Source organism: Streptomyces sp. NC-S4 (assembly GCF_054353315.1).
Window position 1 is genome coordinate 6795223 of sequence record NZ_CM135937.1, and the last position, 114221, is coordinate 6909443.

A 114221-nucleotide genomic window follows, 5' to 3' on the forward strand; every position below is an offset into this window, starting at 1 on the left:
GGACCCCCTGCCGCCGGGGCGCCTGGCCCCCTTCCTCGCCGCCGGTCCGGTGACCGCACGACCCGGGGTGGCCGAGGCCGCGCTCACGGCCGCCGCTCATCACGGGCACCGCGCGCTGCTGTGGCAGGCCGCCGCCGACGAGGAGCTGGCGCCGGGTCTTCGCCGGCGCGCGATGGAACTGCTCGGCGACCTGGCGGACCGCGGTGACATCGGCGCGTTGTCGGCCGTCGCCGCGCGGGACCCCCTGCTGTTCGGCGCCCCGGCGGTGACCTTCCTGCGCGGACTCCACCGGCGCGGGCACTTCCCGGACGATCCGCACGTTCCGTCCGTCATCGGCCTCGCACTGGCCGATCACACGATCGCGCCCCACGAGGTCGCGACGATCCTGTTCACCTGCCGGCAGACGATGTTCCGGGTACTGGTGGAAGCCGACGCCGACGATCCGAGCTGGCCGCGCCGGCTCGCTCTGCTGGTCGCCCTCGCCGGACAGGGAACGGGGGAGCTGCCGATCGGGGACGCGATCACCCGGGTGCTGCCGTCGGCTCCCGCGCCGGGGCCGTTCCTCGACGCGATCCGCGCGCTGCGCCACGCGGCAGCCGAAGACGCCGTGATCGCCCTCCTGCCGTCCGCTCCCGCCGCGGCCCTGGACGCCCTGGAAGCCATCGGCGGGCACCGGACGACGACAGCGCTGCGGGAAGGCCTCGGTCTCGCCACGGCCGGGAGCACGGGCGCGATCGCACCGCACCTGCGCGCGGTGCGCGGCCGGGCCCTCGAGATCCTGTGGCATCTGACCCACGATCCGTCACAACGCCGTGCCCTCCTCGTCCGCCTCGATCCGGCGGACCTGCCGCCCCGCATCGCGACGGACCTCGGAGGCCCGGACGAGCGGGAACTCGCCCTCCTGAGTTCCCGTCCGGACCCGGACGACCCGGTCGCGGCACTGTGCGGGCTGGCCGCCCACGGCGGCGTCGGCACGCTTGCGGTCATCGCGGACCTGCTCCTGCGGGTCGTCGCCGGACTGGCGGAGTCCCGGGAAGGGGGCGCCGCCCCGCACCCCGGAAGCGGACAGCAGGCCTGGGAGCCCGTGGTACCGCAGGAGATCGTGGACGCCGTACACGGCCTGGGCCGCCGTCTCCACGAGCGGGGACGCATCAGGCCGACCTGCCTGCTCGACGCGGCGACCGCACGCGAGGCCGGACACGCACTCGTCGCGACCACGGTTCTGGATCTGCTGGACCGGCCGGGACTCTCGAGCGGCGAGCAGGCGATCCTGCTCGAACTCCTGCTCCGAATTCCCTACGCACGCACCCGCGCGAGGGTCCACCACCTGCTGCGGCACCGCGACCGGCACGTGCGCAAGCATGCGATCGCGCTGCTCGCCCGCGACGCCACCGGGGACGACGTGCAGGCGCTGTCGGCGTCCTTGATCGCGCTGACCGCGGCCCAGGACATCCAGACCGTCCGGCAGGCGCTGCTCGCCCTCGGTCACGCGCGGGCCCGCTGGGCCTCCACCGCCATCGCCGCATGTCTGGGCCATCCGAACATGAACATCAAGAAGACCGCCGCCGGGGTCCTGGCCCGTGCCGGCACGCCCACGGCGGTTCCGGCGCTGCTCCGGTGGCTCGGGCGCCACGACAACCCGGGCCTGCGCGGTGCGCTCGTCGAGGCGCTGCGCGCCGTCCTCGGCGACGCGTACCCGGCGACCGTCCTCGCCGCCGCCGAACACAGCGAGGACCGCCGCACCCGCGAACTGCTGCTGGAGGGCCTCGACCGCACCCTGCCGGCGCGTTCGGTCCTCGCACTGGACGACCAGGCGTCACGGGTCGCACCGACCCTGCTCGCCCTGGTGGCGGCCGGCCGGGTCGGCCTCGCCTCGGGCACGGTCGAGGAGCTGTCGACAGCCCTGGCCGCGCACGGGATCACCCCACCCACCGCGCCGCACCCGGCGGCGGACACCGGAGCGGACCTCGACGTCGCGTCGCTGCTGGCCGAGGGCTGGAATCCATGGGTGGCGCTGCGCCTCGCCGAAAGCCCGGAGCGGCCGCGCCCCGGGCGACTGCGGCTGCTGCGGCCCATGCTGGCGGACTGGCTTCGCCTGGCCGGCTCCGAACCCGCCGCCCGGGGCCGCGTACTGCGGCTCACCCTCCGGCTCTGCCCCGCACCGTGGTCGACCGGGGAACTGACGGCCTTCGCCCGGTCGGCCGGGGTCCTGCTCGACGGGCTCGCCGAGGCCTCGGCGGAGGACCGGCACGACCTCGTCACGGTCCTCGAAGCGGTCGCGCCGACCGTGCCGACGGCCCTGAAGCCGGCGGCCGCCGACGCCGTACGCGCACTGCCACCCGTACCCGGGAGCCCGTCCGTACTGCCGCTGCTCCGCGGCCTCGGCGCGGTGCTGGTCCGCGCCGACCTCGACCGGGCACTTGCCGCGGCCCGGCGGGACGCCGACCCGTGGCAGGCCGAGACCGACGTACTGCGGGACGCGTTCAACGCCCCGCAGTCCCCCCTGGCGTCGGCCGGGGCCGGGGCCGGGGCCGAGGTCGCGGCCGAGTCCGAGGCGTGGCGAGCCGCGCTGGACGCCGCGGTGCGCACACCGGACTCCGCGGAGCGGGTCGGCCGGCTCCGCCGGCTCCGCCGGCAGCGCGACGGCATCCCGGGCTCCCGGGACCGCCTGAGCGCGCTGATCGATGCCTACGCCCCGGCCGGCCCCGAGACCCGCGCCGTCCTCGTCGACTGGATGACGGACATCCAGCCGCTCGACGCACCACCCTGGACCATCGCCGAGGCCGTCCACGCGCCCGCGCCGCGACCGCGGACCGTGCGCATCGACGACCTCGACCAGCCCCGTTCGACCGCGTTGCGGGAGCGCCTGCTGGCCATGTTGCGGGCATCCGCCGCGGATCACCGGCACACGGCGGCCCTGGCACTCCTGGAATGGCCCGAGCCGGAGGCCGGGCTTCCCGTGCTCCGGGCATTCCTGCGAGGCCGCATCGACGTACCGGTCGGGGCAGGCCTCGCCCGCGCACTGGGCGCCATCGGCGAGGGGGAACTCCGCGCGGAGGACATCCTGCACGACAGGGTCGCCCTGGTGGCGGGCCGGCTCGCCCCGGGGGACCTGGAGCCGCTCGTCCCGCTCCTGCTGGAATGGTGGGAGCACGACCGGCCGCCCGGCGGCGCCGGGGTGGGGCAGGCGTTGCGCCGGGTCCCCGCCGACGTGCTGGCCGAGCGGCTCGGCGGCCGACTCGCCGCCGGTGCCTGGGGATTCCTCGACCTGCTCCGGGGGCGCCCCCTGCTGCGCACCCCCGCGCTGACGCAGCTCTGCGGGCGGCTGCGCGCCGAGGGACGCGAGGACCTCGCGGACGGACTGCTCCTCGTCGAGGGTCCGCTGCGCCGTCCGGACGCCGCCGCACGGCAGGACGCCGCCGTACTGGCAGCGCTCCGTGACCGCGACGGTGGCCGTGACCCTGACCGTGACCCGGCGGGGCCGCCGTCCCGGCAGGAGCTGCTGGACCTGGCCCGCGGCGGCGACCCGGTGCGGGTACGCCAGGCACTCGCGCGACTGGCCGAGGGGCACGTCGGCCCCGAGCCGGACCAGGACCCCCGGCTGAGGGAGCTGATCGAAGAGTTGCTGCGTCATCCCAAGCCCGGGGTCCGCCTGCACGCCCACCGGACCTCACGGGCCGTGCTGGACCGGCAGACCTACCTGCACCACACGTCGGTCCTGCTGGACGACCCGCAGCCGGAGCTGGTGCGCACGGCGATCCGGATCCTCTGCCACGCGAACTGGGCGCCCGCGATGCCCGCCCTGGCCGGAATGCTGGAGCACTCCCACCCGGTCGTCCGCAGGGCCGCGGCCAAGGGGCTCGTCGACATGGGCGAGCCGGCGATACCCGCCCTCAGACACGCCGCCGTCCACGCCCGCCCCGACAGGCGGTCCCGCTACACGGAGGTCCTCGAACAGATCACGGCACGCCGGGCGGCCGGAGGGGAGGACGGGGCCCCGTGCCCTCGGTGATCAGCTCACGCTCATCCCGCGCTCCGGCCACACACCCCGCTCCGTGTGCAGCGCGTTGAGCTTCCGCGAGGCCTTCAGGAAGGTGTAGTCGACCTGTTCGTCCTGGACCGTCGAGGTGCAGGACGCCTTGTCCATGGTCAGCCGCCGCTGGAAGCGGTCGGGGTCGTCACCGAATTCGTATTCGACGACCTCCTCGGTCTCCGAGACCTTCCGGAAGTACACGATCGCAGCCATTCACCATTCCCCTTCGATGTCTTCCCGCTTGTCCTGCGGTCCGGAGTCCTGCCAGTTGTGCGTCTCGTTCGCCACTCGGTGCGCCTCCTGGTAGGTGGCCCCCGGGTTCTCGCGCAGATACGTGAGCTCGGCGAGCTCGTGCTCCAGCAGCAGCCGGTCCTCCGGCAGCGCATTTCCCGAACGCAGCCGGATCCACGCGTCCGCGATCTCCGCATCCGCGTCGAACTTCCGCATCACGACACCTCCCGTCTCGTAGTCCACGATGGGATGTTCCGTGTCGAAGACGTGCTTCTTCACCGCCGCGATTTCCTCCGGGGTGAACCCGGTGGAGCCATTGTCCCGGGCCAGCCCCTGGGAATGTCCGCTGATCGCTTCGATGTCCCGGTCGCTCTTCATGAAATCCGCGTACGCGTCCTCCGCCCACCGGGTCTGGGCCGGGTCGTCGAGGAGCTGCCGGGGCCGCCTCCTGCCGCCGGTCAGCCATTCGTCCGTGTGCCGCAGGCCCGTACTCGCTGCCCCCTCGAGCCCCTCGCGTGCGGCCACCCGCACGCCGGCCCGGGCGCCGCCGAAGCCCTTGGTGCCGATGAGTTCGGGTACGAGCCGCCCCAGGCCCTCCGACGGGTCGTTCTTGAAGCTGTCGATCAGCGCGCCCGGGATCCGCTCCGGATGCGCCGCCGTCGACACCAGGCCGGCCAGGGTCATGTTGAGGTTCTGCTGGTACTCGGCCGGGTGGGTCAGGTTGTACGGGTCCATCGGGTTCAGGCCGCGCGCGAAGTTGACCAGGCCCGCGGTGCCCTTGACCACACCGCCGACGAAGTGGTTGAGCTCCACCGCCTGGCCGCCGTAGTAGTCGGCGATCCCGGCCAGCGCCCGGTCCGTCGCCGAGGGCTCCTTCGGGGCGTGCTCCAGCGCCGCGTCCATCGCCTTGGCCACGGCCCCGGCGGCCTCGTCGCGCTGCCTGCGGGCCTCTTTGAGGATCTCGTGGGCCCGCGTGCCCTCCGCCTTGCCCACGTCGACCGGCTTCTGCGGCTCCGGTCCAGGATCCCGGCCGGCCTTCGCGGCCTCGTTGTAGGCCCCGGCCTTCGCCGCGTAGTCCTCGTGGGCCTCCTTCGCGGCCTTGACCGCCGCCTTGTACAGGTCGATGGCCTGCTGCGCCTGCTTCTGCGCCCACTCGACCGTCTCCGCGTACCGGTTCAGGGCGCCCGCCGCCGCCTCGCAGGCGTCGGAGGCGTGCAGCCAGTCCTTGGGGTGCATCGCGAACTTCTCACGGAACGCGTCGGCCGCCTGCCCCTTCCAATGCCCCGAGTCCAGCGCCCGCATGCCCTGGCCGACCCGGTCGAACGCCCCCTGGAAGTCCTTCAGGTGCTTCGCCGACTCCCGGATCTTCGCGGGCTTGCCGTGCACGAGCTCGTTCGCCTGCTCGCTCTGACCGAGCTGCTGCTCGCCGACCGAAGCACCCATGTCCGAGGCGAAGTCGTCGCCCCAGTCCTCGACCTTGTCCGCCCAGTCGTCCGCCCCGACGTACTCCAGGCCCGCGCCGATCCCGTCGGTGGCCTTGTCGACGCCCTGGCCGACGACCTTCTTCGCGCCCTCCCAGCCGTCGTCCAGCTTCTCCAGGCCCTTGCCCAGGAGCCCGCCCCAGTCCGTCACCGGTGCTCACCGCCCGAGGGCTGCTCCTGCGGCTGCGGCGCCGGACCGACCCAGTCCTCCACCGCCGCGTCGACCTCGTCCCGCATCCCCGTCGCGTCGACGATCTGGTTGCTGAGCAGGATGTCCGAGCTGTTGACGTCCCGCACCGCGCCCTTCCAGGCCTCCTTGCTGTTCTCCCGTGCCCGCTCGAAGGACTCCGCGCTGTAGTCCGCGTCCCGGATCTGCGTGTACGGGTTGTCGGAGAGGACTCCGCCCCAGTCCTTCGCGATGACGTCCTTCTCCGACGCGTACGGATTGCCCATCGCGGAGTTCGTCAGCACCTTGAAACTGCCCTGGATGTACTGGTCCTGCTCGTGCATCACACCCGCCGACAGACCCACGTCGAACGCAAACTGGTTCCCCTGCTGCACCAGCGCCCGCACACCCCACTCCCAGCGCTCGCAGAACGTCTTCATCGAAGCCGTCAGGCCCTCGTGCCCGCTCTCCATGCCCGACAGCGCCAGATCCGTGAAACCCCGCCCCATGCTGGCCGAGCCCACCATCCCGAGCTCCTTCAGCTCACCCAGCGTGTCCGTGATCCCCTGCGCTATCTGCCCCAGCGCCTGTTTCGAGACATCGAGGTCCGACCCGTCCCCGCTCACGCCGTCTCCTCCCGTACGTCCCCGTCGAGCCCGTCGAGCGCCGCACCGTCGGGCACCAGCCCCCGCACCGGCGGGAAGACGATCCCGTCCGGCCCCGCCACGTCCAGCGCCACCCCGCACGGGAAGTCCAGCGCCGGGATCACCTCGTCCAGCAGCCGCGCCCCGACGATCCGCCGGTACGGCCACTCCCGCTCGGCCTCACCGCGCGCGTCGGCGAACCGGGCCAGCGTCTCCAGGCCCGAGAACGCACAGATCCAGTCCAGCCCGCCCAGCTCCGCCGTCCACAGGCCCCTGCGCTCGTCCAGCGGCACCAGCACCACCCGGCTGCGGAAATCCGCCAGCCGCTCCAGCACCGCCTCGCGCGCCGCCCCGGCATCCACGACGGGGCCGCTCTCCGGCTCACGCACCCGTGGCGCCGGCTCCAGCGGCACCCCCGAGTCGACCCGCTCCGTCGCGGCGGCCCGCAGCCGCCCCCACTCCTCGTCGAAACCCACCCCAAGGCCTTCCCACCGACGCTGAACCGCACTTCAGGTCCCGTTGCAGACGAACGATTCTGCCCGAGGCGCCGAAGCACACCAACATCACCTTCCGCGAAAGGGCCTCAGCCCTCCGTCGGGGGCAGCAGGTGGGAGCAGGTAGAGCGGGCCACGAACGCGATGCCGTCGTAGTCCTCGGCGGGGACGAGCGGAGCCGTGTTCAAGCGGTAGGTGAACCGCTGGACGCCGGCGCCGAAGCTGCGCTGCGCGTGCGGGGCGTGCAGCCAGGGCGCGGCGCCGGCGGGTGACCCCGGGGCGCGGAGGTCCGCGTAGTAGTCGCCCGGTACGGCGTCCGCGAGCAGGGCCTCCACGGAACGGAAGCCGGTGCCGATGCGGTGGCGCACCGGCGGGCTCCGGAGGTCGTTGCCCCGGCGGGCCAGGAAGGAGCCCTTGCCGAAGAGGAGGGCCAGCGCGTAGTAGGAGTCGCCGTACCGTTCGCGCAGTCCGCTGCCGAGGGCCGGCACCTGGTCCCCGTACGTGCCCTTCGCGATGTGCCCGTTGTGCGCCCAGACCATGACGCGCGCCCCGGGGTCGTCGTCCACGAGCCGTGCGACGGCCTCGGCCATGTAACGGTCACGCGCGGCGTACACGCCGTCCTCGCCGTCCTCGCCGGCCGAGGCGGCGAAGGGCCGGGCCACCAGGTCGGCGGCGCGGACCAGGATCCGCGCGTGTTCCAGGGCCTCGTCGGCGCCGTCGCCGGGACCGGACCGCTCGACGTGGTCCGCGACGAGGCGGGCGATCTCCTCGGCGCGCCGCATCAGGGCCCTGTCCGGGTCCGGAAGTGATCCCGGGCGGGCCCGGGCCAGTACGTCCAGGGCGCCGACGCGCCCGGCCCGATCGGGCGCCGCCCGGCGCAGGAAGGCGGCGACGGCCTCGACCGAGTCCGCGCAGAGCTGGGGGTCCGTTCCCACGAAGCGGATCCGGCGCTCTTCGGGCAGGTCGCGGTTGTGGGCGCGCAGCCACTCGACGAGGTCGACCATCTCGCGGGTGCGCCAGGTCCAGAAGCCCAGCCGGGCGACGAGCCGTTCGGGCGAGCCCGTGCCGTACCGGACGTACGCGTCGAGCGCGCGGGCGGCGGACTGGCTGGCCTCCATGGCGAGGGCGGTGAACCCCTCCTCGCGGACCAGGAACTCCACGATGCGGTGCTTCAGCCGGAAGAACTCGCCGGTGCCGTGCGTGGATTCCCCCAGCCCGACGATCCGTGTCCCCCGCAGGGCCTCACCCAGGGGCCTCAGATCCTCCACGGGCGCGCCGGCGGTCAGGCTGCTCAAGGGGCGGGCATGCTCGTTCAGCCATCGGGCGATGTCGCCGGGCACCGTCTTGCCTCTCCTCCCGCGTCAGGCCGACACGCGGTCACGCGCCGACCCCTCACACCCGTTCACGGCCGCGAGGACCTCGTGGAGATCCCGTACGGCGTCCGGTCGGCCATCCCCGGAATACACTGCCGCGCCGCCGACGACCACTTCTTTCACCCCGGCCCGACCGTATTCGGCCAGCTGCGCGGCTGCGCTCTCGCAGCCCGATTCAGAACGAGGAGTGACGGCCCCCCTGACGCCGACCGGTGACCGGAATCTACTGCCAAGTACGCACGTACAAAGCCATGTTGCTCCGGAACACCCCTTCGGCGCCCGTGCTCTGACCGAATTCAAGGACGACCCCATCTATGCCGTGGCCGGGGACGGCGAAAGCAATCACAAATACGCGATCGATTCCACGAACCACAGCGGCTGATGGATCAGCAGATCGTCAAGCCCTCCGGTATCCGGCACTCAGCGGAAGAACGACAATTAGCTTGCGGGTAGCCTTGCGCCCAACTGGTCATTCGCACTCCTCCGGACGGCGAACGACGCCGTGGGAAGGCTGTGGGACCGCTGCGACATCGCCGCGCGTGACGTGACCAACGTGTGGGTCGTTCTGCGATCCGACCCGGGGGGCCACCCGCCGTTCGTTGTTCTCACCTCCATGCCACCGACAAGACGCTGCACCCGTACTGCGCACTTGGAGAGTTGGAGTAAGGCCCGTGACCCGGATTGATGCCACCTCGTGGAGCAGTTCCCTGCGGGCCCTTTTCGGGGAGGGCATGTTCGCGGCCGTGGGCGCCCGGAGGCGCGACGACTGGCGGCTGGACGCCCTCGACGTCATGCAGCTGCGGACGGACGATCCGCGTGGCTGGTCGAAGGTTGCCGCGGCATCGGGAGGGGGCAACTACGGCACCGGCCCGGACAGCCCGTTCAGTGCTGTCGCCACGGCCTGCCCCGTGTCCAGGAGGGGCGCCCAGCAAATCCTGGCCACTCTCCAGGGTGAGTGGTTCCAAGCAGAGGACATCCCGGATTTTGATGCGCGAAGGGCCGAACTGGCCTCGCACGCGGAGACGATCCTGGAGAGATTCGGAGAGGACGCGCTGTTCTTCACCAATGCGGCGACGGCGCGATGGAATCCCCATGCCGATATGTTCCGTCGAGAGGGCGCCTATGAGGGCTTCACCAGCCACGTAACGGACTGCGGTGTGATTGCTCTCTCCGTCAAGGAAGTAGGAATCGAGGTGCACTCATTGCACCTTTGGTCCTCATCTCGGCCAGCCCGGCGAATGGCCGCACACTCGACGGCATCGACGTCGAGCAGGTGCTGGAGCCGTGTGAGGGTCAGGGGTTGGGATCGCCGCTGTGGCCGAAGACCAGGGCGGCTTTCACCGTGTCCAGATGCTCAGGACACGAGAAGTACGCCTTCCGCCTGCGGAACAGGCCCCCTTGCGGAACGGCACCCAGGCGCCCGTCACTCGTTCGGGGTTTCGTCCTGGCCTTCGGTTCAGCGGGCCCGGACGACCCCAGCCCGCTCCGGTACCGTTCTGGACGCGCCATCCGCGAATTCGGCTACGAGCCCCCTTCAGGAACTCGAACCCGCGGCCTCTGAGCTTTTCCCCAACCTGCGCTGGGCGACATGACGTGTCACTGAAAGCGGTTGACGGCACGGGCGGGGCAGCGGGGAGCGTGGGGGAGTGGCCTGCAGGGGTCGGCTGCGCATTCTCCCCAGATTCTCCCCAGGGGCCCTGCGGGCCGCTTCTATGTGTTCCCAACGGCCAAGTTGATCAATGGTGGTGATGTGCGGTCTACAGCCAGTCGCGCTTCTTGAAGATGACGTAGAGGCTGACGCAGACCACCGCCATCAGCAGGATCGCGAAGGGGTAGCCGCCTGCCCAGTGCAGTTCCGGCATCACCTCGAAGTTCATGCCGTAGATGGTTCCCACCAGGGTGGGGGCGAAGAGGATGGCGGCCCAGGCGGAGATCTTCTTGATTTCCTCGTTCTGTTCGAAGCCCGCCTCGGCCAGGGTGCGCATTTCGGCGTTCTGTTGTTGGGAGACCAGGGTGGCGTTGACCGTGAGGATCTCCGTGAGGGCCTGGCGGAAGCCGTCGACCCGTTCGCTCGTGTGGGTCACGTGGTCCGCCACGTCGCGGAGGTAGCGCTGGAGTTCCTCGTCCGTGCCGTACTTCGCGAAGCCCGCCATCAGGCCGTGGAGCATGCCCACCAGGGGGCGGGTGGAGCGTTGGAACTCGACCATTTCGCGAGAGAGTTCGTAGGTGCGGCGGGAGACCGCGGGGTCGCCGCGGAAGACCTCCGTCTCGATCTCGTCGATGTCCGTCTGGACGCCCTCGACGACCGGGGCGTAGCCGTCGACCACCGCGTCGAGGATGGCGTACAGGGCTGCTTCCGGGCCGAGGGAGAGGAGCTCCGGGTTGCCCTCCATCCGGCGGCGGACGGCGGACAGGTCCGGGGCGCCGCCGTGGCGGACCGTGATCAGGAAGTCCGGGCCGACGAAGATGTGGAGCTCGGCGAAGTCGACCTCCTCCTGGGCGTCGAGGTAGCGGGCGGCGCGCAGGACGACGAAGAGCGTGTCGCCGTAGCGCTCCAGCTTGGGGCGCTGATGGGCTTCCAGGGCGTCTTCGACGGCGAGTTCGTGGAGGTTGAACTCGGCTGCCAGGGAGTGGAGTTCCCCTTCCGTTGGGCGGTGCAGGCCGATCCAGGCCATCCCGTCGGGCTCCTCGCGCAGCTGCCGGAAGGTCTCGGCGAGGGTGGCGGGGGAGGCGATGCGGCAGCCGTCCCGGTAGACGGCCGAGTCGATCACGCTGCGGTGGTCCGGGGGAGCGGGGGCCGCCGGTGCGGGCCGCGGGGCGGCCGGCGGTGCCGCCGGAGGGGCGGAGGCCGGGGCGGCGGGGCGTCGCCAGCCCGTGCGCTTCGCGGCGGACGGCGAGGGGCGGCGGCGGTCTGGGCGCTCCGGCATCGCAGGTCGGCTCCCGGTCGAACGTGTGTTTACGGGCAAGGGGAAGGATATAGGGGATATCGGGGAGAAAGGGGTGGGCGGAGGGGTTTCCGGCCTCCTCGGCCCGCTCCGGTTCGGAGTTGCGGACGAAAGCTGTCCGCAAGGGGGCCTAGTTTGCTGTCATGGCTTCCAGGACGACACACCCCGTACTCGGCACCCGTGCTCTGAACCGTGCCACGCTCGCCCGCCAGTTGCTGCTCAGCCGCGCCCGGATGTCCGCGGCGGACGCCGTCGCGCACCTGCTCGGGCTGCAGGCGCAGAACGTGAAGCCGCCCTACTTCCAGCTGCACGCCCGGCTCGCCAGCTTCCGGCCGGCCGAGCTGGCCGGGCTCATGGAGTCCCGCGAGGCCGTCCGGATGGTCACCATGCGGTCGACGATCCACACCCACACGGCCCACGACGCCCTGACGCTGAGGCCCCTCGTCCAGCCCGCCCGCGACCGTGAGATCGGCTACTTCCGCAAGGGGCTCACCGGCGTGGACCTGGACCGGCTCGCACGGCGCGCCCGCGCCTTCGTCGAGAGCGAGCCGCGCACCATGGGCGAGATCCGCGAGGAACTGCTGGAGGAATGGCCCGACGCCGATCCGCAGTCCCTGTCCGTCGCCGCCCGCTGCCGGCTGCCGCTGGTCCAGGTCACCCCCCGCGGGGTGTGGGGGCGCAGCGGCCAGGTACGGCTCACCACCGTCGAGAACTGGCTCGGGAAGCCCGCCGGTGCGGCGCAGCCCGTGGACGAGGTGGTGCTGCGCTACCTCGCCGCCTTCGGGCCCGCCTCCGTCAAGGACATGCAGACCTGGGCCGGACTGACCCGGCTGCGCGAGGCCTTCGAGCGGCTGCGCCCGGGCCTGCTCGCCTTCCAGGACGAGCACGGGGTGGAGCTCTTCGACCTCCCGGACGCCCCCCGCCCCGACGCGGACACCCCGGCCCCGCCCCGCTTCCTGCCGGAGTTCGACAACCTCCTGCTCTCCCACGCCGACCGCACCCGCGTGGTGGCCCCCGAGATCAAGGGGCGCACGTGGACCGGGAACCAGGCCCACTGCACCCTGCTCGTGGACGGGTTCCTCGCGGGCCTGTGGAAGCTGGAAGGGCGGGCGCTCACCATCGAGCTGTTCGGCCCCGTCACGGAGGCGGCGAAGGAGGAGATCGTCGCCGAGGCGGAGCTGATGGTGGAAGGGATGGCGGGGGAGGATGCGGGGGCGGAGGGGGCCGACGGGGCTGGCGGGGCCGGGGGTGCTCTGGTGCGGTTCGCGGCGATCAAGGCCTGACCCGCGTCCCCGGACGGTCCCGGGCGGGGTTCCGGATGGCCCCGGACGGCCCCGTACGGTCAACTCGCGGCTGACGCCGCACTGGTGGTCCGTGCACCGGAGGCGGCACGATGCCCGTCATGACGACCGAGAGCACACAGGACGACGCCACCGCCCGGTTCCTGGCCGCCCGGGACTTCCTGCTGGAACGCCGCGGCGACTACGAGGCCGCCCACGCCGGATTCACCTGGCCCCGCCCCCACCGCTTCAACTGGGCCCTGGACTGGTTCGACCGCATCGCCGCCGGCAACGACGCCGACGCCCTGCGCATCGTCGAGGAGGACGGCAGCAGCCAGGTCCTCACCTTCGCGGAGCTCGCCGCGCGGTCGGGAGCCGCCGCCAACTGGCTCCGCGGGCAGGGCGTCGAGCCCGGCGACCGGATCCTGGTCATGCTCGGCAACCAGCGCGAGCTGTGGGAGGTGATGCTCGGCGCGATGAAGCTGCGCGCCGTCGTCATCCCCGCCACCCCGCTGCTCGGCCCGGCCGATCTGCGCGACCGGGTCGAACGCGGCCGGGTCCGCCACGTCATCGTCCGCGCCGGGGACGCGGCCAAGTTCGACGAGGTGCCGGGCGGCTACACCCGGATCGCCGCCGGTGACCAGGTCCCCGACGGCTGGCTGAGGCTGGCGGACACGGCGGGGGCCGACGGCGATTTCACACCGGACGGCGAGACCCTCGCCACCGACCCGCTGATGCTGTACTTCACCTCCGGCACCACCGACCGCCCCAAGCTCGTCGAGCACACGCACGCCTCGTACCCCATCGGGCACCTCTCCACCATGTACTGGCTCGGGCTGCGCCCCGGCGACGTGCACCTCAACATCGCCTCGCCCGGCTGGGCCAAGCACGCCTGGTCCAACCTCTTCGCCCCCTGGAACGCCGGCGCGACCGTCTTCGTCCACAACTACACCCGCTTCGACGCCGAGCGGCTGATGGCCGAGATGGACCGGCACGGCGTGACCACCTTCTGCGCCCCGCCCACCGTGTGGCGGATGCTGATCCAGTCCGACCTCACCAAGCTGGCCAGGCCCCCGCGCGAGGCCGTCGCCGCCGGGGAGCCGCTGAACCCGGAGGTCATCGAGCGGGTCCGCGCGGCCTGGGGCGTCACCATCCGCGACGGCTTCGGCCAGACCGAGACCACCCTCCAGGTCGGGAACTTCCCCGGGGTGCCCGTCAAGCCCGGCTCCATGGGCCGACCGGCCCCCGGCTACGAGATCGTCCTGCTGGACCCGGTCACCGGCAAGGAGTCCGCGGACGAGGGCGAGCTCTGCGTGGACCTGCGCACCCGGCCCGCCGGGGTGATGACCGGCTACCGGGACGACCCGGAGCGCACCGCCGAGGCCATGGCCGACGGGCTCTACCGGACCGGTGACATCGCCGCGCGCGACGCCGACGGGTACCTCACCTACGTCGGGCGCTCCGACGACGTCTTCAAGGCCTCGGACTACAAGATCAGCCCGTTCGAGCTGGAGAGCGCCCTCCTGGAGCACGAGGCGGTGGCCGAGGCCGCCGTCGTCCCGGCCCCGGACGCGCTGCGGCTGGCGGTCCCGAAGGCGTACGTCACACTGGCGGGCGGCTGGGAGCCCGGGCCGGAGACGGCCCGGGTGCTGTTCGAGCACTCCCGCGCGGTGCTGTCCCCGTACAAGCGGATCCGGCGCATCGAGTTCGCCGAGCTCCCGAAGACCGTGTCCGGCAAGATCCGCCGGGTGGAGCTGCGCGAGCTCACCGCCGCCGGGTCGGCGGGGGAGTACCACGAGGCCGACCTGGACCGGGCCGACCCGGAGTGAGGGGGAGCGCCCCCGGGCTGCCGCGCCCGCGCAGCAGCCCGTACGGGAGCACTACGCGGGCAGGTGCGCCTCGATCGCGGCGATGACCTCGGGAGCCTCCGGCTCGGTGCGCGGGCGGAAGCGCGCGACGACCTCGCCGGCGGGGGAGATCAGGAACTTCTCGAAGTTCCACTGGATGTCCCCGGCCTCGCCGTCCGCGTCCGGGGTCTTCACCAGCTCCGTGTAGAGCGGGTGCCGGTTCTCGCCGTTGACCTCGGACTTCTCCAGGATCGGGAAGGTGACGCCGAAACCGGCCGAGCAGAAGGTCTGGATGTCCTCGGCGTTGCCGGGCTCCTGCTCGCCGAACTGGTTGCAGGGCACGCCGATGACCGTGAAGCCCTTCTCCTCGTACGCGAACTGCAGGCGGGCCAGTCCCGAGTACTGGGGGGTCAGCCCGCACTGCGAGGCGGTGTTCACCAGGAGGATCACCTTGCCCTTGTGGGCGGCGAGGCTGGTGGGCTCGTCGGACAGCGTGGTCAGCGGGATGTCGTACAGGCTCATCGGGCTCTCCTGGGCAGGAAGTGGGCAATGCCCACGAGCTTAGGGGGTAGCTCCTCGATCCTGCCGGGTCCGCCCGTTCCCGGTCCGCTCCGCCCGTTCCCGCTCCGCCCGTTCCCGGTCCGTCCGTTCCCCGGGCGCCTACGCGTCCGGGCCGACCAGCGCGTCCGCCGGGTCGTTGACCGGCTGCGGCATGCCCGTCAGGTCCATGACGAAGAGGGGTATCCCGAGATCGTCCGCCCGGGCCCGGGCCTCCTCCGTGTACCCCGCGAGCGCGAAGTAGACGCTGGTCGCGGAGGCCGTGAGCCCGTTGAGCCAGACGCACTCCACCGCCCGCAGCCCGGCCGGCGCCGTGGTCGGGTCCACCTGGGCGACCAGGCCCGGAGCCCGCAGGTCCGCGGTCGCCGCCGGGATCGGGCGCCCGTCGGGCTGCCGTACGTCGCGGAAACCCAGCCAGCGCAGGTACAGCGCGGCCGTGGCCACCGCGTCGCGGGCCGTACGGATGGTCACCGGCCGGAACGCGGGCCGCGGCACCGGTGCGGTGGGCGGGGGCGGCGGGATGTGCGCCGGACGCCCGCCCGCCGGTCCGCCCGGATCCGGCCGGGCGGCGGCGGCCGGAGACGAGCCGGTCGTGCCTGCCGGGCCCGCCGTGCCTGCCGGGCCCGCCGTGCCTGCCGGGCCCGCCGTGCCTCCCGGGCCCGCCGGGCCCGCCGGGGTCCCCGTGCCCTCCGGCGGGTGGACCGGAACGAGCACCACCGTCCCGCACGAACCGCACCCCAGCTCGGGATGCGGCCACTCGCTCTCCCGCCCGCACGTCGTGCAGCGCACCGTCACCCAGGTGTCCGACCACGTCCGGTGGGTCAGCGGGACCGGCGGCGCCGCCAGGTCCAGCGGGGGATGGACCGGGCTTCCGCAGGCGCAGGGGAAGACCGGGGCGGTGTAGCCGTTCTCGCGCAGGCACGCCGGGCAGCGCACCGGTACCGCTTCCGCCATGAGACCTGGACCCCCTCCGTCGCTGTGCGTAGGTCCATGCTCCACCACCGGCGACCGCCGGGGGGAGGCCGCGCGCCTTTTCCGGGGGATTCCCGCCGGCGCGTCAGTGATTTGTACAAGTAGCCGACCGATATGCGGCTTTTGGTGGCTTCCGGGATCCCCGACCGCCTTGACGTCGCAGGAGTCGCCGCTTAGCTTGTTCCGTATAGCAGAACAATACTTCCGGATTACGGAAAAGCCTGACCCGCCAGACCGCAGGAGAACTCGATGCCTCGTATGACAGCCGCCGCCGCTGCAGTGGAGATCCTCAAGCTCGAGGGTGTCGAACAAGCGTTCGGTGTCCCCGGTGCTGCGATCAACCCGTTCTACCGAGAGCTCAAGAACGTGGGCGGCATCGCGCACACCCTGGCTCGCCACGTCGAGGGCGCGTCGCACATGGCAGAGGGCTACACGCGTGCCAAGGCGGGCAACATCGGTGTCTGCATCGGTACGTCGGGTCCGGCCGGCACCGACATGATCACCGGTCTGTACTCGGCGATCGCGGACTCGATCCCGATCCTGTGCATCACCGGTCAGGCCCCGGTCTCGAAGCTCCACAAGGAGGACTTCCAGGCCGTCGACATCGCCTCGATCGCCAAGCCGGTCACCAAGAAGGCCACGACCGTCCTGGAGGCCGCGCAGGTCCCCGGCGTGTTCCAGGAGGCCTTCCACCTGATGCGCTCCGGCCGTCCGGGCCCGGTCCTGATCGACCTCCCGATCGACGTCCAGCTGACCGAGATCGAGTTCGACCCGGCCACCTACGCGCCGCTGCCGGTCTACAAGCCGCAGGCCACCCGCGCCCAGGCCGCCAAGGCCCTGCAGTTCCTGCTGGAGTCGGAGCGCCCGCTGATCGTCGCCGGTGGCGGCATCATCAACGCCGACGCGTCCGACCTGCTGGTCGAGTTCGCCGAGTTGACGGGCGTCCCCGTCATCTCCACGCTGATGGGCTGGGGCACCATCCCGGACGACCACGCGCTGGCCGCCGGCATGGTCGGCGTCCAGACCGCGCACCGCTACGGCAACGCGACGTTCCTGGAGTCGGACTTCGTCCTCGGCATCGGCAACCGCTGGGCCAACCGCCACACCGGTTACAACCTGGACGCCTACACCAAGGGCCGCAAGTTCGTCCACGTCGACATCGAGCCCACGCAGCTCGGCAGGATCTTCGCCCCGGACTTCGGCATCGCCTCCGACGCCAAGGCCGCGCTGGAGCTCTTCATCGAGATCGCCAAGGAGCTCAAGGCCGAGGGCAAGCTGCCGGACTTCTCCGCCTGGGCCGCCTCTGCGCAGGACCGCAAGGCGACCCTGCAGCGCCGTACGCACTTCGACAACATCCCCCTGAAGCCGCAGCGCGTCTACGAGGAGATGAACAAGGCGTTCGGTCCCGAGACCCGCTACGTCACCACGATCGGCCTCTCCCAGATCGCCGCGGCGCAGTTCCTGCACGTCTACCGCCCGCGCAACTGGGTCAACTGCGGCCAGGCCGGCCCGCTCGGCTGGACCATCCCGGCCGCCATCGGCGCCGCCACCGCGGAGCCCGAGACCCCGGTCGTCGCGCTCTCCGGCGACTACGACTTCCAGTTCATGATCGAGGAGCTGGCGGTCGCCGCCCAGCACAAGGTCCCCTACGTCCACGTCCTCGTGAACAACGCCTACCTGGGCCTGATCCGTCAGGCGCAGGGCAACCTCGGCATCAACTTCGAGGTCAACCTCGAGTTCGAGAACATCAACACCCCCGAGCTGGGCGTCTACGGCGTCGACCACGTCAAGGTCGCCGAGGGCCTGGGCGTCAAGGCCATCCGCGTCACCGACCCGGACAAGCTGGGGGAGGCCTTCGAGGAGGCCAAGAAGCTGGCCCAGGAGTTCCAGGTCCCGGTCGTCGTCGAGGCGATCCTGGAGCGCGTCACCAACATCGCGATGAGCAAGACGGTCGACATGAGCGACGTCACCGAGTTCGAAGAGCTCGCGACCGAGCCGGGCCACGCCCCGACCGCGATCAAGGCCCTGCAGGTCTGATCACCCCGCACCACCCGGCGGCCCCCGTCCCTCCTTCCGGAGGGGCGGGGGCCGTTCCGCGTTCCGGCGCCGCTGGGCCCCGTACGCCGCCAAGCCCCGTGCGTGGGCGCCGTACGCGGGCCCCGTACGGCGGCGTCCGTTCGGGGCTTCGTCGCGTGTGTCGACCGCCGGCGGCCCGCACGGGCGGCCCGGCGGAGGACACTGGCCGGTGCTCCGCCGGGCCGCGGGGGACACGGGAGAGTGAGGTGGCCGGGATGGCGGAGGCTGCGACGGGCGGGCCGGACCGTGACGGCGACGGTTCCACCGCGGCCGGGGCGGATGCCGCGGCCGATGTCGAGCGCGGAGGGTACCGGCAGGAGCTGAAGCGCACCCTGGGCCCCTTCCAGGTGTTCGCGATCTCGTTCGCCTTCATCTCGGTGGCGGTCGGTGTCTTCGGGACCTACGACGAAGTGCTCCGCACCGCGGGGCCGGTGGGGATCTGGCTCTGGCTGATCGCCGCGGTGGGGCAGACCCTGGTGGCGCTGGTGGTCGCCCAGTTCGCGGCCCGCATCCCGCTCAGCGGCTCCTCCTACCAATGGGCCTCCCGGCTGGCCGACACGAGAATCGGCTGGTGGTTCGGCTGGCTGACCTTCTGCTACCTGGCGATCGCCGTGCTGGCGATCGACAACGCGCTGGCGAGCCAGGCGTTCATGCCACTTGTCGGCATCGCGGAGAGCGAGGACACCGCGCGCGTGATCACGCTGGCGGTGCTGATCGTCCAGGCCGTCGTCGCCATCGCTTCGACGCGCCTGGTCAGCTGGATCAACTCGGCGGCGGTGGGGCTGGAGGTGGCGCTCGTCGTGGTGGTGGCGATCGCCCTCTTCATCGCCGTGGCCGTCACCGGTGACGGTTCGACGGGCAACCTCACCTCGCGCGGGGTCGCCGCGCACGCGCCCGGCTACTTCGCGGTCGGCGGCGGGCTGATGCTGGCGATGATCATGGGTCTCGCCACCCTCGTGGGCTTCGACTCCGCCGCGAACCTGGCCGAGGAGGCCAAGGACCCCCACCGCAGCGTCCCGCGCGCGATCGTGGGGTCGGTCGTCGCCGCGGGAATCCTCGGCATGCTCTTCCTGATCGCGCTGACCGTCTCGATCGAGGACGTTGCGCGGATCAGCGCCGACGGGTCGCCGGTCGCGGCGATCATGCGCGAGAACCTGGGCCCGGCGGCCGAGAAGGTGTTGCTGGTAGCGATCTCGTTCGCGTTCTTCGGCGCCGGGATCGTGGTGATGGTCTCCTGCTCGCGGCTCGTCTACGCGATGTCGCGCGACGCACGCTTCCCCGGGCACCGGGTGCTGCGGCGGGTGAACCCCCGTACGCAGACACCGGTCCCGGCGACCCTGCTGATCCTCGCGCTCGGGTTCGTCCTGATGGTGGCGCTGCCCGGCGCGGCGCTGCTGGAGCTGATCACGGCGTCGACGATCCTGCCGGCCGTCATCTACGGCGCGACGATCGTCCTCTACCTGGCCGTGCGCGGCCGCCTCGGCCGCCAGGAGGGCGCCTTCGACCTCGGACGCCTCGAACTTCCGGTCGCGGTCTGTGCGCTGGCCTGGACCCTGCTCGCGCTGTTCGTGCTCGTGACCCCGAGGGAGGCGCTGGTCCCCGTCGTGGTGGTGGGCGGCCTGCTGGTCCTGGGAGGGCTGTTCTTCCTCGGCATGCTGCTGTTCGACCGAGAGGCCCTGGACACCGAACCGGGCGAGGACGCCTTCCCCAAGGGCCTGTGAGGAGCGTTCCCGTCCCGGGGCGGGTCCTGTCCCGAAACGGCAAAGCGCCGAGTCACGGGACCGTCCGTGACTCGGCGCTCTGGCTGGTTACCGCCCGACGGTGCGAGGCTGGCGCGACAGGACGTTCGCACCGCCGGGCGGAGTGTGTGGGGAGGTGGGTTCCTCCGCGTGCAGGGAGCTCTGTGCGCAGCCCCTGTACGAAGAGGATTGGCTGGGACCGTGACGGGCGGGCGACGAGAACTCCGGCGTCGTCTCCCTCAGGTCAAGAGACGGGCCTCGGAACCCATTACCACCGCACTGGCTCGCACGCCCGCCACGGTCCTCGTCCTGCCCTCACCGTGTACCACCCCTCATCCGGGTCCACGGGTCGGGCTGAGCACCCGGGGCCTGACCTCCCGTCAGGCCCCCGGTACATCCATATCGGCTCAGGCGTCGCGCAGGGCGCGGACGGCCTCCTCGACGCGCTTGCCGTAGTCGGCGTCGGCGGCGTGGAAGTGAGCCAGGTTCTTCTCGATGACGTCTTCCAGGGTGACCTGCGACAGACCGCCGGCGATGTTCGCCACCAGGCGCTGCTTCTCGGCCTCCGACATCAGGCGGTAGAGCTCACCGGCCTGGAAGAAGTCGTCGTCCTTGGTGTGGGCCGGGGCCGCGTGGGTGCCCGTGTAGCCGGAGACGGCCTTCGGGGCGCCGAGCGCGAGACCGGTCTCGGCCGGGCCCTGGTACGAGTTGGGCTCGTAGTTCTTGTCGTGGCGCGAGCCGTTGCGCAGCGCCATGACGCCGTCGCGGCCGTAGTTGTCGGCCTTCGTCGCCTTCGGGGCGTTGACCGGCAGCAGGGTGTGGTTCACACCGAGGCGGTAGCGCTGGGCGTCGGCGTAGGCGAAGAGGCGGCCCTGGAGCATCTTGTCCGGCGAGGCGGTGATGCCCGGGACGAAGTTGTTCGGGGAGAAGGCGGACTGCTCGACCTCGGCGAAGACGTTGTCCGGGTTGCGGTCGAGGACCAGACGGCCCACGCGCTGCAGCGGGTAGTCGGCGTGCGGCCACACCTTGGTGAGGTCGAACGGGTTGAAGCGGTAGTCCGCGGCCTCGGCGGCCGGCATGATCTGCACGTACAGGGTCCACGAGGGGTTCACACCGCGCTCGATGGCCTGCAGCAGGTCGGTCTGGTGCGAGTTGGCGTCCTTGCCGACGAGCTCGGCGGCCTGCTCGCCCGAGAGGCTGCGGATGCCCTGGTTCGTCTTGAAGTGGTACTTGACGAAGAAGGCCTCGCCCTGCTCGTTCGTCCACTGGTACGTGTGGGAGCCGTAGCCGTTCATGTGACGGTACGACGCCGGGATGCCGCGGTCACCCATGAGCCAGGTGATCTGGTGCGTCGCCTCGGGGGCGTGCGCCCAGAAGTCCCAGACGTTGTCCGGCTCCTGCTTGCCCGTGAAGGGGTCGCGCTTCTGGGAGTGGATGAAGTCGGGGAACTTGATCGGGTCCTTGATGAAGAACACCGGGGTGTTGTTGCCGACGAGGTCGTAGTTGCCCTCTTCGGTGTAGAACTTGAGGGCGAAGCCGCGCGGGTCGCGGACCGCGTCCGCGCCGCCGAGCGAGTCGGCGACGGTGGAGAAGCGCAGGAAGGTCTCGGTCTTCTTGCCGACCGTGTTCAGGAACGCGGCGCTGGTGTAGGCGGTGACGTCGTCGGTCACCTCGAAGTAGCCGTACGCGGCCGAGCCGCGGGCGTGCACCACGCGCTCCGGGATGCGCTCACGGTTGAAGCGGGCGAGCTTCTCCAGGAGCTGCTGGTCCTGGACCAGGAGCGGGCCACCGACGCCGGCGGTGGCGGAGTTCTGATTGTCGGCGACCGGGGCGCCGGACTCGGTCGTCAGCGTGCGCTTCGACATGGTGACCTTCCGTACGGGGTAACTGCTGACGGAAAGCGTCTTCCGTCATGCGGAACAGCCTAATTTCGGCGAGAACTAAACGTCAACAGTTTGTTGAACGAAGTTGAAGGGTGAGTGGTGATCCGGACGGCGCCGGCACTTGGGCGCGACAGGACAGGTGTCAGCACCGGCGCCATCCGGAAACTCGGGTCCCCCGCGAGAGGGGAGGTGCTCAGATCTGAGCGCCGGAGAGGCGCTCGACCGCACGGAGCAGGGCGGAGTGGTCCAGGCCGCCGTCACCCTGGGCGCGCAGCGAGGCGACCAGCTGGGCGACGACCGCGCCGACCGGAAGGGCCGCACCGACGTTGCGGGCGGCGTCGGTGACGATGCCCATGTCCTTGTGGTGCAGGTCGATCCGGAAACCGGGCTTGAAGTCGCGGTTCAGGAAGTTGTCCTTCTTGCGGGTCAGGACCGTGGAGCCGGCCAGGCCGCCGTTGAGGACGTCCAGGGCGGCGGTGAGGTTCACGCCGGACTTCTCGAGGAAGACGACGGCCTCGGCGCACGCCTGGATGTTCACCGCGACGATGAGCTGGTTGGCGGCCTTCACCGTCTGGCCGGAGCCGTGCGGACCGCACAGGACGATGACCTTGCCGAGGGCCTCGAGGATCGGCAGGGCCGCGTCGAAGTCGGCCTGCTCGCCACCCACCATGATCGACAGGACGGCCTCGATGGCGCCGGCCTCGCCGCCGGACACCGGGGCGTCGATGACGCGGATGCCCTTGGCGGCGGCGTTCTTCGCGAGGTCGATCGAGGTCTGCGGGGTGATCGACGACATGTCGATGATCAGCGCACCGGACTTCGCGTTCTCCAGGATGCCGTTCTCGCCGTAGGAGATGGCCTCGACCTGCGGGGAGGCGGGCACCATCGTGATGATGACGTCGGCGTCCGCCACGGCCTCGGCGATCGAGCCGGCCGCGGTGCCGCCGGCGGCGGCCAGGCGGTCCAGCTTGTCCTGCTCCAGGGTGAAGCCGGTGACCGAGTAGCCGGCCTTCAGGAGGTTCTCGGCCATGGGGGAGCCCATGATTCCGAGGCCGATCCAGGCGATCGACGGGAGCGCAGCGGGGTTGCTCATGATGAGGGTCCTTCTCTTAATGCTTCGTACGAAAAGTGCGTGAGGTGCCTGGCTGATCGCCCGGACTTGGTCCGACTACTTCGCGGCGCGGGCCTCGGCCGGCAGCCATGCGAAGGAGGCGGCAGCGTCGGCGGCCTTGTACTCCAGGCCTACGTAGCCCTCGTATCCGGCCTTCTTCAGCTGGTCGAGCAGCTCCTCCAGGGGCAGCTCGCCGGTGCCGGGGGCACCGCGTCCGGGCTTGTCCGCGATCTGGACGTGCCCGGTCTTGGCGGCGTACTTTTCGATGACCTCGGAGAGGTCCTCATCGTTCATCGCCAGGTGGTAAAGGTCGAGCAGGAACTTGGCGTTGCCGAGGCCGGTGGCCTCGTTCACCTTGTCCACGACCTCGATGCCGGCCGGTGCGCTCACCAGGGGGTAGAGCGGCGACTCGGGCTTGTTGAGGGTCTCGATCAGGAGGATCGCGCCGACGCGGTCCGCGGCCTGTGCGGCCACGACCAGGTTCTTGAGGGCCAGCTCGTCCTGGACGGCGGGGTCCACGCCTTCGACGCGGTTGCCGTAGAGGGCGTTCAGCGCCTTGCAGCCGACCGAGGCGGCGAAGTCCGCGGCCACGTTGATGTTGGCGTTGAAGCGCTCCGACTCCTCACCGGGTACCGAGACCGCGCCGCGGTCCGGGCCCGGCAGCCGGCCGGCGTAGAAGTTCAGGCCCACCAGCTGGGTGCCGGCGTCCTCAAGAGCCTTCTTGAGGGCGTCGAGCTCCTCCTGGGCGGGGGTGGGGGTCTCGATCCAGGGCCACCACAGCTCGACCGCCGTGAAGCCCGCCGCGGCGGCGGCCGCGGGGCGCTCCAGGAGCGGGAGTTCCGTGAAGAGGATCGACAGGTTCACATCGAAGCGCTGGTCCGTGTATCCCATGAGGGGTGTGCGCTCCTTCCGTATTGCGGAAGTTATTTTCTGCTTGATGGAAGACTGCATGGGGCTCCGCGTCGATGTCAAGTGCGGACTCCCGAAAAATCCTGACCGCGGGGTAGCTTGACGACGTGCGATTGAGAGTGGAGTTCACGACCGAGCCCTTCGATCTGGAAGAGGCTCCTGCCCATGCCGTGGCGGCCCGCGAGGTCATCCAGAAGGCCCAGCTGGACGCGGTCGACGTCGGCCCGTTCGGCAACACCGCCGAGGGTGAGGCCGACCGGGTGCTGGCCGCGGTGGGGGCATTGCTGCGCGACTCCCTGGAGGCCGGTGCCACGCGCGTCTCGCTCCAGGTCAATGTGATCGGGGAGGACGTCTCGTGACCGAGCCCCGCGACCACCCCTTCGTCGCCGCGGTCAAGCCGCTGGTGGACGCCATGGGCGGCGAGCTGATGGATCCCGCCCTGGCGCAGCCCGACGACGTCGTGCTCACCTGGGAGGGTCAGGACGTGCTGGCCGTGCGCCTGCCGCAGCTCTCGGACTCGCTGGACCGCATCCTGGCGGCCCTGGAGCGCCGGTACGGCGTACCGTTGGCCCAGCTCGACCGGAAGTCCAAGCAGGACGTCGTGCGGATACTGGAGGCGCGGGGCGCCTTCTCCGTGCGGCACGGCGTGGAAACGGTCGCGGGCGCCCTGGGTGTCAGCCGCTTCACCGTCTACAACTACCTGAACCGCGATTCGGGCACCCCGAAGGGGGCGGGCAAGAGCAGCCAGGAGTGAACGCAGGCTGACTCGCGGTGACGAGCCGCCGCCCAATTCACCCGGGCGGCGGCTTTTGTGTACGGGAAGTTTCAACAAAGTGTTGACGCCGTGTTGTCGAGGGCGTTAGCTATGCGCAGCCCGTCAAAGCAACAACAGGCCACGGAGGCCTACCGTGACTTCGAGTCCGACCCCGGGTCTCACCCGGTTCAACGCCTTGGACGACAGCGCGGCCACGGCCGAGCTGCACGAGGTGTGCGCCAGCTCGGCGTGGGGGAGCAAGATGCTCGCCCAGCGCCCCTTCGCCACCGCAGAGTCCCTCTTCGCCGCGAACGAAGCCGCCATGGCGGAGCTCACCGCGGACGACCTGGGCGAAGCGATGGGAGGCCACGCGCCGATCGGCCGGCCGAAGCCGGGGGACCCGACCTCCGCCCGCGAGCAGCGTGGCATGGCCGGTGCCTCGGAGGAGCTCAGGAACGAGCTCCTCGAACTGAACCTGGCCTACCAGGACAAGTTCGGCCACGTCTTCCTCATCTGCGCCACCGGTGCGACCGGTGAGTTCATGCGTGACGCGGTCAAGGTCCGGATCGACAACTCGCCGGAGCAGGAGCGGGAGATCGCCCGCGGCGAGCTCGTCAAGATCAACAAAATCCGCCTCACCCGTCTCGTCGAACGCGCAGAAGCAGAAGGAGCGTGACCATGAGCACCGAGACCACGGCATCGCCGAGAAATTCGGTGTCCACGCACATCCTGGACACCAGCATCGGCAAGCCCGCCGAGGGCGTCGCCATCTCCCTGTCGGCCCGTACGGGTCTGCGCGGCGAGTGGGCGGCCCTGGGCGGCTCCGCCACCGATGCGGACGGGCGCTGCAAGGACCTGCCGGCGCTGCCGGAGGGCACCACACACGTGCGTCTCGATTTCGAGACCGAGACGTACTTCGAGAAGAAGCAAGCCGAGGCGCAGCAGGACGCCCCCCGCGTAAGGGACAGCGGTGCGTTCTTCCCCGAGGTCACCATCACCTTCGCGGTGAACCCGGGCGAGCATTACCACGTACCGCTGCTGCTCAACCCGTTCGGCTACTCCGTTTACCGAGGGAGCTAGCATGGCCACGATTCTGGGCCAGAACCAGTACGGCAAAGCAGAGAACCGCGTCGTCAAGATCACGCGGGACGGCGACACGCACCACATCAAGGACCTGAACGTCTCGGTCGCCCTCTCCGGCGACATGGACGACGTCCACTACTCCGGCTCGAACGCCAACTGCCTTCCGACGGACACCACCAAGAACACGGTGTACGCGTTCGCCAAGGAGTACGGCATCGAGTCCGCCGAGCAGTTCGGCATCCACCTGGCGCGCTGGTTCGTCACCAGCCAGGAGCCGATCAAGCGCGCGCGCATCCGGATCGAGGAGTACGCCTGGGACCGGATCGCCACCTCGGACGCCAACTCCAAGTTCATCGGCTCCGACGAGGTGAACCACTCCTTCGTCCGCCAGGGCATGGAGACCCGCGTCACCCAGATCACCTACGACGGTACGAACTGGGAGGTCATCTCCGGCCTCAAGGACCTCGTCGTCATGAACTCCACGAACTCCGAGTTCTGGGGTTACGTGAAGGACAAGTACACGACGCTGAAGGAGGCCTACGACCGCATCCTGGCCACCCAGGTCTCGGCTCGCTGGCGCTTCGGCTGGTCGGACGACGAGCAGCGGATGCCCAACTGGGAGAAGTCCTACGCCGAGGTCCGCAAGCACATGCTGCAGGCCTTCGCGGAGACCTACTCCCTGTCGCTGCAGCAGACCCTGTACCAGATGGGTTCGCGCATCATCAACCACCGTTCGGAGATCGACGAGGTCCGCTTCTCGCTCCCGAACAAGCACCACTTCCTCGTCGACCTGGAGCCCTTCGGCCTCAAGAACGACAACGAGGTGTACTTCGCCGCGGACCGTCCGTACGGTCTGATCGAGGCCACTGTTCTGCGGGACGGCGTCGACGCCCGTATCCCCGTGGACATGACCAACCTCTGATCACGGCACGCCGGTCCCGGGGCTCCGCAGTGGCCCCGGGACGGGCGACACGTTCCCGCTTCCTGATTCGGCACCCGGACGCACCGTGCGGGGCGGCAGTACTGTCAGCTGTCAAGGCCCCCGGCTCCGGCACTCAAATCTCCTGGGCCTTGCCGTGCCCGCACCGCCACTGAAAGCACGAGGAAGTCCCATGGCAGCATCGGCAGCCCAGGACAGCGCCGCCCGGCGCATCGTCATCGAAAACTGTGCGATCGCTACGGTCGACGCGAACGACACCGAGTACGCCTCGGGTCACATCGTCATCGCAGGCAACCGGATCGAGTCCATCGGCGCGGGCAGGGCCCCCGAGAACCTCGACAACGTGGTCCGCCGCATCGACGGCACCGGGCACCTCGTGACCCCCGGTCTGGTCAACACCCACCACCACTTCTACCAGTGGATCACGCGCGGTCTGGCCACCGACCACAACCTCTTCAACTGGCTCGTCGCGCTGTACCCGACGTGGGCGCGCATCGACGAGCAGATGACGTACACGGCCGCGCAGGGCTCCCTCGCCGCGATGGCCAAGGGCGGTGTCACCACCGCGATGGACCATCACTACGTCTTCCCCAAGGGCTCCGGCGACCTGTCCGGCTCGATCATCCGGGCCGCCTCCGAGATGGGCGTGCGCTTCACCCTCGCCCGCGGCTCGATGGACCGCAGCGAGAAGGACGGCGGCCTGCCGCCGGACCACGCCGTCGAGACCCTCGAGGGCGCGCTCGCCGACACCGAGGCGACCGTCAAGAAGTTCCACGACGCCTCCTTCGACTCGATGACCCAGGTCGCCGTCGCCCCGTGCTCCCCCTTCTCGGTCTCCACCGAGCTGCTGAAGCAGGGCGCCGAGCTGGCCCGCCGCCTCGGTGTGCGCATGCACACCCACGGCTCCGAGACCGTCGAGGAGGAGAAGTTCTGCCACGAGCTCTTCGGCATGGGCCCGACCGACTACTTCGAGTCGACCGGCTGGCTCGGCGAGGACGTGTGGATGGCGCACAGCGTCCACATGAACGACTCCGACATCGCCGCGTTCGCCCGTACGAAGACCGGTGTCGCGCACTGCCCGTCCTCCAACGCCCGTCTGGCCGCCGGCATCGCCCGCGTCCCGGACATGCTGGCCGCCGGTGTCCCGGTCGGCCTCGGCGTGGACGGCACCGCCTCCAACGAGTCCGGAGAGCTGCACACCGAGCTGCGCAACGCGCTGCTGATCAACCGTCTGAACCCGGTCCACCGCGAGCGCGCCCTGAACGCGCGCCAGGCCCTGCGCCTCGGCACGTACGGCGGTGCCCAGGTCCTCGGCCGTGCCGACAACATCGGTTCGCTGGAGGTCGGCAAGTGCGCCGACCTGGTCCTGTGGAACCTGAACACCTTCCTGCACTCCTCGATCGCCGACCCGGTCACCGCGCTGGTCTTCGGCGCGGCGGCCCCGGTCACCGCCTCGTTCGTCAACGGCAAGCAGATCGTCGAGAACAACCGCCTCCTCTTCGCCGACGAGGACGCCATCGCCGTGTCCACCCGGGAAGAGGCCCAGCGCCTGGCGCGGATCTCCGCGCAGGCCTGATCCCACGGAGTCCGGCCGGGGGGGACGGCCCCCGGCCGGCAGCCGCGGACCCGAGCGGGGTCCGTGGGCAGCCGTTCCCGGGTAGCGCCTGAGGAGATCCGAAGGCGCCCCCGGGGGCGGTGACTCGTGCAACCAACCGGCGGCGTGGGCCGCAGCGCGGAACCGATGATCGGGCGACTCGTTTCCGCACCCCTCGGGACAAGCATGCGCACCACCACAACCGCATACAGGCTCGACTCGCACCGCTTTCGCACCACCTCCAAGACACCACGCCCCCTGCCGGCGTGTTCAACCGAACGGAGGAAGCCGTGGCCCAGGCGCCCAGGTTTCGCAAGGACGCAGATGCAGTCGCAGTACCGGAGGAAAAGCATCCGGTCGATGAGACCCTGCCTCCGCTGAAAATGTTCACGAGCGGCCTCCAGCACGTGGCCGCCATGTACGCGGGTGTCGTGGCCCCGCCCATGATCGTCGGCCCGGCCGTCGGGCTCTCCGCCACCGAAACGGCCTTCCTGATGGGCGCCTCGCTCTTCACCGCGGGCCTCGCCACCCTCCTCCAGACCCTCGGGTTCTGGAAGATCGGCGCCAAACTCCCCTTCGTCAACGGCGTCTCCTTCGCCGGTGTGACCCCGATGATCGCCATAGGCAAGGGGGAGGGGGAGAACGCCATCCCCGTCATCTTCGGCGCGATCATCGTCGCCGGGGTCATCGGCTTCTTCGCCGCCCCCTACTTCGGCAAACTCGTCCGCTTCTTCCCGCCGGTCGTGACCGGTACGGTCATCACCCTCATCGGCGTCTCGCTCCTGCCCGTCGCCTTCAACTGGTCGCAGGGCGGCAACCGCACCGCGACCGACTACGGCTCCGTGCAGAACATCGGCATGGCCGCCGCCACCCTGGTGATCGTCCTGCTGATGCGCAAGTTCCTGCGCGGCTTCCTCCAGCAGATATCCATCCTCCTCGGCCTGGTCGCCGGCACCCTCATCGCCCTCCCGCTCGGCATGACCAGCTTCGACGCCGTCAAGAACGCGTCGGTGGTCGGCTTCCCGACCCCCTTCCACTTCGGCGCCCCGCAGTTCCAGGTCGCGGCGATCATCTCGATGTGCATCGTCATGCTGGTCTGCATGACCGAGTCCACCGCCGACATCCTGGCGCTGGGCAGGATCGTCGGCCGTCCGGCCGACGCGCGGACCATCGAGGGGGGCCTGCGCGCCGACACCCTCGGAAGCGCGCTCAGCCCGCTCTTCAACGGCTTCATGTGCAGCGCCTTCGCCCAGAACATCGGGCTGGTCGCCATGACCAAGGTACGCAGCCGCTTCGTCGTCGCCGCCGGCGGCGGGATCCTCGTCCTGCTCGGCCTGTGCCCGATGGCGGCCTCCGTCATCGGAGTGGTCCCGCTGCCGGTCCTCGGCGGTGCCGGCATCGTCCTGTTCGGCTCGGTCGCGGCCAGCGGCATCCAGACCCTGGCCGGGGCAGCCATGGAGAAGGGCGAGAACGCCCTGATCGTCGCCGCCTCCGTGGGCATCGGGCTGATTCCGATCGCCGCGCCGGACTTCTACCACGCCTTCCCGAAGGACCTGCTGGTCGTCCTCGACTCGGGCATCAGCACCGGGTGCGTGGTGGCCATCCTGCTGAACCTGGCCTTCAACCACCTCGGCGCCAGGAAGGGCGCGGCCTCGGGGGCCGCGTCCGACCCGGTGCCCGTGCACTGACACCCGGCCCCCGCCCGGGCGCGCACGGCGGCGGCGCGCACGCCACCCACTGCGGGTGTGGCGTGCGCGCCGCCGCCGCGCGACCGGCTCAGCAGGTCGAGTGGAAGAGTCCGGCGACCCGCTCGGTGGCGGCCAGCCGGTTGTAGATCTCCACCGCCTCGGCGGTCTGTGCCACGTGCACCTCGACCCCGGCCGCCCGCAGCACCTCCAGTGTCTTCGGCACGACCCCGAGGCGCCCCTCCATGCCCCGGGTGAGCACGACCGCCGTCACCCCGAGATCGAGGAACTCGCGCACCTCCCCCGGCCGGATGCCGGGATCGTGCCGCGTACCGTGCTCGGACCAGTCCCAGGGGCGGCCGCCACCCGGGTAGAGCCTGAAGTCCTTGCCGGGCGCGAGCCCTTCGGCCTCGATACGTCCCCACGCGAGGTGGGTGATGAGCGGGGAGCTGCCGCCGGCGGCCGCGGCGGGCGCCGGGGGAGGGTTCCACAGCATCAAGTTGCTCATCAGGTCGGCCTGTTCGACCGCGTCGTCCAGGGCGTGGTGCGTGTGGCGGCGCCGCGACAGCAGTTCGCGCGGCATCCGGCCCTTGACCGCGGCCCGCAGCGGTACCCGCGCCTTCGCGGCGTAGAGGGTCTTCATGTCCAGGCAGCCGGAGTGCCCGAAGGGGCTGTCGCCGCCGAACCGGATCAGGTACCAGTACAGGAAGGTCCAGTCGAAGGACGCCGGATAGCCGCACATCACCGGCTGCGCCCCCGCGGACACCTCCCGTACCCAGGCGCGGAACTCGGCCATGGCCACCGCCGGATCGGCGCCCTCCCGTACCAGGCGGTCGCGGTCCAGCCCGCTCACGGCCAGCGCCTCGGGCACGAACTCCTCGCTGATGGGCCGCAACTCCCGGTAGAAGGTGAGCTGCTGCGGATCGGCGGCCGTATACGAAGCGCCGTCCTGGCGGCCCGCGACGGAGGCTCCGAAGCTGATCATCGAATACGGTCCGGGAATGGGTCCGTCGGCCTCGATGTCGACGGAGATGTAGAGACTGGGACGTGCGCCGCGTGCTGCCATGCGCCCGAGCATGCCAGCCCCCCTCGCGCCGATCACCCCATTTCCGCCGGGCGCCTGCCCGGCCGGGCCCGCGGAATCGACGCCCGGCCGTCCCGGAGGGACCATGGGAAGCGGGGGTGCCCCGGACCCGGAGGAACCGGCATGTTCGAGAACAGCAGGGCATTCAGCGGATTCGCGGTCGACGACCTGGAGCGGGCCAAGGAGTTCTACGGCACGACCCTCGGCCTGAGCGTCTCCGAGGACGAGCAGATGGGCCTGCTCCGCCTCGACCTCGCGGGCGGCACCACGGTCATGGTCTACCCGAAGGAGGACCACCGGCCCGCGAACTGCACGATCCTGAACTTCCCCGTGGAGGACGTCGAACGGGCCGTGGACGAGCTGACCGCGCGCGGAGTCGCCTTCGACCGCTACGAGGGCTTCGAGGCGGACGCCAAGGGCATCGTGCACGGCGAGGACGGCATGCCCACCATCGCCTGGTTCAAGGACCCGGCGGGCAACATCCTGTCGGTGCTCACGGCCGCCCCCGACCGGTGATCGGCGTGACCTGCGCGGCGGCGTGCTCGCGGACCGCGATCCTGGCGAGCTTCGTCAGCATCATGCCGTTGCGGATGGCGACGATGTAGTCCACGGGAAGCCCGTGCATCCGGGTGCCGGGTCCCCGCAGCGGGTGCCAGTCCAGGGTGAAGAGGGTGTTCTCGCCCCACGGGTCCAGGCGCATGGCGATGCGCGCCGCGCCGAAGGGTTCCGCCCTGGCTTCCAGCTCCAGGCGGCGCTGCGGCTCGCACCGGCGCACGACGCACGTGTCGTCGAGGGTGAGGGGGCCGGAGCCGACCCTCACCTTCAGCCGCGCCCCCACCGCCGGCCAGTGCGCGTCCGCGGCCAGGACCTGCTGGGTTCCCGTGACCCACTCGCCGTAGCGGTAGCCGTCGGACAACAGGCGCCAGACCTCGGACGGCGTGCTCAGGATCAGGCGGCGGTTGCGGGCCACACCGATCACGCTCCTTCCGGATGCGGCGCGCCGCGTCGGGCCCGCGGTCCGTCGCCCCGTCCGTCACCCCCCAGACTCGCGCCGCAGGGCCGTTCGCGCAGTCCGGCTGACCCGAACGGGCGCCGCCGGACGCCGCAGGGCTCCCGGCCGGGCACCACAGGGCTCCACCGGGCCGCCGCCCGGTGGAGCCCCGCTCACGGGGCCTCGCTCAGGAGGCCGGGGTCAGGAACATGCCCGTCTGGTCCCCGACCGCGGTGTTCTTGCAGCTGAAGCCCGAGTTCGCGGGCTGGGCGACGACCAGGGCCAGGCAGCGTCCCGCGGCCAGCTGGCCGAAGTAGTTCGGGTGCATGGACTCCTGGATCGGCCCCTGCGTCTCGTTCTGGTCGATCCAGCGCGCCCACTCGCTCGTCTTCGCCGAGGCCGGCACGGTGGAGCTCACCTGCTTGCTCGCCTTCGCGCACACCTCGCGGCCCTGCATCATGTCCCGCAGGTCCAGGAACTGCGCGCCCTTGGCCGCCGCGACGCCCTTGATCCGGTTCGCTATCTGCGGCACCAGCGAGTCCCGCGCCCAGTCCGAGTCCCGGTTCCAGAAGGGGCAGCCGCCCGTGTTGAGCCGGCTCCAGTCGCTCTGCGTGTACCGGTTCTCGGCGCCGCGCGGGATCGGCGACGGGTAGGACTGCAGCACGATGCGGTACGAGGAGTCCGCGTACCCGGCCGTGCGCATGACGGCCCGGATCTCGTCCACGGACTTGCCGACCTTGCCCATGACCGCGTCGATCTTCTGGTCGACGCCGTACTGCTGGTCGTCGTAGCAGTACGAGTTCCACAGGACGAAGTCGAGCGCGCAGTCCGTGATGATGTCGGCGAAGCCGAGGTCGTTGCCGCCGATGGACAGGGCGATGACCTTGACGTTGTGGCTCGCGGCCACCGCGGCGAGCTGATCGGCCTGCGGGGCCTCGCCCTTGAAGGGGACGCCGCCGTTGGAGGCGCGGAAGACGTTGTCCGAGACCGCCCCGGAACAGGCGAGGTTCACGGCGACATCGGCGATCGCCCCGGCGCTGCGCACCTCGGCGGAGTCGGAGCGGTGGCATCCGCCGGCGGTGGTCCCGTAGACCTTGGCGGGGTCGTAGGTGCTGCCGCTGATCCAGCCCCGGTCGGTCCCGTTGCGGCTGCCGCTGTTGGTCAGGCTGTTGCCCTTCCAGCGCCCGGCCTCGCCGGAGATGTAGCTGTCGCCCATGGACACCACGGCGGTGGGGCCGGTCCCCGGGCTCGCGGCGGAGGTTCCCGCCCCGCCGGCCAGCAGTGCGCCGGCGGCGAGCGGCACGGCCATCGCGGCCCCGGCCAGCCGTCGCACCCGACTGCGGTCCCGGTCCTTGCTGACGTTGCGGAATCCGATCACTGCGGAACTCCTGCGTTCGGCCACGCCGAAGTCGGCGACGACTGCGTCGCGTGGCTGGGAAGTGGGGGTACCGCCGGCCGGTGGCATCGGAAAGGTGACACGGGCCCACTTGTTACCGCTAGGTACAGTCACGTTACGAACGAGTAACGACCGACCGGTCGTTCGGGACCCGGTTCTTCCTGTTGTGGAACGCAAACGGCTCCGCCCCCGCGCCGTGGGGCGACGGGGGCGGAGCCGACAGGCTTCGGCCGCTGTGCGTTTCAGCCGAATCCGGGTATCAGCCGACCAGCTGGTCGTAGGCCGGGAGGGTCAGGAAGTCGGCGTAGTCCGCGTCCAGGGAGACCTGGAGAAGGAGGTCGTGGGCCTGCTTCCACTTGCCGGCCGCGAAGGCCTCCTCGCCGACCTCGGCGCGGATGGCGGCCAGTTCCTCGGCGGCGATCCGGCGGGTCAGTTCGGCCGTGGCCGTCTCGCCGTTCTCGAAGACGACGCCCGCGTTGATCCACTGCCAGATCTGCGAGCGCGAGATCTCGGCGGTGGCCGCGTCCTCCATCAGGCCGAAGATGCCGACGGCGCCGAGGCCGCGCAGCCACGCCTCGATGTAACGGATGCCGACCTGGACCGCGTTGCGCAGGCCCTCGTACGTCGGCCGCGCGTCGAGGGAGTCGATCGCGATGAGCTCGCCCGGGGCCACCGAGACGTCCTCGCGCAGCCGGTCCTTCTGGTTCGGCTTCTCGCCGAGCACCGCGTCGAAGGAGGCCATCGCGATCGGGACCAGGTCGGGGTGGGCGACCCAGGAGCCGTCGAAGCCGTCGCCCGCCTCACGGTCCTTGTCGGCCTTGACCTTCTCGAAGGCGACCTTGTTGACCTCGGCGTCCTTGCGGGAGGGGATGAAGGCCGCCATGCCGCCGATGGCGTGCGCGCCGCGCTTGTGGCAGGTGCGGACCAGCAGTTCGGTGTACGCCCGCATGAACGGGGCGGTCATCGTCACCGCGTTGCGGTCCGGCAGGACGAACTTCTCACCGCCGTCACGGAAGTTCTTGACGATGGAGAAGAGGTAGTCCCAGCGGCCCGCGTTCAGACCGGCCGCGTGGTCGCGCAGCTCGTAGAGGATCTCCTCCATCTCGTACGCGGCGGTGATCGTCTCGATGAGGACGGTCGCGCGGACGGTGCCCTGGGGGATGCCGACGTAGTCCTGGGAGAAGACGAAGATCTCGTTCCAGAGGCGGGCCTCCAGGTGCGACTCCGTCTTCGGCAGGTAGAAGTACGGACCCTTGCCGAGGTCGATCAGGCGCTTGGCGTTGTGGAAGAAGTACAGGCCGAAGTCGACGAGCGAGCCGGAGGCCGGGCCGCCCTCGAACTGCAGGTGGCGCTCCTGGAGGTGCCAGCCGCGCGGCCGCATGACGACGGTGGCGAGCTGGTCGGCGGGCTTCAGCGCGTACGCCTTGCCCGTGCGCGGGTCGGTGAAGTCGATGCGGCGCTCGTAGGCGTCGATGAGGTTGAGCTGGCCGAGGACGACGTTCTCCCAGGTGGGGGCCGAGGCGTCCTCGAAGTCGGCGAGCCAGACCTTGGCGCCCGAGTTCAGGGCGTTGATGGTCATCTTGCGGTCCGTCGGACCGGTGATCTCCACACGGCGGTCGTTCAGCGCGGCCGGGGCCGGCGCCACCTTCCAGTCGCCCTCGCGGACCTGTGCGGTGTCCGGGAGGAAGTCGAGGGTGGAGGTCCGGGCGATCTCGGCACGGCGCTCGGCGCGGCGGGCGAGGAGCTCGGCACGGCGGGGGGCGAACCGCCGGTGGAGCTCGGCCACGAAGGCGAGGGCCGCTTCGGTGAGGACTTCGTCCTGCCGGGGCAGGGGCTCGGCGTCGACGATGGCCAGCGGGGACGGCGCTGGTGCGGACATATCTGTCACTCCTTCAGCGGCGGTGCCTGGCGGCCGCGGGGGAATGCTCGCGCGAGACGGCACGCAGTGCCGTCGGGTGTGGAGAGCTCCGTCATACGGTCGCGGGCGCCGTCTGGGGGTTCAGGGCGCTTCTGACCAGTGGATAGTAATTTCCTCATGGTGGAAGTTCAATGGTTTGTTGATGTCGAGATTCTCCGAGTCGACACATTCCGCTTCCCGGTGGCCCTCAGTGCCAGGTCCGTCACGCGGTGCTCAGAGGAGTCGTGCCAGGTCGGGCGGCGTGTCGATGTCGAAGGCCTCCGCGATGTCCGCGCACTCCACCAGCATGAGCTCCTCGGCATGTCGCGCAAGATGCACCCGCGCGCCCTTGTCGCCGGTCGCCGTCGCCGTGATGTCGGCCCAGCGGTCCGCGCCGAACAGCACCGGATGGCCGCGCTCCCCGTCGTACGCCGCCGCCACCAGGCTGGTGGGGGAGCGGTAGGCCGCCAGTACCCGCGCCACCGCCGCCGGGCCGATGCCCGGCTGGTCCACCAGTGAGACCAGGGCCGCGCGGGCGCCCGTGCCGGCGAGGGAGGCGAGGCCGACCCGCAGCGAGGAGCCCATCCCCTGTGCCCAGTCCGGGTTGTCCACGACCGTGCAGCCGGCCAGGTCCGCGCGCTCGCGCACCTCGGCCGCCGAGGCGCCGAGCACCACGTGCACCGGGCCGCAGCCCGCCTCGCGCAGGACCCGTACGGCGTTCTCGACCAGCGGGCGGCCGCGATAGGGGAGCAGGGCCTTGGGCCGGCCGCCGAGCCGGCGGCCGCCGCCGGCGGCCAGGAGCAGGCCCGCGATCAGGGGTGGACCGGACGGTGCGTGGTTGTTGGCTGACATGTCCCCGATTCTCGCTGCTGCGCTCCTTGCGGTGACCGCCGTGCCAGGGCGCGCCGTACGGAGGCCAGGGCGGCCCCGATCCGCAGCGGACGGGCGATCCGGTTCTCGGCGGCGGCCAGCAGGAAACGTTCGTCACGGTCGGTCAGCATTCCGGGATCTCCTTGCCAATCGAGGGCCAATACAGCGAGTCTGGTCCTCGATTGGCCTGGCCGTCAGAGCCAATCAGGGGAGGTTGGCATGGCAATCGGGCGAGTGGTCCAGACAGCGGACAGAACCATCGGCAGCCGTCAGCTCTCGGCCCTGCTGCCCGCCGACGTCCTGGCCCGCCCCGGCTACCGGGCGCTCGCCGACGCCGTCCGCACACTGATCCTCGACGGACGCATCGCCCTGCACGTCCGGCTGCCCGCCGAACGCGAACTGGCCGAGGCGGTCGGCGCCAGCCGGGCCACCGTCACCGGCGCCTACGACCTGCTGCGCGAGAGCGGCTACGTCCGCAGCCGGCGCGGCTCCGGCACCTGGACCGAGCTCCCCGACGGCCACCGCCCGGTCGGGGCCCACGCCCTGCTCGGCGCCGGAGGCTACAGCGCCGACGGCGAACCCGGCGTCGACCTCGCCATCGCCGCCATGGGCGCCCCGGAGGACGGCCTCGCCGACGCCCTGGCCTGGGCCGCGCCCCGGCTGCCCCGGCTCGCCCGGACCCCCGGCTACCACCCGTTCGGCCTGCCCGACCTCCGCAGCGCCGTCGCCGACCGGTTCACCCGCCGCGGGCTGCCCACGCGCCCCGAGCAGATCCTGGTGACGGCCGGGGCCCAGCAGGCCTTCTCCCTGGTCGTCAGCCTGCTCTGCCGGGCCGGGGACCGGGTCGTGACCGAGAACCCGACCTACGCCAACGCCCTCGACGCCCTGCGCCACGCGCGGCTGCGCACCGGATCCATCGCCGTCTCCGACGCGGGCTGGGACATGGAGATAGCCGAGTCCACGCTGCGCCAGACCGTGCCCAGGCTGGCGTACGTGATCCCCGACTTCCACAACCCGACGGGCGCCCTGATGCCGCCGGAGCAGCGGCTGCGGCTGCTCGCGACGACCCGGGCCACCGGGACCTGGCTGGTGGTCGACGAGACGATCGCCGACATCGCGCTGGACGTGCCCGCGCCCGCGCCGCTGGCCTCCCTCGCCCCGCGCGGGGGCGCGGACCACGTGATCACCATCGGCTCGCTGAGCAAGACGCACTGGGGCGGGCTGCGCGTGGGCTGGGTCCGCGCCACCGCGAAGATGATCACCGAGCTGACGGCCGTCCGGGTTTCCGCCGACATGACCGGCTCGGTACTCGACCAGCTCGTCGCGCTCCCGCTGCTGGCCGGCCTCGACGCCGCGCTGCCGGCCCGGCTGACGCAGCTGCGGAGCCGGCGCGAGGCCCTGGTGCGGTCGCTCCAGCGGCACACCCCGGAATGGTCCTGGCAGATCCCGCCGGGCGGCCTCTCGCTCTGGGTCGACCTGGGCGAACCGGTCAGCTCGGCCCTGGCCGAGCGGGCCGCCGCGGCCGGGGTGCACATCGGCCGCGGCGCCCGCTTCGGCGTGGACCCGGGCACCTTCGAACACCGCCTCCGGATCCCGTACACGCTCCCCGCCGACCGGCTCGACGAGGGCATCCGCCGCCTCGCGGGCGCCTTCCACGACGGGGTGCCGCTCCCGTCGGCGGTGGACCGGCCGCACTGGGTCGCCTGAGGACGGCCCCGGGGCCCGTCCGGCGCGGGCCCTACGGGGTGCGGATCAGGCGGCGGGTGGCGGCCGCCGCGACCGCCGAGGTACGGGAGTCGACGCCGAGCTTGGCGTAGATGTGCACCAGGTGGGACTTGACCGTGGCCTGGCTGAGGAAGAGCTTCTTGGAGATCTGCTGGTTCGACAGGCCGTCCGCGACCAGCTGCAGCACCTCCAGCTCCCGCTTCGTCAGCGCCTCCGCCGGGGTCCGCATCCGGTCCATCAGGCGCAGCGCCACCGCCGGGGCCAGCGCCGACTGGCCCGCCGCGGCCGTCCGGACGGCCGCCGCCAGCTCCTCCGGCGGGGCGTCCTTGAGCAGGTAGCCCGAGGCGCCCGCCTCCACCGCCGCCAGGATGTCCGCGTCGGTGTCGTACGTGGTCAGCACCAGCACCCGTGGGGCGCCCGGGCGGGCGGTGATCAGGGCCGTCGCCTCGGAGCCGTGCATTCCGGGACCGGGACCGAACTGGAGGTCCATCAGCACCACGTCCACCGGCTCGGCCGCGGCCAGCTCCACGGCCCGCTCGGCGGTCGCCGCCTCGGCCACCACCGCGAAGTCGGGCTCGGTGTCCAGCACCGCGCGCAGCCCGGCCCGGACCACCGGGTGGTCGTCGGCGAGCAGGAGACGGATGGTCACAGGGCCTCCACGGCGTCCGGACGTTCGGTGTGTGCCGTTCCCTCGAGGTGTTCGAGGGGCAGCGGCAGGGTGACGGCCACGGCCGTGCCCTGCCCGGGGGCGGACTCCACGGTGAACAGCCCGCCCAGGGTCTCGGCGCGCGAGCGCATGGCGGGCAGCCCGAAGCCGCCGTCGCCCGAGCCGGAGGCGACCGACGAGGGGTCGAAGCCGTGCCCGTCGTCGACGATGTCCAGGGTGACCGAGGCGTCCATGAACGTCAGGGTGATCTCGGCGCGCCCGGCCCGCGCGTGCCGCACCACATTGGCCAGCGCCGACTGCGCGATCCGCAGCAGGGCCACCTCGTACGGGGTGGGCAGCACCCGCGGGCTGCCGGTGAGCGAGAACCGCACGCGCGGTCCCGGGACCCCGGCGCACAGCCGTTCCAGCGCGGCCGCGAGCGACCCGTGCTCCAGGTCCGGCGGGGTGAGGGCCCGTACGAAGCGACGCGCCTCGGCGAGGTTCTCCTGGGCCGCCTCCCGCGCCCGGGCGATGTGCGGCCGGGCCGGGGCACCCTCGGGCAGCGCCCGCTCCGCGGCCCGCAGCAGCAGCTGGATCGAGGACAGCCCCTGCGCGAGCGTGTCGTGGATCTCCCGGGCGAGACGCTCCCGCTCGGCCAGGATCCCGGCGCCCCGCTCGGCCGCGGCCAGCTCGGCCCGGGTCGTGATCAGCTCCTCGATCAGCTCCCGGCGGCGCTCGCTCTCGCGGTACAGCGCCTGGTAGCCCAGTACGGTCGCCACCGCCACCGCCCCGCCCAGCAGCGGCCCGAGGAAGGCCCCGGGGGTCACCGAGCTGCTGTGCGCGAGGAAGCCGCCAATGGCCGTGCAGGCGGTCACCGCGACGGCCGTGACCCCCCAGCGCAGCCGCAGCAGGTGCAGCTCCAGGAAGTACAGCGGGAAGGCGATCCACAGCCCGTCGGGGGAGACCACGAGCAGCGCCGCCCAGGCCGCGCCGAGCCCGGCCAGCCACAGCGCCCCGGCGCGCGGCGAGCTGTGCACGGCGGGGGCCCGTACGCCGCCCGCGTAGACGGCGGCGAGCACCGCGCAGACGGCGATCACCCAGCCGGCCCGGGGTGCGGCATCGGTGACGGCCCGCCCGGCGGCGAGCGCGAGCAGGCCGAACAGCAGCGCGTGCAGGCACAGCCGCAGCACCTTGGACACAGGCGTCAGGGCCCGCGTGGCGGGGAGAACGGAGGAAACGGGAGCAGTCATGTCCGGACCAGCGTAAGTGGGGGCGGACCGGACCCGGTCAACCAAAAGTTCGATGTCCGGGCGCACCCTTCGATACGAGGATCACTACTGTGGCGCGATGCCTTGTGTCCACGCGGAACACCAAGGTGGGGAACATGTTCGTCGCATGGAGAGATCTACGGTTCGCCAAGGGCCGCTTCGCCCTCATGGGGTCGGTCGTGCTGCTCATCACCCTGCTGGTGGGGCTGCTGTCCGGACTCACCTCCGGCCTGGCCCGGGAGAACATCTCGGCCATCACCGGTCTGCCCGCCACGCACCTGGCCTTCGCCGCGCCCACCGGGGACCAGAAGGTCTCCTTCACCAACTCCCAGGTGCCCGAGTCCGCCTGGCTGGCCTGGCGGGAGCAGCCCGGGGTGCGGGCGGCGGAGCCGCTCGGCATCCGCACCACCAACGCCGTCTCGGGTGAGCGCACCGCGGCGGTCTCGGTCTTCGGGGTGGACTCCGCCGGGAGTCTCCCGCCGCGGAACGCCGGCCTCACCCAGGGGCAGGTGGTCCTGACGGAGAAGGCCGCGAAGGAACTGGGCGGCCTGACCGCCGGGGCCAGGCTCAGGATCGGCCCGCTGGAACTGACCGTGGCGGGGGTGTCCGGGACCGCCGCCTACAGCCACACCCCGGTCGTCTGGATGGACCTGGGCGACTGGCAGCGCGTCGGCAACCCCGGCACCTCCATCGACACCCTCGCCACCGTCGTCGTCGTCTCCGGGGGCGGCGGGATGGATCTCGGCGCGGCGGACGAGGCCGCCAAGACCAAGGCTCAGACCGTGGAGGAGGCCCTGGGCGCCATAGGCTCGTACCAGGCCGAGAACGGCTCGCTGCAGCTGATGCGCGGCTTCCTGTTCGCCATCTCGGCCCTGGTGATAGGCGCCTTCTTCACGGTGTGGACGATCCAGCGCAGCGGGGACATCGCCGTCCTGAAGGCATTGGGTGCCTCCACCCCGTACCTCCTGAAGGACGCCCTCGGCCAGGCCGTCGTGATGCTCGCCATCGGTACCGGGCTCGGCACCGCGCTCGCCGCCGGCTTCGGCGCGCTGATCAGCGGCGGCGCCGTGCCGTTCGTCCTCGACGCCGCCACCGTGCTCGTCCCCGCCGCGATCATGATCCTGCTCGGCGCGCTGGGCGCCGCGCTCTCCATCCGGCGGATCACCGCCGTCGACCCGCTGACCGCCCTCGGGAGCGCCCGATGACCCTCCTCGTCCACGACGTCACGCTGACCTACCCCGACGGCGAGAGCCGGCTCACCGCCCTCGACGCGGTCGGCCTGGAGGTTCCCGCCGGCACGCTCACGGCGATCATCGGCCCCTCCGGCTCCGGCAAGTCCAGCCTGCTCGCGGTCGCCGCCACCCTCGTCACCCCGGACTCCGGCCGGGTCGTCGTCGCGGGTCAGGACACCACGGAGCTCGGCCCCGCCGAGAAGTCGGCCCTGCGCCGGGAGAAGATCGGCATCGTCTTCCAGCAGCCGAACCTGCTGGCCTCGCTGACCGCCGCCGAGCAGCTGCAGGTCATGGCGCACGTCGCGGGCCGTCCGGCGAAGGCCCTGCGCCGGCGGGCGCTGGAGCTGCTGGACGCGGTGGGCCTGGCCGACAAGGCCGACAAGCGCCCCCACCAGCTCTCCGGCGGCCAGCGGCAGCGGATCAACATCGCCCGCGCCCTGATGAACGAGCCCGCGGTGCTCCTGGTCGACGAGCCGACCAGCGCGCTCGACCACGAGCGCGGCGCGGCCGTGCTGGACCTGCTGGTCACCCTGACCCGGGAGCGCTCCACGGCCACGGTGCTGGTCACGCACGACCACGCCCACCTGGAGCGGATGGACCGTACGGCGACGATGACGGACGGCAGCCTCACGCCGGGCCCGGCTCCGGCCCCGGCTCCGGTGCCCTGAGCGGCGTACGGAAGACGGACGGAAGACGGACGGAAGGCAGACGGAAGGCAGACGCAGAGGCCCCGGCCGCCCCTCGGAGCGAGGGGCGGCCGGGGCCTCCGTACGACTGCTGCGACCGCGCGGACCTACGCGGGGCTCTGGTTGGCCAGGGCCACCGAGAGCTCGGCGGCCACGCCCTGCAGGATCGGCACGAAGGACTCGGCCACCGCCTCGGTGACCCGGCCCGCCGGACCGGAGATGGAGATCGCGGCGGCGGTCGGCGAGTTCGGCACCGACACGGCGAGGCAGCGGACTCCTATTTCCTGCTCGTTGTCGTCGACCGCGTAGCCCACCTTGCGGACCTGCTCCAGCGCCTCCAGGAAGCCCTCGGGCGTGGTGATGGTCTTCTCGGTAGCCGCCGGCATCCCGGTGCGGGCGAGCAGGGCCCGTACCTCGTCGGCCGGGGTGTGGGCGAGGAGCGCCTTGCCCACGCCGGTGGAGTGCGGCAGCACCCGGCGGCCGACCTCGGTGAACATGCGCATGGAGTGCTTGGACGGCACCTGGGCGACGTAGACGATCTCGTCGCCGTCGAGGAGGGCCATGTTCGCCGTCTCCCCGGTCTCCTCGACCAGGCGGGCGAGGTAGGGGCGGGCCCAGGTGCCCAGCAGGCGCGACGCGGACTCGCCGAGGCGGATCAGGCGGGGCCCGAGGGAGTACCGTCGATTGGGCTGCTGGCGTACGTAGCCGCACGCCACCAGCGTGCGCATCAGGCGGTGGATCGTGGGCAGAGGCAGACCGCTGGCGGCGGAGAGCTCGCTGAGGCCGACCTCGCCCCCGGCATCGGCCATGCGTTCGAGCAGGTCGAAGGCGCGCTCGAGGGACTGGACGCCACCGCCGGCGGCGGGGGTCTTCGAGGAAGCGTCGGTGGTGCTGGCGCTGGACGTCGGCACGGCGCGGTCCTTTCGGTGCTGGCAGGCAAGGGAGCAGCCTACCCGGCGGTCGGCGTCGGTCCCAGTGTCGGGGTCGAGGCCGTCGCCGCCGGTCAGAGAGGGTTTGTCCGGGTGGCGGACGTCCTCGGGAACTTGTCCGCCCTGTTCCTGGTGGTGGTAGCTACATTCTGAATAGCGAAATCTTAATTCCATCCTGTGGAAACATCCAATTGCGGTCGTGGTGTGTCAGTGGTCCGTCCGGACGCTCTTGACTGGGTACGGATCGCCGGGAAGACTCCGTCAACAGAACGTTGAATTTCGCTCTGTGGAAGTGGATGGGGAGGTTCGGTGGCCGACGTGGCTGTGGAACTGGTACTGCGCTCGACGCGCGTCATCACCCCCGAGGGGACGCGTGCCGCATCGGTGGCCGTCGCCGACGGGAAGATCGCGGCCGTGCTGGCGCACGACGCCGAGGTACCGGCCGGGGCCCGGCTGGAGGACTTCGGCGACGACGTCCTGCTCCCCGGCCTGGTCGACACCCACGTCCACGTGAACGACCCCGGCCGCACCGAGTGGGAGGGCTTCTGGACGGCCACCCGCGCCGCGGCGGCCGGCGGCATCACCACGATCCTCGACATGCCGCTCAACTCCCTCCCGCCGACCACCACGGTCGACAACCTGCGCGTCAAGCAGGAGGTCGCCCGCGCCAAGGCGCACGTGGACGTCGGCTTCTGGGGCGGCGCCCTGCCGGACAACGTCAAGGACCTGGCCCCGCTGCACGACGCCGGCGTCTACGGCTTCAAGTGCTTCCTGTCGCCCTCGGGCGTGGACGAGTTCCCCGAGCTCGACCAGGAGCAGCTGGCCACCTCCCTCGCCGAGATCACCGGCTTCGGCGGCCTGCTGATCGTGCACGCCGAGGACCCGCACCACCTGGACGCCGCTCCCGTCGTCCCGGGCCCCAAGTACGCCGACTTCCTCGCCTCCCGGCCGCGCGACGCCGAGAACACCGCGATCGGCAACCTGATCGCCCAGGCCAAGCGGCTGAACGCCCGCGTGCACGTGCTGCACCTGTCCTCCTCCGACGCGCTGCCGCTGATCGCGGCCGCCAAGGCCGAGGGCGTCCGCATCACCGTCGAGTCCTGCCCGCACTACCTCACCCTCACGGCCGAGGAAGTACCGGACGGGGCGAGCGAGTTCAAGTGCTGCCCGCCCATCCGCGAGGCCGCCAACCAGGACCTCCTGTGGGACGCGCTCGCCGACGGCACGATCGACTGCATCGTCTCCGACCACTCGCCCTCCACCGCGGACCTGAAGACCAGCGACTTCTCCACCGCGTGGGGCGGCATCTCCTCCCTCCAGCTGGGCCTGCCGGCCATCTGGACCGAGGCGCGCCGCCGCGGCCGGACCCTGGAGGACGTCGTCCGCTGGATGTCCGCCGCCCCGGCAGCCCTCGCCGGGCTGGCGCAGAAGGGCGCGATCGAGGCCGGCCGCGACGCCGACTTCGCCGTCCTGGCCCCTGAAGAAACGTTCATGGTGGACCCGGCCGAGCTCCACCACCGCAACCGGGTCACGGCGTACGCGGGCAAGACCCTGCACGGCGTCGTGAAGTCCACCTGGCTGCGCGGCACGCAGATCGCCGACCACGGCACCCCGACCGAGCCCACGGGCCTCCTCCTCGAAAGGCAGAACTGACCAGTGGCGATTGAATCCTTCACCGGTAACGCGAACCCGTACGGAGGCGGCGACCCGTACGCGGACTACCGCACCGCGGACTTCCCCTTCACCCAGTACGCGAACCTCGCCGCCCGTGAGCTGGGCGCCGGTGTCATCGCCGCCAACGACGAGTTCTTCGCCCAGCGCGAGAACCTGCTGATCTCCGAGGCCGCGCACTTCGACCCCGAGGACTTCGGCCACAAGGGCAAGGTCATGGACGGCTGGGAGACCCGCCGCCGGCGCGGCGTCTCCGCCACCCAGCCCTGGCCGACCCCCGAGGACCACGACTGGGCCCTCGTACGCCTGGGCGCCCCCGGCATCATCCGCGGCATCGTCGTCGACACCGCCCACTTCCGCGGCAACATGCCGCAGGCCGTCTCCGTCGAGGCCACCAACTGGGCGGGCGCCCTCGCGCCGACCCCGGAGGAGCTCCGGGGCGACGACGTGAAGTGGACGACGATCGTGCCGCGCACGGCGGTCGGCGGCCACGCGGCCAACGGCTTCGAGGTGGACGTCGAGCAGCGCTTCACCCACCTGCGCGTCAACCAGCACCCCGACGGCGGCATCGCCCGCCTGCGCGTCTACGGCGAGGTCCTGCCCGACCCGAAGTGGCTCGACGCGCTCGGCTCCTTCGACGTGGTGGCCCTGGAGAACGGCGGCTCCGTCCAGGACGCCTCCAACCGCTTCTACTCCCCGCCGACCAACACCATCAACCCGGGCCGCTCCCGCAAGATGGACGACGGCTGGGAGACCGCGCGCCGCCGCGACAACGGCAACGACTGGATCCGCTACCAGCTCGTCGCCGAGTCCGAGATCCGCGCCGTCGAGATCGACACCGCGTACCTCAAGGGCAACTCGGCCGGCTGGGCCTCGCTCTCCGTCAAGACGGGCGAGGAGGGCGAGTGGCAGGAGTTCCTCCCCCGGACCCGCCTGCAGCCCGACACCAACCACCGCTTCGTACTGGACGCCCCGGCGGTCGGCACGCACGTCCGGATCGACATCTTCCCGGACGGCGGCTTCTCCCGCCTGCGCCTGTACGGCTCACTGACGGAGACCGGCGCGGCGACCCTGACCGCCCGCCACCAGGAACTGGGCGGCTGACCCCCCAACGCACGGAGCCCGCCCCGAGGGTCGACACCCCGGGGCGGGCTCCGCCGTTCCGGCGCCGAAATCAGCCGCGAATCCAGCCCGCGGGCGTCCGGGGCGCAGGCCCGAATTCAGCCCCGCGGGCGTCCGAGGTACGGGCCCGAATTCAGCCCCGCCGGCGTTTGAGGCGCGGGGTCCGGGGCGGAGCCCCGTGCAACGGACCCGCACCCGCCCGCCGACGGAAGCCCCCGGGCCCGCACCCGCCCGCACGCCCGGCCAGAGGGCCCCGCACGCCCGGCCAGAGGGCTACGCGGCGTGCCCGCCGTCCACCGCGAACTCCGCCCCCGTCACGTACGCCGCCTCCGCACCCGCGAGGAAGGACACCACGGCCGCCACCTCCCGGGCCGCACCGAACCGCCCGAGGGCCGTCAGCGCCGCCTGCGACTGCGCGTACGGTCCGTCCGCCGGGTTCATGTCCGTGTCCACCGGCCCCGGGTGTACGACGTTCGCGGTGATCCCGCGCCCGCCCAACTCCCGGGCCAGGGCCTTGTTGAACCCGATCAGCGCCGACTTGCTCATCGCATAGAGCGTCCCGCCCGGCCCCGGCACCCGCTGGGTCATGCAGCTGCCGACCGTGATGATCCGCCCGCCGGATCCGAGGTGCGCGGCCGCGGCCTGCGTGGTGTGGAACACCCCGCTGACGTTGACCGCGAGCACGCGCTCCACATCGGCCGGTGCCAGCTCCGCCAGCGGCCCGAGCACCCCCACCCCGGCGTTGTTCACCAGCACGTCGAGCCGCCCGAACTCCTCCACGACCCGCTCCACCGCGGCTGCGGCGGCCTCCGGATCCCCGATGTCGGCCCGTACGGCCAGGGCCCGCCGCCCGAGCGCCTCCACCTTCCCGACGACCTCGGCCGCGGCCTCCGCGTCGCGGACGTAGGTGATCGCGACGTCGGCCCCGTCCTCGGCGAGCCGCAGCGCGACGGCCGCCCCGATCCCCCGGCTCCCACCGGTCACCAGGGCCACGGTGTTGTTGCTGTCCATGCGTTCCTCCCGCATCAATTGGTTGCGGGTTCAATCAAATCCCTCGGGGGCCCACCCCGCTGGCAGTAATCCGACCTCGCGTTCCGCGCGGAGGGGCGGGCACAGCAGAGCGCCCTGCCAGGACTGATCTCCCGGCAGGGCGCTCGCGGTTGCGGGTTCCGCCTCGGGGGAGCCACTGGTATCCGTTGCCCCCGACGGCCCAGATGTCGGGGATGCCGTCACGGCTGGCGTCGGGGGTTGCCGAGGGGCTCGGGGTGGGCGTTCCTGCCCCAGCCGATGGTCATCCGGTCTTTCCGTGGCTGGGCACGACGTCCGCGCAGCGCGATGGGCGGGGTGACGGAAGGCGGTGGGTCACGCGTGGCGGTGCGATGAGTTCGTGGGGGTGCGGGAGTCTGCATCTGTGTAGGGACGACCGAGCGAGGAGCGCAGAGACATGGGGAAGCTGACCCTGACCACCTTCGTGACGCTGGACGGCGTGATGCAGGCGCCCGGGGGGCCCGACGAGGATCGCAGTGGCGGGTTCGAGTACGGGGGGTGGGTCGCGCCGTTCGCCGACGAGGGGATGGGGGAGTTCGTCACCGAGGTGTTCGGGCGGGCCGGGGCGTTCCTGTTCGGGCGCAAGACGTACGAGATCTTCGCCTCGTACTGGCCGGAGCACGACGACCCCGCCGACCCGATCCCGGGCAAGCTGAACCGGCTGCACAAGTACGTGGCCTCGACCACGCTGAAGGAGCCGGCCTGGGGGCCCGTCACCGTGCTCGACGGGGAGCACCTGCAGGGCGAGATCGTACGGGTCAAGGACGAGCTGGAGGGGGAGCTGCAGGTGCACGGCAGCGGGCAGCTCGCGCAGTGGCTGCTGGCCCGGGACCTCGTCGACGAGCTGAACCTGCTGGTCTTCCCCGTGGTGCTGGGGGCCGGGCGCAGGCTCTTCCCCACCGGCGGGCTGCCGACCGCCTACGAGGTGGTGAGCTCCCGTACGACACCGGCCGGGACCGCCGTCCACACCTACCGGCCGACGGGGCGGGCCACCTTCGCGACGATCGGCGACTGAGCGCGCCGTCAGGCGAAGAGGAGCTCGACGTCCTTGTCGACGCAGAACCGCAGGACGACGGCGAGCCTTCGGGCGTCCTCGATGAGCTGCTGGAGGAGCGGTTCGGCCGGCTCCTCCCGCCATGCGCCGGCGATCGCCTCCAGGCGGGGCAGCATCGCGGCGCAGTCGGCGGTGGAGAGGTTGTCACCGCAGACGTCCGGGTGGTCGAGGAGCGGCTCCAGGATGGTGGAGACCTCGCTCCACGGCCGGTCGCCCCCGAAGCCCCACATCTCCTCGAGGGCGAACCCCTCGGCCCGTGCGAGCCGTTTCCGGAACGCGTGGAAGCGGACGCAGGACCAAGTGGCGTCCGGGCTGTCGTTGTCCCCGTCGTCGGGGCACAGGATCAGGCCCACGTGGTCCTCCTCGTTCGGTGAGGTGGACAGGATCGGCGGGAACGTGCCGTGCCCGCAATCGGTTTGATCGCCGGGTGCGTCCGGCCCAGGTCGGCCCGGGCCATCTCCTTCGGATCTCGTCGGCCTAGACCGAGCCCGCGGCGTCCGGTGCCGTGGCCGGCAAGGCGGAGGTGTGCACCGCGTACCGGACGTATTCGGGCTCCGGCGACGCCGCCGGGTGCGGTGCCGGGCGTCGCGGGCCCGGCACGATCCGGAAGGGACGGCCTACCGCGGGTCCAGCGCCAGCTGGACCACGCGGCCCTCGCGCAGGACCAGCAGGTCCGGGGACTCGTGTTCGTAGTGGCGCAGGCGGCCGACCGGGCCCGGCGGGCGGACGTGCGGGGCCAGGAGCAGCAGGAGGTCCTCCAGGTCCGGGAGCTGTTCCTCGTGGACCTCCTGGCGGACGGTCAGCGCCCAGCCGCCGCGGTCCGTCGGTGCGAACGCGCCGACGAGCATGCCGCCGACCCGCCACGCCGGGCCTGGGCCGAGAGGAGGCCGTCCGGCGATGTCAGCTGGCGTCGCACCTCCGCGAGCACGTCGTCGGGCGTGGTGTCGAGCAGGTCGAACGCCAGGTCCAGCGCGTAGAGATCAGCCATGGGCCCGATGCTACGGGGCCAGGGTTCCGCGCCAGGAAAGGGGTCGCCCGGCATGATCGGCTCCGGTACGGTGTGCCCGCAGCCGTGCGAGCCGCCGATGTCTCCACCCCTGACGAGCCGTTGGAGACCTCCGTTGACCGTGATCTCGCCCGACCTCGAAGCCGCCCCGCGCCGGGCCTGGCTCGCCGATCTGCCCGTGCTGGCCGTCGCCGTCGTCTGGGGCGGCAGCTATCTCGCGGCCAAGGGCATCACCACCGCCCACACCGTCGTCGCCGTGCTCGTGCTCCGGTTCGCGCTCGTGCTGCCCGTGCTCGTCGTCGCCGGGTGGGCGCGGCTGCGCGCCCTGCGTCCCGCCCAGCTGCGCGGCGCCGGGCTGCTGGGGCTCGTACTCGGCGGGATCTTCCTCCTGGAGACCTACGGGGTCGTCCACACCTCCGCCACCAACGCCGGGCTGATCATCAGCCTGACGATGATCTTCACCCCGCTCGCCGAAGCGGCCGTCAGGAAGCAGGCGCCCTCCGCCGGTTTCCTCGGCGCCGCCGCCCTCTCCGTCGTCGGGGTCGTCCTCCTCACCCAGGGCGCCGGCTTCACCGCGCCCAGCTCCGGGGACCTGCTGATCCTCGGCGCCGCCCTCGCCCGGACCCTGCACGTCCTGCTCATGGCCCGCATCGAGGCCGTCCAGGACGCCGACTCGCTGTCCCTGACCACCGTGCAGCTCGGCGCCGCCGTGCTCGTCTTCGCGCTGCTGGCCGCCGTGCCCGGCACCGGCGCGACCCCGTGGGCCGCCGCCGCGGACTTCGGGGCCGCCGAATGGGCCGGGCTCGCCTTCCTCTCCGTCTTCTGCACCCTCTTCGCCTTCTTCGTGCAGATGTGGGCCGTACGCCGCACCTCGCCCTCCCGGGTCAGCCTGCTGCTGGGCACCGAACCCCTGTGGGCCGCCGTCGCCGGTATTGCCATCGGCGGGGAGGAGCCGGGGCTCCTCGGCTACGCGGGTGCCCTCCTGGTCCTCGTCGGCACCGCCTGGGGGCGGCGCGCCGTCACCGCCGCGTGAGCGTGTCCGGAAAGCGCCGCAGCCGCGGGTGATCACCCGCCGTACTGTGGCCCGGTGCCCCCTTTACACAGCCGGCAGGTCCGGGAGCTCCTCCAGCCGCACCGGGCGCCGTTCCCGGCGCGAGAGTTCGCAGGCTTCCGCGATCCGGAACGCCGCCAGCGCCTCCCGGCCGTCGCACGGGTTCGGCCCCTCGCCCCGCACCAGCTGGACGAAGGCCGCCAGCTCGGCCTCGTAGGCCGGGGCGAAACGTTCCAGGAAGCCCGTCCACGGCTTGCTCGCCGGGGGCGGGCCGTGCGGTTCGGTGGAGGCGATCGGCGTCCGGTCGTCCAGCCCGACGGAGACCTGGTCCAGCTCCCCGGCCAGCTCCATCCGCACGTCGTACCCGGCGCCGTTGCACCGGGTACCGGTCGCCGTGACCAGGGTTCCGTCGTCCAGGGTCAGCACGGCGGCCGCCGTGTCGATGTCGCCCGTCTCCCGGAACAGCGCCGGCCCCGCGTCCGACCCGGCCGCGTACACCTCGACCACCTCGCGCCCGGTCACCCAGCGGACCATGTCGAAGTCGTGCACCAGGCAGTCCCGGTACAGCCCGCCGGAGGTCGCCAGGTACGCGGCGGCCGGCGGCGCCGGATCGGCCGTCGTCGTCCGGACGGTGTGCAGCCGCCCCAGGGCGCCCGAACGGACCAGCCCGCGGGCCGTGCCGTAGCCCGCGTCGAAGCGGCGCATGAAGCCCACCTGGAGGAGCCCGCCCGAGGCCGCGACCTCCCGCAGCGCCGAGAGGGTCCGGTGCAGGTCCGGTGCCAGCGGCTTCTCGCAGAAGACCGGCAGCCCGCCGCGGACGGCCCGTACGACGAGGTCCGCGTGCGCCTCGGTCGCCGAGGCGACCACCACCGCGTCCACACCCCAGGTGAAGACCTGCTCCACCGAGGGCGCGGCAGTGGCCCCGAGCCGGTCGGCGAGGCGCGCCGCCTGCGCGGGGTCGGCGTCCGCCAGCAGGAGCGAGCCGGCTTCCGGATGGCGGACGAGTGCCGCGGCGTGGAAGGACCCGATCCGGCCCGTTCCGATGAGCCCGATGCGCATGCACTCAACCTGACCCGGTCGGCGGAACCTGTCAATCCGCCCGAGCATGTAAACCTGCCCGCGCGTGCCCCGATGACCCTTCATGGTCGACTGTGGCGGATACTGAACGGCTGGACCGGAATGGAGCCGGAATGACCGGATTGATGACCGGCTCAACGGCCGGATCGACGACCGGCTCGACGACGGACCGAATTGGTGACGAGGGAAGGGCGCGGCGACGTGGCTAGGGTTCGGACAGGGGTACGCGTCGTGGGCGCCGTGCTCGCGGCGGTACTGGGGGCCTCGCTCGCGGGCTGCAGCAGTACGGGCGGCAAGCGCGCCGAGGAGCGCGCGAAGGAGGCCCAGGCGGGCCGGCCCGCCGTCTCCACCCCGCGCTGGACCTTCGCGATGATCACGCACGCGGGCGACGGCGACACCTTCTGGGACATCGTGCAGAAGGGCGCCAAGGAGGCCGCGGCGAAGGACAACATCAACTTCGTCTACGCCCACGACGACCAGGCGCAGCAGCAGGCCCAGTTCGTGCAGAACGCCATCGACCAGAAGGTCGACGGGATCGTCGTCAGCCTGGCCAAGCCCGAGGCCCTCAAGGACGTCCTCGCCAAGGCCGTCAAGGCCGGCATCCCGGTGATCACGGTCAACTCCGGTTCCGCCCAGTCCGCCGCGTACGGGGCGCTGACCCACATCGGCCAGGACGAGGAGATCGCGGGCGAGGCCGTCGGCACCGAGCTGAACGAGCGCGGCCGCAAGAAGGCCGTCTGCGTCCTGCACGAGCAGGGCAACGTCGGCCACGAGCAGCGCTGCGCCGGAGCGAAGAAGACCTTCTCCGGAACCATGGAGAATCTGTACGTCGAAGGCACCAACATGCCCTCCGTCCAGGCGGCGATCCAGGCCCAGCTGCAGGCCGACCCCTCCGTCGACGCGATCGTCACCCTCGGCGCGCCCTTCGCGCCCACCGCGGTCAAGGCGAAGGAGGCGGCAGGCAGCAAGGCCGAGGTGGACACCTTCGACCTCAACGAGTCGGTCGCCCGCGACCTGAAGTCCGGAGCCCTCGGCTTCGCCGTCGACCAGCAGCCCTACTTGCAGGGCTACGAGGCCGTCGACCTGCTCTGGCTCTACCGCTACAACGCGAACGTGCTCGGCGGCGGCCGCCCCGTGCTCACCGGACCGCAGATCGTGACCGCCGCCGAGGCGGGCAAGCTGGAGGAGTACATCAAGCGGGGCAGCCGATGAGCGCGGCCGCACCCGCCGACGGGCGCGACGAGCGGCTCGCCCCCACCTCCACCCTGCGCAAGCTGCTCGCCCGCCCCGAGCTGGGCTCGGTGGTCGGTGCCGTCGCCGTCTTCGTCTTCTTCTCCATCGCCGCCCCCACCTTCCTGCAGGCCTCCAGCCTCAGCACGATCCTGTACTCGGCCTCCACCATCGGGATCATGGCCGCCCCGGTGGCCCTGCTGATGATCGGCGGCGAGTTCGACCTCTCCGCGGGTGTCATGGTCACCACCTCGGCGCTGGTCAGCTCGATGTTCAGCTACCAGATGACCGCCAACGTCTGGGTCGGCGTCGGCGTGTCCCTGCTGGTCACCCTGGCCATCGGTTTCTTCAACGGATTCATGCTGACCCGCACGAAGCTGCCCAGCTTCATCATCACGCTCGGCACCTTCCTGATGCTGACCGGCCTGAACCTCGGCTTCACCAAGCTGATCACCGGCACCGTCTCCACCAAGACCATCGCCGACATGGAGGGCTTCTCCTCCGCCCGCGCCCTCTTCGCCTCGCAGTGGACCATCGGCTCGGTCACCCTCAAGGTCACCATCCTGTGGTGGTTCGCCATCGTCGCCGTCGCCACCTGGATCCTGCTGCGCACCCGCGCAGGCAACTGGATCTTCGCGGTGGGCGGCGGGGCCGACGCGGCCCGCGCCACCGGCGTGCCCGTCGTGAAGACCCGTATCGGCCTCTACATGGGCGTCGCCCTGTGCGCCTGGATCTCCGGACAGCACATCCTCTTCTCGTTCGACGTGGTCCAGTCGGGCGAGGGCGTGGGCAACGAGTTCCTCTACATCATCGCGGCGGTCATCGGCGGCTGCCTGATGACCGGCGGCTACGGCTCCGCCATCGGCTCGGCGGTCGGCGCCTTCATCTTCGGCATGACCAGCAACGGCATCGTGTACGCCCAGTGGAACCCGGACTGGTTCAAGTTCTTCCTCGGCGCGATGCTCCTGCTGGCCACGCTGCTCAACGCATGGGTCCGCAAGCGGGCGGAGGCGAGCAAGTGAGTACGACCGACAGGACCGAGCGGCCCGCCGCCGCGCCCGGAGCGGGCACCGCCCTGGTGAAGCTGACCGGCGTCAGCAAGTTCTACGGGAACATCCGCGCCCTCCAGGGAGTCTCCCTGGAGGTCTCGGCGGGCGAGATCACCTGTGTCCTCGGCGACAACGGCGCGGGCAAGTCCACCCTCATCAAGATCATCGCCGGGCTGCACCGGCACGACGCCGGCACCTTCGAGATCGAGGGGGAGGAGACCGCGCTCGCCAACCCCCGCGCGGCCCTCGACCACGGCATCGCCACCGTCTACCAGGACCTCGCCGTCGTCCCGCTCATGCCCGTCTGGCGGAACTTCTTCCTCGGCTCCGAGCCCACCAGGGGCCGCGGCCCCTTCCGCCGCCTCGACGTGGAACTCATGCGCGAGACCACCCGCACCGAGCTGCTGCGCATGGGCATCGACCTGCGCGACGTGGACCAGCCCATCGGCACCCTGTCCGGCGGTGAGCGCCAGTGCGTGGCCATCGCCCGCGCCGTGTACTTCGGAGCGAAGGTCCTCGTCCTCGACGAGCCCACCGCGGCCCTCGGCGTCAAGCAGTCCGGAGTGGTCCTCAAGTACGTCGCCGCCGCCCGCGACGCGGGCCTCGGCGTGGTCCTCATCACGCACAACCCGCACCACGCGTACCTGGTCGGGGACCGTTTCGTGCTCCTCAAGCGGGGCACCATGGCGGGCAGCCACACCCGGGAGTCGATCACGCTCGACGAGCTCACCCGGCAGATGGCGGGCGGCTCCGAGCTGGACGAGCTGAGCCACGAACTGGAGCGAGTGGCAGAATCGGGGGAAGGCACCCCACACGCCACGGCCGCGACGGACCACGCAGCCGGTCGGAGCGGCCCGGCCGGTGAGGCCGACCGGACCCCCCGAACCACCGCACCCAAGAGGGACGACACGACTCGATGAGCACGTACCGGGATTTCGCGCTCACCCACCGGGGGTCGGCGCGAGGCACCGTCCTGCGGACCATCGGGACCCGGGAGCGCCGGTCGCACCTGACGGCCCCGCGCGTCCCCACGGTCGGCATCGACATCGGCGGCACCAAGGTGATGGCCGGCGTCGTCGACGCCGACGGGATCATCCTGGAGAAGATCCGCACGGAGACCCCGGACAAGTCCAAGAGCCCCAAGGTCGTCGAGGACACCATCGTCGAGCTGGTGCTGGACCTCTCCGACCGGCACGACGTGCACGCGGTGGGCATCGGGGCGGCCGGCTGGGTCGACGCCGACCGCTCCCGCGTGCTGTTCGCACCCCACCTGGCCTGGCGCGACGAGCCCCTGCGCGACGCGCTCCAGTCCCGGCTCGCGGTCCCGGTCATGGTCGACAACGACGCCAACACCGCCGCCTGGGCGGAGTGGCGCTTCGGCGCCGGACGCGGCGAGGACCACCTCGTCATGATCACGCTCGGCACCGGCATCGGCGGGGCCATCCTCGAAGGCGGCCAGGTCAAGCGCGGCCGGTACGGGGTCGCGGGCGAATTCGGCCACATGCAGGTCGTCCCCGGCGGCCACCGCTGCCCCTGCGGCAACCGGGGCTGCTGGGAGCAGTACAGCTCCGGGAACGCCCTGGTCCGTGAGGCCCGCGAGCTGGCCGCCGCCGACTCGCCGGTCGCGTACAACATCATCGCCCGGGTCGGCGGCAACGTCCACGAGATCACCGGACCGCTGATCACCGAGCTGGCCCGCGAGGGCGACGCCATGTGCGTCGAGCTGCTCCAGGACATCGGCCAGTGGCTGGGCGTCGGCATCGCCAACCTGGCGGCCGCCCTCGACCCGTCCTGCTTCGTCATCGGCGGCGGCGTCAGCGCCGCCGACGACCTGCTGATCGGCCCGGCCCGCGACGCCTTCCGCCGCCATCTCACCGGCCGCGGGTACCGCCCCGAGGCCCGAATCGCCAAGGCCCAGCTCGGGCCCGAGGCGGGCATGGTCGGCGCCGCCGACCTCGCCCGGCTCGTCGCCCGCCGCTTCCGCCGCGCCACCCGCCGCCGGGTCGAACGCTACGAGCGGTACGAGCGCTACGCGCAGCAGCTGGGCCGGCGCGACCCCGCAGTCCCCGAGGACCAGGACGAAAAGTGACCCCGCCCACCCTGCCCCACCAGGCCTCCGCCCCCGACGCCGAAGGCACCCCGACGCCCGCCGCCGAGGACCGCAGGCACGTCGTCAAGCGCCGCTGGATCACCGCGATCATCATCCTGCTGCTGGTCGGCGTACCCGCGGGCTACCTGGCGATCTCCACCCAGCAGAGCCGCGAGAGCGGCCGCGACAAGGCCGCCAAGGTCGGCGCGTCCACGGTGCGCCCCGGCTGGCCCTCCAAGGTGCAGCGCAGCATCTACGAGGTCCCGGTCCCGGACAAGGCCTGGCGCGTCGGGTTCCTGGAGACCAACAACTGGCGCACCAGCCGGCTGTACGTCCAGTTCGCGGTCACCCCGACGGAACTGGACGGCTTCCTGTCCTCCCTCGGCATCGGCCGCGAGGACCTGACCCCCGGTGTCTCGGTCTCCGCGCACGACACCTCGGTCGCCGGCTGGCACTGGAAGCCGGAGACCTCGTGGGTGGGCACCACCCTCGAACAGGACGACCCGCGGCCCACCCGGGACATCACCGTCGACCTCACCGACCCCAAGGTCTCCAAGGTCTACATCGTCTCCTCCACCACCCCTTGACCAGCCCCGGTCCCCGCTAGCCTGGGATCATGAAGCTCACCAAGCGGCTGCATTCCTGCGTCCAGTTGGAGAAGGACGGGCGCACGCTCGTCATCGACCCGGGCGCCTTCAGCGAACCGGACGCGGGACTGGGGGCGGACGCCCTGCTGGTCACGCACGAACACCCCGACCACTTCGAGGAGGGCCGGCTGCGGGCCGCCCTCGACGCCGATCCGGCGGTCGAGCTGTGGACCCTGCGCAGTGTCGCCGAGAAGCTCGCCCCCGCCTATCCGGGGCGGGTGCACACCGTCGGCCACGGCGACGCCTTCAGCGCGGCCGGGTTCGAGGTCCAGGTCCACGGGGAGCTGCACGCGGTGATCCACCCGGACATCCCGCGCGTCACGAACGTCGGCTACCTCGTTGAGGGTTCCCTCTTCCACCCCGGGGACGCGCTGACCGTGCCCGGTGTCCCCGTCGAGACGCTGATGGTTCCGGTGCACGCCCCCTGGAACAAGGTCTCCGAGGTGATCGACTACCTCCGCGAGGTCAAGCCGCGCCGGGCCCTGGACATCCACGACGCCTACCTCTCCGACATCGCCCGGCCGATCTACGACAACGCCCTGGGCGCCCTCGGGGGCACCGACCACGGGCGACTCACCGCGGGGGACTCCGCCGAACTGTGACTGTCGGTGCCGGGCGGTAGGTTGGCAGGTATGCGTATCGCCACCTACAACGTCAACTCCATCACCGCCCGGCTGCCGCGCCTGCTGGCCTGGCTGGAGAGCTCCGGCACGGATGTCGTGTGCATCCAGGAGACCAAGTGCTCGGCGGAGCAGTTCCCGCACGAGCAGCTGCGCGAGCTGGGCTACGAGGCGGCCGTCAACGCCACCGGCCGCTGGAACGGCGTGGCCCTGCTCTCCAAGGTCGGCCTGGAGGACGTGGCCCTCGGGCTGCCCGGCGGGCCCGACTACGAGGGCGTCCAGGAACCCCGCGCGATCTCCGCCACCTGCGGCGGGGTCCGGGTCTGGTCGGTGTACGTGCCCAACGGGCGCGAGGTCGAGCACGACCACTACGGCTACAAGCTGGACTGGTTCCGCGCCCTGACCGCGGCCGTCGCCGCGGACGCGGCCGGTCCGCGGCCGTTCGCGGTGCTCGGCGACTTCAACGTGGCCCCGACCGACGAGGACGTCTACGACCCGGCCGTCTTCGAGGGCCTCACCCACGTCACGCCCGCCGAGCGGGCCGCCCTGGAGGCGCTGCGGGCCGCCGGGCTCTCGGACGTGTTCCCGCGCGCGCTGAAGTACGACCGTCCCTACACCTTCTGGGACTACCGGATGCTCGCCTTCCCCAAGAACAAGGGCATGCGCATCGACCTGGTCTACGGGAACGAGCCCTTCACCAAGGCCGTCACCGACTCCTACGTCGACCGCGAGGAGCGCAAGGGCAAGGGTGCGTCCGACCACGCTCCCGTCGTCGTGGACCTGGACCTCGGCGCCTGAGGACGTCCGGGCCGGCGGATCCAGGCGCGCCCTGTGGTCAGCGGCGGATCCTGGTGCGACGCTGGGCGGTATGAACATCCCTTTCCTGGGCAACTGGCTGAACCGACGCGAAACGGAACAGGGCACGGGACTCGCCGCCGCCCTCGCGGACGACCCCGAGGGCGTCGCCGAGTTGTTCTCGGAGTGCGAGATGCTGCGCGTCCAGGCGAGGACGGCCGGGCTCGAACTCGACGAGAGCCGGGCCTCGTTGGAGGCCCTGGACCAGCTGATGCCCCGCTGGCGGCGGGACCCCGAGGCGGTTCCCTGGCTCGGCAACGACGCCGGCTTCTACCTCGGGACCGTGATCATCCGGACCGTGCCGGGGGCCGCGTGGCGGGTGTGGCCCAACGGCCAGCCGGTGATCAGGCTGGCCTCGGGCCGGGAGCTGAACGTGATCGAGTCGGGCGTGTCCTGGGCGATGACGGGATCCCCCGAGCTCAGCCAGGCGTACGCCGAGGCCTCCGAGGGCTGACGCCCGGGCGCGCCGCGCACCGAATCCGACCCGGGCGCCGACCCGGGCTCCGACCAGGCTCCGACTCCGACTCCGACAAGTGGGCAGGGCAGCACATGGCCGTGGAACCGTTGATCGAGCTGCGGGGCGTCAACAAGCACTTCGGTGCGCTGCACGTACTGCGGGACATCGACCTCACCGTCGGCCGCGGGGAGGTGGTGGTGGTGATCGGGCCCTCGGGCTCCGGGAAGTCCACCCTGTGCCGGGCGATCAACCGGCTGGAGACCGTCGAGTCGGGCACGATCATGATCGACGGGGAGGCGCTGCCCGCCGAGGGCAAGGAGCTGGCCCGGCTGCGCGCCGAGGTGGGGATGGTCTTCCAGTCCTTCAACCTGTTCGCGCACAAGACCGTCCTCGCCAACGTCTCGCTCGCGCAGGTCAAGGTCCGCGGCCGCAAGCGGGGCGAGGCGGACCGGCGCTCCCGGGAGCTCCTGGAACGGGTCGGCCTGGCCGACCAGGCCCAGAAGTTCCCGGCCCAGCTCTCCGGCGGTCAGCAGCAGCGCGTGGCGATCGCCCGCGCCCTCGCCATGAACCCCAAGGCGCTGCTCTTCGACGAGCCCACCTCCGCCCTCGACCCGGAGATGATCAACGAGGTGCTGGAGGTCATGCGGCAGCTCGCCCGCGAGGGCATGACCATGGTCGTGGTCACCCACGAGATGGGCTTCGCCCGCTCCGCCGCGAACCGCGTGGTCTTCATGGCCGACGGGCAGATCATCGAGGACCGCACCCCGGAGCAGTTCTTCACCGCCCCGGAGAGCGACCGGGCCAAGGACTTCCTCTCCAAGATCCTCAAGCACTGAGGGTCACTGTTCGCGCAGCGGCACCGACACATGGCTGGGATCGGTGCGCGGCGAGGAGAAGGCCAGCTGCGCGCCGATGGGGTTGTGCTCGATGTAGAGCGGGTCGACGGTGTCGACGACGAGGGCGAGCCGGTGGCCCGCGGGGACGTCGTAGGCGGTGGAGAACAGCTCCAGGTCCACGCCGAAGGCCCGGCCGGGAGCCTTCCCGTGGAAGGTGTACGGGGCGTGGGTGACGAGCTTGCCGATACCGAGCGGGCCGACGTCGTAGAGGTACGCGACGAAGGTGCCGTCGCCCTTGGTGGGGGTGACGGTGGTGTGCAGCTTCACGGTGCCGCGGATCCGGCGCGCCCCGTCGTGGCGCTGCGACTGCCAGACGGCCGCGAAGGCCCGGGGGAGCAGCGGGACGGAGACGACCGGCGGCGTCTTCACGAACTGGTCGAGGGCGCTGGACAGGAGGAGGACGCCGCCGTCGGCGCCGGAGTCGACGTTGGCGAAGAGGTGCTCGCTTTCGGAGAGCGCCAGCTCCTCGGTGCCTCCGGAGCCGACCGACCCCCAGTCGGCGTAGCCCTCGTACCCGCTGTCGCTACGGGACTTGATCTGCACCGGGGCCTCGGTGTCGATGCCGTTGCGCTCGCCCTTGAGGTAGCGGTCGAACCAGCGGCGCGCGTTGGTCCAGGTGTCGTTGGGCAGCCCCAGCAGGCCGGTGCCCTCGGCCGTGGCGTGGTCCCCGGGCCGGAACTCCAGGCGCTTGGGGCCGGTCAGCCGCTCGTAGAACTTCGCGTACTGGTTGGGCGGGAAGATGGTGTCGCCCCAGGCGTTGCCCAGCATGACGGCGGTGCCGTTGGCGTTGATCCGGTCCACCTGCTCGGAAGCCGAACGCCTCCTGCCCCACTCGAGCATCTGCTGCTCCTGGTCCAGCCGGGAGCCGAGGAAGTTGCCGAGGAGCGTCTTGAGTTCGGGTCCGGGGCGGCCGGTGAGGTATCCGGTGGCGCCGAGCATCGCGGCGGCCTGGAGGTGCTGGGTGCGGCCGGAGTAGATGGATTCGATGAGGTCGGCCCAGCCGCTCATCGCGACCACGGCCTTGACGCGGGGGTCGTGCGCGGAGGCCAGCAGGGTGATGCCGGCGGCGTACGAGACCCCGCCGAGGCCGATGCGGTCCGCGTCGGCGGGGGTGTTGGCGAGGGCCCAGTCGATGACGGCGCCGACGTCGGCGATGTCCGGCGGGCCGGCCACCTCGATGCTGCCGCCGGAGAGCCAGAAGCCGCGGGAGGTGTAACTGACCACGACGTAACCGGAGTCGGCGAGCTTCCTGGCCTGGGCGAGGTATTCGGTCTGCGGCAGGCCCCAGCTGGTGGGCAGCACGATCAGCGGGTACGTGCGGCCGCTCACGGCCCCGGCCGGGGTGATGACGTTGCCCTTGAGGGTGACTCCGCCGGATCCGGGGATGTCGTGGAAGCGGATCCGGGAGGAGGCGTCGGCGGTGGCGGCTGCCGCGGTGGAGGCGGGAGCCGCCTGGGCCCGGTCGGGGGCCAGGCCCAGGGCGGCTGCGGCCAACAGGGCCGCCGCGGCCGCGGCGGTGGTGGTGCGTCGCATCTGTCGCTCCTCGCGCGTGGGCCGGGTCGGCAGAGTGACCCGACGGTGACGGGAGCGTGTTACCCAAAGTGACCCGCAAGTAAGTTACGCGCCGGTAACGATTGGGTGTGTGCGATGGACCGGCCGTCGCGGGCCGGACGCGACCCGGCCGTCAGCCGTTCTGCGGGGCGCCGGACAGGGCGCTCTTGGCCTTCCACTGGTCCCACCCCAGGTTCCACTCGCCGTAGCCGTTGCCGATGTCCGCGTTGCCCTTGGAGCCCTCGCCGACCACCTCGAAGGCGTCGCCGATCTGGGACGCCCCGAAGAACTCCTTGGCGTCGGCGTCGCTCATGCCCACACAGCCGGAACTGCTGTTGGCGCGGCCGAAGTTGCCGGAGTTCCACGGCGCGGCGTGCGCGTACATGCCGGACCAGGTGAGCCGCATCGAGTAATCGACCAGCTTGTTGTAGGCGTTGTCCAGGCCCACCGTCTGGGAGTCCATACGGATGGTGCCCTCCTTCGACATGATCACCATCTTCCCGGACCAGGAGGCCTTCTTGCCGCCGGGCGTGCCGGCCGAGATCGGGACCGTCCTGAGCGCCTGGCCGTCCTGGGTCACCGACATCTTCTTGGTGTCGAGGCTGACCTGGATCCGGCGGTCCTTGCCGATCTTGAACTCGGTGTTGTAGTCCCGGGTGAACAGGCCGCCGCCCTTGCCGGAGTCCACGCCGTTCAGGTTCATCTCGACCTTCACGTCCGTGCCGGACTTCCAGTAGTCCTTGGGACGCCAGTCGACGCGGTCGTTGCCGGAGTAGTCCTTGATCCAGCCCCAGGAGCCCTCGGCGTTGTTCGAGGTGGTGACCTTGAGCTGCTTCTCGACCTCGGCCTTGTTCGTCACCGGGTTGTCGAAGACGAGCGACACGGGCATCGCCACGCCCACCGTGCTGCCCTTGGGGATGTTGATCGAGACCTTGTTCACCTTGTCGGCGGCGCTGGTCTTGAACTGGGTGCCGGCGCTCTGGTTGTCGGTGTTCTGCGCCTCGACCTTGTACTCCGCGCCGGGCGGGGCGTTGCGCTCCGAGGTCCAGGTCTTCCCGTCGTCGGATATCTTCCCCGGCAGCTCGGCGCCCTTGGCGTCGGTCACCTTCACCTGGGCCAGCTTGCCCTCGGCGACGGTCACCGACACCGGCTGACCCGCCTTGACCTGATCGCCCGTGAGGTTGACCGAGACGGCCATGGGCGCCTTCGGCTTCTGCTCGGCCCCGCCCTTGTCGTCGCCACCACCGTCGCTCCCGCCCGAACAGGCGGTGAGCGAGGCGGCCAGAAGTGCGGTGCCCGCCATGGCGGTGCGGCGTATACGGCTCAACGAAGGGCCCCTTCAAGTGGTGGTGGCGATGAACGTTCGCAAAAGGAGATGCGAACAAGGCGACTTTAGGTTCCGCATTCGACAGAAAAGCTCGTCTCTCCTGCTTGTGACGTCGACCGCAGCAAAACGGTCATCGTTCGGTCACAAACGTTGCGCACTTCGGTCATGGGCGGCTGTGAGAGTCCTGTGAGAGACCGTCAGGACGAACAGGAAGGCTGTCTGCCGTGTGTGCACTGCTCGTGAACCCCGCCCAGCACGACCATGACCAGGACGGACAGCCACGGGTGCGCGCCCTGTCCGTCACCGAATACCAGTCCTTCCTCCACTGGAACGGAGGCGCGAGCTTTCTCCAGTACCCCTCCTGGGCCCGGGTAAAGGACCTCTGGCGTTCGGAAAGAGTCGGATGGCACTATCCGGACGGAGAGATTCAGGGGGCCGGGCTCGTTCTCTACCGGCAATTCCCCGGCACCCGGAAATACTTCGCCTATCTCCCCGAAGGGCCCGTCGTCGACTGGTCCGATCCGCACATCGACCGCTGGCTGAACCCGCTCCTGCGGCACCTGCGCGCCTCCGGCGCCTTCGCCGTCCGCATCGGTCCCACCCCCGCCTACCGCCGCTGGGACGCCGCCACCGTCAAGGCCGGGACCGGGCCCGGACGGCAGATCTCCGACGTGCTCGCCAGCGAGGTCGACCCGGTGGGCGCCGCCCTCGCCGACCGGCTGCGCACCCGCGGCTGGAAGCGGTGCGGCGGCGAGGACGACGGCGACGCCCAGCCCCGCCACGTCTTCCGCGTGCCGCTGGCCGGCCGCACCCTCGACGAGGTGTGGTCGGGTCTCAACCAGGAATGGCGGCGCAACGTGCGCAAGGCCACCAAGGCCGGTGTGGAGACGGTCGTCGGCACCTACGCCGACCTGCCCGAGTTCTACCGGCTGCTGCGCATCACCGAGGAGCGCGACGGCTTCCGCCTCGGCCGCTCCCTCGCGTACTACGAGCAGCAGTACCGGGTCCTGAACGAGGAACAGCCCGGCCGCATGCGGCTCTACCTGGGCGTCCACCGGGGCGAGATCCTCGCCGCCCACACGATGATCGCCGCCGGCAACCGGGTCTGGTACCAGACGGGCGCCTCGGCCGACCACCGCCGCGAGGTACGGCCCAGCAACGCCCTGCAGTGGCGCATGATGTGCGACGCACACGACCTCGGAGCGGAGGAGTACGACATGCGCGGGGTACCCTCCACCCTCGACCCCGACGAACGCTCCTTCGGGCTGCTGCGCTGGAAGCTCGGCACCGGCGGACAGGTCGTCGAAACGCTCGGAGAGTGGGAGATACCGATGGACGGAGTCGCCAACGCGGCGCTCTACAAGGCGTTCCAGGCCTACCTGGCCCGCCGGTGACGGCCACCGACACCGACAGCGCCACCGACACCGCCACCGGAGCGGCCGCCGCCCCGGGAGCCGCGGACGCGCCCTCCGGGAAGACCTCGGTGCTGCGCAGCGGCGCGCTCATGGCCGCCGGCTCGATCGTCTCCCGCGCCACCGGCTTCATCCGCTCCGCCGTCGTCGTCGCGGCGCTGGGCACCGGACTCCTCGGTGACGGCTACGCCGTCGCCAACACCGTCCCGAACATCATCTACATCCTGCTCATCGGAGGCGCGCTCAACGCCGTCTTCGTCCCCGAGCTCGTCCGGGCCGCCAAGGAGCACGCGGACGGCGGAACCGCCTACACCGACCGGCTGCTCACCGCCTGCACCGCCGCCCTCGTGGTGCTCACCGCCGCCGCCGTCCTCGCCGCCCCGCTGATCGTCTCGGTGTACACCGACTACGACGGCGCCCAGGCGAGCACCACCGTGGCGCTGGCCCGGTACTGCCTGCCGCAGATCCTCTTCTACGGGCTCTTCACCCTGCTCGGGCAGGTGCTGAACGCCCGAGGCCGGTTCGGCGCGATGATGTGGACCCCGGTCCTCAACAACCTCGTCATCATCGGCGTCTTCGGGCTCTTCCTCCACCTCTCCCACGACGCGGCGGCCGGCCTCACCGCCGCCGAGACCCGGCTCCTCGGCCTCGGCACCACCATCGGCATCGTCATCCAGGCCCTCGCCCTCGTCCCCTCGCTGCGCGCCGCCCGCTTCCGCTGGCGCCCCCGCTTCGACTGGCGCGGCAGCGGCCTCGGCCGCCCGCTGCGCAACGCGGGCTGGCTGGTCATGCTCGTCCTCACCAACCAGCTCGCCTACTGGGTCGTCACCCGGCTCTCCACCACCACCGGACAGCACGCCGTGGAGGCCGGACTCGCGGGCGGCGCCGGCTACACCGCCTACAGCAACGCCTACCAGCTGTGGATCGTCCCGCAGGGCATCATCACCGTCTCCCTCGTGACCGCCCTGATGCCGCGGATGAGCGCGGCCGCCACCGAGGGCGACCTCGGCGCCGTGCGCCGCGACCTCTCCTACGCCCTGCGCTCCAGCGCCTCCCTGGTCGTGCCCGCCGCCGCGCTCTTCGCCGCCCTCGCCCCCTGGGTCATGGGCAGCGTCTTCGAGTACGGGCGCACCGGAGCCGCCGACATCGAGGTCATGGCGGGCATCCTCATCGCCTTCGCGCCCGGGCTGATCGCCTACTCGGCGCAGTACGTCCTCTCGCGCGGCTTCTACGCCCTCTCCGACACCCGGACCCCCTTCTTCCTCAACCTGGTCATCGCCGCGCTCACCGCCGGACTGTCCGCCGCCGCCTACTTCCTGCTGCCCCCGCGCTGGGCCGTCACCGGCATGGCCGCGGCCTCCTCCGTCGCCTTCCTCGCGGGCGCAGCCGTCACCGCGTACACGCTCACCCGCCGCCTCGGCCCGCGCGCGGGCACCCGTGCCGAACGGCGCGCGACCGCCGTACGGACCCACCTGCGGCTGCTGGCCGCCTGTACGCCGGCGGCCGCCGCCGGGTACGCGGCAGCGCGCGCCGCCGACCCGTTCGGCAACTTCGCCGCGCTCGGGGCGGGAACCGCCGCACTGGTCCTCGTCGTCGTCATCCTCGCCGGGCCGCTGCGCCTGACGGAGATCACCGACATGCTGAACTCCCTGTGGCGCCGGATCGGCCGATAGGGGGGAAGTAAGCCCTGCAACAGCTTTGGGATACTGACCGGATGCCACGCGTACTGCTGATCGAGGACGACCCTTCCATCCGTGAGGGGGTCGGCCTCGGCCTGCGCCGCCGGGGCCACGACGTGAGTTCCGCCGAGACCGGCGAGGAAGGGCTGGCGCTGATGAGCGGCTTCCGCCCCGAGCTCGTCCTGCTCGACCTGATGCTGCCCGGGATCAACGGGGTCCAGGTCTGCCGCCGCATCCGCGAGACCAGCCAGGTGCCGATCATCATGCTCACCGCCCGCGGCGACGACTTCGACATAGTCGTCGGCCTGGAGGCCGGCGCCGACGACTACATCGTCAAACCCGCCCGCACCGAGGTCATCGAGGCCCGCATCAAAGCCGTACTGCGCCGGCTCAGCGACCCCGTGGGCACCCGCTCCGGCGTCGAGCACCACGGCGAGCTGACCATCGACCGCGCCGGGCTGAGCGTCGCCAAGAACGGCGAGCGCGTGCCGCTGGCCCCCAGCGAGATCAAGCTCCTGCTGCACCTGTCGGCCTCGCCCGAGCAGGTGTTCTCCCGCCAGCAACTCCTCGAGTACGTCTGGGACCACAGCTACCACGCCGACGCCCGGCTCGTGGACGCCTGCGTGCGCCGGCTGCGCACCAAGGTCGAGGACCCCGCTTCGAGCCCCCGCTACATACAGACCGTGCGCGGCTTCGGCTACCGCTTCGGTCCCCTGTAGGCGAGCGTGCGACGCATCGCGCCGCTGGGCCTGCGCACCCGACTGATCGCGGCCTTCCTGCTGGTCGCCGCGATCAGCGCGGTGACCACCGCGGCCCTCACCTACCAGCAGGCGCGCAACGCGATCCTCAAGCAGACCCAGGACACCGCCATCAGCACCCTGCGGGACCAGGTCGAGCAGCAGGAGTTCCGGCTTCCGCTGGACCAGCAGGAGCTCCAGCGCATCGTCATCGAACTCGGCAAGCGCGGCAAACCGCACCCGTGGATCATCTTCGGCGAGTACGGCAGCGTGCGGGTCTCCACCAACCCCGGCACACCGACCTCCAGCGTGATCACCGACAACCTGCGCGAGAAGGTCCGCCGCCACGACTACACCGCCTTCCAGCGGGTCGAGGACGCGCGCGGCAACCCGTGGCTCACCATCGGCGTCCCCGCCCTCTTCGAGCACAACGGCTCCACCGAGTCCACCGGAGCCGTCTTCTACGCCAGCGTCCCGCTCTCCACCGAGAAGCAGACCGTGGAAGCCATGGTCGACGCCGCCAAGCAGGGCGCCGTGCCGGGCCTGGCCATCGCCATCGTGCCCGCGCTGCTGGCCGCCCGCAGCGTGCTGCGGCCGGTCCGCGACATGCGCCGGGCCGCCCAGCACCTCGGCCGCGGCCGCCTCGACACCCGGATCGAGGTCCGGGGCGCCGACGAGCTCGCCGGACTCGCCCGCACCTTCAACGAGACCGCACGCGCCCTGGAACAGTCCGTGAGCGAGCTCCAGGACGCGGAGGTCCGGGCCCGCCGCTTCGCCTCCGACGTCTCCCACGAACTGCGCACCCCCCTCGCCGGGATGCTCGCCGTCACCGAGGTCCTCGACGAGGACGCCGAACGCCTCGACGCCGACACCGCCAAGGCCCTGCGCCTGGTCAGCGCCGAGACCGGCAAGCTCGCCGTCCTCGTCGAGGACCTGATGGAGATCTCCCGCTTCGACGCCCGGGCCGCCGAGCTGAACCTCGACGACGTGGACATCGCCGAAGCCGTGCGCAAGACCCTGGAACGCCGCCACTGGGTCGACGACCGCATCGTCGCCGAGCTGCCGGAGCAGGTGCGCGCCCGGCTCGACCCGCGCCGCTTCGACGTCGTGCTCGCCAACCTCGTCGGCAATGCCCTGCGGCACGGCGGAGCCCCCGTACGCATCACGGTACGGACCGCACCGGGCGAGGACGGCGAGCGGCTGCTGATCGAGGTCGCCGACAGCGGACCCGGCATCGCCCCCGAGGTGCTGCCGCACATCTTCGACCGCTTCTTCAAGGCCGACGCGGCCCGGACCCGCTCCGCCGGCAGCGGGCTCGGCCTCGCCATCACCCTGGAGAACGTCCGCCTGCACGGCGGAACCCTCCTCGCGGCCAACGGACCGGCCGGAGGAGCCGTCTTCACCCTCGACATGCCGCTGGAGGCCCACGCGTGACCGGGCACGGAACGAGATCCCGGGCAGCGGTGGCCACGGCCACGTTGGTCGGCTGCGCCCTGCTGCTCACCGGATGCGGGATCAAACGCAGCGGGGTGATCGACAGCGGCCACTCCGCCACCGTCAAGGTCTCCGGGAGCAAGGGCAACTTCCTCTACTTCGTGGCCAAGGACGGCGACCGACTGGCCCCGAGCCCCTTCAGCCTGGCGGAGGGCTACCGGCTCAACCCCGTGGTGCTGTTGCGGCTGCTGTTCGACGGCCCCCGCGGCCGGGCCGCCGAGGTCGGGCTCACCACGGCCCTGCCCCGGCTGTCCGCCGGACAGGAGGACCAGATGGCGGTGAGCCCGACCTCGCAGGCAGGAACGACGGTCCGGGTGCCGTTCGCCGTGGGCGACCTCTCGGACCTGGCCCGCATGCAGATCGTGTGCACCATCGGCACCGCCGTCCTGACGGACGCCGTCAGCCCCGTCATCCTGATGGGCCCCGACACCACCCTCCCGGCCGCCGACTGCGACCGCGAACGCTGACCGGCCCGGCGCACCCCCGGCCCCGGCGCCGCACCCTTGCGGTCGGGGCCGGGCACCCGTCACGGTGGCCCCATGGACCACGCCGCGGACGTCCCGGACGTCTTCGACCCCCGCATCTACGCCTCCGGCATCCCGCACGAGCGCTACCAGCTGCTGCGCGAGCGGCATCCCGTGGCCCGGCAGGCGGAGCCGGAGATCGGGGGCTGGCCCGCCGGCCCCGGCTTCTGGGCCGTCACCCGGCACGCCGACGTCGTACGGGTCCTGCGCGACCACCGGACGTACTCCTCCTGGCTGGGCGCCACCCAGATCCGCGACCCCGACCCGGCCGACCTGCCCTTCCTACGCAGCACCATGCTCAACCAGGACCCGCCCGGGCACGGCCGGCTGAGGCGGCTGGTGTCCCGCGCCTTCACCCCCGCCCGCGTCGACGCCTTCGCCGGACGGGTACGGGAACGCGCCCGCGCCCTGCTCGCCGCCGCCCGCCAGGACGCCGAGGACGGCACCGTCGACGTGGTGCGCGCCGTCACCGACGAGTACGCGCTGCTGAACCTCACCGACCTGCTGGGTATCCCGGCCGCCGACCGGGCCCTGCTGCTGGACTGGACCGTACGGATCATCGGGTACCAGGACCCCGACGACGCCCCGGCGCCGCTCCTCGGCCCGGACGGCACTCCGCTCGACCCGCGCTCCCCGGCCCTGCTCGGCGAGATGTTCGCGTACGCCCGCGAACTGGCCGGCCACAAGCGCGCCCACCCCGGCGACGACGTGATGACCGTCCTCGCCGAAGCCGGGCTCGCCCCGGCCGAACTGGAGATGTTCTTCTTCCTGCTCACCGTCGCGGGCAACGACACCGTGCGCAGCGCCGCCCCCGGCGGGCTGCTCGCACTGGCCGGGGCCCCGGACGCCTACCGCGGGCTCGCGGACGGATCCGTCCCGTTCGACCGGGCCGTCGAGGAACTCCTGCGCGTCCACCCGCCGGTGCTCAGCTTCCGCCGCACGGCCGCCGTCGACACCGAACTGGCCGGGCGGTCCATCCGCGCCGGCGACAAGGTGGTGGTCTTCCACGCCTCCGCCAACCACGACGAGCGCGTCTTCACCGACCCCGGCCGCCTCGACCTCGCGCGGACGCCCAACCCGCACGTCTCCTTCGGGGACGGCCCGCACGTCTGCCTCGGCGCCCACTTCGCCCGGCTCCAGCTGCGCGTCCTCTACGAGGAGTGGTGCGCGGCCATGCCCGCGCCGGAACTGGCGGGACCGCCGCGCCGGCTGGTCTCCAACTTCATCAACGGGATCACACGGCTGCCGGTTCGGGTGTCAGGGCGGCGCGGGTGACATCGGCCGCGAGCTCGGTCACATCGGGGCCGTAGGCATCGGAGTTGACCACCTTCAGCACCAGGCAGAAGGGATCCTTGCCGTACGTGCGGGCCAGCCGCTCGTGGTGGCGGGCGAGATAGCGGGCGGCGGCCTGGTTGCTGACCGCGGTCTGCCCGGAGAGCAGGAAGACGGGACGGCCGCCCTGGGCGCCCGTCAGCCTGGCCAGCAGCACGTACTCGACCTGCCCATTGGCCCACCGGTAGCTCTCGCCGCCCACCTGGATCGCGCCCCGGTCCTCGTGCGCCTGGGTGTCGACGTTCACCCGCACCCCCGGGAGCATCGAGGCCAGGTGCGCCACCGTACGGGTGTTGGACGTCGGGCCGCCGACGCAGAACTCGGCGCGGTCGCCGAAGCCCTGCCGCGCCTCGTCGTGCGTGACGATCTGGACGTTCGCCCCGCAGTCCTTGATCAGCGCGGAGATCTCCAGCAGCGCGAACGCGTCGTTGCGGTGCACCGACGACTCCTTGCCGCCCATCTGCCGGTTGACCACGAACAGGCACTCGGCGCCGGCCGGCAGCCCGAAGAACGCCTGCTTGCGGCGCAGGGCCCGGCGCCACAGATAGGTCCGGGCGAACCAGCCGAACCCGCCGCTGACGGCGGTGGCTATCACCCCGAGCACGATGTTGCGCACGTCGTCGTTCATGCGGCGGATGGTAGCCGCCGGGCGGCCTTCCTGACGCGGGGGGTGCGGTGAAGTTACGCTGCGCCAACCAGACCTGACCGGCCGTCGACCGGAGGAACCGCATGCGTGCTCCCGCCGCACGTCAGTTAGCGCTCATCGCCCTCGCCGGGGCGCTCGTCTCCACCGGGGCCGCGGCCCCGCCCACCACGACCGCCCCACCGGCCAAGGTGCCGGTCGCCGCCGGCTACGGCGGTGCCGTCGCCAGCGTCGACGCCGACGCCTCCGCCGCGGGCATCGCCGTCCTGCGCTCCGGCGGCAACGCCGTGGACGCGGCGATCGCCACCGCCGCCGCGCTCGGGGTGACCGAGCCCTATTCGGCGGGCATCGGCGGAGGCGGCTACTTCGTGTACTACGACGCCCGCTCGCGCCGGGTGCACACGATCGACGGCCGCGAGACGGCCCCCGCCACGGCCACCGAGACCCTCTTCCAGGAGAACGGCCTGCCCATCCCCTTCGCGGAGGGGCAGACCAGCGGCCGCGGGGTCGGCGTGCCCGGCACCCCCGCCACCTGGAAGAGCGCCCTCGACGCCTGGGGCACCCGCCCGCTCGACAAGCTGCTGAAGCCCGCCGAGAAACTGGCCCGCGAGGGCTTCACGGTGGACAGCACCTTCCGGGCCCAGACCGAGCTCAACCAGGACCGCTTCAAGGACTTCCCGGCGACCTCGAAGCTCTTCCTGCCCGGTGGCGCCCTGCCGGTGGTCGGCTCCACCTTCAAGAACCCGGACCTGGCCGCCACCTACGCCGAACTCGGCCGCAAGGGGACCGGCGCCCTCTACCGCGGGCCCCTCGCCGAGGACATCGTCCGGGCCGTGCGCACACCCCCGGTGGACCCGGCGGCCACCCGCAAGGTCCGCCCCGGCGACCTGACCACCGCCGACCTGCGCGCGTACGCGACGAAGCGACAGGACCCGACCCGGGTGAACTACCGGGGCCTGGACGTCTACAGCATGGCGCCCTCCTCCTCCGGCGGCACCACGGTCGGCGAGGCGCTGAACATCCTGGAGCGGACCGACCTCTCGAAGCTGTCCGAGACGCAGTACCTGCACCGCTTCATCGAGGCCTCGCGGATCTCCTTCGCCGACCGGGGCCGCTGGGTCGGCGACCCTGCGGCGGTGGACGTGCCCACGCGCGAACTGCTCTCGCAGCGGTTCGCCGACTCGCGCGGCTGCCTGATCGCGCCGGACCGTACGCTGACCAGCCCGCTGGCTCCCGGTGACCCGCGCCACCCGGCGGCCTGCGGCGGCTCCGGCCGGGCCGCCCCGACCACGTACGAAGGGGAGAACACCACGCACCTGACGGTCGCCGACCGCTGGGGCGACGTGGTCTCCTACACCCTGACCATCGAGTCCACGGGCGGGAGCGCGATCACCGTTCCCGGACGCGGCTTCCTGCTCAACAACGAGCTGACCGACTTCTCCTTCGCCCCGGCCGCGCCCGGGGTCCCGGACCCGAACCTGCCCGGCCCCGGCAAGCGGCCGCGCTCCTCCATGTCCCCGACGATCGTGCTGGAGGACGGCCGTCCGGTGCTCGCGGTGGGCTCCCCGGGCGGCGCCACCATCATCACCACCGTGCTGCAGACCCTGATCGGTCACCTGGACCGGGGTCTGCCGCTGGTCGACGCGATCGCCGCGCCACGGGCCAGCCAGCGCAACCAGACCACCACCGAGCTGGAGCCCGGCCTGTGGAACAGCCCGCTGCGCGCGGAGCTGGAGGCGATCGGCCAGGCCTTCCGGCAGAACCCGGAGATCGGCGCGGCCACCGGTGTGCAGCGGCTGCCGGACGGGCGCTGGCTGGCGGCGGCCGAGACCAGCCGCCGCGGCGGCGGCTCGGCGATGGTGGTCCACCCGCACGGGAAGCCGTAGCGGCCGGAAGGCGGTTCAGAGGGCCGTGAGGATCCGCGGGCCGTCGGCGGTGATCGCGACCGTGTGCTCGGAGTGCGCGGCGCGGCTGCCGTCGACGGTGCGCAGGGTCCAGCCGTCCGCGTCGCAGGCGTAGTCGTCCGTACCGCCCGCGATCAGCATCGGCTCGATGGCGAGGACCAGGCCGGGGCGCAGCTTCATGCCGCGTCCCGGCGGGCCCTCGTTGGGCACGCCCGGGTCCTCGTGCATGGTGCGGCCGACGCCGTGGCCGCCGAAGCCGTCCGGCACCCCGTACCCGGCGGCGCGGCAGGTGGTGCCGATCGCGTGGGCGATGTCGCCGATCCGGTTGCCCGGCACGGCGGCGGCGATCCCGGCGGCGAGGGCCGCCTCGGAGGTCTCGATCAGCCGGAGGTCGGCGGGCCGGGCCGGGCCGACGGTGAAGCTGACCGCCGCGTCCCCGACCCAGGCGCCGAGCTTCGCCCCGCAGTCGACGCTGACCAGGTCGCCGCCGCGCAGCCGGTAGTCGTCGGGGATGCCGTGCACGATCGCGTCGTTCACCGAGACGCACACCACGGCGGGGAAGGGCACGGGCGCGAACTGCGGCCGGTAGCCCAGGAAGGGCGAGGTGGCGCCGGCCTCACGGAGCACCTCGCGGGCCACCCGGTCCAGGTCCCTCAGGGACACCCCCACGCCGGCGGCCTCCCGTACGGCGGCCAGGGCGCGGGCGACCACCCGGCCCGCGGCCCGCATCTCGTCGATCTCTCGGTCGGTCTTCAGTTTCACCATGCCAATAACTATACCGGTATAAAAATAACGGGATATTTATTGGTGTGCGGGGTAGGATGGCGGCATGGTCCGTACCCCCCTCACCCCCGAAGAGCGCGAGCGCGGCGAGCGGCTCGGCGTCCTGCTGCGCGAGGCCCGCGGCGACCGCAGCATGGTCGAGGTCGCGGCCGGCGCCGGGCTCTCCGCCGAGACCCTGCGCAAGATCGAGACCGGCCGGGCACCCACCCCCGCCTTCTTCACGGTCGCCGCCCTCGCCGCGGCGCTCGGCCTCTCCCTGGACGATCTGCTGCGACGCTGCGCCGTCGTCCCCGCCTGAGGCGTGTCCCGGCCTGCCGTTCGGGCGGGCCCGGCGGCCAGACGGCCCAATCGGCGGTGGGAGGTCCGGAGCGCGGGGCAAGCGTGAAGGCGTGTCAGCCATGAACGCATCCAAGCGAGTCGGCTTCGCAGTCGTCGGCGCCCTCCTCGCGGGCGGCCTGCTGCTCGCCGCGTGCGCCGCCCCCGAAGGCCGCCCCCGCCCCGGCGACGTGGTCTTCCACCACCCCGGCGTCGTCGTCAGCCACGGCCAGCTCCGGCAGGCGAAGCGGATGGTCGCGGCCGGCAAGGAACCCTGGCTCTCCGCGTACCGGGCCCTCCTCGGCAGCCGCTACGCCTCGCTCGACTACACCCCGCACCCGGCCGACGTCGTGCCCTGCCCCTTCAACAGCGGACCGCAGTCCTGTCTCGACGAACGCCAGGACGCGATCGCCGCCTACAGCCACGCACTGCTGTGGTCGGTGAACGGCAGGGCCGCCCACGCGCGCAAGGCCGTACAGATCATGGACGCCTGGTCGGCCGTGATGAAGGAGCACCGCGCGGACAACGCCGGACTCCAGGCCGCCTGGTCCGGATCCAGCTGGGCGCGGGCCGCCGAGATCATGCACGCCGACTACCCGGACTGGGCGCAGCCCCGGGTCGCCCGGTTCAAGGCGATGCTGAGAGGGGCCTACCTGCCGGCCGTCCGCGCCCAGGTGCCCGCCTACAACGGCAACTGGGAACTGGCCATGACCGACGCCGCCGTCTCCATCGCCGTCTTCCTGGAGGACCGGGCGGTCTTCCGGGAGTCCCTGGAACGGTTCCGGGCGCGCGTCCCCGCGTACTTCTACCTCCGGATGGACGGCCCGCGCCCGATGGCCCCGCGGGCGGCCGCCATCCAGACGGCCGCCCAGGTCAAGGCGTACTGGTTCGACCAGGGAACCTACGTGGACGGCATCGCCCAGGAGACCTGCCGCAACCTGATGCACGTCGGCTACGCGCTCGCCGCGTCCGCGCACATCGCCGAGACCGCCTGGCACCAGGGCGTCGACCTGTACGGCGAACAGTCCGCCCGGCTGCGCACCGCGCTGGAGTTCCACGCGAAGTACCAGCTCGGGGCCGAGGCCCCGCCGTGGCTGTGCGGGGGCAAGGTGGAGCGGACCATGGGGCCCGACCTGGAGGTGGCCCTGCACCACTACGAGACCCGGACCGGCGCGAAGCTCCCGTACACCCGCGCCCTGGTCGAGAAGACGCGGCCGGCCGGGACGGACGAGCTGTTCGTGGCCTGGGAAACGGTCAGCCACGGAGAGACCCCGCCCGCCTGAGACCCCTGTCGCCCGATGCCCGCAGTGCCCGCTGCGGGCACTGCGGGCACCCCCGTGACCAGGAGCGCAGCGGGAATCCGATCGCACTGCCCGTCTCCCCGGACAGACCCCGCCACCACCCGGCACGGTCGTCATGCCCGGCCACTGGGGCCGGGGGACCACACGGGAGGTCACCTCATGAACAAGACCGCGTTCCTCACCCGCAGGCTCGGCCGGGCCGCGCTCTTCAGCATGGTCCGCGGCGCCGCGTGGGCGGCCGGCTCCGGCCTCGCGGGAGCCCTCGCCTGGTGGGTGCACACCTGGTAGCCGTCCGCGCCCCCCGCCGGGACGCGCCCCGGCGGAAGGACACGGCTCCGCTCAGGTCACGCAGGACCCTTCGGAGCAGCTCGGCGGCCCACGGCATCGCGCCGGGACGGGGGAGAGCCGTCGAGGAGGACACGCAGCAGCAGGTCGTGGTGGAAGACGTACACGGGACCGATCGGGCGCAGCACACCGCGGCATGCCGCGTCGTCCAGGAAGTCCACCAGAGGCCAGGGCAGCCGACCGGTCAGAGCGAAGTACGGCCGTGCCACGAGGCAGAACCTGCCGTAGGCGGTCGACAGGACAGCGGTCGCCAGACGCAGCGGGACGGCGAAAGCGACGACCGCCAAGGTCCACCGCGCCGAGTGGAAGGCCGCCCCGGCGACCACGCCGAGACCGAGGGCGGTCGAGAAGAGCGCGATGCCCGACGTCAGGAAGAGGCTGTGGCGTGCTGCCGCGAGGGTTGCCGGTGTGCTCGGCACCGCTTCGAGCCTGAGCGGGGCCTCGAGGAACTGCCGCAGCATGTAGCTGCCGGCGATGGCCAGGCCGAGCCCCCACGAGATCACCACGGCCATCGCCAGTACGGCCCGTTGCCCCGTGGCGGTCGCGACGGCCTTCACGAGGAACAGGGAGATCTTGGCGAGGAGGAAGACCATCAGGGATTCCCGGAGGACCTTCGCGGTCCGGCCGCGGAACCGCAGCCGGACGTGCGCCGGCGCGGGCGAGGCGGTGTCCCCGAGACCCCGGTGAGCGCCGATCGCAGCAGCCGCGGCGACCACGGGGAGGCCGGCGAGCAGTACGTCCGTGCCGGAGCCACCGGTCCAGGAGAAGACGACCTGCGCGAGCGCCGCCGCGACCAGGCCGGTGAACAGGTAGAGCGTGCCGATGGCCGGCGCGCGGAAGCCGCGCGGGACGGTGGCGTACAACCGCCACCACGCGAGGACGCCCCCCGACCGCTCGTCCGCGGCGAGCCCGGCGAGAACCCGGACGTACCGGTGTGTCGTCTCGCGATCCTCTGCATCCCTGGAGTGCCACTCCCGTGAACCGCGGCGGCGCTTCTTCTGCGGCTCGCGCAGCCGCTCGGAATAGACAGCGGGAACGAACGCGTCGAGGAGATGGTGCTTCACCGCGGTGCTGCCACCGTCGGCAGCGACCTTCAGCAGTTCGGAGGGGTCGGCGCGGTGGACGTCGCGTGCGAGCGCGATCATGAGCGGGCTGCGCAGAGCCTCGCGGACGGCGGCCGCGGCCGGATCCCGGCTGACGGACGGGTCGACGACGGGCGACCAGTCGGCGCGACTCGATCGCGGTAAGTACCGTGCGAGCTCGCGGTCGTCGACTTCCCCGAGGGGGATCTCCGTCACGCCCGGTATCGGCCCGGCGGCCTCCACGGCCGCGGTGTAGCCCTCTGGCGTGCTCGTCACCACCACGGGCCCGTCGCCGGGCAACTGCTTGACGACAGCGGCCCGCAGCTGCTCGGGCAGTTCGTCGAGACCGTCGAGGACGGGCAGGATCCGATCGCGATCCACCAGCTCACGGGCCAGCGTGATGTCCCCGTCCCGCTGCCGTCGCAGGGGCGGGTACCGCTCGGCGAGCGTGTCGGCCAGCCACTGGCGCCAGCCGGTGGACGGTACGTGCCAGGTGCGCAGCGCGAGCACCACGGGAACCGGGGCGCCGGGGCCGTGGTCCTCGATCAGTCTTTGGGCCAGGCGCAGTGCCAGGACGGATTTGCCGCTGCCTGGCTCACCCAGGATGACGAGCCGCCCGGCTGGTGTACGGCGATACATCCCGAGAATGTCGTCCTTGGGCGCCGCCCGCCCGCACACGTGAAGGGGATACGGGCGGTTCACCTGCAGCCCGTCCAGTTCGTCGCGCAGTTCGGCACGGACGACCGCAGTCAGGTCCTCGACGGCCCGGTCGAGCGGATCCGCCCCGGTTCCGGTGGACGCGGAGGCCCGCGCCCGTTCGGCAGCGGCCCTCGCGCCGACCGGCTGGGCCTCGTCCAGCAGGGTCGCCCACCTGCCTCTGACGAAAGCCTCCCCGGACCACCGGCACCACACCTCGACCACGGCCAACAGCTGGGCCTCGCTCTGCGGGGCCGGAGTCGTCGCCGTGCCCCAGTCGTCCGAGAGCCACCTGTTGAGGCCGTTGCCCAGCGTCTTGGGGTCACCCCCGGCCTCCACGGCGACCTTGCGCCGCGAATACGGCTTTCTGCCGCCGAAGCGCGCGGTCATGGCCCGTTCTTCCAGCGCGCGCAGTTCCTCCCACAGCACACGGGCCTTGGCCGATTTCTCCATCCGCGCCCCCTGTTTCCCGGTGGCCAGAAGAGTAGGGGAGTTCGCACCCGGCGCCCGGCCTTTCGGACAACTTCACAGGGCACTACTAGGGTGCGGGCATGGATCTCGAAGAGCTCGGCAGGGCGCGGTACGTCAGCCTCACCACCTTCCGCAAGGACGGCACGCCCGTGGCGACCCCGGTGTGGGCGGTCGCCGACGGGGGCGAGCTGTACGTGTGGACGCGCAGCGACTCCTGGAAGGTCAAGCGGATCCGCAACAACGGGCGGGTCACCGTCACCGCCTGCGACATGCGCGGACGCGTCGAGGAAGGGGCGCAGGCGCGGGAGGGCGAGGCGCGGCTGCTCGACGAGGCGGGGCTGCGGCGGGTGCGGAAGCTGATGTCGCGCAAGTACACCTGGCAGTTCTGGGTGGTGGACGTGCCCGCCGCCCTGGCGCGCCGGGGCAAGCGGCCGCACACCGCGATCGCCGTCAAGCTTTGAGACTCCCGTAGCCCGCCCGTAACACAGCTGGGATCCAATGCGGTCATGGAGACCGCGACTTCGCTGGCGATCAGTCAACTCTCGGGGTACTTGCTCGGGTTGACGCAGAGACTGGATCCCGGGGCAGGCTGGTACGGGGAGTTCCTGCGCCGGGATCCGGAAGGGATGAAGGCCTGTCTCGACGGGGCGGCGATGCCCCCGTGGGACATGGTCGAATCGCTGCTGCGGGACCTGGCGGGAGCGCGGGGCGCGGAGTTCGCGGCGCGGGAGACCGTATACGCGGCCCAGCTGCGGGCGGCGGCCGTCCTCGTCTGGGACCGGCTGCCGGGCGGCGAGGGGGAACTGCGCACCCTGCTCGCGGCGGCGGTGGCCCAGCGAGCCGCATCGCAGACGGCCCTGCGGAACCTGACGGTACGGCTCGGCCGGACCGCCGACCGGGCCGAGACGGACGCCCTCACCCGGGAGCTCGCCTGGGCCCAGGACGACGTGGCCCGCGCCGTGGCCCGCCACGAGGACCTGGCTGCCCGGCTGCGGGCCCTGCGCACGGGCCCCGACGGGCTGTGGCCGGCGCGGTCGGAGGGGGCGCGGTGGCTGCCGGGGGTGCCCAGGCAGCGGGAGGCACGCGCCGAACCGGGCGCCGGGCCGACCGCCGGACAGGGCGCCGGGCCGGGTGCTGGACAGGGTGTCGGGCCGGGTGCTGGACAGGGCGCCGGACAGGGTGTCGGGCCGGGTGCCGGGCCGACCGCCGGACTTGGCGCCGGGCCGGGCGGTGGGCCGACCGCCGGACAGGGCGTCGGGCCGGGTGCTGGACAGGGTGCTGGGCCGACCGCCGAACCCGGCGCCGGGCAGAGCGGCGGCCCGGGCGTCGGGCCGGGCGCCGAACAGAGCGCAGGGCCGACCGCCGGACCGGGCGCCGGGTCGCGGACGCCCGTTGCCGAGGAGCCCACCGGGCGGCCCGAGCCGCCGGTCGGCCGGGCCGAGGGGCGGTGGCTGCGCGGCGCGCGGCGCTCCGGCGGCGCCCGGTACGCGGGCTCGGCGGCCCCCGAGGCGCCGGCCTTCACCCCGCCGCCGGGACACCCCGGCGGGGACGGCACGCCCGGTTCCGGTCCCGGCGCCGAGCTCCCCGCACCGCGCGGAGCCCGCTTCGGCATTCCGCACGCCCCCGCCCCCGAGCCCGTCCCCGCCCCCGCCCCCGAGCCCGTCCCCGCCCCCGAGGTCCCCGGCGGCGGGGTGACCGCGCCCCGCCCCTTACCCCGCCCCGAACCGGCGGCAGGTCCTTCGGGCGGCGTCCCCGGAGCCGTCGCCGCCGCCCTGCTCGCCCTGCGCGCCCAGGGCCGCAGCGGTGAGGCGCACGCCCTGCTGTGCGAGGCGGCGGCCCGGCCCGCCGGGCAGCTGCCCGCACTCGCCGCCGAGCTGACCGGGGCCGGGCTCACGGCCGACTGGACCACCCTGCTGTGGGAGGCGGCCTCGCTCCCGCCCGAGCGGCTCGCGGCGGCCGCGGCCGCCCTCGGAGCCGCCGGCCGGGAGGCCGACTGCGAGGCCCTGCTGCGCCAGGGCGCGGCCCGCCCGGCCGCCGAGGTCGCGGACGCCGCGCTCGCCCTCGGCGGGGCCGGCCGGATCCGCGAGGCCGACGCACTCCTCGGCGCCTTCGTCCGGGTGCGCACCGCCGAGGAGGCGGCGGGCCTGGCCCGCCGCGACCCGGGGTGGTTCGCCCCGCGCCTGCTCCGGGTGGCCCGGGCGCTGCCCGGACCCCACCACCGCGACCTGGTCCACGCCCTGCGGGTGGCGGGCATCGCCGGTGCGTAGGGGGCGTAACCCGCCCGCCTGGTGACCGCATTCGACCGCGGGGCGACGTAACGTGATCGACTACTCCAACCGCGCACGGCGGTCTTGCCCCACGGTGTGACGAGGCCTACGTTCTACTCCCTACGCATACCGTCTACGTGCGTAGAACTCGGCGTTCCCGTCGCGAGGAGCAGCTCATGGCCCAAGTCGTCCGCGCCGCGCTGGTCCAGGCCACCTGGACCGGAGACACCGAATCGATGATCGCCAAACACGAGGAGCACGCCCGGCGGGCAGCCGCCCAGGGCGCGCAGATCATCGGCTTCCAAGAAGTCTTCAACGCCCCCTACTTCTGTCAGGTCCAGGAGCCCGAGCACTACGGCTGGGCCGAGGCCGTCCCCGACGGTCCGACCGTACGCCGGATGCAGGACCTCGCCCGCGAGACCGGCATGGTGATCGTCGTACCGGTCTTCGAGCTGGAGAGCGAGGGCTTCTACTACAACACCGCCGCCGTCATCGACGCCGACGGCAGCTACCTGGGCAAGTACCGCAAGCACCACATCCCCCAGGTCAAAGGCTTCTGGGAGAAGTACTACTTCCGACCGGGCAACCTCGGCTGGCCCGTCTTCGACACCGCCGTCGGCCGGATCGGCGTCTACATCTGCTACGACCGCCACTTCCCCGAAGGGTGGCGCCAACTGGGCCTCGCCGGAGCCCAGCTGGTCTACAACCCCTCCGCCACCTCCCGGGGCCTGTCCGCGTACCTGTGGCAGCTGGAGCAGCCCGCCTCCGCCGTCGCCAACGAGTACTTCGTCGCCGCGATCAACCGCGTCGGCCAGGAGGAGTACGGCGACAACGACTTCTACGGCACCAGCTACTTCGTCGACCCGCGCGGTCAGTTCGTCGGGGAGGTCGCCAGCGACAAGGACGAGGAACTCGTCGTCCGCGACCTCGACTTCGACCTGATCAAGGAGGTCCGCGACCAGTGGGCCTTCTACCGCGACCGCCGCCCCGACGCCTACGGAGGGCTCGTACAACCGTGACCAACCCGACCCCGCTCCACAGCCGCCACCGCACCGTCCTGCCCGACTGGCTCGCGCTCTACTACAAGCACCCCATCGAGCTCACCCACGGCGAGGGCCGCCACGTCTGGGACGCCGACGGCAACCGCTACCTCGACTTCTTCGGCGGCATCCTCACCACGATGACCGCCCACGCCCTGCCCGAGGTCACCAAGGCCGTGTCCGAGCAGGCCGGACGGATCATCCACTCCTCCACCCTGTACCTCAACCGGCCGATGATCGAGCTGGCCGAGCGGGTCGCCGCCCTCTCCGGCATCCCCGACGCCCGGGTCTTCTTCACCACGTCCGGCACCGAGGCCAACGACACCGCGCTGCTGCTCGCGACGACGTACCGCCGCTCCAACCAGATCCTGGCGATGCGCAACAGCTACCACGGCCGGTCCTTCTCCACCGTCTCGATCACCGGCAACCGGGGCTGGTCCCCGACCAGCCTCTCGCCGCTCCAGACGTACTACGTCCAGGGCGCCGTCCGCACCCGCGGCCCCTTCGCTCACCTGGACGACGCCGCCTTCACCGCCGCCGCCGTCGAGGACCTGGAGGACGTACTCGGCCAGGCCCGCGGGGGAGTGGCCGCCCTCATCGCCGAACCGATCCAGGGCGTCGGCGGCTTCACCGCCCCGCCCGACGGCCTCTACGGAGCCTTCCGCGAGGTCCTGAACCGCCACGGCATCCTGTGGATCAGCGACGAGGTGCAGACCGGCTGGGGCCGCACCGGCGACAACTTCTGGGGCTGGCAGGCACACGCCCAGAACGGCCCGCCGGACATCCTCACCTTCGCCAAGGGCATCGGCAACGGCATGTCCATCGGCGGCGTCGTGGCCCGCGCCGAGGTGATGAACTGCCTGGACTCCAACTCCATCTCCACCTTCGGCGGCTCCCCGGTCACCATGGCGGCCGGCGTCGCCAACCTCGCGTACCTGCTGGAACACGACCTCCAGGGCAACGCCCGCCGCGTCGGCGGCATGCTCCTGGAGCGGCTGCGCGCGATCGCCGCCACCGTGCCCGCCGTACGGGAGGTCCGCGGCCGGGGCCTGATGGCCGGCCTCGAACTCACCAGGCCGGGCACCGACGAGGCCGACCCGGACGCGGCCGCGGCCGTCCTGGAGGCGGCCCGCGAGGGCGGCCTGCTGCTCGGCAAGGGCGGCGGTCACAACACCAGCGTGCTGCGCATCGCGCCGCCGCTCTCCCTCACCGTCGCCGAGGCGGAAGAGGGCGCCGAGATCCTCGAACAGGCCTTGCGCAGCATTTGAGTAGGGGGATCACATGAGCACCCGCACCCTGATCCGCGGCGGCCTCGTCGTCACGGCCTCCGACGAACTGCACGCGGACGTCCTGATCGAGGACGGCCGCGTGGCGGCGCTGGCCGCACACGGTTCGGCGGCGGCCGCCGCCTGGACGGCCGAGCGCACGATCGACGCGACCGGGAAGTACGTGATCCCCGGCGGGGTCGACGCGCACACCCACATGGAACTCCCCTTCGGAGGCACCTCGGCCTCCGACACCTTCGAGACCGGAACCAGAGCCGCCGCCTGGGGCGGCACCACCACGATCGTCGACTTCGCCGTGCAGAGCGTGGGCCACTCCCTGCGCGAGGGGCTCGACACCTGGTACGCCAAGGCCGACGGCAACTGCGCCGTCGACTACGCCTTCCACATGATCCTCTCGGACGTCAACGAGAGAACGCTCAAGGAGATGGACCACCTCGTCGGTGAAGGGGTCACCTCCTTCAAGCTCTTCATGGCCTACCCCGGGGTCTTCTACAGCGACGACGGCCAGATCCTGCGCGCCATGCAGCGCGGCGCCGCCAACGGCGGGCTGATCATGATGCACGCCGAGAACGGCATCGCGATCGACGTCCTCGTCGAACAGGCCCTCGCACGCGGGGAGACCGACCCCCGCCACCACGGCGAGGTCCGCAAGGTCCTGCTGGAGGCCGAGGCCACCCACCGCGCCATCCAGCTGGCGCGGGTCGCGGGCGCCCCGCTGTACGTGGTCCACGTCTCGGCGGAGGAAGCCGTGGCGGAGCTCGCCGCCGCCCGCGACAAGGGCCTGCCCGTCTTCGGGGAGACCTGTCCGCAGTACCTCTTCCTGTCCACCGACAACCTGGAAGAGCCCGACTTCCAGGGCGCCAAGTACGTCTGCTCCACACCGCTGCGGCCGAAGGAGCACCAGGCGGCGCTGTGGCGGGGCCTGCGGACCAACGACCTCCAGGTGGTCTCCACCGACCACTGCCCGTTCTGCTTCCGGGGCCAGAAGGAACTGGGCCGCGGGGACTTCTCGAAGATCCCCAACGGACTGCCGGGCGTGGAGAACCGCATGGACCTCCTCCACCAGGCGGTCCTGGACGGGCACATCAGCCGCCGCCGCTGGATCGAGATCGCGTGCGCGACCCCGGCCCGGATGTTCGGCCTCTATCCGCAGAAGGGCACCATCGCACCGGGCTCCGACGCCGACATCGTCCTCTACGATCCGCACGCCGAGCAGGTCATCTCCGCCGAGACCCACCACATGAACGTGGACTACTCGGCGTACGAGGGCAGGCGGATCACCGGACGCGTCGACACCGTGCTCTCGCGCGGCGAACTCGTCATCGAACAGCGCGAATTCACCGGCCGGGCCGGCCACGGGGCCTTCGTCCCCCGCACCACCTGCCAGTACCTGTAAGGGGAATCCGTCTTGGACTTCGGCCTCGTCCTGCAAACCGACCCGCCCGCCTCGCAAGTCGTCAGCCTCATGAAGCGCGCCGAGCGCAACGGCTTCCGCTACGGCTGGACCTTCGACTCCGCCGTGCTGTGGCAGGAGCCGTTCGTCATCTACAGCCAGATCCTGGAACACACCACCAAGCTCCACGTCGGCCCCATGGTGACCAACCCGGGCACCCGCACCTGGGAGGTCACCGCCTCCACCTTCGCCACCCTCAACGACATGTACGGCAACCGCACCGTGTGCGGCATCGGCCGCGGCGACTCCGCCATGCGCGTCGCCGGACGCGCACCCAACACCCTGGCCCGCCTGGGCGAGGCCATCGACGTCATCCGTGACCTGGCCGAGGGCCGCGAGGCCGAGGTCGACGGCAAGTCGCTGCGGATCCCGTGGATCAAGGACGGGAAGCTTCCGGTCTGGATGGCCGCGTACGGACCGAAGGCGCTGGCCCTGACCGGCCAGAAGGCCGACGGCTTCATCCTCCAGCTCGCCGACCTCTACCTCACGGAGTGGATGGTCAAGGCGGTACGGCAGGCCGCGACCGAGGCGGGCCGCGACCCGGCGTCCATCACCATCTGCGTGGCTGCCCCCGCCTACGTCACGGCTGACGACTCGGCCGAGGCCCTGGCTCACGCCCGTGACCAGTGCCGCTGGTTCGGCGGGATGGTCGGCAACCACGTCGCGGACCTGGTCGGCCGCTACGGCGAGCACTCCTCGATGGTCCCCGACGAGCTCACCGAGTACATCAAGGCCCGCCAGGGCTACGACTACAGCCACCACGGGCGGGCCGGGAACCCGTCCACCGACTTCGTCCCCGACGAGATCGTCGACCGCTTCTGCCTGCTGGGCCCGGCCGAGGCACACATCGAGAAGCTGCGGGCCCTGCGCGACCTGGGCGTCGACCAGTTCGCCGTCTACGACATGCACGACGCCCGGGAGGCCACGATCGACGCGTACGGCCAGCACATCATCCCGTCGCTCGGCTGACGCCGTCAGGAGCTGTGAGGGCCGGCCCAGGAGTCGGCCCTCACAGCTCCTACAGCAGACGAGGCTCTTGCGGATACCCGACAACGGCTACGAGGACCCGGCTGCCCACGGTCGTGGGCCGCCTGCGCCGACTCCGGTGCGGGGGCTTCGACCCCCTGGGCCGTGAGGTGGGGCGCACCGTCTCGGGCTTCGTGGCGCTGACGTCCTCGTTCGACGAGATGAACCGGCTGACGGCCCAGGACGCCCCGTCCCGGGACCGTCGTCTCCAGCACCCCCGTCACAACGGGGCTGATAAAATACCCGCCGGTATATACGTCGAGGCGTATGGGTCGAACGGCTTCAGGTCCACCCAGCGCCACAGCGCCGGAACAAGCCGAGAGGGACCACGCCGTGGCCGACGCCCTTGCCCGTCTCCTCGAAATCTCCCCGGCGCCGGGCGAGCCCCGCGACAAGGACTGGGGTGAGGTGGAACGTACCCTCGCGGTGGGGCTCCCCGACGACTACAAGGAGCTCATCGGGATCTACGGCGGAAGCAACTGGGACGACTACCTCTACGTGCTGGAACCCCACTGCCCGAACAAGCACTACGACCTCCTCACGTGGGCCAGGTACCAGGCCGAAGACCTCGAAGACCTGTGGAAGTTCGAGAAGAAGCCGGCGGAACTGGAGGCCGAGGGGGCCACGGTCGTCCCGTGGGCGACCACGGACAACGGGGAGTGCCTGTACTGGCTCGTCCTTCCGGGCCGTGAGCCGAACGAATGGACCGTCATGGTGAACGAGGCCCGCGGCGACCGATGGGAGCACCACTCCGTATCGTGCACGCGATTCCTCGCGTCCGTCCTCGACGGAGAGTTCCGGTCGGACATCCTCTCGTCGTCGTTCCCCCGGCCCACGCACGAATTCCGCCGCCTCGCCGCAGTCTGACGCACCGCCACTCAGGCGATTCCCCGACCGGTCCACCGACCGGTCGGGGAGGCGGCTCGCTCTGCCGGTCGCGGTCGCGGGGCGCCCGCGAGCGCCCGGCTCAGGGCCGTGCGCTCCTCCGTTGCGGCAGCCCGTTCAGGAGCTCGCGTTCGGCCGAGCTGAACTGGGGGCGGTCGAGCCGAGGACGCAGCGGGCCGACCAGGGCGGCCAACAGCACGCTGGGCCTGACCAGGGACACCGGTGGCGCCTGGAGGGCCAGTACGTCGGTCAGGGCCGTGGCGGCACGGAACGACCCGGTCGCCGTGCGGGACAGGCGGCTGACGTAGCGACGCAGGAGGCGATCGGTGACCTTCGGATGCGTGCCCCCGGTGGTCGCGAAATGGATGTCCTGACCGGTGGCAAGGGCCCAGGCGACGTCGACGGGACGGGCGACGGCGCGCTGCGCGCGGTGGGCCAGGCCGCGGGTCGGGCCGCTCGCGAGCAGGTCGCGCAGAGCGAGGGCGCCCAGCGCCGCCACCGACATGCCCTGCGCGTAGACGGGGTTGAAGGTGGCGACGGAATCCCCCAGTGCCACCAGGCCGTCGGGCCACCCGCGGAGCCGTTCGTAGTAGTGCCGCCGATTCGCGGTGCTGTGGGTGACGCTGACGTCGCCCAGGGGTTCGGCGTGCTCCAGCAGGTCGGCCATGATCGGGTGGCGCAGCGTACGGGCGAAGGGCTCGAAGTGCTCCGCGGCCCGGGTGGGCTCCGCGCCGGGGGCTCCCATCAGGCTGACGTGCCAGCGCTCGCCGTCGATCGGCAGGATGCCGCCGGCCCTGGCGGGCTGCCGCGCGAGCGGGTCGGCCTGGACACCGACGACCGGCCAGCCGCGCGTGGGGACGGGGGCCCGGTAGAGGCGGCTTGCATAGACCATGCCGGAGTCGAGACGCTCCTCGGCGAGGCCGGTGAGTCCGAGCCGGGCAAGCCACCGGGGCAGCCGGGAGGCCCGGCCGGAGGCGTCGATGACCAGATCGGCCCGCAGTTCCGCCTCGATGCCGTCGGCGTCGCGCACGCGTACGCCCTCGACGGCATGGCGGTCGCCGAGCAGCCCGACCGCTTTGGTGTGCGTACGGACGGTGACCCGGGGGTCCTTCAGGACCTCGTTGCGGACGACGAGGTCCGTCAGGTCCCGGCTCGCGGTGATCACGTAGTGGGTGGCGCGCTGCCAGCGCCGGTACCAGCCCTCGGGAGAGAAGATCACCATGTCGGTGGTCACCGGTACGCGGTGGGCGCCCGCGTCCGTCAACCGGTCGATGGTGCCGGGTAACAGGGCGTCGATGGCCTCCGCGCCGCCGGACTGCAGCCAGTGGATGTGGGCGGCCTGGGGAACCCCGGTGCGCGGTTCGGGTCCCGCGGGCAGCTCGTGGGCCTCGAGGATCTCCACGGAATCGACATGCTCCTTGACCGCTGCTGCTGCCAGCACGCCGGCGAGGCTGCCCCCGATGATGACGACACGCCTGGGGGCGTGGCTCGTGGCTCGGCTCATGGCGGGCTCCGATGTCGAAGTGGCTTCTTGCAGGGACTCGGAATGCGATCACTGCCGCTCGCGAGCGGCCCCGATCATGGTCGCATCCGCGGCGACCGCCGCGGAAGAACCACCCGTCCACGTGGGTCCGGGGCGGCGGCCGTCGGCCGCCGCCCCGGACAGCCGGCCCGCCCCGGCCCGTGGCGGGCCGGAGCGGTGACCGGTGTTCGGTCAGGGAAGGAGCGGGGTGAGGACGAGTGTCAGCGGCGCCGTCACGGAGGAAGCGGCGTAGCAACTCGTCCCCGTGAAGGACGCGGTGTAGCTCGTCGCCGTGATCACCGTGCTGGGAACCGTCAGCGTCGGCGGGGCCAGTGTCGCCACCCCGCCGGCGTTGGTGAGCGCGGTCCCGAGGACGACGGGCCCGAGCGTCGTGTTCGCCCTGAAGGTGACCAGCTGTCCCGGGAGCGGAGCAGCGGTGGAGGTGACCTTGAGCGTGGCGCTCATCGACTGGATGACGAACGTGCCGTTCGTCCGCAGGCGGATCTGCGCCGCGGCCGCCGTCAGCGTCGTGGGAGCCGGGTTCACGGTCAGGCCGGCCGACGCTGCCGAGGGACTGTGGCAGGTACCACCGTTGTAGACGGCGGTGACCGTGCCGCTGGCGCCCGCGGTGGTGGTGACGCAGGCCGTGCCGGCGGCGTTGAGCGTCACGGTCTGGACGAAGCCGCCGGGGCCGGTGAACGTGACGGTCCCGGTGGGCGTGCCGCTGCCCGGCGCGACGGTGGTGACCGTGGCGCAGAACGTCACCGGGCGGCCGCAGACCACGGGGTTGGGGGTGATGGTGAGTGCGGTCGCGGTCTGGGCGCTGTTCACGGTCACGCTCGTCGCGCCCTTCACCGGCTTGAAGCATCCGTCGCCGTTGTAGGAGGCCGTGACCGAGCCGCTGGTGAGACTGCTGGTGGTGACGCAGGCCGTGCCGGCGGCGTTCAGGGGCACCGTCGTGGCCAGGCCGCCGGGGCCGGCGAAGGTGACGGTTCCGGTGGGGGTGCCGCTGCCGGGTGCGACCGCGGTGACGGTGGCGCACACGGTCACGGTCTGGCCGCACACCGAGGGGTTGGGGGTCACCGTCACCGAGACCGCACTGGATGCCTGGTTGACGGTCACCGGCGCGGTGCCGGTCGAGGAGGAGAAGCATCCCGCTCCGTTGTAGACGGCCGTGACGGTGCCGCTGGTGAGGCTGCTGGTGGTGACGCAGGCCGTGCCGCCGGCGTCCAGGGGTACGGTCGTGTTCAGCCCGGCCCCGGTGAAGGTGACGGTTCCGGTGGGGGTGCCGCTGCCGGGTGCTACCGCGGTGACGGTGGCGCATACGGTCACGGTCTGGCCGCACACCGAGGGGTTGGGGGCCACCGACACGGTGGTGGTGCTGGCCGCCTGGTTGACGGTCACCGGCGCGGTGCCGGTCGAGGAGGAGAGGCATGTGTCGCCGCTGTAGACGGCGGTGACGGTTCCGCTGGTGAGGCTGCTGGTGGTGACGCAGGCCGTGCCGCCGGCGTCCAGGGGGACGGTCGTGTTGAGTCCGCCGGGGCCGGTGAAGGTGACCGTTCCGGTGGGGGTGCCGGCCGCTGCCGTGACCGTGGCGCACACGGTCACGGACTGGCCGCACACCGAGGGGTTGGGGGTGACCGACACGGTGGTGGTGCTGGCGGCCTGGTTGACCGTCACGTCGAAGGGGGCGTTCGACCCGGCGAAGCAGGTGTCGCCGTTGTAAGTGGCCGAGTACGTGCCGCTGGTGAGGCTGCTGGTGGTCAGGCATGCCGTGCCGCCTGCGTCCAGTACCAGTGTCACGTTGAGTCCGCCGGGGCCGGTGAAGGTGACGGTTCCGGTGGGGGTGCCGCTGCCGGGTGCCACCGCGGTGACCGTGGCGCACACGGTCACGGACTCGCCGCACACCGACGGGTTGGGCTCCACGGTCACCGAGACCGTGCTCGACGCCTGGTTGACGGTCACCGGCGCGGTGCCGGTCGACGAGGAGAAGCATCCGTCGCCGTTGTAGACGGCCGTGACGGTGCCGCTGGTGAGGCTGCTGGTGGTCAGGCAGGCTGTGCCGCCGGCGTCCAGGGGTACGGTCTGGTTGAGTCCGCCGGGGCCGGTGAAGGTGACGGTTCCGGTGGGGGTGCCGCTTCCGGGTGCGACTGCGGTGACGGTGGCGCACACGGTCACGGTCTGGCCGCACACCGAGGGGCTGGGCTCCACGGTCACCGAGACCGCACTGGATGCCTGGTTGACGGTCACCGGCGCGGTGCCGGTCGAGGAGGAGAAGCAGCCGTCGCCGTTGTAGACGGCCGTGACCGTGCCGGTCTCCAACTCGGTCGTGGTCAGACAGGCCGTGCCGCCGGCGTCCAGGGGTACGGTCGTGTTCAGCCCGGCCCCGGTGAAGGTGACCGTCCCGGTGGGGGTGCCGCTGCCGGGTGCCACCGCGGTGACCGTGGCGCACACCGTCACCGTCTGGCCGCATACGGACGGGTCGGGGTCCACGGTCACCGAGACCGTGCTCGACGCCTGGTTGACCGTCACGTCGAAGGTGCCGGTCGAAGCGGTGAAGCAGTCGTCGCCGTTGTAGACGGCGGTGACGGTGCCGCTGGTGAGGCTGCTGGTGGTCAGGCAGGCTGTGCCGCCGGCGTCCAGGGGTACGGTCTGGTTGAGTCCGCCGGGGCCGGTGAAGGTGACGGTTCCGGTGGGGGTGCCGCTGCCGGGTGCGACCGCGGTGACGGTGGCGCACACGGTCACGGTCTCGCCGCATACCGAGGGGTTGGGGGTGACCGACACGGTGGTGTTGCTGGCGGCCTGGTTGACCGTCACGTCGAAGGGGGCGTTCGACCCGGCGAAGCAGGTGTCGCCGTTGTAAGTGGCCGAGTACGTGCCGCTGGTGAGGCTGCTGGTGGTCAGGCACGCGGTGCCGCCTGCGTCCAGTACCAGTGTCACGTTGAGTCCGCCGGGGCCGGTGAAGGTGACGGTTCCGGTGGGGGTGCCGCTGCCGGGTGCGATTGCGGTGACGGTGGCGCACACGGTCACGGTCTCGCCGCATACGGACGGGTCGGGGTCCACGGTTACCGAGACGACGCTCGATGCCTGGTTGACGGTCACGTCCATTGAACCCGTGGAGGGCAGGAAGCAGGTGTCTCCGCTGTAGGTGACGGTGACCGTGCCGGTCTCCAGCGTGGTCGTGGTGACGCAGGCTGTGCCGCCGGCGTCCAGGGGTACGGTCTGGTTGAGTCCGCCGGGGCCGGTGAAGGTGACGGTTCCGGTGGGGGTGCCGCTGCCCGGTGCGACCGCGGTGACGGTGGCGCACACGGTCACGGACTCGCCGCATACGGACGGGTCGGGGTCCACGGTTACCGAGACGACGCTCGATGCCTGGTTGACGGTCACGTCCATTGAACCCGTCGACGGCAGGAAGCAGGTGTCTCCGCTGTAGGTGACGGTGACCGTGCCGGTCTCCAGCGTCGTGGTGGTGACGCAGGCTGTGCCGCCGGCGTCCAGGGGTACGGTCTGGTTGAGTCCGCCGGGGCCGGTGAAGGTGACGGTTCCGGTGGGGGTGCCGCTGCCGGGTGCGACCGCGGTGACGGTGGCGCACACGGTCACGGTCTCGCCGCACACCGACGGGTTGGGCTCCACCGTTACCGAGACCGCACTGGACGCCGGGTTGACCGCCACGTCCACGGTGCCGGTCGACGGGGTGAAGCATTCGTCGCCGTTGTAGGTGGCGGTGACCGTGCCGGTCTCCAGTGCGGTCGTGGTCAGGCAGGCTGTGCCGCCCTCGTCCAGGGTCACTGTTTGGTTGAGTCCGCCGGGGCCGGTGAAGGTGACGGTTCCGGTGGGGGTGCCGCTACCGGGCGCCACCGCGGTGACGGTGGCGCACACGGTCACGGTCTCGCCGCACACCGACGGGTCGGGGTCCACGGTTACCGAGACCGTGCTGGCCGCCTGGTTGACGGTCACCGGTGCGGTGCCGGTCGACGGGGTGAAGCATTCGTCGCCGTTGTAGGTGGCGGTGACCGTGCCGGTCTCCAGTGCGGTCGTGGTCAGGCAGGCTGTGCCGCCCTCGTCCAGGGTCACTGTTTGGTTGAGTCCGCCGGGGCCGGTGAAGGTGACGGTTCCGGTGGGGGTGCCGCTGCCGGGTGCGACCGCGGTGACCGTGGCGCACACCGTCACCGTCTGGCCGCATACGGACGGGTCGGGGTCCACGGTCACCGAGACCGTGCTCGACGCCTGGTTGACCGTCACGTCGAAGGTGCCGGTCGATGCGGAGAAGCAGTCGTCGCCGTTGTAGACGGCGGTGACGGTGCCGCTGGTGAGGCTGCTGGTGGTCAGGCAGGCTGTGCCGCCGGCGTCCAGGGGTACGGTCTGGTTGAGTCCGCCGGGGCCGGTGAAGGTGACGGTTCCGGTGGGGGTGCCGCTTCCGGGTGCCACCGCGGTGACCGTGGCGCACACCGTCACGGTCTCGCCGCACACCGACGGGTCGGGGTCCACCGTCACCGACACCACGCTCGATGCCTGGTTGACGGTCACCGGTGCGGTGCCGGTCGATGCGGTGAAGCATTCGTCGCCGTTGTAGGTGGCGGTGACCGTGCCGGTCTCCAGTGCGGTCGTGGTCAGGCAGGCTGTGCCGCCCTCGTCCAGGGTCACTGTTTGGTTGAGTCCGCCGGGGCCGGTGAAGGTGACGGTTCCGGTGGGGGTGCCGCTACCGGGCGCCACCGCGGTGACGGCGGCGCACACGGTCACGGACTCGCCGCACACCGACGGGTCGGGGGCAACCGTCACCGACACCGTGCTCGACGCCTGGTTGACCGTCACGTCGATGGTGCCGGTCCCGCTCGCGTAGCATTCGTCGCCGCCGTAGACGACGGTGACCGTGCCGGTCTCCAGCACGGTCGTGGTGACGCAGGCGGTGCCGCCCGCGTCCAGGGTCACCGTCTGGTCGAGTCCGCCGGGGCCGGTGAAGGTCACCGAGCCCGAGGGGTTGCCGACGCCCGAGGAGACCGGTGCCACGGTGGCGCAGAGCGTCACCGTCTGACCGCACACCGAGGGGTTGGGCACCGCCGAGACCGTGACCGAGACGGGCGCAGGGTTGACGACGTGGAGCGTCAGCGGGGAGTTCGATCCGTTGAAGTCCGCGTCGCCGGTGTAGAAGGCGGCTGCCTGGTGGAAGCCGACGTCCAGGCCGCTGAAGCTGACCTGCGCCTGCCCGTTTATGGCCACGGGGGCGGTCAGTACCGGACCGTCGTCGCTGACGATGAAGGACACCAGCCCGGTGGGAGTTCCCGCGCCCGGGGGAACGGGGGTCACCTGGGCGGTGGCGATCACCGTGTCGCCGCAGAACGAGGGTTCGGGGTCGAAGGCCAGCGTGGTGGTGGTGTTCGCGAGCGTGACCTCCTGGGTGTCGGCGCCGCTGGACGGGTCGTACTCCGCGTCGCCGGAGTAGTTGGCCTCCATCCCGTGGAGACCGACCTCCAGATCGCCGGTCACGTACTGTGCCTGGCCGCTCGGGTCGAGCGGCACTGTCATGACGGGCAGGCCGTCGACGACGAATTCGACACTGCCGGTCGGGGTGGGGTCGCCGGCGACTTCCGGCTGGACGGTGGCGGTGAAGGTGACCGACTGCCCGAAGACGGACGGATCCGGTGCCGAGGTCACGGTGGTGGTCGAACTGGCCATGCTGTGGCTCCCTTTCGGATGACCCGCGGAAGCAGATGAATCTCTTCGCCCCTATGGCGCTCGGCGAAGCACGGAACGCACAGGAAAACGCTGGTGGGACGTTCCGTTAAGAGCCCTGGTCCATGCGGAGTCGGGGGCATCACCTGCTGATATCAGCAGTAGGCCTTCCGGCTGAGGACTTCGGCTAGACGGGTGAACAGAACACCACTCGTTCGGCTCAGCGCACTTAGGCGCGCGCGAGGCGATAAACCCGAATCGTGCGGCGCCTTGATGCATTTTCGCGAGGGGAAAGGTTTCCCTTTACGTCGTTTTCCCGGTGTGCATCTGGGCGGTGCCGGGGGTGTGCTCGCGTTCCCGGAACGGTTTGGCTGACTCGCGGGCGGAAGAGAAAGGATTCCGCGCTGAGTGAATCACGCTATTCCTCCGCGGTATTCGCAATACCAGGAGTGCCGCGGCACGCCGCAGCCCCCCGGTGCACCGGCTGTCCGGTGCGCCGAGGGGCTGCTGGTGGGGGCGTCGCCCTTGCGGCGGCCGCCGGGGTGTGGGCGGGGTGCCCGCCCCTCCCTGTTGTGCGGACGGCGGGCCTACTGGCGGACCGCCGTGATGGAACCCTGCCCGCCCGCCCGCTTGTTGGCGGCGTCGGCCTCCTGCCGTGTGGGGTACTGGCGCGTGACCCCGTCGGGGAGGACCAGCCGGTAGACGAGCGTGGACCGGCTGGTGCGTCCGCAGTTGCATGCCATGGTCTTCCTCCTTCTGTTCGGCCGCTCCGGCGGCCGGTCGAGGGGAGGGCCGGGGGAGTTCCGGCGTAGGACCGAGCCCCGGCTCGTTCCCTTTATCCGTTTATCCCCGGGCGCCGCATGCCGACACTCGCCGCCTTATAGTCATATTTATGCGTGGCGGCGATGATGCGGACCATTTCGACGTGGCGGTCAGTCCAGCCAGTTGGCGGCGAGACCGGTCAGGTAGGAAAGGGTGAGCGCCGTGGCACCCGCCTGGAACCACGTTTCTCCACCGGCCCAGTGGGCGAGCACGGTGACGGCGCCGGCGACCCAGATGCTGACGCACCATCCGCAGGTGATCAGATATGCCGGATGGGAGTCTTCGCCGAAACGGTCGGCGACCCGGGAGCGGAACCCCGCGGCGAGGGCGTCCTTGGTGATGAATCGCGTGACGCGACAGACCGTGCCGAGCGACAGGAGGAAGATCAGCGCACTCATGGAATTCATCGTAGGGTTTCCGCTCTTCTCCCCTCATGTGTTTTCTCGAATCCGGCCGGAGGGCCGGATTGCCGGGGAATGCCGGAAGTGCCGGGGAATAGCGGGGATAATATCGAATCGAATGAGGCGGGTGCTGCGTCGTGTGGTTTGTGGTGCGGGTTTCCTCGTGTTCCCGAACTGCCGCTCGCTGTACGGGTTGTCGCTCACGGACAGCGAGCGCCGCCGCCGGGGACGTGCGTGTCACCCGGCGGACACCCGGTGTCCAGGCGCCGGTACGGGAATGGCAGTGGGGATTGTCGGTCGGGCGTGCTTTGCTGGAGGCATGATCGATGAGTTCCTGGCCCATGGCCTGTCCGATGTGGAAGAGGCCGTCCGCAAGGCGGCGGCCATCGAGATCATGCCGAGATTCAGGCAGCTCGCCGAGCACGAGGTCGACGAGAAGAACGGCCCGCACGACCTGGTGACCGTCGCCGACCGCAAGGCCGAGGAGTACCTCACGGCCGCCCTGACGCAGCTGCTGCCGGGCTCGGCCGTGGTCGGCGAGGAGGCCGTGCACGCCGACCCCGGTGTGTACGCGGCGCTGCGCGCGGACGCCCCGGTGTGGATCGTCGACCCCGTCGACGGCACCCGCCAGTTCGTGAACGGTGACCCCGCCTTCTGCACCCTGGTCGCCCTGGCCCGGCACGGGGAGATCCTCGCCTCCTGGACCTACGCCCCGGCCCTGGAGGAGCTGGCGACCGCCGTGCGCGGGCAGGGCGCGTACGTCAACGGCGAGCGGATCCACAGCGGTTCGCCGGAGGCGGGCGCCGCGCTGCGGGTCGCCATCGCCCACCCGCTCTACACGACCGACGAGAACAAGCGGACGCTGGCCCGGCTGGACGTACCCGGGGTCGCGGCCCGCCCGTGCGGCTCGGCGGGCCTGGAGTACCTGAAGGTGGCCCGCGGCGAGATGGACGGCCTCGCCTTCACCTGGCCCTCGGCCTGGGACCACGCGGCCGGGCTGCTGCTGGTCGCCGAGGCCGGCGGGGCGCAGAGCACGGTCGACGGGGTTCCCTTCCGGGTGGACCGGGACAACGCGCTGCCGTTCGCGGTCGGGCGGGACGAGGCCACCGCCGTACGGATCCGGGAGCTGCTCCGGGGCGTCTGACCGGGTCCGGCGCGGTCCCGGCGGGGCCGGTCGGGCCCGGTCGGTCCGGGCGGCGGAATATCCTGGAGGTGCAGGCGCCGCCGGAGACGAAGGAGTCGCAAGTGCCGTCGATTCTCGATGTGGTCGTGGTGGGGGCGGGACCCAACGGGCTGACCGCCGCCGTCGAACTGGCCCGGCGCGGCTTCTCGGTGGCCGTCTTCGAAGCCGCCGAGAAGATCGGCGGCGGCGCCCGGACCGAGGAGCTCACCCTTCCCGGTTTCCGCCACGACCCCTGCTCGGCGGTGCACCCGCTCGGCGCCGGCTCGCCGGTCTTCGCCACGATGCCGCTGAAGCGGTACGGGCTGGAGTGGCTGCACGCCCCGCTGCCCATGGCGCACCCCTTCGACGACGGCACGGCCGCGGTCCTGTCCCGCTCGGTCGCGGAGACGGCGGCGTCCTTCGGTCCGCGCGACGCGGGCGCCTACCGGCGTCTGGTCGGACCGTTCCTCGGCAAATGGGACACCCTGGCCCGGGACTTCATGTCCCTGCCGAACACCGCGCTGCCCCGGGACCCGCTCACGCTCGCCCGCTTCGGGCTCACCGGACTGCCGCCCTCCACCTGGCTGCTGAGCCGCTTCCGCGACGAACGGGCACGCGCCCTGTTCGCGGGCCTCGTGGCCCACGTCATCGCACCGCTCGGCGGGATCGCCACCAGCGCGGTGGGCCTGGTCTTCGCGCTGGCCGCGCACGCGAACGGCTGGCCGATGCCGCGCGGCGGCTCGCAGTCCGTGTCCGACGCCCTCGCCGGGTACCTGCGCGACCTCGGCGGCACCATCCACACCGGGTTCGAGGTCAAGCGGCTCGACGACCTCCCGCCCGCCCGCACCTACGTCTTCGACACCTCGCCGACCGCGCTGGCGCGCATCGCCCGCCTGGGGCGCGCGTACGACGGCTACCGGTACGGCGCCTCCGTGTTCAAGCTCGACTACGCCCTGGACGGCCCGGTCCCGTGGACGGCCGAGGCGCCGCGCCGCGCCGGCACCGTCCAGGTCGGACCGCGAGCCCGCGACATCGACGCCGCCCTGCAGCTCGCCTCCGGCGGCCGGGCCCCGCGCGTCCCCTTCCTCATCACCTCGCAGCCCAGCCTGGTCGACCCCGGCCGGGCACCCGAGGGCAAGCACGTCTTCTGGGCGTACGGACACGTCCCCGCGGGCTGGGACGGCGACCTCACCGAGGCCGTCGAGTCCCAACTGGAGCGCTTCGCCCCGGGCTTCCGCGACCTGGTGCTCGCCCGCGCCACGGCCGGCCCGCCCCAGCTCGCCGCCCGCAACCCCAACTACGTCGGCGGGGACATCGCCTGCGGGGCCGCCTCGGGCCTCCAGCTCCTGCTGCGCCCCAAGCTCTCCCTCAGCCCGTACACGACGGCACACCCGGCCGTCTTCCTCTGTTCCTCGGCCACCCCGCCGGGTCCGGGCGTGCACGGCATGTCCGGGCACAACGCCGCCAAGGCGGTCTGGCGCCACCTGCGAAAGGGCTCCTGATGGTCCGTATCACCCTGGTCCGCGGCGACATCACCGCGGAGAAGGCCGACGCCATCGTCAACGCGGCGAACTCCTCGCTGCTCGGTGGCGGCGGGGTCGACGGCGCCATCCACCGGCGCGGCGGGCCGGAGATCCTCGCGGCCTGCGAGGACCTGAGGCGTTCGCACTACGGCAAGGGGCTGGCCACGGGCCGGGCCGTCGCCACCACGGCCGGGCGGCTCGCCGCCGAGCACGTCATCCACACGGTGGGTCCGGTCTGGTCGCGCGAGGAGGACCGGTCGGAGCTGCTGGCCTCCTGCTACCGCGAGTCGCTGAGGATCGCCGACGAGCTGGGAGCCCGTACGGTGGCGTTCCCGGCCATCTCCACCGGCATCTACGGCTGGCCGATGGACGACGGGGCGCGGATCGCGGTGGAGACGGTGCGCCGCGCCCGTACCGAGGTGCAGGAGGTGCGGTTCGTGCTCTTCGACGCGGCTGCCTACGAGGCCTTCGAGACGGCGGTGGCGGCCGCCTCCTGAGCCCGCCTCCCGAGCCGCCTCCCGAGCCGCCGGGCCGCCCGCGGATCCGCCGTCAGCGCGGCGAGCGCCCGGCGGTGCCCGGGGCGGGCCGCGGGTAGGTCCGGGACTGCTTGACGCTGCCGAACGCGAAGCTCGATTCGATCGAGGCGATCCCGGGAATGGCGTGGATCCGGTGGCGCACCAGGGACTCGTAGGCCTCCAGGTCCTCGATGACGATCCGGAGCAGGTAGTCGCTGCTGCCCGCCATCAGGTAGCAGTCCTGGATGTGCTCGATGACCGCGACGTGCTCCTCGAACAGCCGCACCGCCTCCGCCGTGTGGCGCTCCAGGCGGATCCGGACGAAGACGGTGACCGGGAGCCCGAAGGCGACCTGGTCGACCATGGCCGTGTAGCCGCGGATCAGGCCGGCCTCCTCCAGCCGCCGTACCCGGCGCAGGCAGGGCGACGGGGACAGCCGGACGCGGTCGGCCAGGTCCTGGTTGGACAGGCGTCCGTCGGCCTGCAATTCCCTGATGATCTGCAGATCCACTGCGTCCACGGGCACTCCTTGGCAGATTCTGCCCCAAACGTATGTCCGAGAGGCAGAACTGGCAATCGGCTGCCCCGCCCCAGGCTCTAGCGTTGCCCAGGCACGGACCGGATCGGTCCGGGTCTCAGAGGCTGGAGCAATTCCTTGGTCGCGACGAACACCACCCGGGCGACCCTGCCTCCCGATGCGGCGGGCCCGCGGGCCGGACACCCCGGCCGGCGCGGGCTCTCCCCACAGGCCGAGGGCATGATCGCCCTGCTGGTCACCGTGACGATCTGGGCGGCCTTCGCGCTCAGCGCCCGGGCCCTGAGCGGTTCCTCCCTGCTGCCCGCCGACGCGGCCCTGCTGCGCTTCGGCGTCCCCCTCGTCGTCCTGTTCCCCGCCCTGTGGCGGCGCCGGCGGGCCATCGCCGCGGTGCGGCCGGGCCCCGCCGTGAAGATCGTCTGCGGTGCCGGGGTGCCGTTCTTCCTGGCCGCCATGCACGGCGGCGCGCTGACCTCCGCCGCGTTCGTCGGTTCCATCGTCCCCGGCATGGTCCCGCTGTTCGTCTCCGTGATCATGATCCGCCGGGGCCACGGCGCCCCCCGGGGCACGCAGGCCGCCGGGCTCGCCCTGATCGCGGCCGGTGTGGCCGCCCTCGTCTGGCGCTACGTCGTGCCCGTCGACACCGACGTGCTCCTCGGCGCCGGCACGCTCCTGGTGGCCAGCGGCCTGTGGGCCCTCTACACCGTCGGGCTGCGCGAGGTCGACCTCGACCCGATCGGGTCGATCGGACTGCTGTGCCTGCCCTCCTTCGCGGTGATCGGCGCCCTGGTGCTGACCGGGGTGCTCCCCACCGGCATCGCGCACGCGGCGGGCGGCGACATCGCACTGTTCCTCGTCGTACAGGGGCTGGGGGTCGGCCTGTGCGCGGGCCTGCTGTACGCCTTCGCCATCCGCCGCCTCGGGGCCGAGCGCAGCGCCGTATTCGGCAGTCTCAGCCCCGTCGCCGTCGTCCTGCTCGCCGTCCCGCTGCTCGGCGAGAGGCCGACCCTCGCCGTACTCGTCGGCGTCCCCCTCATCACCGCCGGCGTCGTCCTCGCCAACCGCCGCCCACGACCCAAGGTTCCCGCAGATGCTTGAGCTCCTCCCCACGCCGCCCACCGACCCGCTGTGGGACCTGACCTACGAGTTCGGCAGCGACGAGCGGCCCGAACGCCTCAACCTCGTCCTCGGCGTCTACCGGGACCAGACGGGCACCACACCCGTGATGACCGCCGTGCGCGAGGCCGAGATCCGTCTGGCGGAGCGCTCCGACTCCAAGGAGTACCGCGGGCTCTCCGGCAACGCCGCCTTCAACCGCTCCCTGCTCGAACTGGTCCTCGGCCCGGCCGGGCCGACCGACCGGGCCGCGGCGGTCCAGACCGTCGCGGGCTCCGGCGCCCTGCGGCTGCTGGCCGACCTGATCTGCCGGACCCGCCCCGGCGCCACGGTGTGGATCAGCGATCCGGCCTACGTCAACCACCGGCCCATCCTGGAGGCCGCCGGGCTGCGCGTGCGCACGTACGGCTGGCGCGACGCCGAGGGAGGCTTCGACACGGCCGGCGTGCTGCGGGAGCTGCAGGACGCGCAGCGCGACGACGTGGTCCTGCTCCAGGGCTGCGCCCACAACCCCACCGGCGTCGACCCGCTGCTGGACGACTGGGAGGCGCTCGCCGAGTCGGCCGCCCGCCGCGGCTGGGTGCCCTTCGTCGACCTCGCCTACCACGGGCTCGGCGACGGCCTGGAGGCCGACCTGCTCCCCACGCGGATGCTGGCGGCGCGCGTGCCGGAAATGCTGATCGCGGTCAGCTGCTCGAAGAACTTCGGCCTCTACAGCGACCGCGTCGGCTGCGCCATCGTGCTCGGCGCCTCGGGGCAGGCCGTCCGCCACGCCGAGACCGCCCTGCAGAACGCCGCCCGGACGCTGTACTCGATGCCGCCCGAGCACGGTGCGGCCGTCGTGACCACGATCCTGGAGGACGAGGGACTGCGGGCCGCCTGGCGGGCGGAACTGGACGTCATGCGCGGCCGGATCATGGACAACCGGGCCGATCTGATCGCCCACCTCGGCGCGCTCGGCTGCGCGGACCAGGCGCGCTCGCTCGCCCGCCAGAAGGGCATGTTCTCGATGCTGCCGCTGTCCGCGGAGCAGATGCTCCGGCTGCGCAGGCAGTACGCCGTCTACGGCACGACCTCGGGGCGGATCAACATCGCGGGCATCCCGGCCCACCGGATCCCCTGCCTCGCCCGGGGCATCGCGGGCGTCCTCGGCGCGGCCGACGCGCCGGGCCGGTTCCCCACGCTCCCTCGCCAGCAGCAGTCCGGGGCGGCCGCCGCCGTGCAGGCGTAGGGGAGCGGTGGGGGAGCGGTGGGGGAGTTCCCTCACCGACGGCATGACAGTCCCCGGCAGTCCGTCGATTCCATGAGCCATCCGCCGTCGCCGATGGCTCCCCTGGTCGACAGGTGCTGCCGGGGGCCTGGCCAGAGCCTGGACAAGGGTCACGCGGGCCTGAGGACGTCTCCAGAGGGAGGTGCGGCTCTTTCCGGTTATCCGGTGTATTGATGAGTTTCCTCCCAATTCGCACCCAGTCAAGGCTTTGTTCGGACGTACTCTGTAAAGAAATCCGCGTCGCGCCCGGCACGAGCCCGACGGAAGGTGCAGCCATGACCACATGGCCCGTTCCACGAGACGCCCGAGGGCCCGGAGCCACGGTCTGGGCGCCCGAAACGGTCACCGCGGACCCGTACAACGCCCAGACCCCCTCGGCCGCGCTGGCCGAGCCGGTCACCCCCGTCGGGGCCTTCTTCGTACGCGACCACTTCGGGATCCCGCGGACCCCGCCCGGCCGCTGGCGGCTGCGGATCGGCGGCGCCGCGGCCGCCGCGCCCTTCGCCCTCGGCTACGAAGAGCTGCTCGCGATGGAACACCGCGAACTCGACGTCGTCGTGGAGTGCGCGGGCAACGGCCGCAGCCTGATGAGACCCCGCCCGCCCGGCCTGCCGTGGGGCCAGCAGGCGGTGGGCTGCGCGCACTTCGCCGGGGTGCCCTTCCGCGTCCTCGCCGCGCGGGCCCTGATCGGACCGTCGGCCGTGGAGATCGTCTTCACCGGGGCGGACTCCGGCCCCGTGCACGGCCGCCGGGCGGCCTTCGAACGCAGCCTCCCGCTCGCCGCGGCCCTCCACCCGGACACCCTCCTCGTCACCCGCATGAACGGGGAGCCGCTCGCCCCCGAGCACGGGGCGCCGGTCCGCCTGGTGGTCCCCGGCCGCTACGCGGTCGCCGACGTGAAATGGCTCGTCGGGGCCCGGGCCGTGACCCACCCGTTCACCGGGGTCTTCCAGAGCGAGGAGTACCTCTACGAAGCCTCCCGCGGCACCCCCGACGGCCCGGTGGCCGGCGTGCGGGTCAAGTCGCTCATCACCGAACCCGAACCGGACACGGCCGTGCGCCGCGACCACGAGACCCTCGTCCGCGGCCGCGCCTGGTCGGGCGGCGGGGTGCCGCTGCGCGGCGTCGAGGTGCGCGCCGAGTACGAGGACGACGACCGCCACCGCGAGCGCGGCTGGCAGGAGGCCCTCCTCGAGGCGCCCGCCGGCCCCTACGGCTGGAGCGCCTGGTCCTACCGGTGGACGCCGCGGCGGCCCGGACCGTACCGGCTGGTCTCCCGCGCCACCGACGCCCGCGGCGACACACAGCCGCCGCAGGCCCCGTGGAACGCCCGCGGCTACGGCTGCAACCCCGTGGCCTGCGTCGAGGTGGTGGTCGTATGAGTGCCGCGGGCGCCGCGCGCGAGGCGGCCCCGGTGTTCCGCGCCCCGGTCGGGACCGGCCGACACAGGGCCCCGCGCCCACGCCTCGGATAGGGTGAACCGGTAGGAATCAGGCCCCCCGGGGTGAGGTCGGTGCATTGGACACTTACCAGGCGACGAGCGAGGTGCCGGACCCGCCGCCCGCGGCTGTCGGGTACGCGGGCGTACTCAGCGAGCTCCTGCCGATCGCCCTGTGGCGGGAGGACGCCGACGGGCGCATCGTCGAGTGGTCGCTGGCCGCCCAGGACCTGCTCGGGCACCGCCCCGAGGACATCATCGGGCTCCCCGGCAGCGCCGTGCTCGTCCCCGAGGCCAACCACGAGCTCGCCGACCAGCTGACGCGCCGCGTCCAGTCCGGCGAGACCGTCGTCGGCACCCTGCCCGTGCGCCACCGCGACGGCCACCGCGTCCCGATGGAGATGTGGATCGTCCCCGCCGCCGACCCGCAGGGCCGGACGGGGGCCATGCTCATCGCCGTGGAGACCTCCGAGGTGCTCCACATGCGCGACTCCCTCGCCGCCCTGCAGAGCCTGTTCACCCAGTCGCCCATCGGCCTCGCCACCCTCGGCACCGACCTGCGGTTCCTCCGCGTCAACGACGCCCTGGCCCGGATGAACGGCGTCTCCGCCGCCGAACACCTCGGCAAGCGGCTCACCGAGGTGGTCCCCGGCGTCAACGCCGACGCGCTGGAGTCCACGATGCGGCAGGTCCTCGACCGGGGCACCGCCGTCGTCGACGTCCGCCGCACCGGACGGACCCCCGCCGACCCGGAGAACGACCGGACCTGGTCCTGCTCCTACGCCCCGCTGCTGGACGGCTCCGGCCGGGCCCTCGGCGTGATCGCCTCGCTCATCGACATCACCGAGGGTCAGCAGGCCCAGGCCGACGCCGAACGGGCCCGGCACCGGTTCGCCCTCCTCGCCGAGGCGGGCACCCGCATCGGTACCACCCTGGACCTCCACCAGACCGCCCAGGAGATCGTGGACGTACTGGTGCCGCAGCTCGCGGACTCGGCCGACGTACAGCTGCTCGAAGCGGTCCTGCTCCCCGACGAGGGCCCGGTCCCCGCAGCCTCCACCCGCGGTGTCCTGCGCCGACTGGCCGCCCACTTCCCCGACCCGACCGCCCCCACCGCGAAACTCGCCCCCGGCCAGACCTTCCAGGTCCCCATGGGCACCACCTATGAACGGGTCATCGCCGAGGGACGGCCCATGAACCTCTACCTCGCCGACATCCCGGCACTGATCACCTCCCCCCGCGCCGAGGCACTGCGCACCTACCTCGCCACCCTGGGCTCGGCCCGCCTGGTCCCGCTGGTCGCCCGCGGCACCGTGCTCGGCGCCGTCGCCGTCACCCGCACGCGCGAACGGGAGCCCTTCGACGAGCAGGACTGCGTCCTCGTCGACGAGCTGGTCGCCCGCGCGGCCCTCAACATCGACAACGCCCGGATGTACACCCTCCAGCGCCAGGCGGCCCTGACCCTCCAGCGCAGCCTCACCAACAGCGCGCTGCCCGAGGTGCCGGGCCTCGAACTCACCGGGCGCTACCTGCCCGCCAGCGACCACGACGTCGGCGGGGACTGGTACGACGTCATCCCGCTGCCCGGCGACCGGACCGGACTGGTCATCGGGGACGTCATGGGTCACGGGATCCACGCCGCCGCCGTCATGGGGCAGTTGCGCACGGCGGTACGGACCCTGGCGCGCCACGACGTGCCCCCGGCCCGGCTGCTGCGCTCGCTCGACGCCGTCGTGGCCGACCTGGGCGAGGACGAGATGGCCACCTGCGTGTACGCCGTCCACGACGCGGCCTCCGGCGTCTGCGTGATCGCCCGGGCCGGCCACCCGCCGCCCGCCGTGGTCACCCCCGGCGGAGCCATCACCTTCCTCGACGGCCCGCCCGGAACCCCGCTGGGCACGGGCGGGCAGGACTTCCGCACCGAGGAGGTACGGCTGCCGCCCGGGAGCCTGCTCGTGCTCTACACCGACGGCCTCATCGAGGCCCGGGACCGGGACCTCGACCAGGGAATGGCCCAGCTGGCGGGGGCCCTGCACCGGGTGGAGCGGCCCCTGGAGGAACTGTCCGACGGGATCCTGCGGCTCCTGCTGCCGCGCGCCCAGCAGGACGACGTCGCCGTGCTGCTCGCCCGCACCCGGCCGGTGTGAAGGCTCCGGGCCCGCCCCGGGCCCCGGCCGGCCCGCTCACCAGGCCAGGTCCTCCAGCGCGTCCAGGTCCAGCGGGTCCGCCAGCTGCGGCTCCGGGCCCCCGGTGAGCGGCAGCTCGGCCCAGATGACCTTGCCGCGCTCGGTGTAACGGGTACCCCACCGGGCGGCGTACTGGGCGACGAGGAACAGCCCTCGCCCGCCCTCGTCGGTGGTCGTCGCGTACCGCAGGTGCGGTGAGGTGCTGCTGCCGTCGGAGACCTCGCAGACGAGGGAGCGGTCGCGCAGCAGCCGCACCCGCACGGGCGCGCTCCCGTACCGGATGGCGTTGGTGATCAGCTCGCTGAGGATCAGCTCGGCGGGGAAGGAGAGCTCGTCCAGACACCAGGCGGCGAGCTGCGCCGCGCCCGCGTTGCGCACGCGCGAGACGGCCGAGGCCTCGCCCGGCACCTCCCACTCGGCGATCCTGTCGGCCTCCAGCCGCCGGGTGTCGGCGACCAGCAGGACGATGTCGTCGCTCGGCACCGGGAACAGCATCGAGGCGAGCACGTCCGAACAGGCCTGGTCGGGGCTGCGGTCGGGCCGCGCCAGCGCCTCGCCGAGCAGCCGCAGTCCGGTGTCGAAGTCCCGGTCGCGGTCCTCCACCAGACCGTCGGTGAACAGCACCAGCCGGCTCCCCTCGGGGAGCGTGAACTCGGCGGCCTCGAACGGCATGCCGCCGACGCCCAGGGGCAGCCCGGCCGGCAGTTCGGGGAACTCCACCGCCGCTCCGGGGCGGATCAGGGCCGGTCCGGGATGGCCGGCGCTGGCCATCACGCACCGCCCGGAGACCGGGTCGTAGACCGTGTAGAGACAGGTGGCACCGGTGACCCCGGCCGGTTCGGCGGCCCCGTCCGGGGCGTCCCCGGCGCCGTCCTCCCCGTCCCCGCCCGCGAGCCCCCTCCCGGTGTCGTTCTGGTCGATCCGGTTGATCAGCTCGTCCAGGTGCCCGAGCAGCTCGTCGGGGGGCAGGTCCAGGGTGGAGAAGTTGTGCACCGCGGTCCGCAGGCGGCCCATGGTGGCCGCGGCGTGCACCCCGTGCCCGACGACGTCGCCGACGACCAGCGCCACCCGGCCGCCCGGCAGCGGGATCACGTCGAACCAGTCCCCGCCGACCCCCGCCTTCGCGGGCAGATAGCGGGAGGCGACGTGCACGGCGTTCTGGGCGGGCAGCATCCGGGGCAGGAGGCTGCGCTGGAGCGTCACGGCCATCGCGTGCTCGCGGGTGAAGCGGCGGGCGTTGTCGATGGAGACGGCCGCGCGCGCACCCAGCTCCGCCGCGAAGGAACGGTCCTCCTCGTCGAAGGCCTCCGGGGTGTCGGCGGCCCGCCAGAAGTTGGCCATGCCCAGGACCACGCCGCGCGCCTGCAGAGGTACGGAGATCAGCGAGTGCAGCCCGTAGTCGAGCGCCACCCGGGTGCCCTGCGAGTCCTGGGCCCGCCAGCCCATGGCCGCGTTCAGGTCGGCCGCGAGCACCGCGTGCCCGGCGTCCAGGGCCGCCGCCATCGGGGCCGTCGGAAAGACGAACCGGATGATGTCGCCCACCGGCTGGAGCGGCGAGTCGGCCCGCACGCCGGTGATGGCGGCCCGGCGCATCTCGGTGTAGATGCCGGTGACCAGGGACGGCTCGTCCCCGTGCAGCACCGGCTCCAGCAGCTCCACCGTGACGAAGTCCGCGAACCGGGGGACGGCGACCTCCGACAGCTCCTCGGCGGTCCGCACCACGTCCAGGGTGGTGCCGATCCGCACTCCGGCGTCGTAGAGCAGCTGGAGCCGGCCGCGGGCCACCTCGGCCCGGCCGGAGAGGGCGGCGAGCTCGGTGGAGTCGCGCAGGGTCACGACGCTGCCGGTGGACATGCCCTTGTACTGCGCGGTGGGACGCACGTTGAAGGCGAGCAGCCGGTCGCCCGCCAGGTGCACGTGGTCGGTCACGACCTGGCCGGAGGCGAGCAGTTCGGCGGTGCGCGGGTCGAGGCCGAGGTCGGTGACGTGCCGGTTCTCGGGGTCGGGCGGCAGACCGAGCAGCCGCCGGGCCTCGTCGTTGGCCAGGACGAGCCGCTGCTCGGCGTCGATGATGACCACGCCCTCGCGGACGGCGTGCAGGACGGCCTCGTGGTGCTCGTTGATCCGGCTCATCTCGGCGGCGCCCAGGCCCCGGGTCTGGCGCCGCAGCCGGCCGCTGACCAGGGCGGCGCCACCGGTGCCGAGCAGCAGGGCGCCCGCGGCCGCACCCAGCAGGAGCGGGAGCTGGCCCTCGACGACCTGGGAGACGTTCTCGACGTCTATGCCGGTGCCGACCAGGCCGATCACGACGCCGTCGGCGTTGCGTATCGGGACGACGGCCCGGACCGCGTCGCTCGGCTCGCCCCGGAAGGTCTCCGTGAAGGCGTGCCCGGCGACGGCGCGGCTGAGGTCACCGGTGGCCCGCTCGCCGATCAGCTCGGGCCGCGAGTCGGTGTAGCGGATGCCCTTGATGTTCATGACGGCGATGAAGTCGACGCCCGAGCCCCGGCGGGCGGCCTCGGCCAGCGGCTGGAGCAGGGCGGTCGGATCGGTCGAGAGCAGTGCCGCGGCGACACCGGGGGCGTGCGCGAAGGACTCCGCCGCCGCGAGCGAGCGGTGGCGGGCGTCGCGCTCGCTGTCGTACCGGGCCTGGAACACCAGGGCCGCGGCGGCGGCGGCGATCAGCAGGAGGACGATCATCGCCTGGAGGGCGAAGACCTGACCGGCGACGCTGTGTGCCCACCGGGACAGGCGCGCGAACAGGCGCGAGCCCCACCCGGTCGGCTGGCGACCAAAACGTCCGGTCATGAGCCCTTTCTAACACTGTCCGGTGGGTTTGGTGCGGCTGCCGGTGCGCAGGAGGCCGCACGGTACGCGCGAGGGCCGAGGCCGACGTGCGCGGTGAAGTGCTGGCGGAAGGTGACCTCGCTGGCGAAACCGGCCCGCCGGGCCACCTCCGGCACCGGATGGTCGGTGCGTTCCAGCAGCTTGCGGGCAGCGTCCAGCCGGTGGCCCAGCAGCCACCGGTGCGGGGTGGTGCCGGTGGCGGCAGTGAAGTGCCGGGCGAAGGAACGCGGGGACATCCCGGCCCAGCCGGCCATGGTCGCCACGGACAGGGGCTCGTGCAGCGAACGCAGGGCGCGCGCCCGTACGGCGGCCAGCGCTTCGGCGGTCCGGTCCGCGGCGGGGACCGGCCGGTCCAGGTACTGGGCGTGGTCCCCGGTGCGGAAGGGGCCCGTCACCATGGAGCGGGCGATGGCGGCGGCGGCCTCGGCGCCGTGCGCCTCGCGGACGAGGTGCAGGCACAGGTCGATCCCGGAGGCCACCCCGGCGGAGGTCCACAGCCCGCCGTCCTCGACGTAGAGCGGAGCGTCCTCGACGACGATCCCCGGATAGCGGGCCGCGAGCTGCGGGGCCAGCCACCAGTGGGTGACCGCCCGGCGGCCCTCCAGCAGACCGGCCTCCGCCAGGATGAACGCCCCGGCGCACAGGGCGGCGACCGGCACTCCCCGGCCGTGCGCCTCGCGCAGCGCGGCGAGGACCGGCGCGGGCGTCGGATCGGCCGGCTCGGCCAGCGCTGGTACGACGACCAGGTCCGCGGTGGCCAGCCAGTCCAGTCCCCGGTCGGGAGTCAGGGTGAGCCCGCCGGGCAGCGGGATCGGACCGGGCTCCAGGGCGCACCGGCGCAGCTCGAAGCCCGGCACCCCGGAGCGGCTGCGGTCGGGGCCCCAGACCTCGGTGATGACGGCGAGGTCGAAGCTGCGGATACCGGGCTGGACGACGATCGCGACACGACGCATCCGGCCAGTCTGCCAGGGGGACGCGTCTGCCAATCTGGCAGGATCCCATCGGTACGGGGCCTCGCGGGCGCTGTCGGGCCCCCGGCCCGGCGGACAGCATGGAGCCATGACGACGACCGCGATCGAGATCGCTCCCAACAGTGCCCTGCTGGTCATCGACGTACAGAAGGGCTTCGACGAGGAGTCCTTCTGGGGGCCCCGCAACAACCCGGCCGCCGAGGACAACATCGCGGCCCTGATGGACGCCTGGCAGGCGGCCGGCCGCCCGGTGGTCCTCGTCCGGCACGCGTCCGTGCAGCCGGGCTCCGTCCTCGCCGCCGACCACCCCGGTCACGCGTTCAAGGACCTGGTCGAGAAGCGGAGCGAGGGGGCCCTGGTGATCACCAAGACGGTGAACTCGGCCTTCTACGGCACCCCGGACCTGGCCGACTGGCTGACGGCCCGGGGCATCGGCCAGCTGGTGCTGGTCGGCATCCAGACCAACATGTGCGTCGAGACCACGGCCCGGATGGCCGGGAACCTGGGCTACGACGTGCTCGTGCCGCTGGACGCCACGCACACCTTCGACCTCGCCGGACCGGCGGGCCTGTCCCTGACGGCGGACGAGCTCGCCACCGCCACCGCGGTGAACCTCCAGGGCGGCGGCTTCGCCCGAGTGATCACCACGTCCGACCTCCTCGGCTAGCCCGGCCGGCAGGCCCGAGAGCCTCGCCGGCGCCACGATTCGGCCTCGGCCGGGCCAAGTCCAGCCCCTCCGGCGTTTGAGGAGCGGGGTCTGGGGCGGAGCCCCAGGAAACCCGGCTCCGCCGGGCACCGGGCTCCGCCCGGACCCGCGACTCAAACGCCGGCGGGGCTGGACTTGGCCCCGGCGGAGCCGGGAATGGCCCGGCGGAGCCGGAACGGCTGAGGGCCCGGACCCAGGGTGGGGGTCCGGGCCCTCAGAGGCCAGGTGTCCGGGTCAGAGGACGTCGGCGGCGATGTTGGCCGCGACCTGCTCCAGCAGGGGACCCGCGTTCGGGATGGACTTGGCCGGGTCGGGCTCCAGGTCCGTGAGCGGGTACGCCTTGCGGATGCCGGCCCCCTCCAGCGCCTCCTGGGTCAGCAGCAGCCGGCCGCAGACGGCCACCACCGGCTTGCCCGCCGCGCGCGCCGCCGCCGCGACGCCCGCGGGGGCCTTGCCGTGCAGGGTCTGCTCGTCCAGGGAGCCCTCACCGGTGATGACCAGCGTGGCCCGCTCCAGCGCGGGGGCGAAGCCCAGCACCTCCAGCATCAGCTCGATGCCGGGACGGAACGTCGCGCCGAGCAGCAGGGCCCCGTAGCCGATGCCGCCCGCGCCACCGGCACCCGGCAGCACCGCGCACTCGGCGGCCTTCGCGCCGATCGACTTCTCCAGCACCACCGCGAAGTGCGCCAGCGCCGCGTCGAGCGTCGCCACGTCCTCGGGCGACGCCCCCTTCTGCGGGCCGTAGACCGCCGCGCAGCCCTTCGGGCCGGTCAGCGGGTTGTCCACGTCGCTCGCGAGGACGAACTCCACCTCCGCGAAGCGCGGGTCGACGCCGGACAGGTCGGCCGAGGCCAGCTCGGCCAGCGCACCGCCGCCCGGACCCACCGGTTCGCCGTTCGCATCCAGGAACACGGCGCCCAGCGCGGCCAGCATGCCGGCGCCGCCGTCGGTGGTGGCGCTGCCGCCCACACCGAAGACGATCGAGCGCGCGCCCGCGTCCAGCGCGGCCTTGAGCAGCTCGCCCGAGCCGTACGTGGTCGCCGTCAGCGCGGCGAAGGTGCCCGCCGGCAGCAGCTGCAGCCCGGAGGCCTCCGCCATCTCGACCACCGCGGTGCTCCCGCGCAGTGCGAAGGCGGCCGTGACCTGGTCGCCGAGGGGGCCGGTGACCCGCACCTCCCTGCGTTCGAAGCCGGCTGCCACGGCTGCCGCGACCGTTCCGTCGCCGCCGTCCGCGACGGGGAGGGTCTCGATCTCCACGTCCGGTACGGCCCTGCGAAGACCGGCCGTCACCCGCTCCGCGACCTGCACGGCCGTGAGCGAGCCCTTGAATTTGTCCGCGGCGATGAGTACGCGCGCGGCCTCAGTTACTGCTCCGTCCGTCACCTTTGCTATCCCTTGCTATCGAACAGTGCAGTCGCGCCGCCATGAGCTTATCCGGAGGATCCTCCTATGCCCATGAGTGGCCTGGGCCACATGCGGCGCGCCATGCGCCTAAATAGGGATATACGCCTGCATAGTGTGGCCGCATGAGCGCGGAATCACTGGAACAGCCACGTCCGGACACCCCCGGAGGGGGCTCCGGCGGCCCCGCGGACGGTGCGCCCGACCACGTGGTCGTCACCGTCGGTGTGATCGCCGTGCTGGCCGTCGTCGCCTGGGCGGCGCTGGCCGGGGACTCCTTCGACCGGGCGTCGGGCACCGCGCTCTCCTGGGTACTGGGCAACTTCGCCTGGCTGTTCGTGATCGCCGCCGACGTCTTCCTCGTCATGTGCGCCGTCCTCGCGATCAGCCGGTTCGGCCGGATCCGCCTCGGCTCCGACGACTCCGAGCCCGAGTTCACCAACCTCGCGTGGATCGCGATGATGTTCAGCGCCGGCATGGGCATCGGCCTGATGTTCTACGGCGTGGGGGAGCCGCTCACCCACTACCTGGCCCCGCCCCCGGCCTCCGGGGCGGCCCCCCGCACCGGCGCCGCCGCCCTGGCGGCCATGGAGTACTCCTTCTTCCACTGGACCCTCACCCCTTGGGCGATCTACGGCATCGCCGGCCTCGCCCTGGCCTACGCGACCTTCCGCAAGGGCCGCGGCAACCGCCTCAGCTCCGCCTTCGTCCCCCTGATCGGCGAGCAGCGGGCCAATGGCGGGCCCGGCAAGGCCATCGACCTGCTGGCCGTCTTCGCCACCGTCTTCGGCACCGCCACCAGCCTCGGCCTCGGCGCGCTCCAGGTCTCCAAGGGGCTCAGCCTCACCACCGGCATCGAGGACTCCGTCACCGTCGAGCTGATCATCATCGGCTCGCTCTCGGCGGCGTTCGTCCTCTCCGCCTTCTCCGGCCTGCACAAGGGGGTGAAGTGGCTCAGCACGCTCAACATCGTGCTCGCCGCCACCCTGATGCTCTTCGTCTTCGTGCTCGGCCCCACCGTCTACGTCCTCGACGTGATTCCCGCCGGCGTCGGCGGGTACCTGAGCGAGCTGGTACCCATGGCCAGCCGCACCGGCGCCTTCACCGACTCCAAGTGGCTCGGCGCGTGGACGATCTTCTACTGGGCCTGGTGGCTCTCCTGGGCCCCCTTCGTCGGCACCTTCATCGCCCGCATCTCGCGCGGCCGCACCATCCGCGAGTTCCTCATCGGCGTGCTGCTCGTCCCCAGCGGGGCCACCGTGATCTGGTTCTGCGTCATGGGCGGCACCGCCATCCGCCTCGACTCCACCGGCGCCGTCGACTTCGCCCTCAAGGTCAAGGACGGTACGGAGGCCTCGCTCTTCGCGATGCTGGACGCCCTGCCGCTCGCCGCGGTCACCTCGTGGGTCGCCATGGTCCTGGTCATGACCTACTTCGTCACCAGTGCCGACTCGGCCTCCCTGGTGATGGGCTCGCTCACCAGCCGCGGCTCCCTCAACCCGCCCACCTGGCTCGTCGTCACCTGGGGCGTGCTGATGGCCGGCGTCGCGGCCGTGCTCCTCGTCGCGGGCGGCCTGAAGTCCCTGCAGACCGCCACCATCCTGGTCGCGCTGCCCTTCGTCGTCGTCATGATGCTGCTCTGCTGGGCCCTGGTGAAGGAACTCCGCACCGACCCCGGCGCGGGACCCGCCCGCCACCACCCCCTGCACGGGATGCGGGACGCGGTCCGGGCCATGGTCGGCGACGCCATCACCGAACAGGGGGCGTCCCGCCACCCGCGGCTGCGGCGCGTGGCGGGGTCCGGGGGACGGGGGCACGAGGACGGCGAAGGCCCGGGAGCCCCGCAGGCGTGACGCCTCGGGCCCCCGGGCCTCGATTCCGGTGGGTCCTGCGGACCGCCCCGTCAGGACAGCTCGTACACCGCCAGCCGGCCGTTGTCGTAGACCTTCTTCGAGAGCTCGGCCAGGCGCGGCGACTCGGCGCCCGACGGGCGGTGCGCCACGATGTAGCGCACGTGGTACCGGTCGTGGAGCCGGCGCAGGATCTCGGCCGTCGGCCGGTAGACGGCGTCCTCGTTGAACCGGAACAGCTCCTGGTCCCAGAAGGGGCCGTAGTAGGCGGCCCCGCCGCCCGACAGCGCCATGGCCCGGGGAGCGTACCCCCAGCCCTCGATCAGTACCGACCGCTCCGAGTAGGCGCTGAGCCACTGCGAGCGGGTGTTGTCCTCGCACTTCGTACCGGCGGGCAGCGGGCCCTCCACCTGCCAGCAGTGGCTGTTGGTGGCCAGCACGTCCGTCGGCTCGCTGTGGGCGCGGATCCAGCGCGCCGCCTGCACGTGCGAGCGGGGCAGGACGAAGGAGTACGACCACAGGGACTCCCGGGACTGCAGGACGTCGTGGACGAGCCCCGGGGTGCCGGCCGTGAGGGCGGCGGTCAGCAGGACGATCGCGCCGCGGCCGCGCAGCGCGGGCCATGCCCGGCCGCCGAGCCACCACAGGACCGCGCCGATCAGGGCGGCCAGAACCAGCGCGGCGGCCAGGGCGAGCGCGGGCAGCAGCACGGAGTAGGAGGTGGCCTTGCGCCCCCCGTCGCCGGCGAGCCGCAGGACGTAGGCCGACCAGCGGCCGGAGTAGCGGTAGATCCCGAAGGTGAGCAGCGCCGAGAAGGCGAGCGCGGCGAAGGCGAGTGCGGCCTTGCCCCGCGCGCCGAGCGAGGCGCGTTCGAAGGTCTCGCAGAAGCCCCAGGCCGAGAGCACGGCTCCGAAGGGCAGCGAGGCGAGCGTGAAGTAACTGGCGTTGTAGCCGTTGACGACCAGGTAGGCACACGGTCCCGCGACGGAGGCACCGAGCAGGAACCACTGGACGGGTTCCAGCCGGAAGCGCCGCTTCGAGATCAGCGGGATGATGCCGAGCAGCTTCAGCTGGTGGTTGAGCAGGAAGGCCGCCAGGGTGCCCACGACCACGAGGGCCTGGAACGCCGGCGAGCGCAGGTTCCCCTGATCGGCCCAGTAGCCGCGGATGTTGCCGAACGGGATGATCTCCAGGCCGTAGCTCTCGAAGTTGAAGATGACCGCCGTCGCGAAGAGCTGGGCACCGCCGAGGATCGCGCCCAGCCCGACCACCTGCCACGGGATGCGCCGGGTGGTGATCAGCAGGACGAGGCCGACCAGGGCGAGACCGGCCAGGGTGACGGGCAGGGTGCTCGCCTTGGCCGCGGTGGAGGCCAGGGCGAACAGCGCGACGAGGACGTACACCCCGCGGCCGAGGAGCGGGGCCCGGTCGGCGCCCTCGCCGTCCGCGGCTGTCGCGCCCTCCTTGCGGCTCCTGCGCAGCGCGTCGCCGATGACTCCCATCAGCGCGATCAGCAGCGGCTGGCTGTACGTCAGGGAGAGGCTCGACCAGGACATCAGCCGGACGGCGGGGGCGCCGAAGGTCCAGGTGGGGACCGGGTTGGGGTAGATGGCGGTGAACTCGGCGACCGCGAAGACCAGCAGCGCGGCCAGCGGCCCCGCCCAGACCCGCCCGATGAGGCGCTGGGCCACCACGGCGGCGATCACCATGCCGAGCGCCGCCAGCGCGGGCACCATGAGCCTGGACTCGACCACCGCGAGGTCGATGTGACCGACGAGGTCGGTCATCGCCATGTGGGCGAAGGTGAACCAGTGGTAGTGCAGGGGCTCGCCGGCAGCCTGGGGGAAGGTCAGCGGCATGTTGTGCTTCGCGTTCGCGGCGAGGGACAGCAGGTACGGCATGTCGTTGAACAGCCTGCTGTCTTCCTTGTCCGGGAGCACCGGGTACAGGGACAGGAAGACCTGGTGGAAGTAGACGCTGCTGAGCATCACCGTCCCGGAGACCGACCAGGACCAGCCCAGCGACGGGCTGGTGTAGCCGCGCGGGCGCCAGTGCCGGCGGAGCTTCGGTACGGCCGCGAAGGGGATCACCACGGCGAGCGGCCAGGCGAGGGCGAGCGCCTGGGCGCCGACCCCGACGAGGACCGCCCAGGCGGCCAGCTCCAGGACGAGGCCGAGGACCGTGCCGAAGGCGAGGTCCTCGATCAGCGTGTGCGGCCGGCGGCGAAGGGCCCGGAAGACCAGCGTGCCCGGGAGCATGACGCCCCAGAGCACGTAGAAGGTGTACCGGGCGACGTCGCTGGGGGTGGTGTCCGAGGCCAGCAGGAGGGAGACCAGGAGCAGGTACGCGGCGGCCGCCGGCAGGAATCGCCAGAACGCGTGCGGTCCGCGCCGGCGGCTCGCGCGGGACGCGGACGAGCCGCTCAGCGGCCGCGCCCCGGGGCCGGTCCGCTCGGACGCGACGCTGCCAGTTGTGCCCATGTGTCTTGTTTCTTCCCTACCTGCTATGCGTCGGCCGACCCCGGACGGGGTCGGCCGGGAGCGCCTGCGACCGGGGCGCCGGAGGTCAGGCCGCGTATTCGGGGACCCGCTGGTCGTGGTCGGCGGCCGCGGTGTCCTCGGCGGAGTCGTAGCCGACGAAGTAGGCGGGCCGGGCCTGGACGGCCGAGTAGATCCGGCCTATGTACTCGCCGAGCAGGCCGACGCAGACGAGCTGCACACCGCCGAGGAAGACCATCCCGATGAACAGCGACGCCCAGCCGGGCACCGTCGCACCCAGCGCGTACTGGACGGTGGTGTAGATCCCCAGCCCGAAGCAGATCAGGAAGCTCAGCAGACCGAGCCAGGTGGCCAGCCGCAGCGGGCTCGCGGAGAAGTTCGTGATGCTGTCCAGCGCCAGACGGACCATCTTGGACAGCGGGTAGTGCGTGCTGCCCGCGACCCGCTCCTCACGGACGTAGACCACCTCGCCGCTGCTGAAACCGAGCCACGGCACCAGCAGCCGGTAGACCGGCTGGTGCTCGGGCAGCGACTTCAGCGCGTCGACCGCCGCCCGGCTGAGCAGACGGAAGTCACCCGCCTGGTTCGGCATGTTCTTGCCGACCAGCTTGCGCATCAGCCAGTAGTACGCACCCGCCGTGCGCCGCTTGAAGAAGGTGTCGGTACCCCGGTCCCCGCGCACCCCGTAGACGATGTCCAGACCCTTGTCACGGGCCAGCTCGTACATCTCGACGATCTTCTCCGGCGGGTCCTGGAGATCCGCGTCGATACTGACCACGTAATCGCCCAGCGCCCGGTGGATACCCGCGGTCAGCGCGGCCTGGTGCCCGGAGTTGCGGGCGAAACGCACGATGCGCAGCTCGGGCCAGTCCTGCCGGATCTTCTGCATGATCACCGGAGTCGCGTCCGTGGAACCGTCGTCGATCCCCACGACCTCGTACCCGATCCCCATGCCGTCCAGGATCGGACGCAGGCGCGCCACCGTCAGCGGCAGCGCCTCCTGCTCGTTGTAGATCGGGATCACCACGGACAGCACGGGTACCTGCCGATCGGCCGCGTCACGTGCCGGGGCTGCTGCGTTCTGCATGGAGGGGCTTGTCTTCAATCTCCGAGTGGGGAAGACCGCCGGCGGGTGCCTGACGATCTGACCTGCCGAGAGCAGGACGTCGGCAGTGGACCACCGGACCGACGACCCGGAGGCGCACCGGCTACCGGAGCCCTTGGTGCCGCAGGGCGGAAGCGAGTGACCCGGGCGAACGGCAACAATATCATCAGTAAAACAATCGTCATGAGGCCGCCCCGGGGTCCCCGAGCGGACCGAATGCCCCGGGCCACCCGGCACCACCGCGGTCGTGACGAAGGAATTAGGGTTGCGGCGTGACCACCGCAGATGACTACGCCACGTACATCGCGAGCCTGCCCCGGGTGCTGGCCGGCGCGGCCGCCCTCTACCGGGACTCCGGGGGCCGGGTCCTGCTCGTCGAGCCCAACTACCGTGAGGGCTGGGCCCTGCCGGGCGGGACCATCGAGTCGGACCGGGACGAGTCGCCGCGCACCGCGGCCCGGCGCGAGAGCGCCGAGGAGATCGGCCTCGACCTCCCCCTCGGCCGTCTTCTGGCCGTCGACTGGGTGCTGGGCCCCGGCCGCCCGCCGCTGGTCGCCTACGTCTACGACGGGGGAGTGCTCGACGAGGCCCAGCTCGCCTCCATCACGCTGCAGCAGGAGGAACTGCTCTCCTGGCGGCTGGTCGAGCCCGCCGAACTCACCGCCCACCTGCCCGAATCGCTCGGACTGCGCGTCCAAGAGGCGTACCGGATCGCGCAGTCCGGCGAGGGCACCGCC

The 114221-nt window shown here is 72.0% G+C and carries 95 protein-coding genes (2 of these 95 only partly in view); 56 read left to right on the forward strand and 39 right to left on the reverse strand.

What is annotated here, in order from left to right:
• Positions 1 to 4012, forward strand: partial view of a HEAT repeat domain-containing protein gene (locus ACXNSR_RS30575; protein WP_458638579.1) — the 3' portion only. It extends 674 nt beyond the left edge of the window; the window shows 4012 of its 4686 coding nt (coding positions 675-4686); its start codon lies beyond the left edge, outside the window; it ends in the stop codon at positions 4010 to 4012.
• Here ACXNSR_RS30575 and ACXNSR_RS30580 read toward each other — a convergent pair whose 3' ends face one another.
• The 6 genes from ACXNSR_RS30580 to ACXNSR_RS30605 all read right to left on the reverse strand — a co-directional run bounded on the left by ACXNSR_RS30580 (position 4013) and on the right by ACXNSR_RS30605 (position 11349).
• Positions 4013 to 4246, reverse strand: a complete 234-nt coding sequence (locus ACXNSR_RS30580; protein WP_458638580.1) for a hypothetical protein — start codon at positions 4244 to 4246, stop codon at positions 4013 to 4015.
• Complete coding sequence (locus ACXNSR_RS30585; protein WP_458638581.1) at positions 4247 to 5896, reverse strand: putative T7SS-secreted protein; 1650 nt, start codon at positions 5894 to 5896, stop codon at positions 4247 to 4249.
• Positions 5893 to 6537: a hypothetical protein gene (locus ACXNSR_RS30590; protein ID WP_458638582.1), complete on the reverse strand. Its 645-nt coding sequence runs from the start codon at positions 6535 to 6537 to the stop codon at positions 5893 to 5895. The genes ACXNSR_RS30585 and ACXNSR_RS30590 overlap by 4 nt, the downstream gene beginning before the upstream one ends.
• Positions 6534 to 7031 (reverse strand): hypothetical protein, encoded by a 498-nt coding sequence (locus tag ACXNSR_RS30595; protein WP_458638583.1) that lies wholly within the window; start codon positions 7029 to 7031, stop codon positions 6534 to 6536. Before ACXNSR_RS30595 ends, ACXNSR_RS30590 begins: the two co-directional genes overlap by 4 nt.
• Positions 7032 to 7138: 107 nt before the next feature.
• Positions 7139 to 8389 (reverse strand): erythromycin esterase family protein, encoded by a 1251-nt coding sequence (locus tag ACXNSR_RS30600; protein WP_458638584.1) that lies wholly within the window; start codon positions 8387 to 8389, stop codon positions 7139 to 7141.
• A gap of 1790 nt (positions 8390 to 10179) precedes the next feature.
• The gene (locus ACXNSR_RS30605; RefSeq protein WP_458638585.1) at positions 10180 to 11349 is read right to left on the reverse strand and encodes a magnesium and cobalt transport protein CorA; all 1170 of its coding nucleotides are present in this window, start codon (positions 11347 to 11349) and stop codon (positions 10180 to 10182) included.
• A 161-nt stretch (positions 11350 to 11510) separates the two neighbouring features.
• Between ACXNSR_RS30605 and ACXNSR_RS30610 the strand changes: the two genes are divergently transcribed.
• Together ACXNSR_RS30610 and ACXNSR_RS30615 are read left to right on the forward strand one after the other, a co-directional pair.
• Entirely contained in the window at positions 11511 to 12650 is a 1140-nt protein-coding gene (locus ACXNSR_RS30610) for a winged helix DNA-binding domain-containing protein (protein WP_458638586.1), read from the forward strand.
• 119 nt (positions 12651 to 12769) lie between these two features.
• Entirely contained in the window at positions 12770 to 14476 is a 1707-nt protein-coding gene (locus tag ACXNSR_RS30615) for an AMP-binding protein (protein WP_458638587.1), read from the forward strand.
• Between the two features lie 51 nt (positions 14477 to 14527).
• On the opposite strand, the gene ACXNSR_RS30620 is transcribed toward ACXNSR_RS30615, so the two are convergent.
• Together ACXNSR_RS30620 and ACXNSR_RS30625 are read right to left on the reverse strand one after the other, a co-directional pair.
• Entirely contained in the window at positions 14528 to 15016 is a 489-nt protein-coding gene (locus tag ACXNSR_RS30620) for a glutathione peroxidase (protein ID WP_458638588.1), read from the reverse strand.
• 138 nt (positions 15017 to 15154) lie between these two features.
• Positions 15155 to 16006, reverse strand: a complete 852-nt coding sequence (locus ACXNSR_RS30625; protein ID WP_458638589.1) for a hypothetical protein — start codon at positions 16004 to 16006, stop codon at positions 15155 to 15157.
• Positions 16007 to 16273: 267 nt separating this feature from the next.
• On the opposite strand from ACXNSR_RS30625, the gene gcl reads away from it, so the two are divergent.
• A complete protein-coding gene (gene gcl / locus ACXNSR_RS30630) occupies positions 16274 to 18061 on the forward strand; it encodes a glyoxylate carboligase (protein WP_458638590.1) in 1788 nt (595 codons plus the stop codon).
• A gap of 254 nt (positions 18062 to 18315) precedes the next feature.
• The gene (locus ACXNSR_RS30635; RefSeq protein WP_458638591.1) at positions 18316 to 19821 is read left to right on the forward strand and encodes an APC family permease; all 1506 of its coding nucleotides are present in this window, start codon (positions 18316 to 18318) and stop codon (positions 19819 to 19821) included.
• A gap of 425 nt (positions 19822 to 20246) precedes the next feature.
• Here ACXNSR_RS30635 and ACXNSR_RS30640 read toward each other — a convergent pair whose 3' ends face one another.
• The 3 genes from ACXNSR_RS30640 to ACXNSR_RS30650 all read right to left on the reverse strand — a co-directional run bounded on the left by ACXNSR_RS30640 (position 20247) and on the right by ACXNSR_RS30650 (position 23724).
• Entirely contained in the window at positions 20247 to 21704 is a 1458-nt protein-coding gene (locus ACXNSR_RS30640; RefSeq protein WP_458638592.1) for a catalase, read from the reverse strand.
• A gap of 211 nt (positions 21705 to 21915) precedes the next feature.
• Complete coding sequence (locus ACXNSR_RS30645; protein WP_458638593.1) at positions 21916 to 22815, reverse strand: 2-hydroxy-3-oxopropionate reductase; 900 nt, start codon at positions 22813 to 22815, stop codon at positions 21916 to 21918.
• A gap of 75 nt (positions 22816 to 22890) precedes the next feature.
• Entirely contained in the window at positions 22891 to 23724 is an 834-nt protein-coding gene (locus ACXNSR_RS30650) for a TIM barrel protein (protein WP_386178323.1), read from the reverse strand.
• Positions 23725 to 23849: 125 nt separating this feature from the next.
• Between ACXNSR_RS30650 and ACXNSR_RS30655 the strand changes: the two genes are divergently transcribed.
• The 7 genes from ACXNSR_RS30655 to ACXNSR_RS30685 all read left to right on the forward strand — a co-directional run bounded on the left by ACXNSR_RS30655 (position 23850) and on the right by ACXNSR_RS30685 (position 29801).
• The gene (locus tag ACXNSR_RS30655; protein ID WP_383193976.1) at positions 23850 to 24101 is read left to right on the forward strand and encodes a thiamine-binding protein; all 252 of its coding nucleotides are present in this window, start codon (positions 23850 to 23852) and stop codon (positions 24099 to 24101) included.
• On the forward strand, positions 24098 to 24496 hold the full coding sequence (locus tag ACXNSR_RS30660; protein WP_458638594.1) for a helix-turn-helix domain-containing protein: 399 nt from the start codon (positions 24098 to 24100) through the stop codon (positions 24494 to 24496). Before ACXNSR_RS30655 ends, ACXNSR_RS30660 begins: the two co-directional genes overlap by 4 nt.
• 154 nt (positions 24497 to 24650) lie before the next feature.
• Positions 24651 to 25172 (forward strand): 2-oxo-4-hydroxy-4-carboxy-5-ureidoimidazoline decarboxylase, encoded by a 522-nt coding sequence (gene uraD / locus ACXNSR_RS30665; protein WP_458638595.1) that lies wholly within the window; start codon positions 24651 to 24653, stop codon positions 25170 to 25172.
• 2 nt (positions 25173 to 25174) lie between these two features.
• Positions 25175 to 25576, forward strand: coding sequence for a hydroxyisourate hydrolase (gene uraH / locus ACXNSR_RS30670; protein ID WP_458638596.1), 402 nt, complete (start codon positions 25175 to 25177; stop codon positions 25574 to 25576).
• 1 nt (position 25577) lies between these two features.
• The gene (pucL, locus tag ACXNSR_RS30675; protein WP_458638597.1) at positions 25578 to 26501 is read left to right on the forward strand and encodes a factor-independent urate hydroxylase; all 924 of its coding nucleotides are present in this window, start codon (positions 25578 to 25580) and stop codon (positions 26499 to 26501) included.
• A 190-nt stretch (positions 26502 to 26691) separates the two neighbouring features.
• On the forward strand, positions 26692 to 28095 hold the full coding sequence (locus ACXNSR_RS30680; RefSeq protein WP_458638598.1) for an 8-oxoguanine deaminase: 1404 nt from the start codon (positions 26692 to 26694) through the stop codon (positions 28093 to 28095).
• Positions 28096 to 28403: 308 nt separating this feature from the next.
• Positions 28404 to 29801: a nucleobase:cation symporter-2 family protein gene (locus ACXNSR_RS30685; RefSeq protein WP_458643439.1), complete on the forward strand. Its 1398-nt coding sequence runs from the start codon at positions 28404 to 28406 to the stop codon at positions 29799 to 29801.
• An 88-nt stretch (positions 29802 to 29889) separates the two neighbouring features.
• On the opposite strand, the gene ACXNSR_RS30690 is transcribed toward ACXNSR_RS30685, so the two are convergent.
• Positions 29890 to 30864, reverse strand: a complete 975-nt coding sequence (locus ACXNSR_RS30690; protein WP_458638599.1) for an MTH938/NDUFAF3 family protein — start codon at positions 30862 to 30864, stop codon at positions 29890 to 29892.
• Between the two features lie 141 nt (positions 30865 to 31005).
• Between ACXNSR_RS30690 and ACXNSR_RS30695 the strand changes: the two genes are divergently transcribed.
• Positions 31006 to 31398: a VOC family protein gene (locus tag ACXNSR_RS30695; RefSeq protein ID WP_458638600.1), complete on the forward strand. Its 393-nt coding sequence runs from the start codon at positions 31006 to 31008 to the stop codon at positions 31396 to 31398.
• On the opposite strand, the gene ACXNSR_RS30700 is transcribed toward ACXNSR_RS30695, so the two are convergent.
• The 4 genes from ACXNSR_RS30700 to ACXNSR_RS30715 form a co-directional block, all read right to left on the reverse strand.
• On the reverse strand, positions 31376 to 31852 hold the full coding sequence (locus ACXNSR_RS30700) for an SRPBCC family protein (protein ID WP_458638601.1): 477 nt from the start codon (positions 31850 to 31852) through the stop codon (positions 31376 to 31378). The two genes, ACXNSR_RS30695 and ACXNSR_RS30700, sit on opposite strands and share 23 nt — an antisense overlap.
• A gap of 208 nt (positions 31853 to 32060) precedes the next feature.
• Positions 32061 to 33338 (reverse strand): GDSL-type esterase/lipase family protein, encoded by a 1278-nt coding sequence (locus ACXNSR_RS30705; RefSeq protein WP_458643440.1) that lies wholly within the window; start codon positions 33336 to 33338, stop codon positions 32061 to 32063.
• Between the two features lie 190 nt (positions 33339 to 33528).
• Positions 33529 to 35148: a malate synthase A gene (aceB, locus tag ACXNSR_RS30710; protein ID WP_458638602.1), complete on the reverse strand. Its 1620-nt coding sequence runs from the start codon at positions 35146 to 35148 to the stop codon at positions 33529 to 33531.
• A 252-nt stretch (positions 35149 to 35400) separates the two neighbouring features.
• On the reverse strand, positions 35401 to 36018 hold the full coding sequence (locus ACXNSR_RS30715) for a nucleotidyltransferase family protein (RefSeq protein ID WP_458638603.1): 618 nt from the start codon (positions 36016 to 36018) through the stop codon (positions 35401 to 35403).
• A gap of 237 nt (positions 36019 to 36255) precedes the next feature.
• Between ACXNSR_RS30715 and yczR the strand changes: the two genes are divergently transcribed.
• Positions 36256 to 37743 carry a MocR-like transcription factor YczR gene (gene yczR / locus ACXNSR_RS30720; protein WP_458638604.1) on the forward strand — a complete coding sequence of 496 codons (1488 nt, stop codon included), beginning with the start codon at positions 36256 to 36258 and terminating at the stop codon, positions 37741 to 37743.
• Positions 37744 to 37774: 31 nt separating this feature from the next.
• Here yczR and ACXNSR_RS30725 read toward each other — a convergent pair whose 3' ends face one another.
• Together ACXNSR_RS30725 and ACXNSR_RS30730 are read right to left on the reverse strand one after the other, a co-directional pair.
• The gene (locus ACXNSR_RS30725) at positions 37775 to 38410 is read right to left on the reverse strand and encodes a response regulator transcription factor (protein WP_327738286.1); all 636 of its coding nucleotides are present in this window, start codon (positions 38408 to 38410) and stop codon (positions 37775 to 37777) included.
• Positions 38407 to 39657 carry a sensor histidine kinase gene (locus ACXNSR_RS30730; RefSeq protein ID WP_458638605.1) on the reverse strand — a complete coding sequence of 417 codons (1251 nt, stop codon included), beginning with the start codon at positions 39655 to 39657 and terminating at the stop codon, positions 38407 to 38409. Before ACXNSR_RS30730 ends, ACXNSR_RS30725 begins: the two co-directional genes overlap by 4 nt.
• Positions 39658 to 39791: 134 nt before the next feature.
• Here ACXNSR_RS30730 and ACXNSR_RS30735 point away from each other — a divergent pair, with 134 nt between their 5' ends.
• The gene (locus ACXNSR_RS30735; RefSeq protein WP_458638606.1) at positions 39792 to 40880 is read left to right on the forward strand and encodes an ABC transporter permease; all 1089 of its coding nucleotides are present in this window, start codon (positions 39792 to 39794) and stop codon (positions 40878 to 40880) included.
• Positions 40877 to 41575, forward strand: a complete 699-nt coding sequence (locus ACXNSR_RS30740; protein ID WP_458638607.1) for an ABC transporter ATP-binding protein — start codon at positions 40877 to 40879, stop codon at positions 41573 to 41575. The genes ACXNSR_RS30735 and ACXNSR_RS30740 overlap by 4 nt, the downstream gene beginning before the upstream one ends.
• 125 nt (positions 41576 to 41700) lie before the next feature.
• Here the strand turns inward: ACXNSR_RS30740 and ACXNSR_RS30745 are convergent, their stop codons facing one another.
• On the reverse strand, positions 41701 to 42504 hold the full coding sequence (locus tag ACXNSR_RS30745; protein WP_458638608.1) for an IclR family transcriptional regulator: 804 nt from the start codon (positions 42502 to 42504) through the stop codon (positions 41701 to 41703).
• Positions 42505 to 42840: 336 nt separating this feature from the next.
• On the opposite strand from ACXNSR_RS30745, the gene allB reads away from it, so the two are divergent.
• A complete protein-coding gene (allB, locus tag ACXNSR_RS30750; protein WP_458643441.1) occupies positions 42841 to 44175 on the forward strand; it encodes an allantoinase AllB in 1335 nt (444 codons plus the stop codon).
• A gap of 3 nt (positions 44176 to 44178) precedes the next feature.
• Positions 44179 to 45297 (forward strand): allantoicase, encoded by a 1119-nt coding sequence (gene alc / locus ACXNSR_RS30755; protein ID WP_458638609.1) that lies wholly within the window; start codon positions 44179 to 44181, stop codon positions 45295 to 45297.
• Positions 45298 to 45588: 291 nt separating this feature from the next.
• Here the strand turns inward: alc and ACXNSR_RS30760 are convergent, their stop codons facing one another.
• Complete coding sequence (locus ACXNSR_RS30760) at positions 45589 to 46326, reverse strand: SDR family oxidoreductase (protein ID WP_458638610.1); 738 nt, start codon at positions 46324 to 46326, stop codon at positions 45589 to 45591.
• Between the two features lie 433 nt (positions 46327 to 46759).
• Between ACXNSR_RS30760 and ACXNSR_RS30765 the strand changes: the two genes are divergently transcribed.
• A complete protein-coding gene (locus ACXNSR_RS30765) occupies positions 46760 to 47377 on the forward strand; it encodes a dihydrofolate reductase family protein (RefSeq protein ID WP_458638611.1) in 618 nt (205 codons plus the stop codon).
• Between the two features lie 8 nt (positions 47378 to 47385).
• On the opposite strand, the gene ACXNSR_RS30770 is transcribed toward ACXNSR_RS30765, so the two are convergent.
• From ACXNSR_RS30770 to ACXNSR_RS30780, 3 genes are all read right to left on the reverse strand, one after another.
• Positions 47386 to 47769, reverse strand: a complete 384-nt coding sequence (locus tag ACXNSR_RS30770) for a hypothetical protein (protein WP_458638612.1) — start codon at positions 47767 to 47769, stop codon at positions 47386 to 47388.
• A gap of 264 nt (positions 47770 to 48033) precedes the next feature.
• The gene (locus tag ACXNSR_RS30775) at positions 48034 to 48264 is read right to left on the reverse strand and encodes a hypothetical protein (protein ID WP_458638613.1); all 231 of its coding nucleotides are present in this window, start codon (positions 48262 to 48264) and stop codon (positions 48034 to 48036) included.
• Positions 48216 to 48404, reverse strand: a complete 189-nt coding sequence (locus tag ACXNSR_RS30780; RefSeq protein ID WP_458638614.1) for a hypothetical protein — start codon at positions 48402 to 48404, stop codon at positions 48216 to 48218. The genes ACXNSR_RS30775 and ACXNSR_RS30780 overlap by 49 nt, the downstream gene beginning before the upstream one ends.
• Positions 48405 to 48537: 133 nt before the next feature.
• Between ACXNSR_RS30780 and ACXNSR_RS30785 the strand changes: the two genes are divergently transcribed.
• Positions 48538 to 49455, forward strand: a complete 918-nt coding sequence (locus tag ACXNSR_RS30785; RefSeq protein ID WP_458638615.1) for a DMT family transporter — start codon at positions 48538 to 48540, stop codon at positions 49453 to 49455.
• A 63-nt stretch (positions 49456 to 49518) separates the two neighbouring features.
• On the opposite strand, the gene ACXNSR_RS30790 is transcribed toward ACXNSR_RS30785, so the two are convergent.
• Entirely contained in the window at positions 49519 to 50532 is a 1014-nt protein-coding gene (locus ACXNSR_RS30790) for a Gfo/Idh/MocA family protein (protein ID WP_458638616.1), read from the reverse strand.
• Positions 50533 to 50751: 219 nt separating this feature from the next.
• Here ACXNSR_RS30790 and ACXNSR_RS30795 point away from each other — a divergent pair, with 219 nt between their 5' ends.
• The 9 genes from ACXNSR_RS30795 to ACXNSR_RS30835 all read left to right on the forward strand — a co-directional run bounded on the left by ACXNSR_RS30795 (position 50752) and on the right by ACXNSR_RS30835 (position 58333).
• Complete coding sequence (locus tag ACXNSR_RS30795; protein WP_458638617.1) at positions 50752 to 51762, forward strand: substrate-binding domain-containing protein; 1011 nt, start codon at positions 50752 to 50754, stop codon at positions 51760 to 51762.
• Positions 51759 to 52802, forward strand: coding sequence for an ABC transporter permease (locus ACXNSR_RS30800; RefSeq protein ID WP_458638618.1), 1044 nt, complete (start codon positions 51759 to 51761; stop codon positions 52800 to 52802). The genes ACXNSR_RS30795 and ACXNSR_RS30800 overlap by 4 nt, the downstream gene beginning before the upstream one ends.
• The gene (locus ACXNSR_RS30805) at positions 52769 to 53749 is read left to right on the forward strand and encodes an ATP-binding cassette domain-containing protein (protein WP_458638619.1); all 981 of its coding nucleotides are present in this window, start codon (positions 52769 to 52771) and stop codon (positions 53747 to 53749) included. The genes ACXNSR_RS30800 and ACXNSR_RS30805 overlap by 34 nt, the downstream gene beginning before the upstream one ends.
• Positions 53746 to 54918, forward strand: a complete 1173-nt coding sequence (locus ACXNSR_RS30810) for an ROK family glucokinase (RefSeq protein WP_458638620.1) — start codon at positions 53746 to 53748, stop codon at positions 54916 to 54918. Before ACXNSR_RS30805 ends, ACXNSR_RS30810 begins: the two co-directional genes overlap by 4 nt.
• Positions 54915 to 55505 carry a hypothetical protein gene (locus ACXNSR_RS30815; protein ID WP_458638621.1) on the forward strand — a complete coding sequence of 197 codons (591 nt, stop codon included), beginning with the start codon at positions 54915 to 54917 and terminating at the stop codon, positions 55503 to 55505. The genes ACXNSR_RS30810 and ACXNSR_RS30815 overlap by 4 nt, the downstream gene beginning before the upstream one ends.
• A gap of 29 nt (positions 55506 to 55534) precedes the next feature.
• Positions 55535 to 56167 carry an MBL fold metallo-hydrolase gene (locus tag ACXNSR_RS30820; protein WP_458638622.1) on the forward strand — a complete coding sequence of 211 codons (633 nt, stop codon included), beginning with the start codon at positions 55535 to 55537 and terminating at the stop codon, positions 56165 to 56167.
• 30 nt (positions 56168 to 56197) lie between these two features.
• Positions 56198 to 56983, forward strand: a complete 786-nt coding sequence (locus ACXNSR_RS30825; protein WP_458638623.1) for an exodeoxyribonuclease III — start codon at positions 56198 to 56200, stop codon at positions 56981 to 56983.
• A gap of 70 nt (positions 56984 to 57053) precedes the next feature.
• Positions 57054 to 57494, forward strand: coding sequence for a DUF6278 family protein (locus ACXNSR_RS30830; protein WP_458638624.1), 441 nt, complete (start codon positions 57054 to 57056; stop codon positions 57492 to 57494).
• A gap of 95 nt (positions 57495 to 57589) precedes the next feature.
• Positions 57590 to 58333 (forward strand): amino acid ABC transporter ATP-binding protein, encoded by a 744-nt coding sequence (locus ACXNSR_RS30835; protein ID WP_458638625.1) that lies wholly within the window; start codon positions 57590 to 57592, stop codon positions 58331 to 58333.
• A 3-nt stretch (positions 58334 to 58336) separates the two neighbouring features.
• On the opposite strand, the gene ACXNSR_RS30840 is transcribed toward ACXNSR_RS30835, so the two are convergent.
• Both ACXNSR_RS30840 and ACXNSR_RS30845 read right to left on the reverse strand, forming a co-directional pair.
• A complete protein-coding gene (locus tag ACXNSR_RS30840; protein ID WP_458638626.1) occupies positions 58337 to 59926 on the reverse strand; it encodes a CocE/NonD family hydrolase in 1590 nt (529 codons plus the stop codon).
• Between the two features lie 151 nt (positions 59927 to 60077).
• Entirely contained in the window at positions 60078 to 61247 is a 1170-nt protein-coding gene (locus ACXNSR_RS30845; RefSeq protein ID WP_458643442.1) for a L,D-transpeptidase, read from the reverse strand.
• 308 nt (positions 61248 to 61555) lie between these two features.
• On the opposite strand from ACXNSR_RS30845, the gene ACXNSR_RS30850 reads away from it, so the two are divergent.
• The 6 genes from ACXNSR_RS30850 (at position 61556) to ACXNSR_RS30875 (ending at position 68392) form a co-directional block, all read left to right on the forward strand.
• The gene (locus tag ACXNSR_RS30850) at positions 61556 to 62665 is read left to right on the forward strand and encodes a lipid II:glycine glycyltransferase FemX (RefSeq protein ID WP_458643443.1); all 1110 of its coding nucleotides are present in this window, start codon (positions 61556 to 61558) and stop codon (positions 62663 to 62665) included.
• Positions 62662 to 64356, forward strand: a complete 1695-nt coding sequence (gene murJ, locus ACXNSR_RS30855) for a murein biosynthesis integral membrane protein MurJ (protein ID WP_458638627.1) — start codon at positions 62662 to 62664, stop codon at positions 64354 to 64356. Before ACXNSR_RS30850 ends, murJ begins: the two co-directional genes overlap by 4 nt.
• Before the next feature lie 41 nt (positions 64357 to 64397).
• Positions 64398 to 65081, forward strand: coding sequence for a response regulator (locus ACXNSR_RS30860; protein ID WP_458638628.1), 684 nt, complete (start codon positions 64398 to 64400; stop codon positions 65079 to 65081).
• Positions 65082 to 65087: 6 nt separating this feature from the next.
• Positions 65088 to 66533 (forward strand): ATP-binding protein, encoded by a 1446-nt coding sequence (locus tag ACXNSR_RS30865; protein WP_458638629.1) that lies wholly within the window; start codon positions 65088 to 65090, stop codon positions 66531 to 66533.
• The gene (locus tag ACXNSR_RS30870) at positions 66530 to 67060 is read left to right on the forward strand and encodes a hypothetical protein (RefSeq protein ID WP_458638630.1); all 531 of its coding nucleotides are present in this window, start codon (positions 66530 to 66532) and stop codon (positions 67058 to 67060) included. Before ACXNSR_RS30865 ends, ACXNSR_RS30870 begins: the two co-directional genes overlap by 4 nt.
• A gap of 72 nt (positions 67061 to 67132) precedes the next feature.
• Positions 67133 to 68392 carry a cytochrome P450 gene (locus ACXNSR_RS30875; protein ID WP_458638631.1) on the forward strand — a complete coding sequence of 420 codons (1260 nt, stop codon included), beginning with the start codon at positions 67133 to 67135 and terminating at the stop codon, positions 68390 to 68392.
• On the opposite strand, the gene ACXNSR_RS30880 is transcribed toward ACXNSR_RS30875, so the two are convergent.
• Entirely contained in the window at positions 68352 to 69077 is a 726-nt protein-coding gene (locus tag ACXNSR_RS30880) for a hypothetical protein (protein WP_458638632.1), read from the reverse strand. The two genes, ACXNSR_RS30875 and ACXNSR_RS30880, sit on opposite strands and share 41 nt — an antisense overlap.
• Before the next feature lie 101 nt (positions 69078 to 69178).
• On the opposite strand from ACXNSR_RS30880, the gene ggt reads away from it, so the two are divergent.
• Positions 69179 to 70978, forward strand: coding sequence for a gamma-glutamyltransferase (gene ggt, locus ACXNSR_RS30885; protein WP_458638633.1), 1800 nt, complete (start codon positions 69179 to 69181; stop codon positions 70976 to 70978).
• A gap of 15 nt (positions 70979 to 70993) precedes the next feature.
• Here ggt and map read toward each other — a convergent pair whose 3' ends face one another.
• The gene (gene map, locus ACXNSR_RS30890; RefSeq protein ID WP_458638634.1) at positions 70994 to 71761 is read right to left on the reverse strand and encodes a type I methionyl aminopeptidase; all 768 of its coding nucleotides are present in this window, start codon (positions 71759 to 71761) and stop codon (positions 70994 to 70996) included.
• A 64-nt stretch (positions 71762 to 71825) separates the two neighbouring features.
• Between map and ACXNSR_RS30895 the strand changes: the two genes are divergently transcribed.
• The 3 genes from ACXNSR_RS30895 to ACXNSR_RS30905 all read left to right on the forward strand — a co-directional run bounded on the left by ACXNSR_RS30895 (position 71826) and on the right by ACXNSR_RS30905 (position 73683).
• Positions 71826 to 72077, forward strand: a complete 252-nt coding sequence (locus ACXNSR_RS30895; RefSeq protein ID WP_030714642.1) for a helix-turn-helix domain-containing protein — start codon at positions 71826 to 71828, stop codon at positions 72075 to 72077.
• A gap of 100 nt (positions 72078 to 72177) precedes the next feature.
• Positions 72178 to 73377 carry an alginate lyase family protein gene (locus ACXNSR_RS30900; RefSeq protein WP_458638635.1) on the forward strand — a complete coding sequence of 400 codons (1200 nt, stop codon included), beginning with the start codon at positions 72178 to 72180 and terminating at the stop codon, positions 73375 to 73377.
• 177 nt (positions 73378 to 73554) lie between these two features.
• Positions 73555 to 73683, forward strand: coding sequence for a hypothetical protein (locus ACXNSR_RS30905; protein WP_458638636.1), 129 nt, complete (start codon positions 73555 to 73557; stop codon positions 73681 to 73683).
• A 56-nt stretch (positions 73684 to 73739) separates the two neighbouring features.
• Here ACXNSR_RS30905 and ACXNSR_RS30910 read toward each other — a convergent pair whose 3' ends face one another.
• Positions 73740 to 75971, reverse strand: coding sequence for an NACHT domain-containing protein (locus ACXNSR_RS30910; protein ID WP_458638637.1), 2232 nt, complete (start codon positions 75969 to 75971; stop codon positions 73740 to 73742).
• Between the two features lie 98 nt (positions 75972 to 76069).
• On the opposite strand from ACXNSR_RS30910, the gene ACXNSR_RS30915 reads away from it, so the two are divergent.
• The 7 genes from ACXNSR_RS30915 to ACXNSR_RS30945 all read left to right on the forward strand — a co-directional run bounded on the left by ACXNSR_RS30915 (position 76070) and on the right by ACXNSR_RS30945 (position 83928).
• On the forward strand, positions 76070 to 76450 hold the full coding sequence (locus ACXNSR_RS30915; RefSeq protein ID WP_202198888.1) for a PPOX class F420-dependent oxidoreductase: 381 nt from the start codon (positions 76070 to 76072) through the stop codon (positions 76448 to 76450).
• A gap of 45 nt (positions 76451 to 76495) precedes the next feature.
• Positions 76496 to 78256 (forward strand): hypothetical protein, encoded by a 1761-nt coding sequence (locus ACXNSR_RS30920; RefSeq protein WP_458638638.1) that lies wholly within the window; start codon positions 76496 to 76498, stop codon positions 78254 to 78256.
• Between the two features lie 176 nt (positions 78257 to 78432).
• Positions 78433 to 79275: a nitrilase-related carbon-nitrogen hydrolase gene (locus ACXNSR_RS30925; protein WP_189740752.1), complete on the forward strand. Its 843-nt coding sequence runs from the start codon at positions 78433 to 78435 to the stop codon at positions 79273 to 79275.
• Complete coding sequence (locus ACXNSR_RS30930; protein ID WP_458638639.1) at positions 79272 to 80564, forward strand: aspartate aminotransferase family protein; 1293 nt, start codon at positions 79272 to 79274, stop codon at positions 80562 to 80564. Before ACXNSR_RS30925 ends, ACXNSR_RS30930 begins: the two co-directional genes overlap by 4 nt.
• A gap of 13 nt (positions 80565 to 80577) precedes the next feature.
• Entirely contained in the window at positions 80578 to 81978 is a 1401-nt protein-coding gene (hydA, locus tag ACXNSR_RS30935; protein ID WP_458638640.1) for a dihydropyrimidinase, read from the forward strand.
• A gap of 12 nt (positions 81979 to 81990) precedes the next feature.
• A complete protein-coding gene (locus tag ACXNSR_RS30940; RefSeq protein ID WP_458638641.1) occupies positions 81991 to 83004 on the forward strand; it encodes a TIGR03842 family LLM class F420-dependent oxidoreductase in 1014 nt (337 codons plus the stop codon).
• 390 nt (positions 83005 to 83394) lie between these two features.
• Positions 83395 to 83928, forward strand: a complete 534-nt coding sequence (locus ACXNSR_RS30945; RefSeq protein WP_458638642.1) for an SMI1/KNR4 family protein — start codon at positions 83395 to 83397, stop codon at positions 83926 to 83928.
• A gap of 100 nt (positions 83929 to 84028) precedes the next feature.
• Here the strand turns inward: ACXNSR_RS30945 and ACXNSR_RS30950 are convergent, their stop codons facing one another.
• From ACXNSR_RS30950 to ACXNSR_RS30965, 4 genes are all read right to left on the reverse strand, one after another.
• Entirely contained in the window at positions 84029 to 85450 is a 1422-nt protein-coding gene (locus ACXNSR_RS30950) for an NAD(P)/FAD-dependent oxidoreductase (protein WP_458638643.1), read from the reverse strand.
• Positions 85451 to 85660: 210 nt separating this feature from the next.
• Complete coding sequence (locus tag ACXNSR_RS30955; protein ID WP_458638644.1) at positions 85661 to 91141, reverse strand: Ig-like domain repeat protein; 5481 nt, start codon at positions 91139 to 91141, stop codon at positions 85661 to 85663.
• Positions 91142 to 91725: 584 nt separating this feature from the next.
• A complete protein-coding gene (locus ACXNSR_RS30960) occupies positions 91726 to 91881 on the reverse strand; it encodes a DUF7196 family protein (RefSeq protein ID WP_458638645.1) in 156 nt (51 codons plus the stop codon).
• A 189-nt stretch (positions 91882 to 92070) separates the two neighbouring features.
• A complete protein-coding gene (locus tag ACXNSR_RS30965) occupies positions 92071 to 92358 on the reverse strand; it encodes a hypothetical protein (RefSeq protein ID WP_458638646.1) in 288 nt (95 codons plus the stop codon).
• Between the two features lie 322 nt (positions 92359 to 92680).
• Between ACXNSR_RS30965 and ACXNSR_RS30970 the strand changes: the two genes are divergently transcribed.
• From ACXNSR_RS30970 to ACXNSR_RS30980, 3 genes are all read left to right on the forward strand, one after another.
• Positions 92681 to 93505 carry an inositol monophosphatase family protein gene (locus tag ACXNSR_RS30970; RefSeq protein ID WP_458638647.1) on the forward strand — a complete coding sequence of 275 codons (825 nt, stop codon included), beginning with the start codon at positions 92681 to 92683 and terminating at the stop codon, positions 93503 to 93505.
• Positions 93506 to 93606: 101 nt separating this feature from the next.
• Positions 93607 to 95025, forward strand: coding sequence for a phytoene desaturase family protein (locus ACXNSR_RS30975; protein ID WP_458638648.1), 1419 nt, complete (start codon positions 93607 to 93609; stop codon positions 95023 to 95025).
• The gene (locus ACXNSR_RS30980; RefSeq protein WP_458638649.1) at positions 95025 to 95543 is read left to right on the forward strand and encodes an O-acetyl-ADP-ribose deacetylase; all 519 of its coding nucleotides are present in this window, start codon (positions 95025 to 95027) and stop codon (positions 95541 to 95543) included. Before ACXNSR_RS30975 ends, ACXNSR_RS30980 begins: the two co-directional genes overlap by 1 nt.
• 52 nt (positions 95544 to 95595) lie before the next feature.
• Here ACXNSR_RS30980 and ACXNSR_RS30985 read toward each other — a convergent pair whose 3' ends face one another.
• The gene (locus ACXNSR_RS30985; RefSeq protein WP_458638650.1) at positions 95596 to 96081 is read right to left on the reverse strand and encodes an Lrp/AsnC family transcriptional regulator; all 486 of its coding nucleotides are present in this window, start codon (positions 96079 to 96081) and stop codon (positions 95596 to 95598) included.
• A gap of 135 nt (positions 96082 to 96216) precedes the next feature.
• Between ACXNSR_RS30985 and ACXNSR_RS30990 the strand changes: the two genes are divergently transcribed.
• The 4 genes from ACXNSR_RS30990 to ACXNSR_RS31005 all read left to right on the forward strand — a co-directional run bounded on the left by ACXNSR_RS30990 (position 96217) and on the right by ACXNSR_RS31005 (position 102067).
• Complete coding sequence (locus tag ACXNSR_RS30990) at positions 96217 to 97194, forward strand: DMT family transporter (protein ID WP_458638651.1); 978 nt, start codon at positions 96217 to 96219, stop codon at positions 97192 to 97194.
• Positions 97187 to 98443, forward strand: a complete 1257-nt coding sequence (locus ACXNSR_RS30995) for an amino acid aminotransferase (RefSeq protein ID WP_458638652.1) — start codon at positions 97187 to 97189, stop codon at positions 98441 to 98443. Before ACXNSR_RS30990 ends, ACXNSR_RS30995 begins: the two co-directional genes overlap by 8 nt.
• Before the next feature lie 314 nt (positions 98444 to 98757).
• Entirely contained in the window at positions 98758 to 99864 is a 1107-nt protein-coding gene (locus tag ACXNSR_RS31000) for a molybdopterin-dependent oxidoreductase (RefSeq protein ID WP_458638653.1), read from the forward strand.
• Positions 99865 to 100000: 136 nt separating this feature from the next.
• Complete coding sequence (locus ACXNSR_RS31005) at positions 100001 to 102067, forward strand: SpoIIE family protein phosphatase (protein ID WP_458638654.1); 2067 nt, start codon at positions 100001 to 100003, stop codon at positions 102065 to 102067.
• Positions 102068 to 102103: 36 nt separating this feature from the next.
• Here ACXNSR_RS31005 and ACXNSR_RS31010 read toward each other — a convergent pair whose 3' ends face one another.
• Positions 102104 to 104914 (reverse strand): SpoIIE family protein phosphatase, encoded by a 2811-nt coding sequence (locus ACXNSR_RS31010; RefSeq protein WP_458638655.1) that lies wholly within the window; start codon positions 104912 to 104914, stop codon positions 102104 to 102106.
• The gene (locus ACXNSR_RS31015) at positions 104911 to 105906 is read right to left on the reverse strand and encodes a GlxA family transcriptional regulator (protein WP_458638656.1); all 996 of its coding nucleotides are present in this window, start codon (positions 105904 to 105906) and stop codon (positions 104911 to 104913) included. The genes ACXNSR_RS31010 and ACXNSR_RS31015 overlap by 4 nt, the downstream gene beginning before the upstream one ends.
• Before the next feature lie 106 nt (positions 105907 to 106012).
• Here ACXNSR_RS31015 and ACXNSR_RS31020 point away from each other — a divergent pair, with 106 nt between their 5' ends.
• A complete protein-coding gene (locus ACXNSR_RS31020) occupies positions 106013 to 106591 on the forward strand; it encodes a cysteine hydrolase family protein (protein WP_458638657.1) in 579 nt (192 codons plus the stop codon).
• A gap of 273 nt (positions 106592 to 106864) precedes the next feature.
• Here ACXNSR_RS31020 and ACXNSR_RS31025 read toward each other — a convergent pair whose 3' ends face one another.
• Positions 106865 to 108013 (reverse strand): glycerate kinase, encoded by a 1149-nt coding sequence (locus ACXNSR_RS31025; RefSeq protein WP_458638658.1) that lies wholly within the window; start codon positions 108011 to 108013, stop codon positions 106865 to 106867.
• A 143-nt stretch (positions 108014 to 108156) separates the two neighbouring features.
• Here ACXNSR_RS31025 and ACXNSR_RS31030 point away from each other — a divergent pair, with 143 nt between their 5' ends.
• Positions 108157 to 109884, forward strand: coding sequence for a BCCT family transporter (locus ACXNSR_RS31030; protein ID WP_458638659.1), 1728 nt, complete (start codon positions 108157 to 108159; stop codon positions 109882 to 109884).
• Between the two features lie 50 nt (positions 109885 to 109934).
• On the opposite strand, the gene ACXNSR_RS31035 is transcribed toward ACXNSR_RS31030, so the two are convergent.
• Together ACXNSR_RS31035 and ACXNSR_RS31040 are read right to left on the reverse strand one after the other, a co-directional pair.
• Complete coding sequence (locus tag ACXNSR_RS31035) at positions 109935 to 112361, reverse strand: hypothetical protein (RefSeq protein WP_458638660.1); 2427 nt, start codon at positions 112359 to 112361, stop codon at positions 109935 to 109937.
• Positions 112362 to 112446: 85 nt separating this feature from the next.
• Positions 112447 to 113466: a glycosyltransferase family 2 protein gene (locus tag ACXNSR_RS31040; RefSeq protein ID WP_458638661.1), complete on the reverse strand. Its 1020-nt coding sequence runs from the start codon at positions 113464 to 113466 to the stop codon at positions 112447 to 112449.
• 290 nt (positions 113467 to 113756) lie between these two features.
• Between ACXNSR_RS31040 and ACXNSR_RS31045 the strand changes: the two genes are divergently transcribed.
• A protein-coding gene (locus tag ACXNSR_RS31045) for an NUDIX domain-containing protein (protein ID WP_458638662.1) crosses the window boundary here: on the forward strand, positions 113757 to 114221 show its 5' portion. 36 nt of this gene lie beyond the right edge of the window; the window shows 465 of its 501 coding nt (coding positions 1-465); the start codon lies at positions 113757 to 113759; its stop codon lies off the right edge, out of view.

Excerpts from the sequence above, each read along its gene's own strand:
- ACXNSR_RS30580 (WP_458638580.1), bottom strand. The coding sequence starts at position 4,246 with ATGGCTGCGATCGTGTACTTCCGGAAGGTCTCGGAGACCGAGGAGGTC.
- ACXNSR_RS30605 (WP_458638585.1), bottom strand. The coding sequence starts at position 11,349 with ATGCCGGAGCGCCCAGACCGCCGCCGCCCCTCGCCGTCCGCCGCGAAG.
- ACXNSR_RS30610 (WP_458638586.1), top strand. The coding sequence starts at position 11,511 with ATGGCTTCCAGGACGACACACCCCGTACTCGGCACCCGTGCTCTGAAC.
- ACXNSR_RS30615 (WP_458638587.1), top strand. The coding sequence starts at position 12,770 with ATGACGACCGAGAGCACACAGGACGACGCCACCGCCCGGTTCCTGGCC.
- ACXNSR_RS30620 (WP_458638588.1), bottom strand. The coding sequence starts at position 15,016 with ATGAGCCTGTACGACATCCCGCTGACCACGCTGTCCGACGAGCCCACC.
- ACXNSR_RS30625 (WP_458638589.1), bottom strand. The coding sequence starts at position 16,006 with ATGGCGGAAGCGGTACCGGTGCGCTGCCCGGCGTGCCTGCGCGAGAAC.
- gcl (WP_458638590.1), top strand. The coding sequence starts at position 16,274 with ATGCCTCGTATGACAGCCGCCGCCGCTGCAGTGGAGATCCTCAAGCTC.
- ACXNSR_RS30635 (WP_458638591.1), top strand. The coding sequence starts at position 18,316 with ATGGCGGAGGCTGCGACGGGCGGGCCGGACCGTGACGGCGACGGTTCC.
- ACXNSR_RS30640 (WP_458638592.1), bottom strand. The coding sequence starts at position 21,704 with ATGTCGAAGCGCACGCTGACGACCGAGTCCGGCGCCCCGGTCGCCGAC.
- ACXNSR_RS30645 (WP_458638593.1), bottom strand. The coding sequence starts at position 22,815 with ATGAGCAACCCCGCTGCGCTCCCGTCGATCGCCTGGATCGGCCTCGGA.
- ACXNSR_RS30650 (WP_386178323.1), bottom strand. The coding sequence starts at position 23,724 with ATGGGATACACGGACCAGCGCTTCGATGTGAACCTGTCGATCCTCTTC.
- uraH (WP_458638596.1), top strand. The coding sequence starts at position 25,175 with ATGAGCACCGAGACCACGGCATCGCCGAGAAATTCGGTGTCCACGCAC.
- pucL (WP_458638597.1), top strand. The coding sequence starts at position 25,578 with ATGGCCACGATTCTGGGCCAGAACCAGTACGGCAAAGCAGAGAACCGC.
- ACXNSR_RS30680 (WP_458638598.1), top strand. The coding sequence starts at position 26,692 with ATGGCAGCATCGGCAGCCCAGGACAGCGCCGCCCGGCGCATCGTCATC.
- ACXNSR_RS30690 (WP_458638599.1), bottom strand. The coding sequence starts at position 30,864 with ATGGCAGCACGCGGCGCACGTCCCAGTCTCTACATCTCCGTCGACATC.
- ACXNSR_RS30695 (WP_458638600.1), top strand. The coding sequence starts at position 31,006 with ATGTTCGAGAACAGCAGGGCATTCAGCGGATTCGCGGTCGACGACCTG.
- ACXNSR_RS30705 (WP_458643440.1), bottom strand. The coding sequence starts at position 33,338 with ATGCCACCGGCCGGCGGTACCCCCACTTCCCAGCCACGCGACGCAGTC.
- aceB (WP_458638602.1), bottom strand. The coding sequence starts at position 35,148 with ATGTCCGCACCAGCGCCGTCCCCGCTGGCCATCGTCGACGCCGAGCCC.
- ACXNSR_RS30715 (WP_458638603.1), bottom strand. The coding sequence starts at position 36,018 with ATGTCAGCCAACAACCACGCACCGTCCGGTCCACCCCTGATCGCGGGC.
- yczR (WP_458638604.1), top strand. The coding sequence starts at position 36,256 with ATGGCAATCGGGCGAGTGGTCCAGACAGCGGACAGAACCATCGGCAGC.
- ACXNSR_RS30730 (WP_458638605.1), bottom strand. The coding sequence starts at position 39,657 with ATGACTGCTCCCGTTTCCTCCGTTCTCCCCGCCACGCGGGCCCTGACG.
- ACXNSR_RS30735 (WP_458638606.1), top strand. The coding sequence starts at position 39,792 with ATGTTCGTCGCATGGAGAGATCTACGGTTCGCCAAGGGCCGCTTCGCC.
- ACXNSR_RS30740 (WP_458638607.1), top strand. The coding sequence starts at position 40,877 with ATGACCCTCCTCGTCCACGACGTCACGCTGACCTACCCCGACGGCGAG.
- ACXNSR_RS30760 (WP_458638610.1), bottom strand. The coding sequence starts at position 46,326 with ATGGACAGCAACAACACCGTGGCCCTGGTGACCGGTGGGAGCCGGGGG.
- ACXNSR_RS30765 (WP_458638611.1), top strand. The coding sequence starts at position 46,760 with ATGGGGAAGCTGACCCTGACCACCTTCGTGACGCTGGACGGCGTGATG.
- ACXNSR_RS30775 (WP_458638613.1), bottom strand. The coding sequence starts at position 48,264 with ATGCTCGTCGGCGCGTTCGCACCGACGGACCGCGGCGGCTGGGCGCTG.
- ACXNSR_RS30780 (WP_458638614.1), bottom strand. The coding sequence starts at position 48,404 with ATGGCTGATCTCTACGCGCTGGACCTGGCGTTCGACCTGCTCGACACC.
- ACXNSR_RS30790 (WP_458638616.1), bottom strand. The coding sequence starts at position 50,532 with ATGCGCATCGGGCTCATCGGAACGGGCCGGATCGGGTCCTTCCACGCC.
- ACXNSR_RS30800 (WP_458638618.1), top strand. The coding sequence starts at position 51,759 with ATGAGCGCGGCCGCACCCGCCGACGGGCGCGACGAGCGGCTCGCCCCC.
- ACXNSR_RS30805 (WP_458638619.1), top strand. The coding sequence starts at position 52,769 with ATGGGTCCGCAAGCGGGCGGAGGCGAGCAAGTGAGTACGACCGACAGG.
- ACXNSR_RS30810 (WP_458638620.1), top strand. The coding sequence starts at position 53,746 with ATGAGCACGTACCGGGATTTCGCGCTCACCCACCGGGGGTCGGCGCGA.
- ACXNSR_RS30820 (WP_458638622.1), top strand. The coding sequence starts at position 55,535 with ATGAAGCTCACCAAGCGGCTGCATTCCTGCGTCCAGTTGGAGAAGGAC.
- ACXNSR_RS30825 (WP_458638623.1), top strand. The coding sequence starts at position 56,198 with ATGCGTATCGCCACCTACAACGTCAACTCCATCACCGCCCGGCTGCCG.
- ACXNSR_RS30830 (WP_458638624.1), top strand. The coding sequence starts at position 57,054 with ATGAACATCCCTTTCCTGGGCAACTGGCTGAACCGACGCGAAACGGAA.
- ACXNSR_RS30835 (WP_458638625.1), top strand. The coding sequence starts at position 57,590 with ATGGCCGTGGAACCGTTGATCGAGCTGCGGGGCGTCAACAAGCACTTC.
- ACXNSR_RS30840 (WP_458638626.1), bottom strand. The coding sequence starts at position 59,926 with ATGCGACGCACCACCACCGCCGCGGCCGCGGCGGCCCTGTTGGCCGCA.
- ACXNSR_RS30845 (WP_458643442.1), bottom strand. The coding sequence starts at position 61,247 with ATGGCGGGCACCGCACTTCTGGCCGCCTCGCTCACCGCCTGTTCGGGC.
- ACXNSR_RS30860 (WP_458638628.1), top strand. The coding sequence starts at position 64,398 with ATGCCACGCGTACTGCTGATCGAGGACGACCCTTCCATCCGTGAGGGG.
- ACXNSR_RS30875 (WP_458638631.1), top strand. The coding sequence starts at position 67,133 with ATGGACCACGCCGCGGACGTCCCGGACGTCTTCGACCCCCGCATCTAC.
- ACXNSR_RS30880 (WP_458638632.1), bottom strand. The coding sequence starts at position 69,077 with ATGAACGACGACGTGCGCAACATCGTGCTCGGGGTGATAGCCACCGCC.
- ggt (WP_458638633.1), top strand. The coding sequence starts at position 69,179 with ATGCGTGCTCCCGCCGCACGTCAGTTAGCGCTCATCGCCCTCGCCGGG.
- map (WP_458638634.1), bottom strand. The coding sequence starts at position 71,761 with ATGGTGAAACTGAAGACCGACCGAGAGATCGACGAGATGCGGGCCGCG.
- ACXNSR_RS30895 (WP_030714642.1), top strand. The coding sequence starts at position 71,826 with ATGGTCCGTACCCCCCTCACCCCCGAAGAGCGCGAGCGCGGCGAGCGG.
- ACXNSR_RS30900 (WP_458638635.1), top strand. The coding sequence starts at position 72,178 with ATGAACGCATCCAAGCGAGTCGGCTTCGCAGTCGTCGGCGCCCTCCTC.
- ACXNSR_RS30905 (WP_458638636.1), top strand. The coding sequence starts at position 73,555 with ATGAACAAGACCGCGTTCCTCACCCGCAGGCTCGGCCGGGCCGCGCTC.
- ACXNSR_RS30910 (WP_458638637.1), bottom strand. The coding sequence starts at position 75,971 with ATGGAGAAATCGGCCAAGGCCCGTGTGCTGTGGGAGGAACTGCGCGCG.
- ACXNSR_RS30915 (WP_202198888.1), top strand. The coding sequence starts at position 76,070 with ATGGATCTCGAAGAGCTCGGCAGGGCGCGGTACGTCAGCCTCACCACC.
- ACXNSR_RS30920 (WP_458638638.1), top strand. The coding sequence starts at position 76,496 with ATGGAGACCGCGACTTCGCTGGCGATCAGTCAACTCTCGGGGTACTTG.
- ACXNSR_RS30925 (WP_189740752.1), top strand. The coding sequence starts at position 78,433 with ATGGCCCAAGTCGTCCGCGCCGCGCTGGTCCAGGCCACCTGGACCGGA.
- hydA (WP_458638640.1), top strand. The coding sequence starts at position 80,578 with ATGAGCACCCGCACCCTGATCCGCGGCGGCCTCGTCGTCACGGCCTCC.
- ACXNSR_RS30950 (WP_458638643.1), bottom strand. The coding sequence starts at position 85,450 with ATGAGCCGAGCCACGAGCCACGCCCCCAGGCGTGTCGTCATCATCGGG.
- ACXNSR_RS30955 (WP_458638644.1), bottom strand. The coding sequence starts at position 91,141 with ATGGCCAGTTCGACCACCACCGTGACCTCGGCACCGGATCCGTCCGTC.
- ACXNSR_RS30960 (WP_458638645.1), bottom strand. The coding sequence starts at position 91,881 with ATGGCATGCAACTGCGGACGCACCAGCCGGTCCACGCTCGTCTACCGG.
- ACXNSR_RS30965 (WP_458638646.1), bottom strand. The coding sequence starts at position 92,358 with ATGAGTGCGCTGATCTTCCTCCTGTCGCTCGGCACGGTCTGTCGCGTC.
- ACXNSR_RS30970 (WP_458638647.1), top strand. The coding sequence starts at position 92,681 with ATGATCGATGAGTTCCTGGCCCATGGCCTGTCCGATGTGGAAGAGGCC.
- ACXNSR_RS30980 (WP_458638649.1), top strand. The coding sequence starts at position 95,025 with ATGGTCCGTATCACCCTGGTCCGCGGCGACATCACCGCGGAGAAGGCC.
- ACXNSR_RS30995 (WP_458638652.1), top strand. The coding sequence starts at position 97,187 with ATGCTTGAGCTCCTCCCCACGCCGCCCACCGACCCGCTGTGGGACCTG.
- ACXNSR_RS31000 (WP_458638653.1), top strand. The coding sequence starts at position 98,758 with ATGACCACATGGCCCGTTCCACGAGACGCCCGAGGGCCCGGAGCCACG.
- ACXNSR_RS31010 (WP_458638655.1), bottom strand. The coding sequence starts at position 104,914 with ATGACCGGACGTTTTGGTCGCCAGCCGACCGGGTGGGGCTCGCGCCTG.
- ACXNSR_RS31015 (WP_458638656.1), bottom strand. The coding sequence starts at position 105,906 with ATGCGTCGTGTCGCGATCGTCGTCCAGCCCGGTATCCGCAGCTTCGAC.
- ACXNSR_RS31020 (WP_458638657.1), top strand. The coding sequence starts at position 106,013 with ATGACGACGACCGCGATCGAGATCGCTCCCAACAGTGCCCTGCTGGTC.
- ACXNSR_RS31030 (WP_458638659.1), top strand. The coding sequence starts at position 108,157 with ATGAGCGCGGAATCACTGGAACAGCCACGTCCGGACACCCCCGGAGGG.
- ACXNSR_RS31035 (WP_458638660.1), bottom strand. The coding sequence starts at position 112,361 with ATGGGCACAACTGGCAGCGTCGCGTCCGAGCGGACCGGCCCCGGGGCG.
- ACXNSR_RS31040 (WP_458638661.1), bottom strand. The coding sequence starts at position 113,466 with ATGCAGAACGCAGCAGCCCCGGCACGTGACGCGGCCGATCGGCAGGTA.